This window comes from Agrobacterium sp. M50-1 (assembly GCF_049843495.1).
In the GTDB taxonomy this organism is placed as follows: domain Bacteria; phylum Pseudomonadota; class Alphaproteobacteria; order Rhizobiales; family Rhizobiaceae; genus Agrobacterium; species Agrobacterium radiobacter.
Map to the genome: position 1 here is coordinate 276163 of NZ_JBBHZH010000004.1, position 111174 is coordinate 387336.

Consider the following 111174-nt stretch of genomic DNA (forward strand, 5'->3'; position numbering starts at 1 on the left):
TGGGCAAGTTTGGCAGGCATTCGGCGGGCGGAAATCTCCGCTCGCAAAAAAGATGCGGCGCGGTGGCCGGCGAAGATCAGGGAGCAGGGCGCTTCTGCGGCAGGGGAATGACGGTGCCGGTCTTCAGCATGTCGGTATTGCCGGGAAATTCGACGCTGACGACAGGAGCGCCAGCCAGCTTTTCGACCTCGGCTGCGACTTCAGCGGCGGGAGCGGATTTTTCACCGGAGGCAAGCTGCTTGTCGAGCAGTTCATAGGCGACCTTCGCGCCTTCCTTTGCCCGTTCGCCCAGCGCATGGAAGGTTTCGGCGCCCTTGACGCAGACATCGGGCTTTTCGATGCAGATGGCGCTGACGTAACGATAGGCTTCACCGGCTGCCGAAACGGCGCTGGGAAGATCAAATGCCGAAGGTTCCTTGGCCGGATCGTTGCTGCTGCCGAAATAGGACAGCGCCACCAGCACCAGCGAAAACCAGAATGTTCCTTTGATCAGAAACCACATTGTCAGACTACCCTGCCAGATGATCTTTGTTTTCTAAAGCCCCGCCCGGTTCCGGGTCATCGGCCTTTGTCCCGTTTTTCGGGCTTGTGAAGAAGCTACACGCGACCGGCGAACAGCCGATTGCAAAAAGCGACGCAATTTAATTCAAATTGTATCTATTCTCCTCGTATCGGGACGCCTGCCACCAATTCATTCGCATTTTAACAGTCCATGTTAAGCATAATTGCGACAGAGGCCGCGCGTTCCGGGCGAAAGCTGTGGCCCGCCTTGCCACAAAAGTTAACATGATGGCAAAAATGAAGCGAAATCCGTCGCTTACCCGTCATTAACCATGATTGGCAAAGCTTGGAATAAATGCCCCGTAATGGGACTGCGACGCCTTTGACAGGCCTTTGACGCCATTCTTTTTATCCATTCCTTAAGCCGCCGCCTTCTATTGTCGGAGCCGTTAGAACCGCCTCAGGGATTCGGTGTTGGTATTGCGTAATATGAGAGAAAAAGCGGTCGCATTGGTCGACCATGCCGCAGGCAGATGGCTTGCGCGCATGGAAGAGGACGCCGAAAGGCGCGCCGGAACCGTTGCGCGCCTGCGCCGGCTGATTGCCTTCAGCACTGTTGGTCTTTTCTTGGTGCCTGCCCTCTTCAGCCTCGTCATCAGCCCCGCCATCGCGCTGCCCATCGGCGCCGCACTGGTGCTGGCGCTGTTTCTGGCCGCCGCAGCGCTGCTGATCGCCTTTTCCCGTCCTGCGCGCGGTGCATCCTCCTTTTCCGCCGCGTCTGGCGATAACGACCTGATCGCCGCTTCGCAGGTGCCGGGCCTCGTGCTCATGATCGGTGAGACCGGCTTCGTCGAACACGTCTCCGGCCGCGATCTCGCGACCTTCCCGGCCGATCTACAGGCCAGCAAGGGCCATTCGCTCGTTGAATATGTCTATGTCTCCGACCGTATCGAATTGATGCAGGCATTCGACCTGTTGCGGCAGGGCGAGGACAGGGCGACCGCCGAACTCCGCTTCGAGACGGGTGCGAAATCGCGTCAGGCGCAGTTCATGCATGCGCGTATCGAGATGACGGCGATCCGCAGCGCCAGCGGCCGGCTGCGCCGCATCGTCGCCCAGCTTTCCGATGTCACCGAGATGGAACGCCTACGCCGCGATGTCGCCCGCAAGGCGGCGGAGGCGGAATCGGCCAATGACGCCAAGTCACGTTTCCTTGCCGCCGTCAGCCACGAGCTGCGCACGCCGCTCAATGCGGTCCTCGGCTTTTCCGATATTCTCGCCGGCGAATATTTCGGCCGGCTGGAGAACGACCGCCAGCGGGAATATGTCGGCCTCATCCGCCAGTCCGGCGCCCATCTCCTGTCGGTCGTCAATACCATGCTTGACATGAGCAAGCTGGAAGCCGGCCGTTACGAGCTGATGATGGAAAGCTTCCCCATTTCCGAGACCATCTCGTCCTGCGAAGCCATGCTCGGCCTGCAGGCGAAGGAAAAAGGCCTGACTTTGACCAGCCGCATCCAGCGCGGCATCGGTGAAATCTCCGCCGATCAGCGCGCCATCCGGCAGGTTCTCATCAATCTCGCCGGCAACGCCATAAAATTCACCGATGCGGGTGGTGTGGTGTCGATCGACGCCGCGCGTGAGGGCGCGATGCTGAAACTGACGGTGAGCGATACCGGCATCGGCATCGCTTCCGACAAGATTGAACTCCTGGGCCAGCCCTTCATGCAGGTTCAGAATGAATATACCCGTCGCTATGAGGGCACGGGTCTGGGATTGTCCCTGGTCAAGGGGCTTGTGGCACTGCATGGCGGCACTTTCGCCATCACCAGCAAGCCCGGCGAGGGAACGGTCGTAACGATCACCCTGCCTGCTGACGGTTCCGGCATGGCGGGTGAGGGCGAAAGCGCTGAAACCGAAAGCATGGTGGAATTCCCGCCGCGCATCCGGCAGCTCGGTGACATCGCCGCAATGATGAAAAAGGATGGTGACGATGGCCCCGCGAAAGCGAAAATCGCCTAAGAAAACAACGGCCCAGATTGGCGCCGGGATTGTTTCCTTGGTGGTTTCGGCCATCGGGCGCGAAATCCTGCGCCATCCAAAAATGGTCGGCAGCTGCGGCGCCTTCGCGGTCGTTTTCGGTTTTGTCGCCGCCAATGCGCTCTGGTATCAGCCGGGCGTGCACCCGTCGCCCTTCCTGCGCACGCGCGATGCGGAAAACCCGAACGGCATTGCCGGTTACCGTCCCGCCGAGCCGCTCGGCACGCAGGGCAACGTCACCACCTTTCGCATAGAACGACCGGCAGAGACGGAAACGGCGCAACAGCCTGCGGCCCAAACGCCAGCGCAACCCGCTGCCGAAACCCAGAAGCCGCAGCAGATCGTCGCCGATATTCAGGCCGAACTGAAGAAACGCGGACTTTACGAAGGCGAGGCGGACGGCCGCATGGGCCCGCGCACCGCCGCCGCCATCATGTTCTTCGAAGAAACGCTCGGCATGGAACAGACCGGCGAACCGACGACCCGCGTGCTGGCGGCGCTTCGGATCGACGGCGCGACAGTTGCGGCGATCCCCAGGGACCGGCCTGCCGATAGCAGCGGCGGCGTCGAGATCGACCCCGTCGCCGCGGCCATCCGCAAGGCGGAAGCACCGCGTCCGAAGGCCGAACCGGCCTCCCTCAACAGCGCCGCCAAGCCGGCAAACCGCGAGCTGATCGCCAGGATTCAGCAGGGTCTGATCAATATCGCCTATGCCGATGTGAAGGTGGACGGTGTCGCCGGCCAGCAGACCCGCAACGCCATCCGCGCATTTGAGAAACATTACCGCCTGCCGGAAACCGGTGAGCCGAGCGAGGCCGTGTTGAAGAAGCTGAAGTCGATCGGGGCGCTTTGAGTTTTGACAGCAGCCGAAGGTGCGCGGGGCTTACCCCCCTCTGCCCTGCCGGGCATCTCCCCCTCAAGGGGGGAGATCGATCTGCGGCAAGCGCTCGCCCATCTCAACGTTTGAGAATGGAGCAGTGGAAGAGCCTCTTGCCGATTTCCCCCCCTTGAGGGGGAGATGCCCGGCAGGGCAGAGGGGGGTAAGCCCCGCGCACCTTCGGCCGCCCAAAATCAACAACAGCATGCCCACCGTTTCCATCGAAAGCACCCCATGCGCCTCAAATCCGAAATGTTCGTCTCAGCCCTCATCCGCCGCGTCTTCGCCGCCGGCGGATTTGCCGCTGTCGAAAAGAAGGGGGCGGAGGAGGCGGGGGCGATCTTTGTTCGCCAGCGCCTGCGCGATGGCCGCGAGAACCTCTATGGACCTGCGCCGCAGAGCTTCGCCGATGATGAGGAAATCCGTGCCGAGCGCCGTTTCGAAACGCGTCTTGCGGGTGCGGATGGCGAGGAAAGCACAGCTCTTCTGGAAAGGGAACGGCGTTTCGACAGCGACCTGTGGGTGGTGGAGATCGAAACCGACGAGATCGGAACATTGCTGACGCTGGTGGACCAGCCCAAGGCCTAGAACGAGGAAAAGCAGACCCCGGTTCTTCGTCCGCGAATGGCTTCGCGTCGCGAAAGACGCAAGGACAGGCCTGCTTACCCTTGCGTCCCGTTTCTCTGCGCAGCAGGTGCGCTGTGGCTCAGCCGCTCGCGGCCATGCGTATAGCTGTCGGCCCGCCGCCAGCTTTCCAGCCGCTCTTCGCATTCCACGATGTCGAGGCGGTCGAGCAGGGCCTCCGCACGGCTCATGTCGCCTTCGGCGGCGGCAAGATGCGGATAGAAGCATTGCAGGACGAAGGCCGCCTCGGAAAACTCCATGCCAAGACCGGTGAGCGTCGTTGCCAGCTGTGCGCCTGATATATCGAGCATGATGCGCTCCGACAGCCAGTAGCTGGAGGACAGTGAATCCGCCAGCGCCACCGCAAATTGGCGGGCGTTGCGCTCGCGGGCGAAACGCACCAGCAGCGCCTCCTGCACCTCGCTCAGGCGGCGAAGACCGAGGACGTCGCTTTCCGGGCGGTTGAGGTGATGCGCCATCTGCTTGATCCGCTGGCGCATTTCTTCTTCGAGTGCGGAAGCGGCGGCGATGTTGTCAGTCTTTTCTTCCGTTTTCGTCGCTTCGGGGCTTGCCGCCACCTGCGGTTCGGCGGCAGCCGTTTCCTCTTCCGGCCGTTTCAGGTCTTCCGCGTGGCGCAGGCCGACAAGCGCGTCGATGACGGTGGGGGAGAGATCCTCGCGCCGGACGATGGCGCGCGCATGCGCCGCGCCTTGTGTGCGGGCGATGGTGATCAGCGTGTCGTCATCGAGGCATTTGGAGGAGATGAGGAAGGGCGCCGCAAGCGAAATCGGCTGGCAGGCGATGAAGAAGGCGACAGCCGAAGGCACGCTCGGATGCTGCGAGAGTGCGGCGATGGCCTCCCGCTTGGCTTCATCGGTGGAGGCGTTGAAAAGCGGCATGAAAAGTTCGGCGAACTGCCGAAGGTCCGTTTTTGACGGATGCGAAACATTCTCGAAATTCGTCACGGTGGCCATCAGCACCACATCTTTCTTCCTCACGGCTCTTGGCCTCTCAAGTTCTCGAAACCGGTCGGTCAACGCACTACCCAACAAACGCAAACACAATATCGGCTCAAATTAGAGCAAATGCGTTGACGTCCTGTTAACTATGGGGGTGGCAAGAGGGAATCTGCCTCTATCAACAAGGAAATTTTAAAACCTTCATAACGGGTGAAATGCCGTGGAACTTTACCGCATCGCCTTTGTTTTCAAGGCGTGTGGCGCCGGGAGGAATAAGTGACGGCCCGGCAGTTAGGGTTAACGGATCATTAACCTCTGTCTGTTTGTAATTTCATGGGCAGTATTAGGATTCCATGTTATTCTTATCGACGGAATAAATGCAAAAATGGCATGCGAAGCCTGAATCTGCGCACGATCCCCTTATAAGAATCGTTTTGGATTTTTGGATCGTGCGAAAACCAGTCTGTGGGCTGGCCTATGCGCAATGTGATGGTGATGAAATTCCCGACGCAAGATGAGGCTTGCGCGGTTCCCATGGGCAACATTGACAATCATGTCCCGAAGAGGAGATGAGCATGGCAGAGATTATTCCAATCAGCGACGCCCGACGAAGCCTGCGTCCCGCGGGCGTTGTCGGAAAGCTGATCGGCCCCGCGAAGGTCGTGCTGTTTACCGGCGTGCGTTATGAAAAACGTGATACCGAGCCGACCGGCAAAGTCGCGCGCAAGGGCAAATCCGCAGTGGAAACCGCCCTCAAATCCTGATTGCCGATGATGTCAGACGCTATTTCCAGGGCGTCGGCTGGCATTTCGCCTCGTTCAGGAACCGTTCCGCCTCTTCGCCGAAACTCGGCTGCGGCACCATGGTCCGCAAAACCACATACCCTTCCGTCTGATCCGATTCCGCCAGGATGGCCTGCGAAAGCGAGGGCGGCTGCGCCTTGCGGATGGCGGCTATCTGCACCGCATCAGCCACCAGAATATCCATAACCCCGGCGGCGGATGTGCGGTCGTTCATGCTGAACACCTCATTCGAGGCCTTGTCGTAAACCGCGACCGACCAGAAGGGTACGGCGCCGATGGCGGTCAGCCTGACGGGCTGTTCCTCGATGTTAAAGGTGCAGACGGCCACTCGCATGAAGGGATCGCCGCTGCCAAGGGTCTTTTTCTCCGTCGTCTCCTCGAGAAGATGAAACAGATGCGGCTTTCCTTCCGCAAGCGCGCGCGTATAGGCGTCGCGATTGCTGAAATGCGGCATAGCGAGAAGGATGATGACGTGCAGCACGGCTGCGCCGACGAGACCGGTGAGAATGGCGAGCAGGACCCTAAACATTGCCACACCCCAGCTTGCGGATTTGCGGCATGGATATGTCTATCAGGCCGGAACTGCCGGCAACCGGTGTGTCGAGCAGGGTCATGACAAGCTTGAAGGTCTGGCCCTGCGGCACCGCCAGCCAGTTATAGGTCTGGGCGTCAGGGGCGATGGTGATGTCGATGCCGCCATCGGCGCTGCGCAGAAGCGTGCGGGAATTCAGCGCGAAGGGCCGCCCGGCATCTTCAGCCAGAACATTTCCCTGCTGGTCGGCGGTGTAAATCGTCCAGAAACGGGCGGGCGGCACGGCGCCGGCCAGCCGGTACCGGCACTCGCCGCTGAGGCGCTGTCCATCGCTGTCGACGGAGGCGGTGAAGGACAGTCCCTCGGCGGTTCCGTAAAGCAGCTTGCCCGCATCGGCGCGGTGCGATTTGGCGTAAGGGTCGGCCTCGATCGTCTGCGCTTCGGGAAACGCATCCCACGAGCCGATGCGGATCGATCCAAAGCCGGATGTCGCCTCAAGTGCTGCGAGTGTTGCGGCAATACCGCCGCCAAAGGCGATCAGAAGGGCGATGCCGACAAGGAATGGAACTCGGAACACGCTGTTTTCCCGTTTTGAACAGGTCGAGGACTATCACTGATTCCCCGTTTGGAAAATGGCGCGGCTTGTTTAGTCCTCGTGAAAGTGACTGGAGCGCGAAATTCCTTGCCTATGCGCCCATGACGAGCTTGAAGGCGATGGCCCACATGGTAACGGCGATGATGCCTTCGAGAATACGCCAGGCGGAGGGTTTTTCGAAAATCGGCCGCAGCCAGCGCGCGCCATAACCCAGCGAAAAGAAGAATACCAGCGAGCCGGTGGCCGCGCCCGCCGCAAAGGTTTTCTCAAAGCCGGGGAACTGCGTGGAAATGGTGCCGAGCAGCACGACGGTATCGAGATAAACATGCGGATTGAGGAAGGTCAGCGCCAGACAGATGGCGAGCGTCTGCCACAGGCTCGCCTCCTGCCGCTCGGTCACCGACAGCGTCTCGGAGGAACGCAGCGCCGAATGCAGGCTTTTTGCGCCATACCAGATGAGGAAGGCGGCGCCCGCATAACGCATGATGGGATCGAGCGCCGGCATGATGGCGCTGATCCGCTGAAAACCAAACACGCCGATGGTGATGAGCAGCGCATCTGATATCGCGCAGGTGGCGCAGACGGCAAACACATGCGAACGCGCCAGACCCTGCTTCAGAACGAAGGCATTCTGCGCGCCGATGGCGACGATGAGGCTGAGGCCCATGGTAAGACCGGTGAAGAAGATCTGGATGTCCATGCGCGCCGCGGCCCCTGCTTCTGTCTATGTGGAAATGGCCGAAGGCGTTGCTTTCGGACCGAGTGCTTGGATATTTGGGCAGGATGATTTAATCTAGTTAAATAAACTCAACTCGGATAAGCTGAGCTAATGTCGCGCTTTTCTCTTCAACCTTTCGATTTTCCACGACGTTGCCATCTCTCAACCCTCATTCCTGTGACAAGAACAGGAATGAGGGCGGGAGAGGGTGTCGCCCATCGCCTCGAAGAGCCTCGCGCCACCCCCACCAACCCCCTACATCAGGTGCGATAATGCTCGACTACCCTGCCATGCGCGCCGTGGCGCTCGTTGCCCAGACCGGTAGTTTCGAAAAGGCGGCGCAGGTGTTGTGTGTCACGCCTTCGGCCGTCTCCCAGCGCATCAAGCAGCTGGAGGAGCGGCTGGGCGTGGTGCTGATCGTGCGCGGCAACCCCTGCGTCGCGACGGATAAGGGTGAATGGCTCTGCCGGCACATGGATCATGTCGGCATGCTGGAAAGCGAATTGTTCCGCCAGCTTCCGGCGCTCGCAGAGACGGGCGCCGCGGCGGAGCGTGTGACGCTCAATATCGCCACCAATGCCGACAGCCTCGGCACATGGTTTCTGGATGCGGTTTCAAAATTCACCGGCGGCAGCGATTATCTCGTCAACATCGCAGTGGACGATCAGGATCATACGGTGGAATGGCTGCGAGGGGGCAGGGTGCTTGCCGCCGTTACCGCCCACGCCAAGCCGGTGCAGGGCTGCCGGGTAACGCCGCTCGGCGTGCTCCGCTATCACGCCACGGCCAGCCCGGATTTCATGACCCGCCATTTCGCCGATGGCGTCACGCCCGCAGCCCTTGCCCACGCACCGGGACTGACCTTCAACCAGAAGGACAGGTTGCAGGCGAGCTGGATCAGGCAGGCGCTGGGCGAGGATGTCTCCTATCCCACCCACTGGCTGCCTTCGACGGACGGTTTCGTGAAGGCAAGCCTTGCCGGTATGGGCTGGGGGCTCAATCCGGTGCAGCTTGTGAGGGAGCATCTTGAGGCGGGAAGGCTGGTGGAGGTCGTTCCCGGCACTCCGCTTGATATTCCGCTTTACTGGCAGGTCAATCGTTTGGCCGCCGACCGTTTGGGCGCGCTGACATCACATATGGTGGAAACGGCGAGGGCGGTGTTGTTGCGGTGAGATGACTGACGCCGGATTTGGAGAGACGGGAGCGGTGAAGCGTGCGGCTTACCCCCCTCTGCCCTGCCGGGCATCTCCCCCTCAAGGGGGGAGATTGGCGAGCGGCGCTACCACCACTTCATTCGCTAACGTTGAGATGGGCTGGACCTCGCCGCATATCGATCTCCCCCCTTGAGGGGGAGATGCCCGGCAGGGCAGAGGGGGGTAAGCCGCACGCTCCGCCAGAAATCCTGGCCGGTTGCCCGCAACCTCACCGCCGCGTCGCATCCTCCGCGCCGTCACGCAAAGATGCATCCGCCACCTTCTGCGTCGTCACGCTCAAGGCCGAAGCATCCTTCATCTTCTTGGCGATGGAGCGGATGACGCGGGTGGCCTCTGCTGAAAGCGAGCGTGGGCGGGTGAGGGCCGGCAGGGCCGGGGTGCTGGTGGCTGCGGCCGCCACTTGCGCCGAAGGTTGCGGGCGCGCACCTGTCGGCAACGGGTTCTGGATGCCGGGGATGGGGCGCAGCTCCATGCCCTGATGGGCGTAATCCATCAGCCGTTTGAAGGTCATGGCGGGCAGCGCGCCGCCGGTCATGTTGTTCATCGGCGTGAATTCGTCATTCCCGAACCAGACGGCGGTCGTATAATTGCCGGTGAAACCCACATACCAGGCGTCGCGGTAAGCCTGCGAGGTGCCGGTCTTGCCGCCGGAGACGATGCCATTGTCAAGCGCGCCGCGGCGAGCCGTGCCCATGACCGGAATGGTCACCAGCATCTGGTTCATCTTGGAATTGGCGTCTTCGGAGAGCACGCGCTTGGCGGGCGGCTCGTTGTGGCTGAAATCGTAGAGAACATTGCCCTCGTAATCCAGCACCTGCTCGATGCCGTGGCGGCGCGACTGCATGCCGTCGGCCGGGAAAACGGCATAGGCGGTTGCCTGATCGAGAACGGTCACTTCCGATGTGCCGAGCGGAATGGTCTTGTCGCTGCGAAGCGGTGTGGCCACGCCCATGGCCTTGGCCGTGTCGACAATGACCTGCGTGCCGAGCACATCCTTGGCGAGCCGGACCGGCACGGTATTGTAGGATTTGGCGAGCGCCATCTGCAGCGTCACCTTGCCGGCATAGGAGCGGCCATAATTCTGCGGCGACCAGCCGCGCCAGGTCACCGGCGCATCGGAAATCAGCGTCTCCGGCTTCATGCCCTTTTCCATGGCAGCCGAGTAGGTATAGACCTTGAAGGAGGAGCCCGGCTGGCGAAGCGCCGCCGTGGCGCGGTTGAACTGGCTTTCGCCATAGTCACGCCCGCCGACCATGGCGCGCACGCCGCCGCCGTTTTCGATCATCACCATCGCGCCCTGCTTGACGCGGTAACCTTCGCCATATTCGCGCAGGCCCATTTCCATCGCCTGTTCGGCCGCCTGCTGCAGGCCGGTATCGATGGTGGTGCGCACGACGACGGTATGGTCCTTGAACTTGCCTTCGGCGGCCAGCCGCTGCACTTCGTCGAAGGCCCAGTCGAGGAAATAATCCGGCGCCTTCACATCGGCGCGGTCGATGACGGTGGCCGGATTGCGCCGCGCGCCGATCACCTGACCCTCGGTCATCAACCCGCTTTGCACCAGGTTGGAAAGAACGGTGTTGGCGCGGGCGCGCGCGGCGGGCAGGTTGACGTGCGGCGCATATTTGGCCGGCGCCTTGAACAGGCCGGCCAGAATGGCGGATTCGGCCAGCGTCACGTCGGTCAGGTTCTTGCCGAAATAAAACTGCGCCGCCGCCGCCGCCCCGAAGGTGCCGCCGCCCATATAGGCGCGGTCGAGATAAAGGCTGAGGATTTCCTTCTTCGACATGTTGGTCTCGAGCCACAGCGCGAGGAAGGCTTCCTTGATCTTGCGCTCCAGCGAGCGCTCATTGGTGAGGAACAGGTTCTTGGCGAGTTGCTGCGTCAGTGTCGAGCCGCCCTGCACCACGCCGCCGGCGCGGGCGTTTTCGCTCATGGCGCGTGCAAGACCGATGAAATCGATGCCGAAATGGTCGAAGAAACGCCGGTCTTCGGTCGCCAGCACCGCCTTGATGAAATGGTCAGGCATCTGGTCGATCGGGACGGAATCTTCATGAATGATGCCGCGATGGCCGATTGTATTGCCGTAACGGTCAAGGAAGGTGACAGCGAAATCGCCGCGATAACGCCAGTCCTTCTTGGTTTCCTCAAAGGCGGGCATGGCGAGCGCCAGAAGCACGACGCAACCCGCCGTTCCGAAGGTCAGCGCGTCGCAGGTGAGGTTGACGAGAAGCTTCTTCCAGCCGCGCACATGCAGTTTGCGCGAGGCGATGGTGACGTCTTCCCAGAAATCCACCAGCCGCGCCGCAGCCGTCCACAGGCCGGAGTCGATGAAGCTATCGATCCGGAGCAGGATGTGCCGTTTTTTACGGCCGCTTTTATCGTCTTTTTCTTCCTGCACGTGCCGATGTGTTCCTGTTCAACGCAACGCGATCGTCGATATTCTGCGCTTCAACCCATTCCCGACGCAAAACCGTGGCATGGTTATGTCGGAATTGCTTGACGTGGCGGCGGTTCGCGGGCCAATGACCCCTTTGCCGCCTGCCAATATGCTAAAATATCGTACAAACCAGCCCTTGGCGATACGATATAAAGGATTAGGGACCGGTTAAACACTCCTGTCCAAGTGATCAAAATGAAACGGAAATGTTAACGATGAATGACGCGCCGTTCTGGAAAACCAAATCGCTGACCGAGATGACCGGTGAGGAATGGGAAAGCCTGTGCGACGGCTGCGGGCTGTGCTGTCTGAACAAGCTGGAGGACTGGGATACCGGCGAAGTGGCGTTCACCTCGGTTCGCTGTGTGCTGCTCGATGGCGAGAGCTGTCGATGCTCCGACTACGAAAACCGCCGCGCCACCGTGCCGGATTGTATCCAGCTGGACCTGAAGAAGGTCCATGAGATCGGCTGGCTGCCGCCCACCTGCGCCTATGCGCTGGTGCGTGATGGCAAGGATCTGTACTGGTGGCACTATCTTGTTTCCGGCGATACGGAAACGGTGCATCAGGCGGGCATTTCCGCGCGCGGCCGCACGGTCAGCGAGGCCGACGTGGATGTTGACGACTTCGAGGATTATGTGGTCGACTGGCCGCTGACGGTTGGCGAGAGGGCAGGCGAAAAGGAGCGGATGTGACGGAAATCGCCAATTTTCGTTTTGGTCCTATTCCTGCCCCATCAGTCTCCTAAAGGCATGTCGTCCGAAAGCGTGTCACGGTTTCGGGGTACGACTTGTCTGAAATCAAAGACAGCTTCCGGCCATTCCGGCAAATGATCCGCAAAGCGGACGAGGGACATCAAAACGCATGCGCTACCGGCTGCCCGCCATCGTTCTTTCATGCCTTGCCCTTCCGGGGCTCCTGCCGTTTTCCGCTGATGCCCAGCAACAGCCCCAGGCCTTCGAATGCACGCTCGTCACCTCAATCGAGACCGGCGCGATCATCAACCAGCAGGGCGCCTGCGACCAGCGCGTGGCGCCGGCCTCCACTTTCAAGGTGCCGCTGGCGCTGATCGGTTACGATGCCGGCATCCTTCAGGACGAAAAGACGCCCGCCTGGGACTGGAAACCTGGCACGGAGGCGCGCGCCTCCGACCGCAAGACGGTCGATCCCTCGATATGGGAACAGGATTCGGTCCTGTGGTATTCGCGTGAAATCACCCGCCGTCTCGGACCGGAAAAATTCGCCGCCTATGTGAAGCGTCTCGGTTACGGCAATGCCGATGTTTCCGGTGAGCCGGGCAAGAATAACGGCCTGACCCATTCCTGGCTCGGATCGTCGCTGACGGTTTCGCCGGTGGAGCAGGTCGGCTTCCTGCGCCGCCTTCTGGCCGGCAATCTGCCGGTCTCGCGTGATGCACAGGCGAAAACGAGGGCAATCGTTCCGGTCTTCGATGCGCCGGAAAGCTGGGCCGTGCACGGCAAGACCGGCACCGGCTACATGCGTGACGAAAAGGGCAACCCCGACCGCAATCGTCCTTTCGGCTGGTTCGTCGGCTGGGCGGAGCGCGAAGGCCAGCACATCGTCTTCGCAAGGCTGCGCGTTTCCGACAAACCGTCCAACGAGCCGCTCGGCCCCGCCGTGCGCGACGCCTTCCTGCGCGATATTCCGCGGCTGGCCGTGCACCGGTGATTGCGCAGCCGGCATGACCTTTGCCTGAAGAGGATAAGCACATGTCGGACGCCTCTCGCGACGTCATCGCGATCTATAATGAACACGGGGCCGATTTCGACAGTTTGCGGGGCCGTTCGCTTGCCGAAAAACCATGGCTCGACAGATTCACCTCGCTCTTGCCGAATGGCGCGTCCATTCTCGACATAGGCTGCGGTTCCGGGGAGCCGATCGCCGGCTACTTCATTGCCAACGGCTATGACGTCACCGGCATCGATGCGTCGCTGCCGCTGGTTGAGCTTTGCCGGGCGAGATTTCCCCGGAACCTCTGGGCGGTCACGGATATGCGAAAGCTGGCCCTCGACCGCCGCTTTGACGGATTGATTGCGTGGCACAGTTTTTTCCACCTGACGGTGGAAGATCAGCGCCGCATGTTCGGCATTTTCCGCCAGCATGCCAATGATGGCGCGGCGTTGATGTTCACGGCCGGACCCGACTACGGGGAAGCGATCGGCACCTTTCAGGGGCGGCCGCTTTATCACGCAAGCCTTGCTCGCGATGAGTATGAAAGCCTGCTTGCCGCACATGGTTTCCGGCTTCTCGATCATACCGTCAACGATCCCGAATGCGGCGGCGCAACGGTTTATCTGGCAAGGCGCGTGGCGGTCTGAACGCGCTTGGGAAGCCTCGCCCGATAGTGGGTCGATAGGTCTTCTGATCGTGGCGAACGCCCTGCTTCGGACGGGTGGCTGCGCTCACGATTGTGTGTTCAACAAAAAATTTCCCTTCCCTTGACCTTCCCATCATGGGAATCTCTACATAGGGTCTCGAAAGGGGATTTCCCATGAACGAGACAGTCAAACACGCCCATCGAAATGAACCGGTTTCCATTCCCGTGGAGGGCATGACCTGCGCCTCCTGCGTGCGGCGGGTGGAAACGGCTGCCGCCAAGGTGCCCGGTGTCATGTCGAGTTCCGTGAACTTCGCCACGAAGAAGCTCACCGTCGAGCCCGCCGAGGGTTTTTCGGCGCGCACGCTTGGCGCCGCCATCAAGAAGGTCGGTTACGATATCGCGCCGGAGCGGCAGGAATTTATGGTGGAAGGCTTGCAGGAGGAGGCGCAGGCCGGGCGGCTGAAGGCCGTTCTGGAAGCGGTCGCCACCACAATCGCCGTCAAGGTCGAGGCGGCTTCCGGCAGGGTCTCGGTGGAAACGATCGGCGGCCGGCGCGAACGGGATGCGCTGGTGGAAACGGCAAAGCTTGCCGGGTTCGCGCTGAAGACACCCAAACCGCATGATCATTCCGCCCATCACAATCATAATCATCATCAGGGCCACGGCCAGATGGCGGGCGAAACCGGCGGTCATGACCATATGCAGCACGCGGGCGAAGAGGGCGCGCTGAAACGCGACCTGACGATTGCCGCCATCCTGACCGCGCCGCTTTTCGTGCTGGAAATGGGCGGCCATCTCTATGAGCCGATGCATCACTGGCTGATGGGCATCATCGAGACGCAGAACCTCTATTACATCTATTTCGTGCTGGCGACGGCGGTGATCTTCGGGCCGGGCCTGCGTTTCCTCAAGACCGGTTTTCCCGCTTTGCTGCGCGGTGCGCCGGAAATGAATTCGCTGGTGGCGCTGGGCGTCACAGCGGCCTACGCCTATTCCGTCGTGGCTACCTTCGCACCCGATCTGCTGCCGGAAGAGGCGCAGTTCGTCTATTATGAAGCGGCAACCGTCATCGTCACGCTGATCCTGACCGGGCGGCTTCTCGAAGCCCGCGCCAGCGGCCGCACGGGAGACGCGATCCGCAAGCTGATGAGCCTGCAGGCGAAGACCGCGCGGGTGGAGCGCGACGGCGCCACCATCGATATTTCCCCCGATGATCTGGTGGCCGGCGATATCGTCGTCATCCGTCCCGGCGAAAGGCTGGCGGTCGATGGCGAAGTCGTCGAAGGCTCGTCCTATGTCGATGAATCCATGATTTCAGGCGAGCCGGTGCCGGTGGAAAAAACCATCGGCGCAACTGTTGTCGGCGGCACCATCAACAAAACAGGCGCCTTCAAGTTCAAGGCGACCAAGGTGGGCGCGGATACCATGCTGTCGCAGATCATCCGCATGGTGGAGGAGGCTCAAGGGTCCAAGCTGCCGATCCAGCTGCTGGTGGACCGTGTTACCGCGCTGTTCGTGCCCGTTGTCATCGCCATTGCGGTGCTGACCTTCATTGTCTGGGCGATATTCGGCCCGGAACCCGCCTATACATTCGCTCTGGTCAATGCGGTCGCGGTGCTCATCATCGCCTGCCCCTGCGCCATGGGTCTCGCCACGCCGACCTCAATCATGGTTGGCACCGGTCGGGCTGCGGAGCTGGGTGTGCTGTTCCGCAAGGGACAGGCGTTGCAGGAGCTGCGTTCGGCTGAAATCGTCGTGGTCGACAAGACCGGTACGGTGACCAAGGGCCGCCCGGAACTGACCGATCTGGTGGTTGCGGAAGGATTTGCCGACAACGAGGTTCTGGCGCTGGTCGCCGCCGTCGAGGGCCGGTCGGAACATCCGATTGCCGAGGCCATCGTCCGGGCTGCGGAAGAAAAGAATGTGGCGACCCCTGCAGGACTCGAACCCGCAACTGTGGAAAACTTCGAAAGCGTGACGGGTTATGGCATCGCCGCCACCGTCAATGGCCGCAGGGTCGAAGTTGGCGCAGATCGTTTCATGGCGAAACTCGGCCATTCCGTGGATATCTTCGCTGAGGCCGCCGCAAGGCTGGGTGACGAGGGCAAGACGCCGCTTTATGCCGCCATTGACGGCAGGCTGGCGGCTGCGATTGCGGTTGCCGATCCGCTGAAACCATCGAGTGTCGCCGCCATCAGGGCGTTGCAGGCGATGGGCATCGAAGTGGCCATGGTGACGGGTGACAATGAACGCACGGCGAACGCAATCGCCCGGCAGGTCGGCATTTCCCGCGTGGTGGCCGAAGTCTTGCCCGAGGGCAAGGTGAAGGCGATCCACGAGATGCGCGCAGGCGGCAAGGTGCTCGCCTTCGTCGGCGACGGCATCAATGACGCGCCGGCGCTGGCCGAGGCCGATATCGGCATCGCCGTCGGCACCGGTACGGATGTCGCCATCGAAAGCGCCGATGTGGTGCTGGTCGGCGGTGATCTCATGGGCGCTGTCAACGCCATAGAGATGAGCCGGGCGACAATCCGCAACATCAAGGAAAACCTGTTCTGGGCCTTCGGTTATAACGTGGCGCTGATACCGGTCGCGGCGGGCGTGCTTTATCCGGCCTTCGGCATCACCTTGTCGCCGATGATCGGCGCGGGTGCGATGGCGCTGTCCAGCGTCTTCGTCCTCGCCAATGCGCTGAGATTGAAACGGGCGAAGGTGGTCCATCGGGAGGTGACGTCATGAATATCGGGCAGGCATCGGAAGCATCGGGCGTTTCCGCCAAGATGATCCGTTATTACGAGCAGATCGGCCTCATCACGCCGGCCGCCCGCACCGGCAATAATTACCGGGTCTATGGCGAGCAGGATGTGCACAATCTGCGCTTCATCAAGCGGGCGCGCACGCTCGGTTTCTCGCTGGAGGAGACCGAGACGCTGCTGAAACTCTGGCAGGACAAAAGCCGTGAGAGTTCGGCGGTGAAGGAAATTGCGCTCGTCCACATCGCTGATCTCGAACAGAAGATCGCCGAGATGAAGAGCATGGTGAAAACGCTGTCGCATCTCGCCCATTGCTGCGGCGGCGACCACCGGCCTGACTGCCCCATCCTCGATGATCTCGCGGGCGCTGAGAAGAACAATGCCAGGTCCGCGAGAACTCACTGAACTTTAATGACAACCGGCGCGACAATATCGCTACCGGCCAGAAGGAGAAAACCATGGGTGCAACCACCTTCCTTATTCCGGACATGACCTGCGGCCATTGCGAAAAGACGCTGCGCGGCGCTCTCACGGAGGTGCTTCCCGATGCCGCCGTCAGCATCGATCTTTCCGCCCACCGGCTCACGGTAACGGGCGACGCCGCAACTGCGGAAGCGGCGATCCGCGAAGCCGGTTATTCGCCGGAAAGGGTGGGCTGAGAGGCGGCTTCCGTTTGCACGGGTCAGAAAATGTGCTACATATGTTGCACAAAATGGAGCGTAGACGGATGACCGTAACGACGAGAATAAGACGTCAGGGCGGTGCGGCGGTGATGACCATCCCGCCCGCTCTTTTGAAAATGCTGGGACTGGAAATCGGTGAGCAACTGACGCTCGAGGTCGATAACGGCGCGCTGGTCGCAAGCCCGGTTCGGCAGGAAAAGAAACGCTTCACGCTTGCCGAATTGCTGGAGGGTGCGGATGAAGTCGCCGCCCTCAACGCCAGCGCGCGGGAATGGGACGAAGCGCCGCCAGTCGGCAAAGAAGCCCTTTGATGGTCCGCAGTCAGGTTCCAAAACGTGGCGACGTTTATCTGGTCGACCTCAACCCTGTGATCGGCAGCGAAATCACGGACGAACATCGTTGTATCGTCATCACGCCCAGAGAAATCAACGCGGTTGGACTGTGCCTTGTCGTTCCCGTGACCACGGGCGGACTATTCACGCGCAAGGCGGGGCTTGCCGTGAACATATCGGGCCACAAGACAACTGGTGTCGCACTATGCAACCAAGTGAGAAGTATGAACATTGTTGCCCGCACCGCCCAGAAGAAAGCGAGATATATCGAAACGCTTGACGATGCTACGGTCGACGAAATCGCCGGTCGTGTCATCAGCATGATCGATCCCGCCTGAGTCGTTGCAGGGCGAAATCATTAAACCTCGTCGAACGTCCCGCCTTCCCGTGAGGGATTGCGGTTGATCACCCGTTCCTCGGCATCGTCGGGCAGGGCCTCGTCGCTTTCCTGATAGGGGTCGTCCTCGGTCTCGGCCTCTTCTTCCTCGATTTCCTGTTCGATGGATTGCGGAATCTCTCCCTTGGCGGGAAGGGCGTCGATGTCGAGATCGAGCAGATCCTCGTCCATGGCGTCTTCGTTAAGGGGCAGGATTTTCTTGCGGTCCATGACGGTATCCTTTCTGTCGGTTCTTCGGCAAACGAGCGGGCGCGCGGAGGGTTCCTGCCGTGCGGGATTCCTTCAAAACAAATGACGTGAAAAAGGCGTCTTGACCTCAATGGCGCTTGAGGTTCTAGTTTGCCGGCCGTACCCGAAAAAATGGAAAGGATACGGCTTTGTCGAGTATCGAAATGGCGGAGAAAAACGGCTGGGGCGAATTGCTGAGCGGAGCGAATCTCTCGCTACTGACCGTCATCTCCTCCGGTATCGGCCTGCACGCTTTTAATCAGTTCGCTGTGGTGACGGCCTTGCCCGTTGCCGTGAACGAAATCGGCGGTGCGGGTTTTTACAGCTGGGCCTATAGTCTTTATTTCGTCGGCTCCGTGGCGGGCGGCGTCACCGCCGTGCTGTTTCGCGAACGTTTTGGCGCGCGCGCCGTCCTGCTTCTCTGCTGCCTGATATTTTCCTTCGGTTCGGTCCTTTCGGCAATCGCCGGCGACTTTTTGTGGGTCGTTGTTGGCAGAGCCTTGCAGGGACTGGCGGATGGGCTGATCGTGGCCGTGTGCTACAGCCTCATTCCCGCCGGTTTCCGCTCCGGCCTGTTGCCGAAGGTCTTCGCAATTGAAGCGGCGATCTGGGCGGTCGCCTCCTTCATCGGCCCGCTGACCGGCGGTTTTGCCACCGAACATATCTCTTGGCGCGCCACCTTCCTGCTGTCGGCGCCGCTGATCCTGCTGCTTCTGGCCTATACCACGATTGCCGTCTCCGCTGAGCGGCCGGTGGCGGCGACGCGCAGACCGCTGGTGCCGCTCGTTCTCTGCCTTGTCGGCGCATTGGCCTTTTCCGCTCCTTCCGCCTTCGAGGATGCGAGCCTGCGGGCGCTCTCCCTCCTGGCGGGGGCAGCGCTGCTGTGGGCCTCTCTGCGGGCGGGCGCACGGCCCTCCGTCGGATTGTTCCCGAAGAATTCCTTTCGGCTGAAGACGGTGCTCGGCAGCGGTTTCTGGGTGCTGTTCCTGATGTCCTATGCCCATGCGCTGGGCAGCGTCTATCTCGCTTATGTCGCCATCAATCTCTGGCAGCATGAGCCGACCTTTGCCGGTTTCATCGTGGTGACGATGCCGCTTGCCTGGAGTTTTGTGGCAATGCTGATCGGCAGCCTGCGCTCCACCCGTCTGCGGGAGATTTGCCTGCATTACGGTCCCTACCAGATGGTGCCGGGCTGTGCGCTGCTGGGGCTTGGGCTGGCGACCGGCAACTGGGGAGAAATGCTGCTCGGTCAAATCCTGATCGGATCGGCTTTCGGCATGTCCTGGGCCGGCATCAGCCAGGCCGCCATGGAGGCCGCGCCGGAAGAGGAACGCAAGATGACGGGTGCGCTTTTGCCGACGGTCGCGACGCTCGGCTCTGCGGCCGGCGCCGGTGCAAGCGGCACTGTCGCCGCCGCGACCGATCTCGTGGCGCAGATCGGGCGTGCGGATGTGACGATGCCGATGGTTTATCTCTATGGGTTGGGTGTGGTCGTATCGCTGCTGGCGATCATGACCGCCAGCGGGTTGCGGGGCGAAAGGCGCTAGAGCAAGCCTTTTCAGGAAAAGTGGAACCCGGTTTTCCGTCCGAAATGCGACCAAACAAAGCGCAGGGCGCGGCCCCGATCAGGACTGGGTGGCGGCGATGGTGATCGCCGCCAGATAAACGACGAAGGACATGATGGCGATTGCGCCGATAATGATGATGATGCCCTTGCCGGCGCGTTTCTTCTCGGCCTTGTTTTCATTGGCTTCGGTCGGAAACAGGATCGGATCGCTGGTATCGCGGATTTTGGTCATGCCGTTTCTCCTTTCGGCGGATTGGGCGGTTTCGGTCTATCAACCGCCCAATCCGTCAAAAGGTTCCTCACGGTTTCAGCGCCCAGCTGGTGGCATGCACCACCGCGCCGGTGGCGGCCTTCAGCAACGCTGAGCGCACGGGTTCGAAACCTTCGATGCGCTTGGTGCCCACATATCGCCCGCGATTGGCGAAGACCTCGATAGAGCCGTAATCGAGAAAGATGCGGATGCGGGACGCCTTGGCTCCCCGGGCGATATAATGCGGCGAGGGGCCGTCGCGGCCATCCTCATGGCATATCCACAGCCCCGTTTCATCGGAAACGACGCCAAGCTTAACCGTCGGATGATCGAGCATCAGTTCGAAGGGCGCGCCGGGTGAGGCAAGCTCGAACAATATTTCCACCGCCCCGTTGATGAAGGTGACGCGTTCGCCCGCGGCAAGCCGCGTGCGGTCAAGAATATGGCTGCGCAGGCTTTCCGCAGCGCCGATGGGCGGGGTCAGAAGCTCGCCATTCACGTATTGAATCCGGCGCGGCAGCGTCATCGAGGTAGGGAAATCGATTTCCGGATTGGCATCCGCCCAGTTTGCCAGCCACCCCATGCCGATGATGCTGTCGCCGTCCAGAAACGCCTGGAAGGCGTAGTTGTCGGTGCCGAAATCCAGTTCCTGCCCGGATTCCTTGGTGAAGGCCTTGCCGTCAAACCAGCCGACATCGGCCATGGTCAGGTTCTTGCGGCCGGTCTCCGGATCCTCCGAATGCATCAGCCCGTAAATCAGCACCCAGCGGGTGGAGCGGGCATTGACCGGGCCATCAAGCGGCAGCAGGCAGGGGCATTCAATGGCGGTGGTTTTATAACGCGTCTCCACCCAGAGTTTGCCCACATAGGTCCAGCCCGACGCCGCCGTGGGGTCCAGCGTCTCGTAGAGCAGAATGACGCCGCCGCCATCGCTCTGGCTGCCAAGCACCATTTTCCACAGGCCATCGGGGCCGCGAAAGACGTAAGGATCGCGGAAATCCGGGGTCAGCCCCTGTCCGTCCGGCCGGTGGCCCAGAATGACCTCGGCCTGCCCAGCCATGATGAGATCGGACGAGGTGGCGGTCAGCTGTATCTGCTGCTCGGGAATGCGGTCCTGCACCTGCTCGGTGAAGAAGACGCGGATGCCGGCGCCTTCGACCAGCGGAATGGTCGAACCGGAATAGGCGCCGCCGCGCTTGTCCGGCCGCGTCGTCAGATCTTCTGACGGGAAGAGGAAGATCGGCAGATGCCGCCAGCGCAGGTAATCGGAGGAGACGGCATGGCCCCAATGCATGGTGTTCCAGCGCAGCCCGTGAGAATAATGCTGATAGAACAGGTGCGGCCGGCCCTCGAAGCGGCCAAAACCGTTCGGGTCGTTCATCCAGCCAAAGGGCGGGCGGAAGTGGTAGCTGCCGGGAAGTTCGGGTGCGGCGTTGTCCGGCTTGGTATGGACAACGGTGATACCGGTCTCGAGCACATCCGACGCGGTGAACCAGTAGATGACGGAAACGGCTGTCGTGACCGTGTCGTAACTCAGCTCCACATGGCCGCCGCCAAAGACCTGGTAGATTCGAAAACCGAACTCTTCCGTGTTGACGCTTGAAACTTCAGCGAATTTTCCATTCTGATTGGAAAAGGAGACGGCGCCGGGCTCGGCGGCTTTCTTCGCCTTCAGCCAGACGTGGAAGGTGGCGTTGACAGGCAGTTCGGTGTGGAGGGTGCGGATGGCGCTTTCCGGTTCGGCTGCGGCTTCAACAACGGTCATTGCTTTTCCTTTCCGTTCGGCATTCTGCGGGTCAAGCATAGGAACGATGATGGCGCGGGAAAGTTCATTGCGCAAAATTGAATAAGGCGATGGACGAGGCGCGGCATTTATCGCTCGCATCCGCCGCCTTCCGGCCCCATATAGGGGCAAAGCAGGGAGTTTATCCGTGATGAAATTCGACAATTCCTATGCCCGCCTGCCGGAACGCTTCAGCGCCGCCGTGCTGCCGACGCCGGTGAAGGCGCCGCGCCTCATCGCTTTCAATCGCGGGCTGGCCGACGAACTCCTTCTCGATGTGGCCGGCCTTGATGATGAAAGGCTGGCGGCGATCTTTTCCGGCAATGTCGTGCCGCAGGGGGCCGAGCCGCTGGCCATGGCCTATGCCGGCCACCAGTTCGGCGGCTTCGTGCCGCAGCTGGGCGATGGCCGCGCCATTCTACTTGGTGAAGTGATCGACATTAACGGCAAACGCCGCGATATCCAGCTCAAGGGCTCCGGCCCGACGCCGTTTTCACGCAGGGGAGACGGCCGTGCGGCCCTTGGCCCGGTGCTGCGCGAATATATCGTGTCGGAAGCGATGTTTGCGCTTGGCATTCCCGCCACGCGGGCGCTGGCGGCCGTCCTCTCCGGCGAAAGGGTGCAGCGTGAAGTGGGCCTGCCGGGCGGTGTCTTCACCCGCGTGGCGGCAAGCCATATCCGTGTCGGCACCTTCCAGTTCTTCGCCGCGCGCGAGGATGACGAGGCGATCAGGAACCTCGCTGATTATGTGATCGACCGTCATTATCCCGAGGCGAAAGACGCCGAAAATCCTTACCTCGCCTTGCTGCGCGGCATCGCGGAGAGGCAATGCGAACTCATCGCGCGCTGGATGATGGTGGGTTTCATCCATGGCGTGATGAATACCGACAATATGGCGGTGTCAGGCGAAACCATCGATTTCGGCCCCTGCGCTTTCCTCGATGAATATCACCCCAACAAGGTCTTTTCTTCCATCGATGCGCAGGGCCGCTACGCCTTCAACAATCAGCCGGGCATTGCGCAATGGAATATCGCAAGACTGGCGGAATGCCTGCTGCCGCTGCTCGATCCGCAAGTGGAAAAAGCCGCCGAGCTCGCCAATGCCGTTCTCGCCGATTTCGCCGCCGCCTTCCCCCGACGCTGGCTTACCGGCATGCGCGAAAAGCTTGGCCTGACGACCGAGGAAGAGGGCGACATGGATCTGGTGCAGGCGCTGCTGGCGCTGATGCAGGCATCGGAAGCGGATTATACGCTGACCTTCCGGCGTCTTTCCCATGCGGCCAATGGCGACGCCGAGCCGTTTCGCGGCATGTTCATCGATATAGCGGGGGCGGACGAATTTCTCACCCGTTGGCGGGAAAGAGCCGGTCGTGAGGGGATTTCCGATTCCGAAAGGTCAGGCGCGATGCTCTCTGCCAATCCCGCCATCATCCCGCGCAACCATCGTATCGAGGAACTGATCGAAGCGGCGGTGGAAGAGGATGACTTCGAGCCCTTCCACGCCATGCTGAAGGCGATTGCGACGCCCTTCGAGGAGCGGCCGGATAATTTCGTCTATATGCAGCCGCCGATGAGCCATGAACGGGTGTTCAGGACGTTTTGCGGGACGTGAGCGCAGCGCTGATTCGCAACTTGGGAACGAGCGGGCGCCGCTTTCGCCTTCTCCCCGCCGGGGAGAAGGTCGCGGCAGCGGGATGAGGGGGCAAGGGTGCGATCCATCGCTGGCGTTGCCCCCTCATCCGACCCTTCGGGCCACCTTCTCCCCGCCGGGGAGAAGAAATCGGCGGCGGTGCTGCGCCCTTAAATCACCCAACCCGCGCCAGCGGCTCATGTGCGCCATAATAGTGGCCGAACCGGTTTTCGAGGAATTTCGGCAGGGCCACTTCCTCCTGTCGAACGAAGCCCTTCTGCGGCAGGGCGCCTTCCGCGAGCAGGTCGAGAACCGTGCAGATGCCGGCGGCGGTGGTGATCTGGATGGCGCTCATCATGCGGCCGGAAACCGGGCCGGCATAGACCTTGTTGGCGTAGGTTTCCTGCAGGAAGCGGCCGTTGCGGGTGCCGCAGACGGTGACGAAGACGATGACCACATCCTGCATGGTGCCGGGCAGGGCGTTTTCGAACAGGTCCTTCAGCACATCGCGGCGATTGCGCAGGTTGAGGTCGTTCAACAGCGCCTTCATGATCGCCACATGGCCGGGATAACGGATGGTGCGGTAATTCATCGTCCGCACCTTGCCTTCCAGCGTCGCGCAGAGCGTGCCGAGACCGCCTGACGTGTTGAACGCCTCGTAGGTGACGCCGTCGAGCGAGAATTCCTCGCGCTCCTCAAGGGCGGGAACGGCGGTGAGGCGGCCTTCGACGATCGCTTCGCAGGGCTCGATATATTCGTTGATCAGCCCGTCCGTGCTCCAGGTGAGGTTGTAATTGAGCGCATTGGACGGATATTGCGGCAGAGCGCCGACGCGCATGCGCACGCTGTCCAGCTTGTCGAACTTGGTGGCAAGATCGGCGGCGACGATGGAGATGAAGCCGGGCGCAAGGCCGCATTGCGGGATGAGCGCCGTCTCGGCCGTTTCCGCCAGCGCCTTGACCCTACGGGTGGATTCCACGTCTTCGGTGAGATCGAGGTAATGCGTGCCGACGGCAACGGCCGCTTCGGCAATGCCCGCCGTCAAGTGGAAGGGGGCGGCGGAAAGCACGGCGAATTTGCCTTTCAGCAGTGCTTCCAGAGCGGGACGGTCGGTGATGTCGACGATTTCGGTGTCGACGCGCTCATGCGCCGGCACATTGGCCAGCTGATCGGCCGAACGGTCGGCGACGGTGATGCGATAATCGCCTGATGCGGCCAGCATCCAGGCGATTGCCGAACCGATATTACCCGCGCCGATAACGACAATGTTCTTCATGTTTTTGTTCCCCGCAGTAAATTCGCATGTCTGCGCACCGGATGCGCTTCAAAGACAGAATGCCAGCTTTTTTTGACGATTCGCAGCTTCACTATGTGCGGATAGCGGGTTAATATTGAGCAATTAGACGACAGGATTGGTCACTATGACGATTGCCGACAAGGACCGGGCGCTGCTCGCCCTGCTTTCCGAAAATGCCCGCATGCCGGTGGCGGAACTGGCGCGCAAACTCGGCCTTTCCCGCACCACGGTACAGGCCCGCATCGAGCGGCTGGAGGCGGACGGGGTGATTGCCGGTTATGGTCTGAGGCTTTCGGAAAGCTATCTTTCCGGGCTGGTGCGCGCCCATGTGCTGATCACAATCGGGCCGAAGGCGCTACCCGCCGTCACCGCCGCGCTTTCCGCCATCAAGGAGGTGACCACGCTGCATTCGGTGAGCGGAACGTTTGATCTGATCGCGATTTTGGCGGCCCCTTCGATCCTCGACCTCGACCGGTTGATCGACAGGATCGGCGCGCTTGACGGTGTGGAGCGGACGCTGTCGTCGATCATTCTGTCGACGCGGATTTCGCGGTAGGGATTTTGGGGAGTGCGGTGGGCGCAAAGGCCGGTGGGTGCGCGTGATACTCTCTTCTTCCCTCATCCCTGTGACAAGCACAGGAATGAGGGGCGCATGGGTATGCCGCGCCTCGATTTAAACCGTCGCCCGCTCATCATAAGCCCTCTGCGCCGCCATCACCGCGTCGATATTGCCCTCCGCCCAATGGGCAAGCGCCGCCACCGTGTCGGTCAGCGTGCGCCCCAGCGGCGTCAGCGAATATTCGACCGTCACCGGCACAGTCGGGAACACCTGCCTCGAAATCAGCCCGTCGCGTTCGAGCTTCTTGAGCGTCTGCGACAGGACCTTTTGCGAAATGCCCTTGATCTCCCGCCGCAGCAGGTTGAAGCGCACCGCCTCCACCCGCAGCCGGTCAAGAATCAGGAGCGCCCATTTGTCGGCGATCCTGTCCAGCACCATGCGGGTGGGGCAGCGGTCTTCATAGACGTCATAGATACGTTCCATGGGTTTGTTCCGTTGTTTCAGGGCCATCCCGGTTTCCGCGAGGATACCAGATAACCGAAAAGTGCTCTCTTTTCATGATTTCGCAAACGCAGTACCTGTGTTTTCGAAACATGGTTTCCATTAGATACTACGGAGATTTGAGATGACAGGCAAGATACTCGTAATCGGTTCGACAGGCACCATCGGCACGCCGCTGGTGAAAGCGCTGCTTTCCAAAGGCGAAAGCGTGAAGGCGGCCTCGCGCAGCGGCAACGCCATGGGCGGCGCGGAAGGCGTTCGTTTCGATTATACCGACGCATCGACCTATGCGGATGCCTTCGACGGCGTTGACCGTCTGTTCCTCATCCTGGCGGGCGGCCGTCTGGACGCCATCGACGCGCTGACGCCTGTGGTTGAAGAGGCCGCGCGCCGCAAGGTGAAGATCGTGTTCCTCAGCGTCCTCGGCGTCGATGCCGATGATTCCATCCCCTATCGTCAGATCGAGTTGAAGATCATCGCTTCGGGCGCGCCTTATGTCATTCTGCGCCCGAACTGGTTCGCGGACAATTTCCACAGCTACTGGAAGGCGGGCATTGAACACGGTCAAATCGCCGTTCCGGCAGGCGAGGGCAAATCGAGCTTCATCGATGTTCGCGATATCGCCGACAGCGCTGCCGCCGCGCTGACCTCTGACGCCTTCAACGGCAAGGCTTTCAACCTGACGGGTCCGAAAGCCCTGAGTTACGGCGAGGCGTCCGCGCTGATATCGCAGGCGATCGGCAAGCCGGTTTCTTACGCTGCCGTTTCGGATGAGGTCTTCATCGGCATTCTCACCGGTGCAGGCGTGCCGCAGGACTACGCCTCGTTCCTCGCCTCGATCTTTTATCCCGTGCGCGAAGGCTGGACGGCCGTGGTGACTGGCGATGTCGAAACGTTGACCGGCCACGCTCCGCGTTCACTGGAGACCTATATCGCCGACAATCTGGACCGGCTGAAGGGCTGAGGCTCAAAGCGAGCCCGCCGCGCTCACGCCGGATCGGTGGAGCCGCGGCGGGCCTTGAAGAGCATCTTCAGCCGCTGAATCTCGTCCGCGTTCCAGCCCTGCGGCTCGGTCACCTCCGTCCACGCATCGATATAATGTTCCGGCGCATAGACATGGCCGTAACCGATCGGTGCGGTGGTGGCGGCGGCGACATCGAGACCGAGCTGCAGCAGGGTCACCACCGGAAACCAGCGGAAGGATGTGGAAACGTCAGGCCCGTGATGCGCCATCCATTGCGGCCGCCGGTAAAGCGAGGCGGCCTCGAAGAAGGTGATGGGGTCGCTGGCATATTGCAGATAGACGATCCGCATCGGGCCCCATTCCGCATCGGGCATATGGGCGGTCGTATATTGGTTGGCGAAGCGGATGACGGAGGAATCGCGGAAACGCGGCAGCCATTCCGGCGTGCCCTTCACCCGGCCATTGGTGGCCATGCGCCATGTGGGGCTGGAAAAGGGCGGGCCGCTCCACAGCGCACCCTGGAAGGGATCGGAGAGCACATCGTAGAGATCCGAGGATTTCTGCGAGTTGAGCGAACCGAGGCTGAGGCCATGCAGGTAAAGCTTCGGCCGCGTTTCCTTGGGCAGCGTAGTCCAGTAGCCATAGACGGCCTCGAACAGGGCGCGCGCGGTCTCGACACCGTAATCCGGCTCCGTCAGCAAGGCGATCCAGCTGGAAAGATAGGAATATTGCACGGCGACGCTGGCGATATCGCCGTCATGCAGATATTCGACCGTATCGAGTGCTTCCGGATCGATCCAGCCGGTGCCGGTCGGAATGACCACCACAAGCACCTTGCGTTCGAAACCGCCGACCCGTTTCAATTCCTCCAGCGCTAAGGCCGCTCTTTCTTCCGGCGTCGAAGCCGAGTTGAGGCCCGCATAGACCCTGAGCGGTTCCTTTGCCGGGCGATGGGTGAAGGCGGATATGTCTGCGCCATCAGGGCCTTCGGCGACGAATTCGCGGCCGCGTCGGCCGAGCGATTCCCACGCCATCAGCGAGGCGCTGCTGCCGGTCTTGAGCGGATCGGAAGGGCGCGGCACGTCAGGCTCGATCAGCGCATCCACCTGTTTCAGCGAAGAATCCGCAAATCTGAGACCGATATCGAAGATCAGCCCGTTCAGCAGCATCCATGAGAGGACGATTGCTGCCGCGATGCCGAGCACATTGGCAAGTCTGCGCGGCAGGAAATGACCGCTGCGCGCCGCAAAGAACCGGCGGATAAGCTGGAAAAGCCGGCCTGCGCCGATAAGGATGGCGGCGACCAGCACGGCAAGGCCGCCGGTCTTGGTGGGGTGGGCGCTGGGCAGCGGATCGAGCTCCATCAGAACGCGGATGGAATTCTGCCAGTCCTTCGCCTGCCATAAAAACGCGATTGCGGTGATGGCGGCGGCGAGCGCGATGAGAAAGCGAATGCCGCGCATATTGTGGCGCGAGGGCTCGGGCAGTTCGAGATAGGCCCAGACGGCATGCAGGGCGACACCGATCAAATAACCGATGGCAAAGGAAAAGCCGCACAGCACACCCTGCATCAGCCAGGTTCGCGGCAGGAGCGACGGGGTAAGTGAGGCGCAGAACAGAATAGCGCCAAAGACGATGCCGGTTGCCGAAAGGCCCGCAAACAACCGCCCAACCCATTGTTTCACCAACTTGACTCGCCCCTTCTGCTCACCATCTGGCGTCGAGTGTAATATGTGGCGGACGAGGGTGCAAATCCTGTGGTGAGGACAAAAATCACGATGATAGGAAAATAATCCTTTACAGCGTGACGGTGGTTTGATAGTGTTTGGCTACAGTCGGAGATTTGCGGCTGGGTCGCGGTTGGTTCAGAAATATAAGAGCGCTGGATTTTACGAATAACAAGGCTTTGCTCTCTTCCCTCATTCCTGTGCTAGCCCAAGTCCTTGGGCTGAAAAGCCTCCCTCCGCCGCGCGGACGCGCGTCGACTGGATTCCTGTGACAAGCACAGGAATGAGGGCTGTGTGAGGCACCACCCGCAAATGAACCGCGTCGCATGCCCATGTTCATCTCCATTTCCCTCCCAGGCCAATCCGATGACAAATGCTCATAATTGCGACCCGGCGCTCTACGGAGCCTGGCCGGACAGGCCTGCTTATGCGGATGAGGCCGCGCCTGAGATCAAATCGCGGGCAGACAGGCTGGCCGCCGAAGATGCGGCGCGCAACGGCAGTCTGCGGCAATTGCTGAACGAGCTGACGGAGGAGATGCGCGATCAAGTCTGCATGTATCGCAATCTTCGGCAGTCGGGCGAGGCGGGGCTTTTGCCTGACGCCGACGATACGGAAGGCAAGCAGGCCCGTGCCGATGTGAAAGTTGCAACGGATCAGCTGTCGCTCATCGTCCGCACACTGGAGCGGATCGACGCCCTGCAACGGGTGCTGGCGGAAGAACGGCAGGCGCTTATGGGCGAGGATGAAAACGATACGCAGGATTATGAGGCGGCGGTGGCGCATTTCCTCAAACGCATCGATGAGCTGGCCGAGCAGAAATGCCGCGAGAGGCTGGAGGCGATCGCGGCGTCCGGCACTTCGGCAGGGTCTGACTGAGGCATGGCGAACGTTTTGACCGAAGCGCGCCTTCACGCGCAGGTCTTCAACCTCCTGCGCGACTGGCGCTTCATCGGTAACCTGCCGCAGCAGCCGCCGGAAGGCGACTGGCGGACATGGCTGCTGATCGGCGGGCGTGGTTCCGGCAAGACCCGCGCCGGGGCGGAATGGGTGCATCATGTCGCCTCCGCCGGCAAGCAGTCGGATTTGCGCATCGCGCTTGTTGCCGAGACGCTGGGCGACGCCCGCGAGGTGATGATCGACGGCATTTCCGGCATCTGCCGCATCGCCCGCCGCCATCGCCCCGCCTTCGAGGTGTCGCGGCGGCGGCTGCTGTGGCCGAATGGCGCGATGGCGCAGGTGTTTTCGTCGGAAGACCCGGAAAGCCTGCGCGGCCCGCAATTCCACATGGCCTGGGCCGATGAGCTCGGCAAATGGAAATATCCGCAGGAAACCTGGGACATGCTGCAATTCGGCCTGCGTCTGGGTGAGGCCCCCCGGCAATTGGTGACCACCACGCCGCGGCCCATTCCGCTCTTAAAGGCGCTTCTCGCCGACCCCTCGACGCGGGTGGCGCGAATGCCAACGGCGATGAATGCGCGCAATCTCGCGCCCGGGTTTCTGAAAGCCATGCAGGACCGTTACGGCGGCACGCGGCTGGGGCGTCAGGAAATCGGCGGCGAATTGATCGATGAGCGTGAGGGCGCGCTGTGGAAACGCGCCGATCTGGAAGCGATCATCGAGGCGGGAGATGAACCGCTTGCTCGCATCGTGGTGGCGGTGGACCCGCCCGCGGGCGTCGGTGAACATTCCTGCTGCGGCATTGTCGTGGCGGGGCTTGGCATATCCGGGCGTCTCAGCGTGCTGGCGGATTGTTCGGTGGAAGGTGAAACACCGGCCGGCTGGGCCCGCGCCGTCGTCGCCGCCTTTCGCCGCCACGAGGCGGACCGGGTGGTGGCGGAGGTCAATCAGGGCGGCGAGATGGTGCGCGCCATGCTGCAAAGCATCGACGCCAACCTGCCGCTGACGCTGGTGCGCGCAAGCCGCGGCAAATTCACCCGCGCCGAGCCGGTTGCGGCACTTTATGAGCAGGGCAGGGTGGGGCACGCGGCACGGTTTGAAAAGCTGGAAGACCAGATGACGGATTTTGGACCTGATGGTCTTTCGTCGGGGCGTTCCCCGGACCGGCTGGATGCGCTCGTCTGGGCGATAACGGCGCTGACGACGATGGTGGTGAGTGAACCGAAGGTGCGGGGGATGTGAGGCCGGCGACTATCGGCTCCCGCGAATGAGAGTCAATTACCGGTCGAGCGGATACCGCCTGTTTCTTCTCCCCGCCGGGGAGAAGAAAATTGAGGCAACCTCACCGCCTGAAATCAGACGTCTGGTGGCTGTTACTTCTTAGGGGATTGCGCCGGCTTCGGCTGAGAACCGGTTTCGCGCATCTGGCGCCACTCGTTTTCGAGACGGTCATAAACGGTCTGGGGGATTGTCGCTGTCATGGCATTCCTCCTTGAATGGTTAACGCTGCAGGATTGCGCGGTGAATGGAGTTAGCGCGCTAAGGTTCCGGAATTCAAGGAATTTTTTACCCCAAAACCACGGGGTGCGGATTAAAATCGATTAAGGTTTTTTCAAATCGATTTAGTTCCGGCGACTGTCATGTGGAAAAACCCGGCGTCATATCGCCCATCATTTTCAGGAGCAGTCATGGCTTATGACGAGGCGCGATTCTTCGCGTCGGCGCGGATTTCCATTTTCGGCGGTCGCCTGCGCACCGCCCAGCTTGCCGGCACGAAAACGATGCTGGCAGGGTTCGAAAAGGCGATGCCGGGCGGCGATCCGCGCTGGCTCGCCTATATGCTGGCGACGGCCTTTCACGAGACGGCGGCGACCATGCAGCCCGTGCGGGAAACCTTGGCGGTAAGCGACACGGAAGCAATGGCAAGGCTCGAACGCGCCTTTGCGGCGGGCAGGTTGCCCATGGTGCGCAAGCCCTATTGGCGGCCGGACACGGAGGGTAAAAGCTGGCTGGGTCGCGGCTTCGTGCAGTTGACGCATCGGCGCAATTACGAGGCCATGTCGGTGCTGACTGGCGTCGATCTCCTGGAACGGCCGGAGCGGGCCATGGAGGCGGAGGTGGCCACCGCGATCCTGATACACGGCATGGCGGGCGGCGGCTTCACTGGCCGCAGGCTCTCCGATTTCTTCAGCGACGGGCGTGAGGATTGGGATGGTGCGCGCGCCATCATCAATGGCGGCGACAGAGCCCGGCTTGTGGGCGGTTACGGGCGCGCATTTCATCAAGCGCTTGTCGCTGCCCGGATTGAACCCGGGCGGGCCAGATGATAACCCGTTACCCGGTGCCGAAAAGGCCGCCTTTTAAGTTTGCATGACAGGTGACACCGTGATCCGCCATATCGTCTTTTTCACCGTTCCCGAGGAAAACCGCGACGCCGTGCGCAGGGGGCTTTCCGGCCTGACCGCGATACCGCATTCTCTGAAGCTGGAAATCGGTGAGAACGTGAAGAAGGACCAATGGGGCAACTCGGTCGATTTCATCGTCTACGGCGAGTTTGAAAACGAGGCGGCGCTCGCCGCTTACAAAGCCGATCCCGCCTATGATCTTTCGACCCGCACGGTAAAACCGTTGCGCGAGACCCGTGTTGCCGCCGATTTCGACAGCGATACGGCGGTGAAAGCGCCGATCCGGTAAACGTCCGGTTTCGCTGAAGTCGGCGCGAGATATTGCTGCTGTACGGACAGGGTGTCTCACGCGCGACGTCATCCTTGGGCTTGTCCCAAGGATCTGATCACGTCCAATAAAATCGAGACGTTGCAGATGCTCGGGACAGGCCCGAGCATGACGAAAGAGAGTTTTCAGGACTTCGTCAGAAATTTCAGGGTCTAGCCTGTCGGTGAAAACCCCACGCGGGCGACGCCGCAGGACTCGACGCCGCGCGCCATCAAAACAAGGACAACTCCATGCGATTTCCCTTTTCCCTGCCGTGGCTGCGCCCGGCGGATGGCAGAGCCGTGCCTGAAAGCCGGAAAATGGCTGATGGCTTCATGGCGGTCGCGGTGCAGGGCGGGCAGGCCTTCTGGTCGGGCCGGTCCTATGCCGCACTTGCCCGCGAGGGCTTCATGAAGAACCCGGTGGCGCACCGGGCCGCTCGCATGGTGGCGGAGACCTCGGCTTCCGTCAGCTGGCTGCTTTATGATGGCGAAGAGGAACTTACCGATCATCCGCTGCTGGTGCTGCTTTTAAAACCGAGCGCCCATATGGGCGGGCCGGATTTTTTCGAGGCGCTTTATGGCCACCTCATGCTGGCCGGAAACGCCTATATCGAACCGCTGACGGTGGGCGGGCGGTTGCGTGAACTGCATCTTCTGCGGCCCGACCGGGTGAGCATCGTCGAAGGGCCGGATGGCTGGCCGGTGGCCTTTGACTACCGTGCCGAGGGCCGGGCATCCCGGCGCATCGCCGCCGATCGCGACGGGCTGGGGCTGCTGCATCTGAAACTCTTTCATCCGCTCGATGACCGGGCGGGTTTTGCGCCTCTCGCCTCCGCAGGCGCCGCGCTCGATCTGCACAACGCCGCGAGCCAGTGGAACAAACGCCTGCTCGACAATTCCGCCCGTCCGTCCGGGGCGCTGGTCTACCAGCCGAAGGAGGGCGGCAATCTCTCCACCGAACAATATGATCGGCTGAAGCGTGAGCTGGAGGAGGGCTATCAGGGGGCGATGAATGCCGGCCGTCCGCTGCTGCTGGAAGGCGGGCTGGACTGGAAGGCCATGGGTCTTTCGCCGCGCGACATGGATTTTCTGGAGGCCCGCAACGGCGCGGCGCGCGATATCGCGCTCTCGCTTGGCGTACCGCCCATGCTGATCGGCATTCCCGGCGACAATACCTATGCCAATTACCAGGAGGCGAACCGCGCCTTTTATCGTCTGACAGTGCTGCCGCTCGTTTATCGCACGGCGGCAAGGCTCTGCGGCTGGCTTTCTCCGGTCTTCGGCCCGGGGTTGAGGCTCGAACCCGATCTCGACCGGATTGCCGGGCTTGCCGGCGAGCGGGATGCGCTCTGGGCACGCATCGGCGCGGCATCATTCCTGAGCGACGAAGAAAAGCGCGAAGCCGTCGGTTATTGATCACCGACCCGGCGGGATCGAAGCCCCAGCCTCGTGTTCAATCATTTTCTGAAGAAGCGGAATCTCCCTGTGAGGTCTTCCGCCCAAGCGATTCCGAAGATTCGGAAAATCACCCATCGCAGGCGCGCAGAAAGCGCCTGCGTGCGACGCGGCGCGTCCGCCCGATAACAACATCCTAGAACGGAATGATTACCCATGTCTGAATTCGCCAATGAGGCCGGCATCTGGGCCGCCCGCATCACCGGCGCCGTGGCGGGCGCGGGTGTATCGCTCGTTTACCTCCTGCCGAAAAGCAAACGTGAGGCCGCGAGCCGTTTCATCACCGGCGTGTCCTGCGGCATGATCTTCGGCGGGCCGATCGGCCTGTGGATCGTGCAGCAGCTCGATATTGCCGGCGCGCTTTCGGGCCGGGAAATCATGGTGGCGGGGTCCGCCGCCGCCAGCATGGGGGCGTGGTGGGGGCTGGGCGTGCTGGTGCGCATCGCCGACCGTTACAGCGCCCGCCCGCGCGCCTGACACTTCCTTCACATCGCAGGAGCTTTCCATGCACGTTTATCGCGGGCCGCGTCCCGCCACGCGCAAATTCGCCAATCTGGAACTGCGCGGCATTGCCAGCGACGGCACGTTTTCCGGTTATGCCAGCGTCTTCGGCGAGGTCGATCTCGGTCAGGACGTCATCGAACGCGGGGCTTTCCGCCGCTCCATCGAGGAGCGGGGCGCGGCCGGTATCCGCATGCTCTACCAGCACGACCCGGCCGAACCCATCGGCGCCTGGCGCACCATCCGCGAGGATGAGCGCGGCCTTTATGTGGAGGGCGTTCTCGCACCCGGCGTCGCCCGCTCCCGCGAGGTGCATTCGCTGATGAAGACCGGCGCGCTGGACGGGCTGTCGATCGGCTTTCGCGCCGTACGTTCCAGTAAAGAGGGGCGTTCCAGTAAGGAGGCGCGCGCCGGCAAGGCGGCCGGCTCAGGCGTCCGGCGCATTCTGGAAGCCGATCTCTGGGAAATCTCGGTCGTCACCTTCCCGATGCTACCGTCCGCGCGGGTTTCCGACGTCAAGCACGCCCGCTTCTTCCGCGACCGCGAGACCGAGCTGGTGCGTAGCATGCGCCGCGCGGCCCGCTCGCTGTTCGACACGACCTTCAAACGCTGACTTCCGGACAATCACCCACAAGGAAACGACATGACAGACCAGATGACGAAACCGGCCCCGATGACCGTCGCGCCGCAGGTGAAGGCCGTGCCCGATACGGTGACCGCCGCCTTCGATGAGTTCATGGAGGCCTTCGAGGCCTTCCGCGAAACCAACGACCAGCGGCTTGCCGATATCGAGCGCAAGATGGGGGCAGATGTCGTGACCCGCGACAAGCTCGACCGTATCGACAGGGCGCTCGACGACAACCGCCGGATCATGGACGATCTGGCGCTGAAAAAGGCGCGCCCCGCGCTTGGCCGCAAGGACGCGCTTTCCCACGATGCCGAGGAGCACAAGGCCGCTTTCGAGGCCTATATCCGCCGCGGTGAGGAAGGCGCGCTGCGCGATCTGGAGGCGAAGGCTTTTGCCGGCTCGACCGGAGCCGATGGCGGCTTCCTGCTGCCGAGCGAGACGGATGGCGAGATCGGCCGGCGCATGACGGCGATTTCGCCGATCCGCGCACTGGCAACCGTGCGGCAGGTTTCCGCCGCCGTGCTGAAGAAACCCTTCTCGCCCGGCGGCATGACGACCGGCTGGGTCTCCGAAACGGCGGCGCGCCCGCAGACGGCAACGCCGCAGCTTGCCGAGCTTTCCTTCCCGACGATGGAGCTTTACGCCATGCCGGCGGCCACGCAGGGCCTGCTGGATGACGCCGCAGTCGATATCGAGGCCTGGATCGCCTCCGAGGTGGACATCGCTTTCGCCGAACAGGAGGCCGCCGCTTTCATCGCCGGCGACGGCGCCAGCAAGCCCAAGGGTTTCCTCTCCTACACCACCGTTGCCAATGATGGCTGGAGCTGGGGCAACATCGGTTATGTCGCGACAGGCGTTTCGGCCGGCTTTGCTTCCGCCGGGCCGATGGATGTGCTGCTCGACGCCGTTTATGCGCTGAAGGCCGGCCACCGCCAGAACGGCGCCTTCCTGATGAACCGCAAGACGCAAGGGGCGCTGCGCCGCTTCAAGGATACGAGCGGCGCCTATCTGTGGCACCCGCCCGCCGCCGCCGGCCAGCCGGCCTCGCTGATGGGCTTTCCGGTGACGGAGGCGGAGGACATGCCGAATGTGGCAGCCAACAGCTTTGCCATCGCATTTGGCGATTTCCGCGCCGGCTATCTCGTCGTCGACCGTACCGGCGTGCGCATCCTGCGCGATCCCTATTCGGCCAAACCCTATGTGCTGTTCTACACCACCAAGCGTGTGGGCGGCGGCGTGCAGAATTTCGAGGCGATCAAGCTGGTGAAATTCGGGGTGAATTGATCGCCGACCTTGCGGCCCTTTCTTCTCCCCGTCGGGGAGAAGATGCCCGAAGGGCAGATGAGGGGGCAACGTTGCTGAATATCTCTACCCTTGCCCCCTCATCCCGCTGCCGCGGACTTCTCCCCGGCGGGGAGAAGAAACAAGCGGTGCCCGCTCGCTAATGCGACTACCTTTCTTCCGGAGACCCCATGACCTATGCCCTCATTCATCCGCCGCAGGCGGAGCCGCTGACGCTTGCCGAGGTCAAGGCGCATCTGCGTCTCGACAGCGGCGACGAGGATACGCTTCTTGCCGCAATCATCCGCACCGCCCGCGAGCATCTGGAACGCACGACAGGGCTTTGCCTCCTCCGTCAGACCTGGCGGCTTTATCTTGACCGGTGGCCGCAGGCGGGCGTGATTCTGATTGGCAGGACACCGGTGCAAGCCATCGAAACGATTCTGGTTTTTGACGGTGATGGGCGTGCGGCAGACATCACCGCCGGTGAGAAATTGCTCGACGGCGCGGCGCGGCCGGCAAGGCTGTGGCTGCGCAATCCGCCGGCCCCCGGCCGGACGATGAACGGTATCGAGATCGATTTCATTGCCGGTTACGGCGAGGCGGGAACGGACGTGCCCGACACGCTGAAACGCGCCATGCTGATGCATGTGGCGCAGATGTTCGCCTTTCGCGGCGCAGTCGCCCCGGAAAACCAGCCCGCGGCCGTTCCCGCCGGCTACGAGCGGCTGGTGGCGCCCTTCTGCCGTCTGGGGCTTTGAGACATGAACCTTGTTTTTCTCGATCCCGGCAAGCTGACGGCGCGGCTGGAGCTGGAAGTGCGGACCGAAACGCCGGACGGGCAGGGTGGTGCAGCGGAAAGCTGGGATTTCCTGCGGTCGCTCTGGGCCGCGATTGAACCCGTTTCGGAGGCGTCCCATGAAAGGGCCTCGGCCGAGGGCGTGACGATCACCCACCGTGTCTGGCTGGCTTACCGTGCAGACATCATTGCAGGCATGCGCTTTCGCAAGGGCCGCCGCATTCTGGCCATCCGGGCCGTGATGGACCCCGACGAGACACGTCGCTTCATCGTCTGCCGCTGCGAGGAGGAAAGCCGATGAGCGCCGCAAACCGGCTTCTCCAGGCGATTTTCGCGCGGCTGACGGGCGATGCTGTGCTGACGGCGCTCATCCCCGGCGGTATCGTCGACCGGCTTCTGCCGCGCGCGGTTCTGCCTTGCATCGTTATCGATGATCTCGAAAGCAGGGATTATTCGACCGCCACGGAAAAGGCCGAGGAGCATTTCCTGTCGCTGCAGATCTGGAGCGATGCCAATGGCCGCAAGGGTGCGGGAGAGATCGCCGCTCGTGTCATGAGCCTGCTCGATGATGCGGCGCTGCCGATTGCCGGGGTCTCTCTCGTCAATCTGCATCTTCTCTCCAGCCGCTCGCGGCGCGAGGCGAAGACCCGGAATTTCATCATCGAGATGCGTTTCAGGGCGGTGACGGAGTAGTGACGTTTCAGGCGTTCTGCCTGCGCACGGTTTTCCACAGGACGATCAGGAGCACAAACGAAATGGCGATCAGCACGGCGGCGACGCCAAGCATGGCCGCCACCCCGCCGCGATCCAGCGCCAGCGTGAAAATAACAGGTGCAACGGCAATGGCGAGGTTCTGCGGCAGGGAGATACGCGCGGCCTGAAGACCATATTCTTCCGGGGAAAATACCGCCAGCGGCAGCACGGCCCGGCTGACGGTGAGCACACCGGCGCCGAAACCGAAAAAAATGATGAAACCGATGAAGGCCGGCATGGCCGGGGCAAAGCCAAGCAACAGCAGCAGCGACAGCAGCAGAAGACAGAAGCCGATCATGGCGGTGAGGAAGGGGCTGCCGCGTTTCCCAAGCAGGAAATCCAGCCCGCGCGCCGTAATTGCCAGCAGGCTGCGCGCCGATGCCAGCTGCACGGCAAGCGATTGCGTTGCGCCCGCCTGGACGAGCAGCAGCGGCAGCAGCGGTGACAGGCCGAAGGTTGTAAAGGCGCTGATCGTCGTCATGGCCGCCAGAAGCAGGAAGGCGCGGCGTGTATCGACCGGCGAGGGCGAAAGCGCGTCGGCTTTCTGCCGTGTTGCTTCCTTGCGGGCCGGACGGCCGGGAAGGACGAAGAGGTAGAGCGGCAGAAGCACGAAGAGCTGCAGACAGGCATAGAGCAGAAGTGTGCCGCGCCAGCCGAGATGCTGTTCCACAAGCGCGGTGACGGGCAGGAAAACCGCCCCCGAAAGCCCGGTAAACAGCATCAGAAGCGTCAGCAGCCGGCCGCTTTCCGCGCCCACACGCTCCACCACGGCGGTATGGGCAGCCGTCGTCAAGCCGCAGGTTGCGGCCAAACCCATCACGCCCCAGCCGAAAAGATAGCTCGTGACACCGCCCGAAAAGGCGAGCACGGCAAAACCGGCGGCAAAGAGGAATGAGCCGGCCACCAGCACGGGCGCCGCGCCGCGACGGACGAGCATTCTTCCCAGCAGCGGGCCGCAAAGCGCGCTGATCAGCATCATGATGGTGAGGCCGGCAAAAACGATCTCGTTGCCGATCGCCAGTTCGCCGCCGATCCGTGGCGCCAGAATGGCCAGCATGTCGAAACCGGAACCCCAGCTGATGATCTGCCCAAGCGCCAGCACGCCGATAAGGCGCACGCGGGACGTCATGGAGGCGGCGTCGGACATGGTGAGATCGCGGGGTGCGAGGTGCGGGAAACCATTTGGTAGCAGGCCCGCCGCACCCCCGCAACCGCAATTGAAACGAAAGGAAACAACATGGTGGCGCAGAAAGGCAAGGACCTGCTGCTGAAGATCGACAATGCCGGCACCTTTGCGACCGTGGCGGGGCTCAGAACAAAACGGCTGGCCTTCAATGCGCAGGCCGTCGACGTGACGGATGCCGAAAGCGCCGGGCGCTGGCGCGAGCTTCTCGCCGGCGCGGGTGTGCAGCGGGCATCGCTCACGGCCTCCGGCATCTTCAAGGACCAGGCGAGCGATGCGCTGGTGCGCGGCGCATTTTTTGCAGGCGGCATTCCCGGCTGGCAGATCGTCATTCCCGATTTCGGTGTCATTGCCGGACCGTTCCAGATCGTCGCGCTCGAATATTCCGGCCGCCACGATGGCGAAGTGCAATTCGAGATCGCGCTGGAATCGGCCGGTCTTCTCTCATTCGGAGCGCTGTGATGCCGCAAGGGTTGCGTTACGGGCGGGCGAACCGCCATCGCGGCGAGATAGAAGCGCTGATAGACGGTGAAAGGCGCATCCTGTGCCTGACGCTCGGGGCTCTCGCCGAACTCGAAACCGCCTTTGAAGCCGATGACCTCACCGCGCTCGCCCAACGTTTCGCGAGCGGGCGCATGAAGGCGGCGGACATGATCCGGGTGATCGGCGCGGGCCTGCGCGGCGCGGGCAACGTCTTTTCCGACGAGGATGTGGCCGCCGCCACGGTGGAAGGCGGCATTGCCGGCCATGCCGCGATCGTCGCCGATCTTCTGACCGCGACTTTCGGCGGTTTGAAAGGCGGGACGACGCCGGACCCTTGAATGCCGCAGCAGGCGAAGCGACGTCGCGCCCATTCCCCTGGGACGCGGTGATCCATACCGGCCTCTTCCTGCTGCGGCTTTCCCCGGAAACCTTCTGGCTGATGACCCCGAGGGAATTTTTCGCGATGACGGGCGGCAACGCCGTTTCGCGCGGTCCTGACCGTCAGGCGATGGAGAGGATGATGCGGCGGTTTCCGGATGGCTGAGTTGATCTCAAAAACGAATGACATTTCAAAATTTTGCGGCTCCGGTTTGAATCAGAAAGGCAAGCGCGATGGCGGGCGAAAGATCGATTGAGGAGAGCCGCGAGGAGGCGGAGGCGCTCTCGGAGGTGATGGGTGATCTCGAGCGGCGTTCCGAGCGGTTCGGTGCGGCCTTGACCACGGCCCTGCAGGCGGCGGCGACCGGCGGCAAGGGGCTGGACGATGTGTTGCGCGGGTTGGGACAGCGGCTGTCCGGCATGGCGCTTTCGGCCGGGCTGAAGCCGCTGGAGAGCATGATCGGCGATGCCGTCGGCGGGCTCTTGAACGGCGGCGGTTCGCTGTTCGCCTTTGCGGATGGCGGGGTGCCGGGGCGCAGCATCACGCCTTTTGCCGATGGCGGCGTGGTCTCCAGCCCTGCCTTTTTCCCGATGGGCGGCGGGCTTGGCCTGATGGGTGAGGCGGGGGCGGAAGCGATTTTGCCGTTGAAGCGCGGTTCCGACGGCGCCCTCGGCGTTGCCGCACCTGCGGGCGGCGGCGGGGCGCAGATCGTGTTTAACGTGACGGCGGCGGATGCTGGGAGTTTCCGGAAAAGCGAAGGCCAGATCGCCGCCATGCTGGCGCGCAGCGTCGGGCGCGGCCAGCGCGGATTGTGACGCGCGCTCACCTTCCCAGACCATTGAAAAGAATCCAGGAACAACGACATGGCGGCATTTCATGAAGTGCGCTTTCCGCTGCGGCTTGCGCTCGGCGTCAGCGGCGGGCCGGTGAGGCGGACGGATATCGTCAACCTGTCCAATGGCCGCGAGAGCCGTAACCAGCGCTGGAGGAACGCCAGGCGCAGCTATGACGCCGGATCCGGGATCCGCTCCGTCACCGATCTCTATGAGGTGCTCGCCTTTTTCGAGGCGCGGCGCGGCGAGCTTTACGGCTTTCGTTTTCGCGATCCCGTGGATTTCAAATCCTGCCCGCCGGGAGAGACGCCCGCCGTGACCGATCAGAGGATCGGCACCGGCGACGGAGTGGCGGCGGGCTTTCAGTTGCTGAAGACCTATGCCGATGCCGGCGGCTCCTTCACGCGGCGGATAGAAAAACCGGTCGAAGGTTCGGTCATTGTTTCGGTCGAGGGGGTGAAGGCGGAAGCGGCCGCTATCTCGGTCGATCACACGACCGGCATGGTGACCTTCCGGGCGGGGCGCCTGCCGCCTGCCGGCGCCGCGATCCGCGCCGGTTTCGAATTCGACGTGCCGGTCCGTTTCGCGATCGACCGTATCGACGTGAACCTGACCGCTTTCGAGGCGGGCCGCATTCCCTCCATTCCACTGATGGAAATATCGCCATGAAAACCATTCCCGCCGCCCTTGCCGAGCATCTCAAGGGAGATGCGACGACCACATGCCATTGCTGGAAGGTGACATTGAAGGATGGCGCGGTGATCGGTTTTACCGATCACGACGAGACGATCGTGTTCGGCGGTACGTCCTATCTTGCCGCCAGCGGCTTTTCGGCCAGCGATAGCGACAGTGAAACGGGGCTGGGCGCCAGTGCCGGGGAGGTGGCGGGCGGTTTTTCGAGTGAGGCAATTGCGGAAGACGATCTGGCCGCCGGGCGTTTCGATGGTGCCAGGGTGGCGCTTTTCCTCGTCAATTGGCAGGCGACGGACCAGCGTATGCTGCTGAACATGCGCGAGATTGGCGAGGTGACACGGGCGGGAGGGTCGTTTCGCGCCGAGCTGCGCAGCCTTGCCCATCGCCTCGGCCAGCCGCAGGGCAGGGTCTATGGGCGGCGCTGCGATGCGGCGCTCGGGGACAGGCGTTGCGGTGTCGATCTGGAGCCGTTTACCGGCCGTGGCGGCGTTGTGGCGGTGGATGCCTCGGGTGGCCTGCTGGTCTCCGGGCTCGATGTTTTCGCCGATGGTTTCTTCAGCCGGGGAAAGCTGCGCTTTATGGCTGGCCCGCTCGCCGGCAGGAATTTCGACCTCGACGGCCACGAGCGGCGTGACGGCGGCGTGCATCTGTCCTTCTGGCTGCCGCCGGAACGGCTGCCTTCGCCGGGAGATAGGTTTTCCGTCACAGCCGGCTGCGACAAGAGTTTCGCCACCTGCCGGGTAAAATTCGCCAATCATCTGAATTTTAGGGGCTTCCCGCATCTGCCGGGGGCGGATTTCGCCTATTCCTATGCGAGCGGCGGTGAGAGCCATGACGGTGGGGCGCTGTTTCCATGAGTGATACCGGTGCAAGAGTGCTGGTGCTGGCGCAAGACTGGATCGGCACGCCCTATCGGCATCAGGCCTCGTTGAAGGGTGTCGGCTGCGATTGCCTTGGCCTCGTCAGGGGCATCTGGCGCGGCATTTACGGCCACGAACCGGAATTGCCGCCGCCCTATGCGCCCGATTGGGCCGAACGCGGCGGCGAGGACAGGCTGATGGCGGCGGCAAGACGCCATTTTCCGGCGGTGTCGGGCATGGAAGAGGCAAGGCCGGGAGACCTGCTGCTGTTTCGCTGGCGGGCCGATGCGGCTGCCAAACATCTCGGCATTCTGGCCGGGCCGCAGCATTTCATCCATGCCTATGAACAGGCGGCGGTGGTGCGTTCGGCGCTGGCGCCGGGCTGGAGGCGGCGCATCGCCGGTATCTTCCGTTTTCCCGATCCCTGAAATTTTTCGAGGCGAGCATGGCGACAATCGTTTTTCAGGCGGCGGGTGCGGCGCTCGGCGGTATTTTCGGCCCTTTGGGTGCAGTGATCGGCCGGGCGGCCGGGGCGCTGGCGGGCAACGCCATCGACCGCACCCTTCTTTCGAACGGGCGGACGGCAACGGGCGCACGGCTTTCGACGGCGCGCATTCCGGGGGCGGATGAAGGCGCGGCGATCAGCCGGCTTTATGGTGCGGCAAGGATCGGCGGCACGTTGATCTGGGCGACGCGTTTTGAAGAAAGCGTCGAGGTGCAGCGCCGTGGCGGCAAGGGCAACCGTGGCCCGAAGGTCGAAACCTTTCGTTATTTTGCCAACGTCGCCATCGGCCTGTGCGAAGGTGAGGCGGCCATGGTGCGGCGTGTCTGGGCCGATGGGCGGGAGTTGGACCTGAGCGCCATCGAGATGCGTTTTTATCCCGGCAGCGAGACGCAATTGCCCGATCCGTTGATCGAGGCGAAGCAGGGGGCGGGCAACGCGCCGGCCTTTCGCGGACTGGCCTATGTCGTTTTCGAACGCCTGCCGCTCGATAGTTATGGCAACCGCATTCCGCTGATGCAGTTCGAAGTGGTGCGGCCTGTCGGACGGCTGGAAAAAGCCATTCGCGCCATTACCGTCATCCCTGGCGCAACGGAGCAGGGCTACACCACCGTGCAGGTTTCCGAACGAACGGGCATCGGCCAAAGCCGCATCATGAACCGTAATGGTTTGACCGCCGCGACGGACTGGCAGGCGGCAATCGACGAATTGCAGGCGCTCTGCCCCGCGCTTGAGAGCGTGGCGCTGGTGGTGAGCTGGTTCGGCACGGATATGCGGGCGGGTGAATGCCGCATTCTGCCCGGCGTGGAGGTGGCAGGCCGGGATGGGGAAACGATGCCATGGTCCGTCGCCGGCCTTTCGCGCGGCGCGGCGCATCTCGTCAGCCATCACGGCGGCGGTCCCGCCTATGGCGGTACACCCAACGACGAAAGCGTGTTGCAGGCCATCGCCGATCTCAAGGCGCGGGGTTTGCGAGTGTGCCTTTATCCCTTCGTGATGATGGATGTTCCCGTCGGCAACGGTCTTCCCGACCCCTATGGCAAAAGCGAGCAGGACGCTTATGCCTGGCGCGGGCGCATCACCTGCTTTCCCGCACCCGGCAGGGCCGGTTCTGCCGATCGCAGTGCGGGCGCGCGGACGCAGGTTTCCGCCTTCTGCAACCGCGATGAAGGTTACCGTCGCATGGTGCTGCATTATGCGGCGCTGGCGGTGCAGGCGGGCGGGGTGGACGCCTTCCTGATCGGCTCGGAACTGCGCGGGCTGACGGCGCTGAGAGACGAGAATGATGCCTTTCCCTTTGTCGAGGAACTGGTGCGGCTTGCGGGCGATGTGCGGGCCATGATGGGGCCGGCGGTGAAGCTGACCTATGCGGCGGACTGGAGCGAATATTTCGGTCATCAGCCAGCAGATGGTTCGGGCGACGTGTTCTTCCATCTCGACCCGCTCTGGGCGAGCCCTGATATCAATGCTGTTGGTATCGACAATTACATGCCGCTCTCCGACTGGCGTGACGAGGATGCCGCGAACGGCAATCCCGATGGCATGACCGGCCCGGATGATGCCGCCGCATTCCGTTATGCCGTCACGGCAGGCGAGGGCTTCGACTGGTGTTATGCAAACGATGCCGACCGTGCGGCGCGGCAGCGCACGCCAATAGCCGACGGACTGAAGGGCAAGTCATGGGTGTTCCGCTACAAGGATATCAGGAACTGGTGGGGCAACCTCCATCACGACCGGGTGCGGGGCGTGGAGAAATTCACGCCGACCGCATGGGTACCGGGCTCGAAGCCGATCTGGTTCACCGAACTCGGCTGCCCGGCGGTGGACAAGAGCGCGACACGCCCCAATGTCTTTCCCGATCCGAAATCGGCGGAAAACGCCTTTCCCTATTTCTCCCGCCGAAGCCGCGCCGACAGCCAGCAGCGGCGGTTTCTGGAGGCGCATCTCGACCATTGGCGCAAGGCCGATGCAGCGATGATCGATGCAGACAGGATCTATCTGTGGACCTGGGACGCACGGCCTTTTCCCGCCTTTCCACAGAACGGCGCGGCATGGAGCGATGGGGCGAACTGGCGCACCGGCCACTGGCTGAATGGCCGGCTGGGAACGGCAACGCTTGCCGATACCATCGCCGCCATCCTCGCCGATCACGGCTTTTCCGACTTCGACGTGTCCGCCGTCAGCGGCGATCTGGGAGGTTATGTGCAGGGCGACGTGACCTCGGCCCGCAATCTTCTCGAGCCGCTGATGGCGGCGTTCCAGGTGGATGTGGCGGACGATGGCGGAACCCTGCGCTTCCGCTCCCGCAACACCGCGGTTTTGCCGGTCCGCGATATTGCCGTGCTCGCCGATCTGGAGGATGAGCCGCTCTGGTCGGAAAATCGCGGCCATGACAGCGATTTCGCCGCCGAGGCCGTGCTGACGTCTTTCAACCCCGCCTTCGATTACGAGCAGGGGAGTGCAAGGTCCCGCCGCATCGACAATGCCGGCAGCAGGGTCATGCGGCTTGATCTCAACGCCGCCCTGCCTGCGGAAACGGCGGAAGCGGCGGTCGAGGCGCTGTTGCGTGACAACCGGCAGGCGCGGCGCAGCCTGCGCTTTGCCCTGCCGCCTTCCGAAATCACCCTTGAACCGGGTGATTGCATCCGCCTGCCGGACGGCGCCTTTCCGCAGGCCCCTTCCGGGCGATTTCTGGTCAGCCGCATTGAGGACGGCGCGGTGCGGCAGGTGGAGGCGCGGGCCTTTTCCGCCGCCTTTTCGGTTTTCGCTGGTGGTGCGGAGGAACGGCGCAGCAAAGGCGCAAGCGGTGCGGAAGGGTTCGCGCCCGAGGTACTGTTTCTCGATCTGCCCTACCATGACGGCGTCGCCCCGGAGGATTCGGCGCGGATTGCCGCCCTCGCAAAGCCCTGGCGGCCCATCATCATTTCCGCGTCGCCGGGTATGGAGGCTTACCGGCAGCGGGTGCTGCTTGAGCGGCCGGCGATGATCGGCGCGCTGGCAATGCCGCTGATATCAGGCTCTTCCGGCCGTTTCGACCGGAAAAACACCGTCGTCGTCAATCTGCCCTTCGGCGAGGTGTCATCGGCCGCGGAGCTTTCGGTGCTGAACGGCGAGAACCGTCTCGCCATCAAGGCCGCAAACGGCGTGTGGGAAATTGTCGCCTTCGCAAAGGCCGAAGAAATCGCACCCTCGCGCTGGCGGCTCTCCTCTCTCCTGCGGGGACTGGCCGGCACGGAAGACGCACTGGCCGCAGGCGCGCCAAAAGGTGCGCCGGTGGTGGTTCTGGATCAGGCGGTGCAGCCGCTGGGTCTTGCCGCGAGCGAGCGCGGACGACGCCTGAACTGGATCGCGGAGGCTGTGGGAATGGCGGGCGCTATGAGCGGGCCTTTTGCCTTCGAGGGAGGCTTGCGGGCGCTGACGCCGCTCGCGCCGGTCCATCTTACCGCCGAACGGCGCGGGGATGGCGTGCTGTTCAGGTGGAAACGGCGGGGCCGGGTGGAGGCCGACGTCTGGGATGCGAGCGAGATCCCGTTGGACGAGCCCTTCGAGCTTTATCGCGTCGAGGTGCTGGACGGCGAGACGGTAAGGCGCATGGCGGAGGTTTCAGAACCCGCCTGGTTTTACCCCGCCACAGACGAACTCACAGATTTCCCGGCATTGCGGGATCACATTTCCGTGCGTGTCCGCCAGCTCGGCCGCGCGGTGCCCTCGGGCGTGGCGGCCAAGGCCGTTCTGCCGATCTGACATGTGCCTGAAAAACAACGCAAAGGATGAGATTATGGACAGTACCAAAGAATGGTATCAATCGCGCACCATCTGGGGTGCTCTGGTCGCGGTTTTCGCACCGCTTTTCAACATTGCCGGCCTTGAACTGCCTGCCGGTCTGCAAGGAGAACTTGCGGACGGGCTGGTGACGGTCGCGGGCGGAATTGGCGGCCTGATCGCACTTTACGGCCGCCTTTCGGCGACCCGCGCCATTCGCTGACAGCACGCGTAAAGACGCCGCTCCCGTGTCACGCCCTTGCGGCGGGGGCGGCATTCATTTGCCATTCAGACGCTTTGCGCTACATATTCGGTCACAATACGGTTCGAGACGCACCCGGTTTTTTGGAAGTTTGTGCAATGGCATCACCTCTCATCATCGCGACGCTTGCAGCCGGGCTTTCCGGTTTCACGGCGCCCGAGGCTGATCTGCAGGGCCATTACATACTGGCGGCGAGCGACTGCGGCGCAGCCGTTGCCCGCGTCGTGCGCGAAACCGGTGGTCAGCTGCTTTCGGTCTATCCCTCCGGCGACGGTCAGTCCTGCGTCGTCACCGTTCTCGTCCAGGGCAATGGCGAGCGCCCGCGCAAGGTGACAATGCGCGTGCCGATGTAGCTTGCCCGCATCGCCGAAATATCGGAAAACAATCCGACACATCTAGCATGACCGGCCACGCGCGCGGGCCGGGACGGAAGGAAAGGGCTGATAATGCGTATTCTCGTTGTTGAGGACGATGCCAATCTCAATCGTCAGCTGACCGACGCGCTGAAAGAAGCCGGTTATGTTGTCGATCAGGCGTTCGACGGCGAGGAAGGCCATTATCTCGGCGATACCGAGCCCTATGACGCCATCGTTCTCGATATCGGCCTGCCGCAGCTCGACGGTATTACCGTCGTCGAAAAATGGCGTGCGGCCGGCAAGGCCATGCCCGTTCTCATCCTCACCGCCCGCGACCGCTGGAGCGACAAGGTCGCCGGCATCGACGCCGGCGCCGATGACTACGTCACCAAGCCTTTCCATGTCGAAGAGGTTCTCGCCCGCGTGCGCGCGCTCATCCGCCGCGCCGCCGGCCACGCCTCCTCCGAACTCGTCTGCGGCCCGGTCCGGCTCGACACCAAATCCTCCAAGGCGACCGTCAACGGCACGACGCTGAAGCTCACCTCGCACGAGTTCCGGCTGCTGTCCTATCTCATGCACCACATGGGCGAGGTCGTGTCGCGCACGGAGTTGGTCGAACATATGTACGATCAGGATTTCGACCGCGATTCCAATACGATCGAGGTGTTTGTCGGACGTCTGCGCAAGAAGCTCGGGGTTGATCTGATCGAGACGATCCGTGGTCTCGGTTACCGGATGCAAGCGCCGGCAGATGCGAAGTAATTCTCTCACCGCCCGCGTTCTGCTGCTCGCCTCGCTCTGGTCGGTGCTGGCGCTGGTGGTGATCGCCGTCGTGATCTCGACGCTTTACCGGCAGGGGGTGGAGCGCAGCTTCACCGATCTTCTCAGGGCGCAGCTTTATAACGTCATCAATTCCGTGACGATTTCCAACGAGAATACGCTGGCCGGCAGCCCGCAGCTCGGCGATCTGCGCTTTTCGCAACCCGATACCGGCTGGTACTGGGTTGTCGAGCCGCTCGGGAATTTTCAGACCGCGCCGCTTGTCTCCTCGTCGCTCGGCGTCTCCACCCTGCCGGTGCCGAGCATTCTCGATGCGCCCTTCGACAACCGCTATGAGCGCTTTTATGCCGTGACCGACGAGGCCGGCAATCAGGTGCGCGTGGCGGAAACCGAAGTCGTGCTGGATGGCGAGGGCCGTGCCGCGCGTTTCCGCGTTTCCGGCAATCTGAACGTCGTGGAAGACGACGTGCGGGATTTCTCCAACAGCCTCTATCTGGCGCTCGCCGTCTTTGGTGTGGGCAGTCTCGTCGTCAACGGTCTTGCCATCCTTTACAGTCTGCGGCCGCTCGATCAGGCCCGCGTGGCGCTCGGCAAGATCAGGGGCGGGGAGGCGGAAAGCCTCGAAGGTGAATTCCCGCGCGAAATCCAGCCGCTGGCCAATGAAGTCAATGCGCTGATCGACAGCAACCGCCGCCTCGTGGAGCGGGCCCGCATGCAGGTCGGCAATCTCGCGCATTCGCTGAAGACGCCGATCGCCGTTCTTCTGAACGAGGCGCGCACGCTGGACCCGCAGCATGGCGATCTGGTACGGGCGCAGGCGGACGCCATGCAGGCGCAGGTGCAATCCTATCTCTCCCGCGCCCGTATCGCCGCGCAACGCGGCTCTATCCTTGCCCGTGTGGAAGCGGAACCGGCGCTGGAACGGCTGGTGCGAGTGATGCGCCGCCTGAACCCCGACAAGCAGTTCCTCCTGAATTTCGAGCAGCCCGGAGCCGTGCTTGGCATGGAGCAGCAGGATCTGGAAGAGGTCGTCGGCAATCTTCTGGAAAATGCCGCGCGTTTTGCGCAGACGCGCGTGGTCATCACGCTTGCGACCGGCACGCACCCATCCTCCGACGCCGAAATCGCCCGTCGCTCCTGGGTGGAGCTGACTGTCGAGGATGACGGGCCGGGGCTGGAGCCGGGACAGATCAGCGAAGCGATGAAGCGCGGCAGGCGGCTGGACGAGAGCCGGCCGGGCACGGGTCTCGGATTGTCGATCGTTTCCGAGGTGGTGTCAGAGTACCATGGCCGCTTTTCGCTGTCGCGCAGCGCCATCGGCGGCCTGAAAGCCGATCTGATTTTGCCGGGCCTTTCGAAAGAGCTTGCGTGAGGCAAGAAAAAAGGCAAGAAATTCAATGCCGGTATATTAGGTGCAATGCGGTAGGAAAGAGGACAGGGTTTGGTTGACGTGTATGATGGCTGCCGCTCCGTGACAATGCGTTCGCTGGTGTCACGCCCGGCACTTCTCTCGATCCTGTGCGTATCGATGCTGAGCGCCTGCACCACTACGGGCACCCGCCCGGCGGGCGGCGGCCTGTTTGGCCGCTCTGCGCAGCCCTCGACGCCCTTTCTTGCCAATCTGGAAGGCGGCATTGTCGGGCGAAGCGGCGTTGAGCTTGACAGGGGTGACCAGACCAAGGCGCTGGAAGCCGAATATAAGGCGCTGGAAACAGCCCCGGTCGGCACGCCTGTCACCTGGACGGGCGATGACGCCAAGGGCCAGGTGGTCGCCAATGCGCCCTATCAGGTCGGCAATCAGAATTGCCGGCAATATTCGCATACCTTGACGGTCGACGGACGGGAAACCAGGGCGCGCGGTGCAGCCTGCCGCAATGCCGATGGAAGCTGGTCGCCGCTGACGTAACCAGTTTGACGTAAATCAAGGTCACGGGCCTTTTGCGATGACAAGAAGAGGCATAGCGGTGCAGCCGGGAGATGGCCTGCGGTGCGGCGTGATGTCTCAAATTCGCGTCATCCCCGCGCTTCATGTTTCCATGTGCCGCGCATTCGAGTAATTGAGCCTTATGTTCTGGATTGTCGTTGCGATATTGACGGCGGCTGTTGCCATCGTCCTGATGTACCCGCTGATGCGGAAGACCGAGGCGCCGCAGACGCGCCGCGACGGTGAGGTTGCCGTTTATCGCGACCAGCTGGCCGAGCTGGACCGCGAACGCGCCGCCGGCCTGATCGGGCAAACCGAAGCGGACTATGCCCGCGCCGAAATCGGCCGCCGGCTTCTCGCTGCCGCCGAGACGGAAGAGCAGCCCGGCAGAGAGGCGCGTCCGCTGCGGCACAATCTCGCCGCCAGCCTCATCACCATTCTCTTACCCGCACTCGGCCTCTGTCTTTACATCTGGAACGGCAGTCCGGAGGTGCCGGACATGCCGCTCGAGGCACGTCTTGAAAAGCCCGGCAACGACATGAACCTGCTGGTCGCGCGGGCCGAAAGGCATCTGGCGCAGAACCCGGATGACGGTGCGGGCTGGGACATTCTTGCGCCGATCTATTTCAAGACATTGCGGCTTGGCGACGCCGAGCTTGCCTATCGCAATGCGCTTCGTATTCTGGGGCCGAGCGCCGAACGATTGACCGGCCTTGGCGAAACGCTGGTTGCCGGCAATGACGGTATCGTCATCGAGGCCGCGCGCGATGCGTTTGCGCAGGCCGAAAAGCTGAAACCCGGCAATCCGCGCGCCCGCTTCTATCTGGCGCTCTCGCTGGAACAGGCGGGCAAGGCGGAGGAAGCACGCGCGGCCTTTGCAGCGCTGGCGGCCGATGCGCCGGCCGGCGCGCCGTGGCTGCCGCTGGTTCAAGAGCATATCGCCCGCACCGGCGGCGCGGCGACCCCCGCCGCACCCGGCCCGACGGCGCAGGATATGGCGGCGGCCAACGACATGACGGCTTCCGACCGGCAGGCGATGATCGAAGGCATGGTGTCGAGCCTCGATGCAAAGCTCAAGGAAAACCCCGCCGATTTTGAAGGCTGGATGCGGCTTGTACGCGCCTATTCGGTGCTGAAGAACGAAGCCAAGGCCGGAGAGGCCCTGCGGGCGGGGCTGAAGGCTTTTCCGCCGGAGGGTGAGCAGGGCAGGCAGCTTCTGGCGCTGGCGAAGGAACTTGGCGTTTCCGCCGGGCCGATCCGCGCGAACGGGCAACAGGATGCTGCGCCGCAGGGAGTGACGCAATGACCCGCAAACAGAAACGTCTCGCGATCATCGGCGGCGGCATGAGCTTCATCGTTGCAGCCGTGCTGCTCGTCATGTTCGCCTTCGGCCAGTCGATTGCCTATTTCTACATGCCGGCCGATCTGGAAAAGACGCCCGTCAACCCCGGCACCCGCATCCGCCTTGGCGGGCTGGTGGCGGAAGGCTCGATCAAGCGCGGCGAGGGCCGCACGGTGAGCTTTACCGTTACGGATGGCGAGGCCAATGTGCCGGTCAGCTATACAGGCATCCTGCCCGATCTTTTTCGCGAAGGGCAGGGCGTGGTGACCGAAGGCATGTTCGATGCCGCCACTCACGGCTTCGTGGCCGACAGTGTGCTGGCCAAGCACGACGAGAACTACATGCCGAAGGAAGTGGCAGACCGGCTGAAGGACAAGGGCCTGTGGCAGCATGGCGGAGAGGGTGAGGAACCCGCCGCCGCGACGCCGTCGGCCAGTGCTGCTTCGCCCGACAAGACCGGAGCAACCAAATGATCAACGAGATCGGCCATTACGTTCTGGTTCTGGCGCTTGGGGTGGGGTTGATCGTTTCCACGCTGCCGGTCATCGGCGCGCGCCGCAACGACCGGGCGCTGATGGATGTCGCCTCGCTCGGCTCGGTCCTGATGTTCCTGCTCGTTGGTTTTTCCTTCGCAGCGCTGACGCGGGCCTATGCCGTCTCGGATTTTTCCGTGCGCAACGTCTGGGAAAACTCCCATTCGCTGATGCCGATGATCTACAAGCTGACCGGTGTCTGGGGCAACCATGAAGGCTCCATGCTGTTGTGGCTGCTCATTCTGGTGTTTTTCAGCGCGCTCGTCGCCGCCTTCGGCCGCAACCTGCCGGAAACGCTGAAAGCCAATGTTCTTGCGGTGCAGGCATGGATTTCGGTCGCCTTCCTGCTGTTCATCCTGCTCACCTCCAACCCGTTCCTGCGGCTGGAGCCGGTTCCCGCCGAGGGGCAGGACCTCAATCCCATTCTTCAGGATTTCGGCCTCGCCATCCATCCGCCGCTGCTTTACCTCGGTTATGTCGGCTTTTCCGTCTGCTTTTCCTTTGCGGTTGCCGCGTTGCTGGAGGGACGCATCGATGCCGCCTGGGCGCGATGGGTTCGCCCGTGGACACTCGCCGCATGGACCTTCCTGACCGCCGGCATCTCCATGGGTTCCTACTGGGCCTATTATGAACTCGGCTGGGGCGGCTGGTGGTTCTGGGATCCGGTGGAAAACGCCTCCTTCATGCCGTGGCTTGCCGGAACCGCGCTGCTTCATTCGGCGCTTGTCATGGAAAAGCGCGAGGCGCTGAAAATCTGGACCGTGCTTCTGGCGATCATGACCTTTTCGCTGTCGCTGCTCGGCACCTTCCTCGTCCGCTCGGGCGTTCTGACCTCCGTCCACGCCTTCGCCACCGATCCGAGCCGAGGCATCTTCATTCTCGGCATTCTCACGATCTTCATCGGCGGCGCCTTCGCGCTCTTTGCATGGCGCGCTCCCTCGCTGAAGGCCGGGGGGCTGTTTGCGCCGATTTCGCGTGAGGGGGCGCTGGTTCTCAACAACCTCATCCTCACCGTGTCCACGGCAACCGTGCTGATAGGGACGCTTTACCCGCTCATTCTCGAAACCCTGACGGGCGAAAAAATCTCGGTCGGTGCGCCTTTCTTCAACCTCACCTTCGGCCTCCTGATGATCCCGATCCTGATCGTCACGCCCTTTGGCCCGATGCTGGCCTGGAAGCGCGGCGATCTGCTCGGCGCATTCCAGCGGCTTTATGTGGCGGCTGCGCTTGCCGCTCTCGCGGGTCTGACGCTCTGGTACATCGAAAATGGCGGCCCGGTGCTGGCCGCACTCGGCATCGCTGCGGGCTTCTGGCTGATCTTCGGGGCGCTTGCCGATCTCTGGTATCGCGCCAATTTCGGCAAGCTGGCCTTCGGCATCGCATTTCGCCGCCTCAAAGGCCTGCCGCGTTCGGCCTTCGGCACGGCGCTGGCGCATATGGGGCTCGGCATCACCGTGCTCGGCATCGTCATCGTCACCACTTTCGAGACGGAAACGGTGCTGGAGATGAAAGAGGGCATGGTGGCGGAAGCGGGCGGCTACAGCCTCACCTTCGACGGCATCCGCCACGCCGTCGGCCCGAACTTCACCGAGGATCGCGGCCATTTCACCATCCGCAAGGCGGGTGTCGAAGTGGCCGATGTGTGGTCCTCCAAGCGGCTCTATACCGCGCGGCGCATGCCGACGACGGAAGCGGGTATCCTGACCTTCGGCCTCAGCCAGCTTTATGTCTCGCTCGGCGATCCCATGACCGATGGCGGCATGGTGGTGCGCATCTGGTGGAAACCCTTCATCCTGTGCATCTGGGGCGGCACGCTGTTCATGATGGCGGGCGGTTTCATCTCGCTCTCGGACAGGCGTTTGCGGGTGGGCGCGCCGACCCGCAAGGCGAAGCCGGTGCGGGCCGCCATGCCGGAGGCGGCGGAATGAGGGAGTTTGTGGCAGCGCTCGGGCTTCTTCTCACCCTCATCTTCGCTGCGGCCTCTCCAGCCTTCGCGTTCAACCCCGACGAAGTCCTCAAAGACCCGGTGCTGGAACAGCGCGCCCGCAATCTCACGTCTCAACTGCGCTGCATGGTCTGCCAGAACCAGTCGATCGACGACAGCAATGCCGAACTGGCGCGCGATCTGCGGGTCCTGGTGCGCGAGCGGCTGGTTCAAGGCGACAGCGACAAGGCCGTTATCGATTACGTCGTGTCGCGCTACGGCGAGTTCGTGCTCCTGAAACCGCGTCTCAGCCTTCGCACCGTGCTTTTGTGGGGCGCGCCGATCGGCCTCACCCTTGCGGGAATTTTCGCCGTCTTCGTGTTTTCCCGCCGCCGCGCAAGCCAGGAACAGCCACAGAAACTGAGCGCGGACGAAGAAGAGCGAATCCGCAATCTCATTGAAAAATAACCGGTTTCCATTTCCGTCCCCGGTTCTTTTTCAACATTACGGATTTTTCATTCGTCAGACACTTCGCCGTAAGGTGTCGCCTCCTATATCTTCATCATCCACCGCTTCTCCCCCGGTCAAACGGGGCCCAGTCTGAATGAAGAAAGAAGGTACACCATGTCTCATTCGCAAAACGGCCATTCCTCGCTGAAGACGGCCTCGCTGAAGACGGCTCTGAAGGCCACGACCGTTGGCGGCCTTGCGGCGCTGATGCTTTCCACCGGCATCGCCGCCCCGATCCTCCATTCGTTTGCAGCCCCCGTCGAGGTGAATGCGCCGCAGGTTCCAAGCTTCGCCAATGTGGTCGATGCGGTATCGCCCGCCGTCGTCTCCGTTCGCGTACAGTCGAACGTGCAGCCCGCTTCCGATGATAGCAGCAACTTCTCTTTCAATTTTGGCGGCCGTGGCCTCGACCAGCTGCCTGATGACCATCCGCTGAAACGTTTCTTCAAGGAATTCGGCGGTCCGAACCAGGATCGCTCCGAGCGTGGTCCAAATCGCCACCGTGACGGCAAGGGTCCGCTGCGTCCCGTCGCTCAGGGCTCCGGTTTCTTCATCTCCGAAGACGGTTACATCGTCACCAACAACCATGTCGTCGATGACGGCTCCGCCTATACGATCGTCATGAATGACGGTACCGAACTCGACGCCAAGCTCGTCGGCCGCGATCCGCGTACCGATCTTGCGCTCCTGAAGGTCGATGTGAACCGCAAGTTCACCTATGTGAAGTTTGCCGATGACAGCAAGATCCGCGTCGGTGACTGGGTCGTCGCCGTCGGTAACCCCTTCGGCCTCGGCGGCACGGTGACATCAGGCATTATTTCGGCCCGCGGCCGCGATATCGGCTCCGGCCCCTATGATGATTACCTGCAGATCGACGCCGCCGTGAACCGTGGCAACTCGGGTGGCCCGGCCTTCAACCTCAATGGCGAAGTGGTCGGCATCAACACCGCCATCTTCTCGCCGTCGGGTGGTAATGTCGGCATCGCCTTCGCTATTCCGGCCTCCGTCGCCAAGGATGTGATCGCCGACCTGCAGAAGGACGGCAAGGTCGAACGCGGCTGGCTGGGCGTGCAGATCCAGCCCGTCAGCAAGGATATCGCCGAATCGCTCGGCCTTTCCGAAGCCAGCGGCGCGCTCGTTGTTTCGCCGCAGTCCGGTTCGCCGGGCGACAAGGCCGGCATCAAGCAGGGTGACATCATCACCGCCGTCAATGGCGAGCCTGTCAAGGATGCCCGCGACCTGTCGCGCCGCATCGGTGGCATGGCGCCCAACGCCAAGGTTGAAATCTCGCTGTGGCGCGGTGGCAAGTCGCAGTCGGTAACGGTGACGCTGGGTGATCTTACAAGCGACGACGCCTCCAAGGCGACGCCGACCCAGAACGACGACAAGGGCAGCCAGTCTTCCAGCGAGAAGGTGCTGTCCAGCCTCGGCCTGACGGTTTCTCCCGCCGATGACGGCAATGGCCTTGCCATCACCGATGTCGACCCCGACAGCGATGCCGCTGCCCGTGGCCTGAAGACGGGTGAGAAGATCACCTCGGTCAACAACCAGCAGGTCGCTTCCGCCGCCGATATCGAGAAGATCCTCGAACAGGCCAAGAAGGATGGACGCTCCAAGGCGCTGTTCCAGATCCAGACGGACGATGGCAGCCGCTTCATCGCTCTGGATATCGACCAGGGTTGATAATTCGAATGACGATGCCGGTTCTTTTGGGAGCCGGCGTCGTATCCCGCTCTTGAGATGGGGCGGTTGAGTATGGCAGGGCGTTGCGGCCCGTTTCTTCTCCCCGCCGGGGAGAAGATGGCCCGAAGGGTCAGATGAGGGTGCAACCTCTCGATCTATCGCTAACGTCGCCCCCTCATCCCGCTGCCGCGGACTTCTCCCCGGCGGGGAGAAGAAACAAGCGGCACCCGCCTGATCCATAGGCGATTGTTCCGTCTGGAAGCGCGATGGTGTTTAAGGCCCGATCTTCGGAGGAAATTCCATGGAAAACAAGGTTCAGGAAGTCTCTCCCGCATCTGTTTCCGGTTGTGCGGAAAAGGGCGAGGGGGCTATTGTCCCGCACATGAAGATTCTAGTCATTGAAGACGACCTCGAGGCTGCGGCCTATATGACCAAGGCGTTCCGCGAAGTCGGGATCGTCGCCGATCACGCGAGCGACGGTGAGAGCGGCCTGTTCATGGGCTGCGAGAATGCCTATGACGTCATGGTGATCGACCGCATGCTGCCGCGCCGCGACGGGCTTTCCGTCATCAGCGAGCTGCGCCGACGCGGTATCGAGACGCCGGTTCTCATTCTTTCCGCGCTGGGGCAGGTGGATGACCGTGTAACGGGCCTGCGCGCCGGCGGCGATGATTATCTGCCGAAACCTTACGCCTTTTCCGAACTGCTCGCCCGTATCGAGGTGCTGGGTCGCCGTAAGGGCAAGCCCGAGCAGGACATGATCTACCGGGTCGGCGATCTCGAACTCGACCGGCTGTCGCATGATGTGCGCCGCAACGGTAAGGAAATCCTGCTGCAGCCGCGCGAATTCCGCCTGCTGGAATATCTGATGAAGAATGCCGGCCAGGTCGTAACCCGCACCATGCTTCTGGAAAATGTCTGGGACTATCACTTCGATCCGCAGACCAATGTCATCGACGTGCATGTTTCCCGCCTGCGCTCAAAGATCGAGAAGGACTTCGAGAAGCCGCTTCTGAAGACCATCCGCGGCGCCGGCTACATGATGAAGGACGAGGGCTGATTGGCGAAAATGGCCCGCCTCAGAATAGTGTTCCGGTCGACAGCGGTGCGCCTTTCGGCGCTCTATATCCTGCTGTTTGCGCTCTGCGCCGCCTTCCTGGTCTTTTATGTCACCGCCCTTTCCGAACGGCTGCTGAACCAGCAGACGCGTGATGCGGTGCTGCAGGAAGTCTCGGATGTGCAGCGGATCTATAATCGCGGCGGCATCAACCCGCTTCTCAGGATGATGGAGCGCCGCGCCCGCCAGCCGGGTGCGAGCCTTTATGTCATCGCCGGGCCGAATGGCGAAATCCTTGCCGGCAACGTTGCCTCCGTTCAGCCCGGTGTTTTCGACAAGGAGGGCTGGACGGGCTTTCCGTTCCGTTACGAGCGTTATTCCGAAAGCGGCGACAGCGTGCAGCATCTCGCCACCGCCAATATCTTCATGCTGGACAACGGCCTGCGCATCCTGATCGGCCGCGACCTTGGCGAGCCGACCAAGTTCCGGGCGCTGGTGCGCAATGCGCTGATGGTGGCGCTTGCCATCATGGGCGGCGGCGCGCTGCTCATCTGGTTCGGCATCGGCCGCAATGCGCTGAAACGCATCGACCGCATGTCGGCGGCGACCAAGAAGATCATGGCCGGCGATCTTTCCCAGCGCCTGCCGCAGGGCCGGTCCGGTGATGAATTCGACCGCCTGTCCGGCTCGCTGAACGCCATGCTCGGCCGCATCGAAAAGCTGAATGAAGGCCTGCGCCAGGTCTCCGACAATATCGCCCACGATCTGAAGACGCCGCTGACGCGACTGCGCAACAAGGCGGCCGCAGCCCTTGACGACAATGACGAGACGAAACGGCGCGCGGCCCTTGAAGGCATCATCGCCGAGTCAGACCAGCTTATCCGCACCTTCAACGCGCTCTTGATGATTTCCCGCGTCGAGGCCGGTTCGATCGCCGCGGAAATGACCGATGTCGACGTCTCGGCGATTGCCGCCGACAGCGCCGAACTTTACGAACCTGTCGCCGAGGATGCCGGGCTTGCTCTGGAAGCCGAAATAGAGGCTAACCTTTCGGTGAAAGGCAACCGCGAACTGATCGGCCAGGCGCTTTCCAACCTCATCGACAACGCCATGAAATATGCCTGCGAGGGCGAAGGCGACAACAAACTGGTCGTCCGCCTGGCAAGGGAGCCGGAGGCGATCGTGCTTTCCGTCGCCGATAACGGTCCAGGCATTCCCGCCGACAAGCGCGGCGAGGTGCTGAAACGTTTCGTCAGGCTGGATGAAAGCCGCTCCAAGCCGGGAACCGGGCTCGGCCTGTCGCTGGTGGAGGCCGTCATGGAACTGCATGGCGGATCGCTGGTGCTATCCGACACGGATGCCTCGAATGCGGCCTGCCCGGGGCTGACGGTTTCGATGGTGTTTCCCATTCCCAGGGCGTAAGCATCGCTGGCTGATGATGCCAGTTGGTCTTCCGGTGAGTTCTGCGGATGAGCAAGGCTTGCCGGGAAATGACTGTTCTTCAAGAATATATTGAAAGATGATCTGGAGAATGGTTCGGTTGATCGACTGCGATGGCTCTGTTCGGAAATCGCGCGCGATGGACGAAAGGATGTGTGACGGGTGGCAGATACGGTTCCCCTGATCGACGACGGGCATGGCCCGATCATTCTGTTCGATGCGGAATGTGTCTTGTGTTCCGTGAATGCGCAATTCGTACTGCGGCATGACAGGGCCGGATATTTCCGCCTCGCTTCCATGCAGAGCGAGATCGGCGCTGAAATTTACCGTCGTTACGATATGGACCCGAAAGATCCCGTCAGCATGCTGGTCGTGGATGGCGGTAGGGTGCGGCAGGACAGCGATGCTGTGCTGAGCATATATGAGGCGCTGGGCATGCCCTGGCGGCTTGTTACCGTATTGCGCATCATTCCCGCATTTCTGCGCGATCCCGTTTATCGCTTTGTCGCCCGCAATCGCTACCGCTGGTTCGGAAGGCGTGATGAGTGCTGGGTGGCGCCGCCGGAATACAGGGACAGGATTCTTTGAATATGGCGGCCCAGTGAAACGCCTTGCGGCGCTTCACTGGATGAGGAGGCGTGAGGGCAGGGACGCCTTTCCTCATGGGGACGGGCGGGGGATGGACGTGTATTTCTCCCGCGCGGCTTAGAACGTGTAGGCCACGCCGATCATGGCGAAGGGCTGGATATCCTTTTTCACCACCGGGCTGTCCTTGGCGTCGCCCAGCAGGAAGCCGACGCCGCCGGTGCCTGTGATCATCCAGTTCTCCGTCATGAGATAGGAAACCGAGGCGCTGGCGTCGATGCGCTTGAAGCCCGCTTTGGCGTCATAACGGCGCAGGCCGGAGCGGGCGGATTGGGCCGAGGTGACACCGAAATAGGATTTCATGTGGTTGTCGTCCGCCCAGGTGGCGGAGAGATCCGCACCGAAGATGAACTGGTCGACTTTCTGCGAGACGCTTGCACCGACAGTGGCGGTCAGGCCTTCGCTGCCGCCGATGGCCTTGTCCACCTTGGCGTAGATTTCAAAGGGGTCGACGCCATAGGCGATGACGCCGCCGACCACGCCGCCGGCCTTGATGTCGCCCAGCCCGCGCAGGTTCTTCTTGTCATCCTTTTCCTTGCGGCCCGCTTCCCAGCCACCCTTGACGCCCAGCCGGAAGCCGTTCTGGTTCAGAAGATTGACGGTAACGCCGCTGAAATCGATACTCAGCGTTTCCCCATACTGGACGGAAACCAGCGGAACGGCGCCCACTTCCAGCTTGTCCGAACCTTCATATTTCGGGGCATAGGCCGCACCTGCGCCGAGCGTGATCTTCCACTCGCTGGAACTGCTGTAGCGGGCATTGTCGAAATTGCCCTGCGGATCGGCCAACCTGTCCGATTTGCCGATATCGGCGGCGAAGACCGGTGTGCAGATCGCCTGCGCGGCGGGCAGCGTCGTCAGGCAAAGGGCCATCGCGCGCAGGTTCTTTTGCCATTTCACTGTAAAAATCTGTTTCATGATCATATCCGTTGCAGCATCGAGCGTCGGAAAACCGGGGAGTCGGGTTTCGTTGAGGATGACGCTACGCGGGCACAATTGCGGAGACATTACGCGGTGCGGCGCTTTGGAAAACATCGCCACCGGCGGTTTTCTGATCGCAAAGCGGCCCGCATTTGTTACAACGCCAGATGCATGCGCCGGGAGGCTTCGCAAAAGGTGCGGCGGCAGGGACGTTTAGGATGCGGTGCATCCGGTCCTGAAAGCCGGGCACGGTCGAGGAGCGGCGAGAGAATAGGCGGAAGAGGGAGAGAGACAGTGACGAAACGGGAAACCGCTGAAAGGCGGCTGAGCGAGGTTCTGCCGGGGATGATCCGCCCCTATACGCAAACGGAACTGAAATCCGTTCTTTCGACGCTGAAGGATATCGGCAAGGGCGAGCCGGCGGTGGCCGCGCTGCTTGCCGGGGAAAGCGCACTCAAAGACTTTATCGCCGCGGCTTTCACGCTGTCGCCCTATCTTCGCGACATGGCGTCGGCGGATGAGGGGCTTTTATCGCTGGCGATTTCGAAACCGCTTGAGCCGCTGCTGACCGGTCTCGTCCGTGAGGCGCGCGATTGCTGGAAGCCCGGGGAAGAGGGCGGCATACCAAGCGAAAATGAGGTCATGTCGCGGCTGAGAGTAGCCAAGCGGCGGCTCTCTTTCATTGCCGCACTCGCCGATCTCGCCCGCATCTTCACCGCGCGCGATACGACCCGCTGGTTGAGCGACATGGCGGATGCATCGCTCTCCGCCGCCATCGATCACCTGCTGCTGTCGGCTCATGAGAGCGGCAAGCTGAAACTGAAGAATGCCGCAGCCCCCAGCGAAGGATCGGGCCTCATCGTGCTCGGCATGGGCAAGCTCGGTGCGCGCGAACTCAACTATTCCTCCGACATCGACGCCGTGGTGTTCTTCGAACCCTCCGCCGGCATCATGGACGATCCCTATGATGCGACGGAGAATTTCGGCCGGATGATGCGCCGTCTGGTGCGCATCATGCAGGAGCGCACGGCCGACGGTTATGTCTTCCGCACCGATCTGCGGCTGCGCCCCGACCCCGGCTCCACGCCGCTTGCTATCCCCGTGGAAGCGGCGCTGCTTTATTACGAGGGCAGGGGCCAGAACTGGGAACGCGCCGCCTATATCAAGGCGCGGCCGGTGGCTGGTGACATCAAGGCGGGCGAGAACTTCCTGCGGGAGCTGACGCCTTTCATCTTCCGCAAATATCTCGATTACGCGGCGATTGCCGATATTCATTCCATCAAGCGGCAGATCCACGCGCATAAGGGCCATGGTGCGATTGCGGTAAAGGGCCACAACGTCAAGCTCGGACGCGGCGGCATCCGCGAGATCGAGTTCTTCGCGCAGACGCAGCAGCTGATCGCCGGCGGCCGCATGCCGGCGCTCCGGGTGCGGGCAACGCAGGAGGCGCTGGCGGCACTGACCGAGGCGAAATGGATCGACTCCGAAACGCGCGACAGCCTGACCGACGCCTACTGGTTCCTGCGTGAGGTGGAGCACCGTATCCAGATGGTGCGCGACGAGCAGACCCATGTGCTGCCCGACACCGAAGCAGAATTGAAGCGCATTGCGTTCATGCTGGGTTTCGAGGACACCAAGGCCTTTTCGGAAAAGCTGGAAGAAGTGCTGCGGCTGGTGGAGCGGCGTTATTCAGCGCTGTTTGAGCAGGAAACGAAACTCTCCGGCGAGGCTGGCAATCTGGTCTTTACCGGCCAGAAGGACGATCCCGATACGCTGAAGACGCTCTCCGCCCTCGGCTTCGAGCGGCCGGAGGATATTTCGCGCGTTATCCGCACCTGGCACAATGGCCGCTACCGGGCCACGCAATCGGTCGAGGCGCGCGAGCGGCTGACGGAGCTGACGCCGGACCTGCTGCGCGCCTTCGGTGAAAGCAAGCGGGCGGATGAGGCGCTGCTGCGTTTCGATAATTTCCTCTCCGGCCTGCCGGCCGGAATCCAGCTGTTTTCGCTGCTCGGCAACAATCCAGCTCTGCTCGACCTGCTGGTGACCATCATGTCGTCAGCCCCGCGCCTTGCGGAAATCATCGCCGCCCGCCCGCATGTCTTTGACGGCATGCTGGACCCGGCTTTGATGAGCGACATCCCGACACGCGATTATCTTGCGCACCGCATGGGCAATTTCCTCTCCAACGCCCGCCACTACGAGGATATTCTTGACCGGCTGCGCATCTTTGCCGCCGAACAGCGGTTCCTGATCGGCGTTCGGCTCCTGACCGGCGCGATCCGCGGCGAAGTCGCCGCCCGCGCCTTCACCCATCTTGCCGATCTGGTGATCGAGGCGGCGCTCAATGCCGTTCTGGCGGAAATGGAATCAGCGCATGGGCTTTATCCCGGCGGCCGTGTCGCCGTCATGGGCATGGGAAAGCTTGGCTCCTTCGAGCTGACGGCGGGTTCGGATGTCGATCTCATCCTGCTTTACGACTATGACGATGCCGCCCATGAATCCACCGGCGCAAAACCGCTCGATGTGGTGCGTTATTTCACCCGCGTCACGCAAAGGCTGATTGCCGCGCTGTCTGCGCCCACGGCCGAAGGCGTGCTTTACGAGGTCGACATGCGGCTTCGCCCCTCCGGCAATAAGGGGCCGGTGGCGACCCGTATCTCCGCTTTCGAGAAATACCAGCGCGAGGAAGCCTGGACCTGGGAACATATGGCGCTTTCGCGCGCCCGCCTCGTCTGCGGCGATGCCTCGCTGATGGAAGATGCGCGCCGCATCATTGCCTCGATACTGTCCCGCAAGCGCGATGTGGCAAAGGTCTCCACGGACGTGCTGGAGATGAGAACTCTCATCGAGCAGGAAAAACCGCCGGAAAACAACTGGGACTTCAAGCTCATCAATGGCGGCCTGATCGACCTTGAATTCATCGCCCAATATCTGGCGCTGATGGGGCCTGTGAAGGGGCTTGCCGCTCACGAACCGGGCCGCAACACGGCCGAGGCGCTGCAGGTGCTCGCCGCGCCTGTCATGGAGCCGCAGGCTTTCGATGACTGCATGGCGGCGATGAGGCTTTATACGGAAATCTCGCAGATCGTGCGGCTGTGTATCGATGGGACGTTCAATCCGAAGGAAGCGCCGGCGGGTCTGATCGACCTCGTCTGCCGGGCGGGGGATTGCCCGGATATCTCAACGCTCGAAGGTGAGGTGAAGCGGCTGGCGAAAGCGGTGCGGAAAGCGTTTGTGGCGGTGGTGAAGAATGGGGGTTAGGGTTGGTGGGTGCGGCTTCACCCCCCTCTGCCCTGCCGGGCATCTCCCCCTCAAGGGGGGAGATCAGCTGGGAGCTAACGCTCGCTCATTCGCAACGTTAAAGATGGGCTGAAGAGCGCCGCGTATCGATCTCCCCCCTTGAGGGGGAGATGCCCGGCAGGGCAGAGGGGGGGAAGCCGCACCCTCCAGCGCAAAGGGGTGAACGCGAAACCCACCAAGCTTCAATGCACCGTCCCACAGCACCCCGCCGTGTGCGGAATAATGATCGTCACCACGGTGCCGCGGCCCTCACATGAGCGGATCTTCATCGTCCCGCCATGCAGCTTCACGAGCGAGCGGGAAATCGCAAGACCAAGCCCGGAGCCGCCCTGGCTTTTGGCGTATTGACTCTGGACCTGCTCAAAAGGCTGGCCGATCTTGTTGAGCGCCTGCGCGGGGATGCCGATGCCGGTATCGGCGATGGTGAGGATCATCGCTGCTTCATGGACATGGGTGCGCAGTGCGATACGGCCGCCATTGCCGGTGAATTTGACGGCGTTGGAGAGCAGGTTGAGCATGATCTGCTTCATGGCGCGGCGGTCGCCCTGCATGGTCAGCCCGGCGCAGACCTTCTGCTGCACGGTAATGTTCTTCTGTTCCGCCTGAATGGCCGTAAGGCGCAGGGTTTCTTCGATGAGCGGCGCAAGATCGATCGTCTCGCGGTTGATGCGCATATGGCCCGCTTCGATCTTTGACATGTCGAGAATGTCGTTGATAACGTTGAGCAGGTGTTTGCCGCTATCGTGGATATCGCGGGCATATTCGGAATATTTAGGCGAGCCGACCGGACCGAACATCTCGTTCTGCAGGATTTCGGAAAAGCCGAGGATGGCGTTGAGCGGCGTGCGCAGTTCATGGCTCATATTGGCGAGGAATTCCGATTTTGCCCGGTTGGCGGCCTGCGCGCGCTCTTTTTCGGCGAGATAATTGGCATTGGCGTCGGAAAGCTCCGTCTTCTGCCGCTCCAGCTTGTGCTGTGAGGCGGAGAGATCGCCGATCGTTGCCATCAGTCGGCGTTCGGAATCGCGCAGCCGTTCCTGATGGCGCTTCAGAAGGGTGATATCGGTGCCGACGGAGACGAGGCCGCCGTCGCGGGTGCGGCGTTCGTTGATCTGCAGCCAGCGGTCATCGGCAAGCTGCACTTCCATGGTGCGCGACAGGCCGGATTGATCCGGATCGGCAACGCGGCGCTCCACGACGGGGCGGGCGGCTGCGGCATGGACCGTGCTTTTTTCCGTGCCGGCCACCAGCACGCTGTCAGGCAGGCCATAGGCCTTCTGGTAGTGGGTGTTGCACATCACGAGGCGATCGTTCTTGTCCCACAGCACGAAAGCTTCCGAGGTGGATTCGATGGCGTCGGCAAGGCGCTGGTCGGCCTCGGCATAACGCTGGGCGAGGCGGTGCTGTTCGGTGACATCCATGGCGATGCCGATGACACGCGGGCCGTTATTGGTGCGGATGACCTGGGCGCGGGCGCGCAGCCAGACATAATGGCCCTTGGCATGGCGCATGCGGAAAATCTGGTCGATCTGGCGAAGGTTGCCACAGCCGACGGCGCGTGCAAGCTCGTAGAGATTGCCGTCTTCGGAATGCATCATGCGGGCCGCGTCGGAAAAGGAGAGCGGTGCTGCCTTCGGCGGAAGCCCGAGAATTTCGTAGAGTGAGCCCGACCAGAACATGCGCCGGCTGGAAAGATCGAAATCCCAGAGGCCGCAGCGCCCGCGCGACAGCGCCGTTTCCACCCGCAGGTTGGATTCAGCGAAGATGTCGTCGGCGTCGCGGGCGCGCTTCACCTGCATGTAATAGGCGTAGAGCACAACGAGCAGGATGGAGGAGATGCCGGCGAACAGCGTGACGTTCATGGCGATTTCGCTGCGCCAGAAGGAGCGGATCGGCTGCAGCGAGCGCGCCGCGATCACCATGGCGCCATCATCACCGAAGGGGATCATCGTCGCATAATGCTGCTGGCCATCGATGTTGGTCTCGATGGTGCCGGGCGAGCCGGGGAAACGCTGCACGATGGCGATTTCGGGAAGCAGGGCAGGCAGCGACGTGCCGATATAAAGCATTGCCTCCTTGCCCGCGCCCGCGAAGATGCGGCCATTGCTGCCTGACAGCAGTACCATGGTGCCATCGGCAAGGCTGCCCGATGGCAATGCGGCGACAAGGCTCGCCTCGGCGCGGGTCCGGTCCTGCGCAGTGAAAACGATACCGTTATTAACAAGGGCCGCTTTCGCCGTCAGCGCCGTCAGCGCGGTTGAGTGGCGGGCGGCCTCTTCCATGCGGCTGTATTCGGCAACGATGCCAAGCATGCGCGAGGCGGCGACAACGACAAGGAAGGCGAGGATGAGAATGGGGATGAGGCGTTTCAGCAGGGTCTCGACCTGCGGCGCCGGGCGGTCGGAGCCATTCATCAAACCCATCAGGTCGCTGGAAAGCCTTTCGCCCCAGGCCGCAAGATCAGAAAATTTGGCATACGGCCGCTCATCGCCCGCAGTCGCCCGCCGCACGTTCGTCATTGTCCCGCCTTTTAGATGTCCCCAGTGATTCGAAGCGCCGCCGCTCGAGTATCCCTAATGAATCAAATGCGATTCGCCGTGTCCAGAGGCAAAAGTTAAAAGAATTTTAACCCCTTGAACCGACTCCGTATTTTTTCGGGACAATATGTTCCCGCTTCGGGAAAAGCGGGATTCATGAAGAAAAACAGTGAGCCTGCACTAGAATTCCGGCGGTTTCGGGATGCCTCGTTGAACGGGTTCAGGCTCCGTCGAAGGCATCTAGGGCAGGGCCAAGCGCGCTGATCACGCCATTGCCGGCGGCAGGAAGACCGGTCAGCACCGCGCTGATGATATCCTCCCGGCTGGCACCGTGCGCCTTGGCTTCCGTTACATGAAAAGCGATGCCGCTTTCCAGACGCAGGGCGGCCAGAATGCCGATATAGATCAGGCCCTGCGTCTTCACATCGAGTGAGGAGGCTGCCCCCAGACCCTGCACGGCCTGCAGCCATGCGGCCTTGTGGGCCGGGGCGTCGGTCATGAAGCGTTGAAACGAAGCGCTGGTTCTGGACATGTCCGTCATCTGAAGTTCCTATCTGATCCCGAGCCAATGTCGGCCCTTCGTACACAAGGATGCCGCGCAATGCGCGACGCCGCCTTGATGGAAATCAAGACGGCGTCGCGGCATGGATCAGAATGGTGGAGCTTCGGCGGACGATCAGCCCTTGAGGATACGCCCGACAATGTCGCTCACATCCGTCGACAGGTCCTTCGCCTCGGCGATTGTCGAAAGCGCGGCTTTCGCATGGTCGGCGCGGCTTGCCTCCAGCGACCGCCAGGAGCGCATGGAGGTCAGAATACGGGCGGCCAGCTGTGGATTGCGCTTGTCGATGGCGATGATCTGCTCGGCAAGGAAACGATACGCCGCGCCATCGGCACGGTGGAAGCCGGTGGGGTTGGAAAAGGCAAGTGTGCCGACCAGCGAACGCACCCGGTTCGGATTGGTGGCGATGAAATGTTTCGATTTCATCAGCGCCTTGATTCGATCCAGCGCGCCTTCGCCGGGAATGGCGGCCTGCAGCGAGAACCACTTGTCGAGAACGAGCGCATTGTCGGCAAAGCGCTTTTCGAAGGCGGCAAGCGCTTCCTTTGTTTCCATGCTTTCCGGGAAACGCTGGGTCAGGACGCTGAGCGCATGGGCGAGATCGGTCATGTTGGTGGCGTCGGCAAAGGCCTTCGCCGCCCGCTCCGGTGTTCCCTCGGCAAAGGCGAGGAAGCTCAGGGCGCCATTGCGCAGCGAACGGCGTCCGGCGCTGTCGGCGTCGGGGCTGTAGGCCTCGCCACTGGCGGCGCCATCCGCAAGCCGCCGCAGCGTTTCTAGACCGGCCGTGGCAATCGCCTTGATGGTGGCGTTGCGCGCCTTGTGGATGGCGTCGGGATCGGTGTTGCCGCCGAGTTCGCGGGCGATATCCGTCTCGCTCGGCAGAGCGAGCGCCTGCGCCCGGAAGGCCGGCTCAAGCGCGTCGTTGCCGATGATTTCGATGAGCGTGGCGGAAAGAGCCGCATCCGTTCGTATCTCCTCGCCCTTCTGCACCGCTTTGGTGGCGGCAATCAGCGCCGGCAGGGCGAGATCGGTCAGCGCCTGGAAACGGGCGAACATGTCAGTCTCATGCCGGGCGATCTGCACCAGATCGGCCGCATTCTGCTCGAAATCCAGATTGATCGGCGCCGAGAAGCTGCGGTTGATCGACAGCACCGGCCGCGACGAGATGCCGGTGAAGGAGAAGGTCTGGTTGCGTTCGGTCAGATGCAGCACGCCATCGCGATACTCGCCGCCTTCGACGGCCTGCGGTTCGGCGATCTGGCCATTGTCGAGAATAAGGGCCAGCGACAGCGGAATATGGCGCGGCTGCTTCACCGATTGGCCGGGCGTGGGCGCCACGGTCTGTTCCAGCGTCAGCCTGAAGGTGGCATTGCCGGCATCATAAGCCGATGAGACGGAGACGAGCGGCGTGCCCGCTTCCGTGTACCAGCGCGAAAACTGCGAGAGATCGCGACCGCTGGCGTCAGTGAAGCTCTTGACGAAATCCTCGACGGTGGCGGCTTCGCCGTCATGGCGCTCGAAATAGAGGTCCATGCCCTTCTTGAAATCATCAGCGCCGAGGATCGTGGCGATCATGCGGGTGACTTCAGCGCCCTTTTCATAAACGGTCGTCGTGTAGAAATTGTTGATTTCGCGATAGGTATCCGGGCGCGGCGGGTGCGCCAGCGGGCCGGAATCCTCGGGAAACTGCTCCGATTTCAGGTGGCGCACATCGGCAATGCGCTTGACCGGGCGGGAGCGCATGTCTGCGGAAAATTCCTGATCGCGATAGACCGTCAGGCCTTCCTTCAGGCACAGCTGGAACCAGTCGCGGCAGGTAATGCGGTTACCCGTCCAGTTATGGAAATATTCATGGGCGATGATGCGCTCGATATTGGCGTAGTCAGCATCGGAAGCGGTTTCGGGGTCAGCCAGCACGAATTTGTCGTTGAAGACGTTGAGACCCTTGTTCTCCATCGCCCCCATGTTGAAATCCGAGACCGCGACGATCATGAAGATATCGAGGTCGTATTCGCGGCCGAAGCGCTCTTCGTCCCATTTCATGGAACGCTTCAGCGCATCCATGGCGTAAGCTGCGCGCGGCTCCTTGCCGTGCTCGACATAAATCTTCAACGCCACTTCGCGGCCGGACATGGTGGTGAACGTGTCTTCCACCACGCCGAGATCGCCGGCGACGAGCGCGAAGAGATAGCTGGGTTTCGGATGCGGGTCGAACCAGGCCGCGAAGTGACGGCCCTCGTCGTAATTGCCGCCGCCGAGGAAATTGCCGTTCGAGAGCAGCAGCGGATTGCCTTCCTTCGCCGCGATGATCGTCACCGTATAGGGCGCCAGAACATCCGGCCGGTCGGGGAAATAGGTGATACGGCGGAACCCTTCCGCCTCGCATTGGGTGCAATAAACGCCATTGGTGCGGTAAAGCCCCATCAGCTGCGTATTGATCTGCGGATTGATGTAATTGGTGACGCAGATCTCGAAGGGAGCTTCGGCCGGCAGATCGCGGATGGTCAGGCTGTCGGGCGTCGCCTCATATTGGCCGGCGGGAAGCTCCACCTGGTCGAGCAGCAGGCCGGAGAGCTTCAGCTCGTCGCCATCGAGAACGAGCGGCGCCTGCCGCTCAGCGCCTTCGCGCCGGTGAAAGATCAAACGGGCTTCGACCTTGGTATTCTTGGGGTCGAGTTCGAAGGTGAGATCCACCCGCTCCAGAACGAAATCGGTGGGGCGGTAATCTGCCAGGTGAACGATCTGGCCCGTGTCTGTTCGCATGACTGTCCCTGAATAACTTGGCGTGGTCTTCCCGGCATCATGTCGCCATAAGTCCCGGATGTAAAATGGGTAGAGTATTCGTCACGTTCATGTGCGCGTCGGAGGACGTTCTGTCCCGCGATGGAAAGCTTTGCCGGCCATGCAGACAATCCTCCCGCCGCCGGACCCGTGGACCATGGCAGCAAATGTTGAACGATTGCTGAAATTATATTTTATTTTCTTCAAATTTTAGCACGCGTCGCTTTTCGTCTGCGATCGTTCCCTGAGCCCATGATAACCAACCCCAGCCAGATCAACGGAATTCATGAGTGAATAACATTTTTTGTTGTAAAGCCCCGGAAGAATGCTCTAGCCTTGGGACATCCACTTCCCCTGCGTCGTCCTCTCCCGCATGAAAATCTCCCGATGGCGTGTTTGCGCAGCCGATATGAGTAACTGCCAATGAACGCCGAACCGATGAATCCCTTTCGCGGGATTAGCATGAAGCTGATTTCGGTCGGCTTTTTTCTTGTCATGCAGACCTGCATCAAGGCCGCAGGTGACGTGCCGGCCGGCCAGATCACCTTCTTCCGCTCGGCTTTCGCCATCATCCCGATCGTCGTTTATCTCGCCTGGCTGCATGCGCTGGCAAGCGCGCTGCACACCAATAATCTCGTCGGCCATTTTAAACGCGGTTTTCTGGGCATCCTCTCGATGGCCTGCGGTTTTTATGGGCTGACCATGCTGCCGCTGCCGGAATTCATCGCCATCGGCTATGCCTCGCCGCTTCTCGCCGTCGTTTTCGCCGCCTTCATCCTGCATGAAAAGGTACGTATCTATCGCTGGAGCGCGGTGTTTGTCGGCATGACGGGCGTGCTGGTGATTCTGTGGCCGAAGATGACGCTTCTGAGCGAGGGCGGCTTTGCCGCGGGTGAGGGGCTGGGGGCCATTGCCGTGCTATGCGGCGCGGCGCTGGGTGGGCTCGCGATGATCCAGGTGCGGCAATTGGTGGAGACGGAAAAGACGCCGACCATCGTTCTTTATTTTTCGCTCACCGCCACCTTGTTATCGCTCATCAGCGTTCCGTTCGGCTGGAATTCGCTGAGTGTGACGCAGGCCATGCTCTTGATCACCAGCGGCATCTGCGGCGGCGTCGCGCAAATCTTCCTGACGGAGAGTTACCGCCATGCGGAGGTTTCCGTCATCGCGCCCTTCGAATACAGCTCCATCGTCTTCGGGATCGCTGTTTCCTACATTCTGTTCGGCGATATTCCCACCGTCACCATGTTGATCGGCACGGCGATCGTGATTCTCGCCGGTATCTTCATCATTTTCCGCGAGCATCAGCTGGGATTGGCGCGACGGGCGGCGCGCAAGGCCTCGACGCCGCAGGGGTGAGGGAGGTTGCTACTCCCGCGGTATGTTAAGTCGGCGTCGATAACGAAGGGAAATTTTTCCCTCGACGTCATCCTCGGGCTTGTCCCGAGGATCTGCCAACCTCTTGATTTTGACGAGGTGATTAGATCCTCGGGACAAGCCCGAGGATGACGTCAGACGGCGTGGCCATCATCTCGACGTCCTGCTGCAAAACGCCCACAAAAGCAAAAGGCGCCTTCCCGAAGAAAGACGCCAGCGCGCAATCATATCTATGAGCCAGTGCTAGACTGGCCTGAGAGCTTCTCAGCGCTCGCGGAAATCCGCGAAGACTGCCGAGGGACGCGTCACGCGGACCTGCTGCATGGCAGCGCGTGCGGTCATCTGTTCGTTTGCGGCAGCGCCGAAACGATGGTAGCCCTGACTGGAGCGAGGGCCGAGGCCCGCCAGGCGGAGCGTTTCAAAGCCGGAATGTACCGGACGGAAGCGAGTGGTCATTGCCTTGGTTCCTTAAACCGAATTCCTCCCAAGACATGGTCGCTATATCGCAGCGCAGCATGGATTCGGCAAGCCGGCCAAATGCGCCGCTGTTATGCGTAATGCGCATGGCTTTTTTCATAATTCATTTACATTGAGTAGGAATGAGGCAGTCAGCCCTCTGTGATCTTGGCCTGAAAAGCCAATAAATCCTGCCATGCCAAGGACTTACTCGCTGGCGCGTTCAACAGCTCCTGCGGGTGCAGGCTTGCCAAAGCCGGTAAAACAAGGTGTCCGGCTGCGACATCACGCCACTGTCCGCGCAGCGTATGGATGGTGCCGGTGCCGCCAAAGAAGAAACGTGCGGTGAAGTTGCCAAGAAGCAACAGCTGTTTCGGCTCGGCAAGGGCGATCTGCCGCTCGATGAAGGGGCGGCAGATATCCATCTCTGCCTGCGTCGGCGGGCGGTTGCCCGGCGGCCGCCAGGGCACGACATTGCCGAGCATGATGGTGCTGCGCTCAAGCCCGATGGCCGCCAGCATGCGGTCGAGCAAAAGCCCGGTCTTGCCGGCGAAGGGAAGGCCCTCACGGTCGTCATCCGCGTCAGGCATCGGGCCGATGACCATGATGGCGGAGGCGGCATCACCTTCGGTGAAAATCGTATTGCGCGCGCTGTTCTTGAGGTTGCAGCCGCTGAAACCCTCAAGCGCGGTTTTCAGCTCGGCAAGCGATCTCGCGCTTTCCGCCGCAAAACGCGCCGCCGCCACGGCCTGCTCGTCCGGCATGGCGACATTCTGCTGAATGGCGGGGGCGGCTGGCGCGCCACGCGCCGGGGCGCTGCGCGTTGCCGCCTGCCGCTGAGGCGCGTCGGTACGGCGATCCGCAGGTCTTTCAGTCTGGCGCGCCGATGTCACCGCATCCTGCGCCGGCGCGGATCGGGCAGGGCGGGCGGCGGCGAATTCGGCGAAACGATCGATCGGGGTCTCTTCCAGCATCCAGTCCACGCCCGCATCCGCATGGAAATGCAGGAGGGCGGCGAGTTCGGCCGGGGAGAGGTCGTGGGCGGCGATCATGGGCGGAAACTACCCCATGTTCCCCGCCCGGGGAACCCGTAAATCACGCTGTCCAGCGCTGAATGTCGCCGCTTTCGCCGATCATGGCGAGACCATGGGCGATGGAGAGCAGCTCGCCGCCGCTTTCGATACGGTCGGCGTCGAAACGGCGGGTGAAAAGCTCCCGCACCGCCGGCACGAAGGAGGTGCCGCCGGTCAGGAACACCTTGTCGATCGCCTCGGGCGCAACCTTCGTCTTTTCCAGAACCTCGTCGAGCGCTTCTTCTATCTTGGCGAGGTCGTCAGCGATCCAGTTGTTGAAATCGCTGCGCTTCACCATCTTGCGGCCAGCCTTGCCGAGCGGCGAGAAGTTGAATTCCGCTTCTTCCGAAGAAGACAGCGCCATCTTGGTGGCGGAAATCGCCTGATAGAGCGGGTAGCCCTCGTCGTGGTCGACCAGGTCGATGAAGAGTTCGAGTTTTTCCGGCTCCAGCGCCGAGCGCACCAGCGATTTCAGCGCGGTGAATTCCTTCGAGGTCTTGAAGATCGACAGCTGGTTCCAGCGGCCGAAATTCACGTAATAACCCGAGGGTACATCCAGCACCTTGTCGAAGCTCTTGAACTTGCTGCCCTTGCCGATCTCGGGCGAGACCAGATTGTCGATCATGCGGAAGTCGAAATGGTCACCCGCTACGCCGACGCCGGAATGGCCGATGGGGGTGGCGGAAAGCTTGCCGGCATGGGTTTCGAAACGGATCAGCGAATAGTCCGTGGTACCGCCGCCGAAATCCGCCACCAGCACATTGGCGTCCTTCTTCAGGCTCTGGGCGAAATAATAGGCGGCCGCCACCGGCTCGTAGACATAATGGATATCAGGGAAGCCTGCCCGGGTGAGCGCCTCGTTGTAACGGGCGAGCGCCAGCGCCTCGTCCGGATTGCTGCCGGCGAAACGCACCGGCCGGCCGGCGATGACGGTGGAGACGTCACCTGGCCATTCCTCGCCCGCATAGGTCTTCAGCTTGCGCAGGAACACGTCCATCAGGTCTTCGAAGCTCTGGCGCTTGGCGAAGATCAGTGTGCCCTGGAAGAGCGGCGAGGCCGCAAATGTCTTGATCGACTGCAGGAAACGGCAGTCGCCGGCATTGTCGATGAACTGGCGGATGGCGGCACGTCCCGCTTCCACATGCAGGGCGGCCGCACCAAGGCCGGCATCCTTCATGAAGGAGAGCGCGGTGCGCATGCTGTCATCCGTGCCTGCGCTGCTGGTAAAACGCATGGAGCGGCTGTCGCCGCCGCCGTCGGAAAGAGCCATGACCGTGTTGGTCGTGCCGAAATCGAGGCCGAGAGCCCGCTTTTGCGTCATCGCCATATCCTTGTCGCCGATAGAAGAACCGCCCGGCCCTTGGGTGGCCCGGCGTGAAAATAAGGGATGCTCTTGGCGCCCCGATGTCAGAGGAGGGCGGTTGATTGCACAGGGCTGACGGAATGGCAAGCACCCGCACCCGGGTTTATTGTGAAATTTGCATGAAGTAATCGCCATGGGTGGAAGGCCGTCCTGCCGTCCGCATTAAATATTTTTTCGCATAAAGCGAGTATAAGGCTGAACTATAGCGTTAAAGAGCAGATTTATTTTTGTATTTGTTGTGTTTGCAGACGGAGCCCCGATGTCCCGAAAGCCGGCCCGTTCCACCCTCGAAGACGTGCCACCGGCGCGAAACGCCCGCGTTCGCGGCGATGCGGACAGCTTCAACCGCCATCTAATGGACCTGATGGAGGCGTCGCAGCAGGGTTATGCGCTTTTCGACGGCGGCGATGAACTGCGTTTCGCCAACACGGCATTCCGCACGGCGCTCGGCCTCGGCCCGGACGAGTTTCCGACATGGGTTGATCTCATGCGCAGCGGTTACAGCAACTCCGCCGGCACGGCCATCGAGACCTCCGATTTCGAACTGTGGCTGCGCTCCGCGAGAACGAGGCGCGGCAAGCTGCCCTTCCGCACCATCGAGACCGGCCTCAATGACGGGCGCTGGATGCTGACGACCGAGACGACGCTGCCGGGTGGCTGGATGCTGTGCGTCGTCACCGATATTTCCGAACTCGGCGTCGAATTGCGCGATCTTCGCCAGGAGCGGGACAGGGCGCTGAAATCCGCCCTGAGCGACGAGCTGACCGGTCTCGGCAACCGCCGCTACGTCATGGATATTCTCAATCACCGGCTTGGCCCCAACAAGGCCGAGGCGCTTGCCGTCATCATCATTGATATAGACCATTTCAAGTCGGTGAACGACCGCTTTGGCCATGCCTGCGGTGATCTGGTTCTGAAAGACTTCGCCGCCCGGCTTTCCGCTGCGGTCGCCCGCGACGATCTCGTCGGGCGGATCGGCGGCGAGGAGTTCCTGCTCGTTCTCGGCGGTTCGCGCATGCTGAGCGCGGAGATCATCATGCAGAAACTGCTGTCGTCTTTGACCGCGGTATCGCCGCTGAGCGACGTGCCGGATTTCCGCTATAGCTGCTCGGCTGGCATTGCCTTTGCAAATCCGGGCGAGAGCGCGAGCGATGTCCTGCGCCGCGCCGACACGGCGCTTTACGAAGCCAAGAATACCGGCCGGAACCGCTACGTGATTTACGGAGCGGCCTCCTGACCGGATTTGTGTTTATTCGGCGTCAGTTCGACTTCGCCGCGCCGCCATCCACTCTCAGCATCGTGCCGGTAATGTAGCTTGCGGGAACCGAGCAGAGGAAGGCGCCGGCGGCGGCGAATTCCTCCACCGTGCCGAGGCGGCCGGCCGGGATGCTTTTGACGGAGGCCTCGCGGATTTCCTCGACGCTCTTGCCGAGACGTTTGGCATTGGCGCCATCCAGCTCATCGATGCGGTCGGTATGGATACGGCCGGGCAGGAGCAGGTTGGAGGTGATGCCGAAAGAGGCCACTTCGGAGGACAGCGTCTTGCTCCAGCCGACCAGCGCGCCGCGCAGCGTATTGGAAAGGGCGAGATTGGCGATCGGTTCGAACACGCCTGACGAAGCGACGGTGAGGATGCGGCCGAAACCCTGCTCTTTCATCTCAGGCAAAAGTGCATTGGTGAGCGTGATGACGCGCAGCACCATGGACTGGAAGAAGGTATCCAGCTTGTCGGTGGTCATCTCCTGGGCAAGGCCCGGGGTCGGACCGCCGGTATTGTTGACGAGAATATCGATGCCGCCGAGCTTGTCCTTGACCGCCTGAACCATGGCGGTGACGAAATTGTCATCGGCAAGATCGCCCCAGACCCAGTCGGCCTTGCCCTTGCCGAGCGCATTGATCGCCTTGCAGTTTGCCTCCAGCTTATCGCCGCTTCTGCCGACGAGAAGGACATGCGCGCCTTCTTTCGCCAGCGCCGTCGCAATGCCCAGCCCAAGGCCGCGAGAGGAGGCGAGAACGAGGGCGCGTTTGCCGGAAATGCCGAAATCCATGGGTTTTGTCCTGTCTTGTGAGTGCGCTATGTGCTGTTTATAGAGCATTTCCAGGAAAAGTGGACCCCGGTTTTCCGTCCGGAAATGCGACAAAACAAAGAGTTAGAGTATTTTCGCGATTCGAAGAAAGGCGAAAACCCTCTATGAAGGCGGCGCCCGGTTTTGAAGGAAAAATACACATCATGACGGAACAATCCCTGCTGAAATTCTCCATTGCCGTCACGGTTCTCCTGGCGCTCTTCGGCATCGGCGCGGGCCTGTTCTCCGGCTCCTTCGCGGTGGTTTTCGATGGTGTCTATGCGCTGACCGACGCTTTCATGACGGTGCTGGCGCTGCTGGTCGCGCGGCTGATCGCCGCCTCCGCAGCGCCTAGGCCAGGCGGCCGGCTGGTGGAGCGTTTCACCATGGGTTTCTGGCATCTGGAGCCGATGGTGCTCGGCCTCAACGGCACGCTGTTGATGGGCGCTGCGATCTATGCGCTCATCAACGCCATCGACAGCCTGATGGATGGCGGCAGATTGATCGAGTTCGACTACGCCATCATCGTCACCTTCCTCAGCTTCGCCGTCTCTCTCGCCATGGCATGGTTCGTCAAAAGGCAGAACCGCCGGCTGAAATCCGCCTTTGTGGCGCTGGATGCCAAAAGCTGGCTGATGAGCGCGCTCTTGAGCATCGCGCTCTTTATCGCCTTCGCCGTGGGTTACGGGCTGACGGGAACGTCGCAGGCATGGCTGTCGCCCTATATCGACCCGGCCGTGCTGGCGCTGGTCTGCCTCGTCATCATCCCCATGCCGCTCGGCAATGTGAAGCAGGCGCTCGCCGACATCCTTCTGGTGACCCCGCTGGAATTCAAGCAGCATGTGGACAAGGTGGCCGCCGAAACGGTGGAGAAGTTCGGCTTTGCGTCACATTTTTCCTATGTCGCCCGCGTCGGCCGCGGTCGTCAGATCGAACTCTTCTTCATCGTGCCGAAGAACTGGCCGGCCCGGCGTCTGGAAGAATGGGACGCGATCCGCGACGAGATCGGCGATGCGCTGGGCGGCGAGGGGAGTGACCGCTGGCTGACGATCGTGTTCACGACGGATGAGGAATGGGCGATCTGATTTCATCCGAGACGCCGCCGCCACGAAACGTCTGAAGGCGTCGCTTCCGAGGGAAGCAACGCGCTCAAACCATTATCAGCGTCCGGCATCGATGATCATGCCGCCGTCGGGCGTCAGACTGTACCCCGTAATGAACTGTGCATCTTTGCTGGCAAGGAACAGCACCACGGGCGCGATGTCGTTCTCGGGGGAGCCGTGCCGGGCAAGGGCATTGGTCGGGGCTGGAATATTGGCTGCCGCCGCACCCCAGGTATCGGCAACCGGCAGGACGTTGTTGACGGTAATCTTGTCAGCACCCCATTCACGGGCTGCAACCCGCGTCAGGGCACGTATGGCCTCCTTTGCCATGTTGTACGGCGCATATGGCACCAGACCCGTGACGCCGGCCATCGATCCGAAGTTGATGATACGGCCTTCACCGCTCGCTTTCAGATGAGGATAGGCGGCCTGCATCATCCGCAGGTAGGCGATCGGGCCCGTATCGAAATTGCGCTGTAGCTGTTCAACCGATAAGTCGATAACCGACGATTGCACCACTGACGGGTCAAAGGCGTTGTTCACGAGGATGTCAATGCCGCCCCAGGCCGCGACAACCGTGTCGATTGAAGGCTTGATCGCATCGGCATCGCTGACGTCAATCGCAATGCCCAAAGCGGTCCCGCCTGCGGCTTCTATATCGGCCACGACGGCATCGACATTCGCGGGCGTTAGCGACAGCACCGCGACTTTTGCCCCTTCTGCTGCGAGGAGTTTGGCGGTGGCGCGGCCAATTCCACGGCCAGCCCCGGTGACCATCGCAACCTTGCCTTCTAATCTTTTCATGGGTGTTTCCTTTTTCAGATTTACCGGTGCGCCGCCGCTTCAAGAGCATAAGGCGAGGGAGTATCGCGAACGTGGTTCTGCGTCGCGAAGGATGTGGCCATCAGGATGAGGCCAATGGCGGCGGGCATCGCACCCTTGATGCTGCGGACGCCGAGATGCGCCATTCCCGACAGGATCAAGTGATAGAAAATGCCTGCATAAGCGAGATCGCTGAGCGGCAGGGAGAGGCGGGTCAGGATCACAAGGGGCGCGAGTATCTTCACGACGATCATGAAAGGCACCAGATGGGCCGCATGATAGCCGAGATCGGCCTGGGCTTTTTCGACGAAGCCCCTCTTGGTCAGGTACAGGGCCGCCGAAGACAGATATAGCGCCGACAAGAGAACGGTGCTGATCCAGTAAATGTAGGTCATGGTCATGGAATATCCCTCTCGCCGGGCGTCCCGGCGAAATTGAGCATTGATCTTGCGCTTTTCGGATGACGCGTTGCATCGGCTACGAAGAGCTTGTAGAGAATTTGTAGGCTATAATAAATTTTCGCAAGTAGGATGAATTCATGACACTAGGTATGGAAATGCGTACTAATGACTGAAGCGGGCTTTACGATGCAGGATGAGATGCGTCGCGCCTTTTCGATGCTCTCGGGGAAATGGAAGCTGGAAATCATGTGGCTGCTTCATCAGCGGGTCCACCGCTTTGGCGAATTGCGAAAAGCGATCCCTGGAATTACCCAGCACATGTTGTCGGCGCAGCTTCGCGAGTTGGAGGCGGATGGTCTCGTCTCGCGCACCGTTTTTGCTGAGGTGCCGCCGCGCGTCGAATATGAGATGACAGAAAAGGCGAGGGGTCTGGGTCCGACGATGAAGGCATTGGCCGCCTGGTGGGAAGAGCATGGCAAGACCATTCCAGCAAAACCGAACCCGCGCGGCCGTAAGCCCAACAGCGGGGCTGCAGGAGTGTGAGACTTTACGTCTTTCTATGGGAGTAATGAGGTCCGCTTCTGGCGCGGCGCGGAATATCGGCCGCCGTTAAACTGTTACGGCCCTTGACGCCTAAATATGTCGTCTCTATTTTATATCTTACGTGCACGTAAAAGTAATAAAATAGTCATCAGGTTGTCTGACAATGAGGTGGCGTGCGACATGTTTTGCCGCTATAGAAGCTCGACAAAGCTGTTACGCTTTGCGAAGACAGGCAAGAGTGAATGTCCTGCTGCAGACGGGATTTTCATCGGTCGCGGACTATGCGGCGGACGGCGGAAAACGAATATAACAACAGCCGGATGGGACCGGCGATCTGAGAGGACAAGATGACGGAAGCGATGGAACTGCCCGAACGCGAAGCGATGGAATTCGACGTTGTGATTGTCGGTGCGGGTCCTGCGGGTCTTGCCGCCGCGATCCGCCTGAAGCAGGTGGAGCCGGAGCTTTCGGTTGTCGTTCTGGAAAAGGGCGCTGAAGTCGGCGCGCATATCCTCTCGGGCGCGGTGGTCGATCCCATCGGCATCGACCGTCTTCTGCCCGGTTGGCGCGAAGAGGAGGGGCATCCCTTCAAGACCGAGGTCAAGGACGACCAGTTCATGTTCTTAGGCCCGGCCGGCTCCATCCGCCTGCCGAATTTCATGATGCCGCCGCTCATGAACAATCACGGCAATTACATCGTCTCGCTTGGGCTGGTCTGTCGATGGCTGGCGGAAAAGGCGGAGGCTCTCGGCGTCGAGATCTATCCCGGCTTTGCCGCCACGGAAGTGCTCTATAATGAGGAAGGCGCCGTCATCGGTGTCGCCACCGGCGACATGGGCATCGAGAAGAATGGCGAGCCGGGTCCGAACTTCACCCGCGGCATGGAACTGCACGGCAAATATGTGCTTGTTGGAGAGGGCGTGCGTGGCTCGCTCGCCAAGCAGCTGATTTCCAGATTCGACCTCTCGAAAGATCGCGAGCCGCAGAAATTCGGCATCGGCATCAAGGAGCTCTGGCAGGTCAAGCCGGAACACCACAAACAGGGCCTCGTGCAGCATTCCTTCGGCTGGCCGCTCGGTTTCAAGACCGGCGGCGGCTCGTTCCTTTATCATCTGGAAGATAATCTCGTCGCCGTCGGCTTCGTGGTCCATCTCAATTACAAGAACCCCTATCTCTATCCCTTCGAGGAATTCCAGCGCTTCAAGACGCATCCGGCCATCCGCGATACCTTCGAGGGTGGCAAGCGCATCTCCTATGGCGCACGCGCCATCACCGAGGGCGGTTACCAGTCGGTGCCGAAGCTCACCTTCCCGGGCGGCGCGCTGATCGGCTGTTCGGCCGGTTTCGTCAACGTGCCGCGCATCAAGGGCAGCCATAACGCGGTACTCTCGGGCATGCTCGCTGCCGACAAGATTGCAGGAGCGATCGCGGCGGGCCGCGCCCATGACGAGGTGGCCGAGATCGAGGCTGAGTGGCGCGACGGCGATATCGGCAAGGACCTGAAGCGGGTTCGCAACGTCAAGCCGCTCTGGTCGAAATTCGGCACGCTCATTGGTGTCGGCCTTGGCGGTCTCGATATGTGGACCAACCAGCTGTTCGGTTTCTCCTTCTTCGGCACGCTGAAGCACGGCAAGACGGATGCGCAGAGCCTCGAGCCGGCCTCAAAGCACAAGCCGATCGCCTATCCGAAGCCGGATGGCGTTTTGACCTTCGACCGCCTGTCTTCGGTGTTCCTGTCCTCCACCAACCATGAAGAGGACCAGCCGGTGCATCTTCAGGTGAAGGACATGGAGCTGCAGAAGCGCTCCGAACACGACATCTATGCCGGTCCTTCGACGCGTTATTGTCCGGCCGGTGTTTACGAGTGGGTGGAGAAGGACGGCGAAGAGGTTTACGTCATCAACGCGCAGAACTGCGTGCACTGCAAGACCTGCGACATCAAGGACCCCAACCAGAACATCAACTGGGTTCCGCCGCAGGGTGGCGAGGGGCCGGTTTACGCCAATATGTGATGATGTGGGGTATCCCGCTTCGTTATTCTCGGGCTTGGCCCGTTGTTGTCGGGTTTTTAATTTTTGCGGGCCGCACTCAAGTTGAAGTGGTGGCATATTCGCTCAACGTCATCCTCTGCCTTGTGCCGAGGATGGCGTAGAGTTTGTTCTGACCCCTCGCGACTATTTTTGATCGCAGACTATGCGCTCTAAAATGACGGCCTAAACAGCCTTTTCCCCGTCAGTATTTGTGGATTGCTCTTCGATTTCTTACATATAGGATGTTGGGGTGTTGTAACGTCATCCGGCCCGTGGATCGCGGGGCGATAATGGGGTAACGCCTTGAATGTGCATATGGTCCCGGTTCGGCTCAACAGCTGTTTCGTTTGCGCCGTCGCCCGGCGACAGGGAGTGAGAGAATGTCCGGCTTTCAAAGGCTGAATACCGTACGGAAAACAGGGCTTGTTGTCGGCGTGGCAGCGCTTTCGACGATTGCGGTTTCTTTCAGCAGTGGCCCGCTTGCGGCGGCAAGCTGCCGCAGTGATGCCATGGCCGGGATTGACTGGCGCGAATGCAACAAGCGCATGCTGATGCTGGGCGGCAGCAATCTGGATTCGGCGATGCTGTACGGCTCCGATTTCACCTATACCGACCTGCGCGGCTCTTCGCTGAAGGGCGCCAATCTCGAAAAGGCCAAGCTCATCCGCACGGCCCTTGGCGAGGCGAACCTTCAGGGCGCCAACCTGACCAAGGTGGAAGCTTATCGCAGCGATTTTTCCGCCGCCGACGCCACCAATGCCAAATTCGTCAATGCCGAAATGCAGCGAACCAAATTCGAGAAGACCAAGCTCGACGGCACGGATTTCACCAAGGCTGAACTCGGGCGCGCCGATTTCGAGGGCGCGTCGCTGAACGGCTCGAAATTCTCGCTGACAAACCTGTCGCGCGCCCGTTTCGGCGGCGCGAAGCTTGGCGGCCCGGTGGATTTCACCAGCGCCTTCCTGCTTCTGACCCGGATCGAAGGGGTCGATCTTTCCACCGCCACCGGGCTCGACCAGAAACAGATCGATATTGCCTGCGGTGACGCCAAGACCAAGTTGCCGAACGGCCTCACCGCGCCGGCCTCCTGGCCATGCCCGGAAGACCCGGACGACGATTGACGGGAATGGCCGCGCGGTTTTGCGCACGGCCCAAACACCTCCGCAAGCGGGGAGAAGCGCCCGCGATACGGACGCCTCGTTGCTGATCAGAAGCCCGAAAGCACGATCTTGCCCTTGGCCTTGTTGCTTTCGATCAGCGCGTGCGCCTTGATGAGATTTGCGGCATTGATGGTGCCGAAAACCTCCGTCAGCGTCGTCTTGATCTTGCCGGCATCGACAAGCTCGGCCACGTGGTTGAGCAGCCTGTGCTGCTCGATCATGTCAGGCGTCTGGAAAACGGCGCGGGCGAACATCATTTCCCAATGGATCGATACGCATTTGCGCTTGAAGGCCATGACATCGAAACCGCCGGCCGGATCGTCGATCAGCGCGAAACGGCCCTGTGGCGCGATGGTCGCCACGCTGTCGGCCGCATGAATGTCGCTATGGGTGGTGGAGAAGACGAAGCCCGGCGCACCGAGCCCGAGCGCCTCCACCTGCGGAGCGATCGGCTTGCTGTGATCGATGACGTGATGCGCGCCGAGTTCCTTCACCCAGGCAATCGTTTCCGGCCGCGAAGCGGTGGCGATGACGGTGAGGTCGGTCAGCGCCCGCAGAAGCTGGACGGCGATGGAGCCGACGCCACCCGCGCCGCCGATGACCAGAACGGCGTTGGCCGCGCCCGGAACCGGTTCCTTCACCCGCAACCGGTCGAACAGCGTCTCATAAGCGGTGATTGCGGTCAGCGGCAGGGCGGCCGTTTCCTCGAAATTCAGTGATTTGGGCTTTGTGCCGACAATGCGTTCATCGACCAGGTGAAATTCACTATTGGAGCCGGGCCGGTTGATGACGCCGGCGTAGAATACCTCGTCGCCGGGCTTGAACAGCGAGACCTTGTCGCCGACGGCCTTCACCACGCCGGCAGCATCGAAGCCGAGCACGCGCGGTTCGCCGTTTTCCGGCGTCTGGTTGCGGCGCACCTTGGTGTCGACGGGGTTTACCGAAACGGCCTTCACTTCCACCAGAATGTCGTGCCCTTTCGCTTCCGGCTGGGGAAGGTCGATATCGACGAGGGCGTCTTTCGCAGTGATGGGCTGGCTGGTCCTGTAACCGATGGCGCGCATGAACAGTCTCCTTTGCTTGTTTGCGTGCCTCTTACTTGATACATATGAACGCTGATCGCAAGAATGCACATTTTGTGATGATACATACAAAAAGGATACTGTGATGTCGCGACCGCGCGCCAAGCTCACCGGCAACTTTCCCGGCTGCCCGGTGGAATCGACCCTGAGTTTTCTCGACGGCAAATGGAAGGGCGTGATCCTTTATCACCTCATCAATGAGGGCACGCTGCGCTTCAACGAGCTGCGCCGCCATATTCCCAGCGTCACCCAGCGCATGCTGACCAAGCAGCTGCGGGAACTGGAGGAAGCGGGCTTGATTTCGCGCACCGTCTTCCCGGTGGTGCCGCCGCGGGTGGATTATGCGCTGACGCCGCTTGGCGAGACGATGCGGCCGGTCATCTCAGCGCTGAAAAGCTGGGGGGACGCCCATGTCGTCTGCAAGAACGGCGCGAAATACACCCAGCTTCCGCAGGCTGCGGAGAAGGCGGCCTGAGAGAAATCACGGGTAAAAGCACGCCCCGTGCAGGCCATTTTTCATGGTGCGATGCAACACGGATTTGCCCCGATTGATGCATAATGCTGCAAACTCGATTCGCAGCAGGGACATCAAAGCACATGAGCATGGGTTGGATGGAGGCCGGATTTCTCGGCCTTTTGCAAGGACTTACGGAATTTCTTCCGATTTCTTCAAGCGCGCATCTGAGGATTGCCGGGGAGTTCCTGCCCTCTGGCGCAGATCCCGGTGCCGCCTTCACCGCAATTACCCAGATCGGCACGGAAATGGCGGTGCTGGTCTATTTCTGGTCCGATATCATGCGGATTGCAGCCGCCTGGCTGCGTCAGAACCTGCGCCTTGGCGAATATAACAAGGCCGACGCCCGGCTGGGCTGGCTGATCATCGTCGGTTCGGTGCCGATCGTGTTTCTGGGCCTGTTCTTCAAGGATGCGATCGAGCATTCGCTGCGCAACCTCTATATTACCGCCGTGATGCTGATCGTCTTCGGCATCGTTCTCGGCCTTGCCGACAGGATCGGGGAGAAGCGTTACAAGCTTAACCAGCTGATCTGGCGCGATGGCATCCTCTTCGGTTTCGCGCAGGCCATGGCGCTCATCCCCGGTGTCTCTCGCTCGGGCGGCACCATCAGCGCCGGCCTGCTCCTGGGTTACACCCGCGAGGCGGCGGCGCGTTATTCCTTCCTGCTCGCCGTTCCCGCCGTCTTCGGCTCCGGCTTCTACCAGCTCTTCAAGAGCATCGGTGAGGACAATCCGGTCGGCTGGGGGCAGACCGGGCTTGCCACCCTCATCGCCTTCGTGGTGGGTTACGCCGTGATCGTGGTCTTCCTCAAGCTGGTCTCGACCAAGAGCTATATGCCTTTCGTCTGGTACCGCGTGGTCATCGGCTTCATCCTGCTCGCCCTCTTGGGAACGGGCGTCATCAACGCCGGTGGCTGAGGGCAGGGCTTCTCGCTTTTCCCGGCACAAATGAAGAGGCCCGCTCTTTCGAGCGGGCCTCTTGTCTTTAGAGCAATGTGCCGCTGAGGATCGCCAGCGCCACCGAGAAGTAGATGACGAGGCCGGTGACATCCACCAGCGTGGCGACGAAGGGGGCAGAGGCGCTGGCGGGGTCGAGCCGCAGGCGCTGCAGGATGAAGGGCAGCATGGAACCGGCCAGCGAACCGAAGGTGACGATGCCGACAAGCGCCGCAAAGACGGTGGCGCCGACCAGCAGCCAGTGTTCGCCATAATCATAAAAGCCAGCCTGCTGCCAGACCGTCAGACGCAGGAAGCCGATGGCGCCCAGAATGCAGCCGAGGGTCAGGCCCGTCGGGATTTCGCGCAGCAACACGCGCCACCAGTCCGAAAGCTTCAGTTCGCCAAGCGCCAGCGCCCGGATGATGAGCGAGGTGGCCTGCGAACCGGAGTTGCCGCCTGACGACATGATGAGCGGAATGAACAGCGTCAGCACCACGGCCTTTTCCAGCTCGCCCTCGAAATGCTGCATGGCGCTGGCCGTCAGCATTTCACCGAGGAACAGGGCTGCGAGCCAGCCGGCGCGCTTGCGGATCATGTACGGAAAGCCGATCGTCATATAGGGCTTGCCGAGCGCTTCCATACCACCGAACTTGTGGGCGTCTTCCGTGGTATCTGCGATCATGGTGTCGATCACGTCGTCAACGGTGACGATGCCGAGGATATGCGAATGGTCATCGACGACAGGAAGCGCCAGAAGGTCATGCTTGCGGATCAGCCGGGCGACATCCTCCTGCGACATCAGGGGGCTTGCATAGGCAATGCCCTCCTTGGAGGCGACAGAGAGGATGGAAGCGCCCGGTTCGCCGGTCAGCAGCCGACGCAGCGTCACGACCATGGAAAGCGTCCCGTCCTGCGCCAGCACATAGATGGCATAGACCGTTTCACGCGACCGCTCGACGACGCGGATGTGCGAAAGGGTCTGTTCCACCGTCCAGCTGTCGGGCACGCTGACGAATTCCGTGGTCATGATGGAGCCGGCGGTGCGCGGCGGATAACCCATCAGATGTTTGATGGAGAGCGCGGTGGTGCGGTCCAGCCGGGAAAACAGCTTGGCGCGCGGCTCTTCTTCCATTTCCGCCATGACGTCGGCCACGCGGTCGTCAGACATGAGGTTGACGAAGCGGGCGGCCTGTTCGAGCGGAATGCCGGCAATGATGGCGGCTGCGTCATGCAGCTCCGGCCGGTCGAGAATGGCGACGGCCTTTGCCTGCGGCATGGCAAGCAGGGCGCCTACGGCTGCGTCGGTATCAAGCGTGTTGAGGTGCTCGACACGTTCTGCGATGGTGGTGGAACCGGCATTTCCGCTGCGGAGAAGACGTGCGGCCTTGCTGGCTCTCTGGGAGAGAGTGTGGAAGTTCATGATTGCTCACCTTTCCGTCGATTCGCCGATTACGGCGAACGCGGTGGTGAGCCGACAGAGGTCGGATCAGTTCCCGTTCGCCGCTTTCGGCAAAGGCAATCGACTACTACTGTCGCTAGACATCTAATGATGCTCCGTTGAAATCCGCACAGTTCCGGTCACGGCCCGTGCGTAACGCCGTGTTGCGCCTGAAACGAAAAAGAGTCAAGCGGGCCGATTGTGAAATTTCCGCAAGATTCCGAGCCGGTGCCGGAAGGTATATTCAAGCGGCTGAAAAACCGGCTTTCAGCCGGCTTTCGCGCGCCGCTCGACGGCGACGGAAACGAGGAAAACGCCGAGCCCGAGAAGGGAAAGAACCGCGCCGACATAACCCGTCGAGGCGTAACCGAAACCCATGGCGATGACGAGGCCGCCAAGCCAGGCGCCAAGTGCGTTGGCGATGTTGAAGGCGGAATGGTTGGAGGCGGCGGCCAGCGTCTGCGCATCCTGCGCCACATCCATCAGCCGGGTCTGCACGGCCGGGCAGGCGGCGAAACCGCAGCCGATCAGGAACACGCAGAGGCACAGCATGAACGGATTGTCCGCCGTCATGCCGAACACGGTCATGACCAGCACGTTGAAAGCCAGCATGCCGCCAATCGTGCCATTGAGCGAGATATCGGCGAGCCGCGAGCCGACGACATTGCCGACATTCATGCCGATGCCGAACAGCGCCAGCACCATGGAAACGGTGGAAACCGGCATCATCGCCACATCGGTGGTGGTCTTGGCGATATAGCTGAACACAGAGAACATGCCGCCAAAACCGACGGCGGCGATGGCAAGCGTCAGCCACACCTGCACGCGTCGGAAAGCGCCGAGTTCGCGCCACACGCTGGCGCCTTCTTCCACCCTGTCACGCGGCTGGAACAGCCAGAGAAGGGCGACCGTCAGCAGCCCGATGCCGCCGACCAGCATGAAGGCCGCGCGCCAGGAGAGTAACTGGCCGAAGAAGGTGGCAAGCGGGGTGCCGAGCAGGGTGGCGATGGTGAGGCCGAGCATGACGCGGCCAACGGCGCGGGCGCGCTTGTGGATGGGCGCCATGGAGGCCGCCACCAGCGCCGCAACGCCGAAATAGGCGCCATGCGGCAGGCCGGTGATGAAGCGCAGGACGGTGAAGCTCAGGAAATCCGGGGCAAGGGCGCTGAGGATATTACCGATCGCAAAAAGTCCCATCAGGCCGAGAAGCAGGGTACGACGCGTCATGCGCGCGGCAAGCACCGCAATGATCGGCGCGCCGATGACGACGCCGAGCGCATAGGCGGTGATCACGTAACCCGCCTGCGGAACGGTGACGCCATAGGTGGTGGCGACGTCAGGCAAAAGGCCCATGATCGCGAATTCACCGGTGCCGATGCCGAAGCCGCCGGCGGCAAGCGCCAGTTCGATAAGTGCTATGGCAAGCGGGGAGAGGGCCACGGCCGGCGCTGCCGTGTAAACGGTTTCATTCTCCGCGCCAGGGCGGGCTTCGGAAATATTCGACTGGCTCATCGTGACCTGAAAAACGGGAAGGGCCCACAGAAAAAAGGGCAAGACCGTATGGGAGCGGTCTGCCCTGACTGGAGATGCGCGGTCATGAAAATGACCTTAAGTGATCCCTAACATGAAATGATGCGTTGCGGTAGAGCGATTCTCGGCAAAAGAGCATCTTCACGCGATGGTGTTCGGAACTCTATATGACGATGGGCATTTACGCGCGGCTGCATTACTGGATCGGGTTGGAAACATGAAGCTCATTGCAATTTTCAATCGCGACGGCGGCACTTTTCGCACCACTGACATGGAGGCCTATTGCGACCATGCCCGCGACGTTTTCACCCGCGCCGGCCACGCGATCGATTGCCGTCTGGTCTCCGGGAAAGATATAGTCGAGGAAATGGAACGCGCCGCCGATGAGCCCGGCATTGAAGGCATCATCGCCGGCGGCGGCGACGGCACGATTTCCGCAGCAGCCGCCATCGCCTGGAAACACGGGATTGCGCTCGGCATCGTTCCGGCCGGCACGATGAACCTCTTCGCCCGCTCGCTGAAGCTGCCGCTCGATATTCGCCAGGCGCTGGAAACACTGGCGAATGGCGAGATTGCCAGTGTCGACATCGCCAGCGTCAATGGCCGCCTCTTCGTCCACCAGTTTTCCGCAGGCCTGCATTCGCGCATGGTGCGCTACCGCAACAATCTCGCTTTCGCCTCCCGTCTCGGCAAGATCAAGGCGAGCATCCGCGCCGCCATCAACGTCATCCTCAACCCGCCGGTGTTCGAGGTGCAATATACCGTCAATGGCAGGACGCAGCATCGCAAGGTCTCGGCGATTTCCGTCTCCAACAACGAGTTCGGCCAAAGCTCACTGATGGTGGCGGATAGTGTCTCGGGCGGCCATCTCGGCTTTTATCTTGCCGATCCGCTGCGTCCCTCCGGCGTTGCGAAACTCGCTTTCGATATTCTGCGCGGCAAGCTGAAGGAAAACGCCGCCGTCACCGCCATGACCGTGACGGAAGTGGAACTGCATTTTCCGAAGAAGCGCCATGACCTGCGCTGCGTCATCGATGGCGAGTTGCTGCCGATGGAACGGGATGTGGCGCTGAAAGTTCATGCGGGCGAGTTGAAGGTGCTGGTGGGGCGGGTGTTTTTTGCATAGCGCAACTGACTGCGAATTGGCGGTTGCCGCTTGTTTCTTCTCCCCGAGGAGGAGAAGTCCGCGGCAGCGGGATCAGGGGGCGAGCGTCGAGATATTCGGAGAGCTATCCCCCGCATCCAACCCTTCGGGCCACCTTCTCCCCGGCGGGGAGAAGAAACAAGGGGCGATGTCGCGCCCTCAATACCCCTAAAAAACGCCAGCCTTGCCAAATCGAAGCCGCCCGGCCATGTTCGGCGGGCGCGGTGGCGTGAGCGCCGTTGCCTTTATGGGAGTGCGATCTGTCATGAATGAAATCTCCAAGCCGCTGTCCAACCTCGCCGCCATCGATGCCGCCCATCACCTTCATCCCTTCTCCGATATGGGCAAGCTGAATGCCAGCGGAACCCGCATCATCGAGCGCGCGGAAGGGGTCTTCATCTATGACAGCACCGGCAAGAAATATCTCGACGCCTTTGCCGGCCTCTGGTGCGTGAATATCGGATATGGCCGCCGCGAGATCGCCGATGTCGTGCAGCGACAGATGAATGAGCTGCCCTATTACAACGCGTTTTTTGGCACCACCACGCCGCCGGCGACACTTCTGGCGCAGAAGATTGCGTCGCGCGCCGGTCCTGACATGAACCATGTGTTCTTCACCAATTCCGGTTCGGAGGCCACCGATACCTGGTTCCGCATGGCGCGGGTTTACTGGAAGGCGCTCGGCCATCCGACGAAGACCAAGGTGATTGCAAGGCGCAACGGCTATCACGGCTCGACGGTGGCCGGAGCCTCGCTCGGCGGCATGAAATGGATGCACGAGCAGGGCAACCTGCCGATCGAGGGTATCGCCCATATCGGCCAGCCCTATTGGTATGCCGAGGGTGGTGATCTTTCACCGGCCGAATTCGGCCTGAAGGTGGCCCGAGAACTGGACGCGAAGATCGACGAACTCGGCGAAGAGAATGTCGCCGCTTTTGTCGCCGAACCCATTCAGGGTGCGGGCGGCGTCATCGTGCCGCCGGAGACCTATTGGCCGGAAATCGCACGCATCTGCAAGGCGCGCAACATTCTCCTCGTATCCGACGAGGTGATCTGCGGTTTCGGCCGTCTCGGCTCCTGGTTCGGTTACCAGCATTTCGGCGTGAAGCCGGATTTTGCGCCCGTCGCCAAGGGCCTGTCATCGGGCTATCTGCCGATCGGCGGCGTTATCGTTTCCGACCGGGTGGCGGCGGTGATGCTGTCAGAAGTTGGCGATTTCAACCATGGCTTCACCTATTCCGGCCACCCCGTCTGCGCCGCTGCCGCGCTTGAAAATCTTCGCATCATCGAGGCTGAGGGGTTGGTGGAGCGGGTGCGCGACGATATCGGCCCGTATTTTTCGCAAGGCTGGAAAAGCCTTGAGGACCACGAACTGGTCGGCGAGGCTGTCAATGTCGGCCTGATGGGCGGCCTGCAGATAACGTCCGACAAGGCGACCCGCAGGCGTTTTGCCAAGCCCGACGACATCGGCACTGCGGTGCGCAACCATTGCCTGGCAAACGGCCTCGTCATGCGCGCCACGGGCGACCGCATGCTGGCCTCGCCGGCGCTGACGATCAGCCGTTCGGAAGTGGATGAGATCATCGAGACGCTGCGCAAGGGGCTCGACCACCTGCGTGATACGACAAGGGAGGACTAAAATGGCAGGACAGGAACATCATTACGCCGTTCAGGTGAAATGGACGGGCAATCGCGGCAAGGGCACGTCCGGCTACCGCGACTATGAACGCGACTATACGATTTCCACCTCGGGAAAAGCCGATATAGCCGGCTCCTCCGACCCCGCCTTCCGTGGCGATGCCTCGCGCTGGAACCCGGAAGACCTGCTGGTCGCCTCGCTCTCGGCCTGCCACAAGCTCTGGTACCTGCATTTCTGCTCCGTCAACGGCATCATCGTCGAAGACTATGTCGACAATGCCGAGGGCAAGCTTGTCATGGAAAAGGACGGCGCCGGACAATTCAGCGAAGTGGTGCTGAAACCGCTCATCACCATCTCCAAGGGTGATCCTGCCCGGGCTGATGAGCTGCACCACGATGCCCACGACAAATGCTTCATCGCCCGATCGGTGAATTTTCCGGTGCGGGTGGAGGGGACGGTGAAGGTGGTTTGAAAGGTTCAGGCCAAGCGCAGCCCGAGATGATCGGCCATAGGCTGAAAGTCTCGGTCGTTGTGCAGCAGTTCGTATCCGTTTTCGATACAGTAAGTGCCGATGATAAGATCGGCGGTTTTACGCACTGTTTTCCCGACGCTACGAAGTTTTCTATAATTGGCGGCGGCTTTAACGGCAAGTTCGGGTGTCAGCATCGATACGAACCCGAAGCGCCCTAGCCGACTATGTATCGTCGCCGCCAGTTTGTCATTCCGCTCTCCCTGCAGGATTTCGAGGAGAATAATGTCGCCGATAATCACGTCGGTAAGATCGCTGATATCGCTGAGCGTTGTGACTTGAGGCGTGGATTTATTCTGAAACCAGTCGATCCAGACAGATGTATCAACAACAATCATTCTGCGGCGTTTTGCGACTTGATATCGTCCGCGCTCCAGCTATTGCGCACATCTTCCAGATCGCCACTCCAGCCGATCCCTCTCAGTTCCTGCAACGCTTTGCGTCGCCCGAGATTCTCCACAAGGTCGCGCAACGCCTTTTCCACCGTGGCCTTTTTGGTAGAAAGACCGGTGATTTCCATTGCCTCGGCGATCAAGGCGTCATCAAGTTCAATATTGGTGCGCATGGAAAAACCCTTGGTGTATCGATTTTCGAAACAATACACCAAGGGGGCTTTGAGCGATATCTATTTTTACTGGAACGCCGTCTCGTAGAAGCTTCTGAGCTTGCGCGAATGCAGCGTTTCCGTCGGCATCGCCGCAAGCTTCTGTACGGCGCGGATGCCGATCTGCAGATGCTGGGCGACCTGCGTGCGGTAGAACTCCGTGGCCATGCCCGGCAGCTTCAATTCGCCATGCAGCGGCTTGTCGGAGACGCAGAGCAGGGTGCCATAGGGGACGCGGAAGCGGAAACCGTTGGCGGCGATGGTGGCCGATTCCATGTCGAGCGCGATGGCGCGCGATTGCGACAGGCGCTTGACCGGGCCGGCCTGGTCGCGAAGTTCCCAGTTGCGGTTGTCGATGGTGGCGACCGTGCCGGTGCGCATGATGCGCTTCAGCTCGAAGCCCTCGTAACCGGTGACTTCCGCAACCGCCCCTTCCAGCGCCAGCTGCACTTCGGCCAGCGCCGGGATCGGCACCCAGACCGGTAGGTCGTCGTCAAGAACGTGGTCCTCGCGCACATAGGCATGGGCCAGAACATAATCGCCAAGCCGCTGGCTGTTGCGCAGGCCGGCGCAATGGCCGACCATCAGCCAGGCATGCGGGCGCAGCACGGCGATATGGTCGGTGATCGTCTTGGCGTTGGAGGGGCCGACGCCGATATTGACGAGCGTGATGCCGGCATGGCCCTTCTTCTTAAGGTGATAGGCGGGCATCTGCGGCAGGCGGCCGAGAACGGCGTCCGTTTCCGGCCTGTCGGAGCCGGCGGGAGTGATGATGTTGCCCGGCTCCACGAAGGCCGTGTAGCCTTCGCCGCCATTCTTCATCATCTGCCGCGCCCACGCGGCGAATTCATCGATATAGAACTGGTAGTTGGTGAACAGCACGAAGTTCTGGAAATGGCTGGCGCTGGTCGCCGTATAGTGGCTGAGGCGCGCCAGCGAATAATCGATGCGCTGCGCCGTGAAGGGTGCGAGCGGCGCGGGTTCGCCGGGCACCTGATCATATTCGCCATTGGCGATGAGGTCGTCGGTATTGTTGAGGTCGGGCGTATCGAAAAGATCGCGCAACGGCACGTCGGAGAGCGAGGAGGCCGCCGCCGCTTCGACATAAGCGCCTTCGCCAAAGGCGAAATGCAGCGGAATGGGCGTGGCCGATTCAGCAACCGTCACCGGAACGCCGTGGTTCTTCATCAGAAGCCCCAGCTGCTCTTTCAGGTAATGGCGGAACAGCTCCGGCCGGGTGATCGTCGTCGTATAGACGCCGGGGGCGGTGACATGGCCGTAGGAGAGACGCGAATCGACATGGCCGAAGGTTGCTGTCTCAAGACTGACCTGCGGATAGCAGGCGCGGTAACGGCCGGTGATCGGCGCGCCCTTGGCAAGTTCGGTGAAGGAGTTGATGAGGAACGCCGTATTGCGTTCATAAAGCGCGGTCAAAGCCGCCACAGCTTCTTTCGGGTCCGTGAATGTCTGCGGCGCGAAAGGCTCGGGGCTGATGAAGGTGAAGGGCGGAATCGTTCGTTTTGCTATTGTCATGGCTCATTATAAGAGGCCAAATTCGACAGGCAAGCGACAGAAATACGAAGAAACTGAAAAGAAACGGAAAAAGCAGCTGGAGCAATGCCGGGGCGGCGGAAACTCAGCCGAGCGCGCCGCGCTGCAGGCTCATCAGGAGCACGAAACCGGCGCCCTTGGAGGCGGGGCGGGGATCGGCCTTGTAAACCGCAAGTCCGGCCACCGGACCGAGAAAGATCGAAGCCATCAGCACCAGTCTCAGTGCGGAAAACAGGCCGTTGGAAAAACTGGTCGTCATCGGCCGGTCCTCAAAGTACGACGGGGCAATTGGCGGCGGGCGCCGGGTTGTGCTGGCAGGCAATTGCCGCACCGGCATTCACCCGCTGGAAACTGCGGTTCGGATTAACGACGAGCGAGGCGAAGGACATGGCGAAGATCGCCATGAGAAACGCGAAGATTGCCAGTCGGCTGATCAGCTTTGCCATGTCCATTCCCCTTTATTGGAGTTGATGGACAGAGTTTTGCCACACTCGGACTGAACGGACCCTGAGACCCCGGTTCATATGGTGTTCAGGGATGTTAACGGGTGGTGACATGGTGGGTCGGCGCGGCAATGGCGCTGGGCACCTCGCGGCCCCCCGCTTTTCGATCAGGACAGAGGGGCTTGCGCGCGTGCCGCAAGATCGGTCAGCAGGATCTCGAATGCCTGAGGCTGGGTCACATCGACAACCGGCACATGGTGTTCCTGCGCGGATGTCAGCATGTCGGTGTTTTCCCGCAACGAACGCTCGATGAAAGCGTCCATGATCCGCCTCCTGTCGGCCGTTGCGTCTTCATATTGCGCGTGAGAGCGCATTCTCTCGAGAAGAAAATCATTGCCGGCATGGAGAAAGACACCGGCGACCGTGCTGCCGAGCAGGGGCGATATCAATTCCGGCCGCAGGGCCGCGCCCTCGAAGATTGCGGGCGTGCCGGTGCCTGACCTGTTGTCGATCATCGTGCGGATCAATGGCCAGATGTTCTGATGATGTATCTTCAGAAACCAGTGGATCGTTTCCGCCGATAGCTGCGAGTAATATTCCTCCACCGGTGCAGGAATGCCCGGCCATGGCCTTCCGGGATGGCGGGCGAGACTGTCGGTCGATATCGCCTCGCAGCGCAGTCTTTCGCTCAGCAGGCCGGCAAGGGTGCTTTTGCCGACATGGGAGGTGCCCGCGATCAGGATTGTCGAAAGGGTGGGGCGCATGCGTCGCTCTCGTTGGTGTTGGGCGCAACGATACATCAACGGATATATGGCTTCCATGCGGCGTCTGTCCGCAGTTTCGGCGCGATCCCTGGGCAGCGCACCGCGCCGTCAGGCGCGAGATCGCAGGCGGGAGGACAGAAAGCCCACCCGCCGCCTTGTCGATTACAGCCGCGTCCAGGTCTGCGATTTGCAAAGAACTTTCAGCACGCAGCCCTTCATGCTGAGCGAGTTGCCGGAAACGGTGCCGGAGCCGCTATAGGTCTTGTCATTGGCGGGATCGGTGATTTCGCCGGAATAGTTGTTGCCCTTGCCGGCAAGTTTGCCGATCTGTTTTCCGGCGTGTTTGCCGGTCTTCAGCGTCACGCAGAAGGCGCCGCCGCAGGGGCCGATCACGGCGGTTTCGCCGCTGGCCGTCTTCCAGTTGCCTTCGATCGCCTCGCCCGCAAAGGCAAGGTTGCCGCTCAACATGAGGGCGGCGGCAATCGTCATCGTAAGCTTCATAAAATTCCTCCCGAAATTCGCGCAGGCTTTCCTCGGCCGGACCGGACCGAAGAGGCGATGCGCAGATCAAACCCATTTGGCATGCGAATGCGCCATTGCTGGCCCAAAGCCGCCCTGCGGCGCAACGATTGCTCCTCACACCGCGCTATCCTCTGCCCGTTTCATCCTCATGACAGGCAGCGCGGATAATATTTTACGTTAACGTAAAAGGAAATAGAAATTTGCGGCTGCGGGCTGACATTTTCGGCGGTGGGAGGAACGGAAAAGCGGAAATTCGAAAATCGCTGTTTTGATCGTGGTGAAGGAAGGGTTTAAATCCAATTCTAAAGTTTTCGTAAAATTCGCCGCAAAGTCCTTAATTTCCGCGGCTCGCGATATTTAACAAAAACCCAATTTTACCAATCGTTTGCAGTTTGTTTGCCGGCCATTAATCATGCCTTTTAAGCGACCGTTGAAAGCCCCGTGGCATAGTGAACTCATCAAAAGCGCAGGGAAAACCTGCCGGACGAAAGGACAAAAAAGCCGCAAAAGACGGCGGGTCCGGACGGGTAGCCTCGATAAGAAGGCGAATGATGAAACAGGTAGAAAGACAGGGATTAAAACAATGGCACGCTTTGACATCAGCGATATCGAAATGGCTGCCGGTGGCGAAACCCGCGCCGACACTCTTTGCAATCTCGGCCTGGTCTATGCGACCGGCCGGGGCTGCAAGGTGGACCTGATCGCAGCGCATAAATGGCTCAACATCGCCGCGATCCGCGGATCGGAAAGAGCCGCTTCACTGCGCGCTGATCTCGCCCGCAACATGACGAAATCGGAACTCGCCGAAGCGCTGCGCGCCGCCCGCGACTGGATGACGATGCACTGATTTACCCAAGCCACTATTGAGATTTCCGGTCCGGTTCCCTCCAGTCCCGACGACCGGTCAAAACGAAAGTAAACCCGAAGGGGAACGCGGCGAGGGCTTTGAAAAGGGCTTTTGCGCTGACACATCAAACCGCGACCGGCAGGAACAAGGCCGGCGCGGTTTTCTTATGTCTGGTGAGCTCTCGTTGCCGGAAAATGATTCCTGGGCAGGGGTTTGCGGGAGGATGTTGAATCGATGCGCGCAAGTGCGGACTTTCCAACCCTCATTCCTGTGACGAGCACAGGAATGAGGGTTGGTTGGGAACTTACCCGATCGCCTTGAGAACCTTCGGCAGCGCCTGTTCGAAAAGATCAAGCTTGTCATCCGGCCCCACGCTCACGCGGATGCAGCGGTTGAGCGGCGCAACACCCGGCATGCGGATGAACACACCATGCTCCATCAACCCATCGACGATGGCGCGGGCGTAAGCACCATCGCGGTGGCAATCGATGGTGACGAAATTGGTGGCGGAGGGGAGCGGTGAAAGGCCGTTCTCGCGGGCGATTACCGAAATCCGCTCGCGGGCCGCGGAGATTTTGCCAACGACTTCATGCAGATAGGCCTGGTCCTTCAGCGCCGCCAAGGCGCCGGCGACCGAAATGCGCGCCATGCCGAAATGGTTGCGGATCTTGTCGAAGGCTTCGACATTGCCGAGCGTGCCGATGGCGTAACCCACGCGCGCGCCGGCGAGTCCATAGGCTTTCGAGAAGGTGCGCATGCGCAGGATGTTCGGCTGGCCGATCAGCGCATCGATGGCCGGAACGGCGCTCGCGGGCGCGGTCTCGCAATAGGCTTCGTCCAGAATGAGCAGGCAGGTTTCCGGCAATGCGCGGGCAAAGGCAACCACCTCGCTCGCTTCCCACCAGCTTCCCATCGGATTATCAGGATTGGCGAAATAGACGAGCGGCGCATTTTCCCTGTTAACGAGGTCGAGAAGGCCGTCGAGGTCTTCGTGATCGTCAACATAAGGCGTGGTGACGAGTCTCCCGCCAAAACCGTTCACATGGTAATTGAAAGTGGGATAGCCGCCAAACGAGGTGACGACAGGCGTGCCCGGCTCGACGATCAGCCTGGCGATCTCGCCCAGCAATCCATCAACCCCGCTGCCGATGGCAATATTGCCGCGCGCAACGCCGTGGTGGATGGCAAGCGCTTCCTTCAGCTCGAAATTTTCCGGATCGCTATACATCCAGGTTTCCGCTGCCGCATCGCGCATGGCCAGCAGTACGGAAGGGGCGGGGCCGAAGCCGCTTTCGTTTGCGCCGATTCGCGCCTCCACCTTCAAGCCGCGGTTCCGCTCGATGGCCTCGGGGCCGACGAAGGGAACGGTGGAGGGAAGCGAGACGGCAAGTGGTGTAAGGCGTGAAAAAGCGGACATTGGCTTCAGAGTTCCGGTACCTGTGTTTAAAACCCGGCTCACAATAGGTGCAAAAAAACCGGACGCAAGGCGCGGCCGGTTGCGGCATGGCTGTTTTGGAACAGAATTTTCCATCGCTGAGAAGAGATGGAAAAAACCATAGGCCTATCGCGACAAGGTCAGACGCTGGTCTCGAAGCTCAGGCGCCGCACATGGTGCAGGAATTCCGCATCGATCAGCATGTTGAAGCCGATCGTGACCTTTTCTTCCTCGCGGCGGATCAGCGTGCAGCCGATCTCGTCGCGGATGCCAAGAATTTCCAGATAGAAATTGGCCGGCATTTCCAGATCAGGGCTGACATCCAGCTCGGCGCCGTAGAGGGAAATGGTGCGCACCAGGCAACGCATGGTGTCCTTGGCGCTGAGATGATGCCCGATGAAGGTGATCTTGCCGGGCCGGTCGATCTGAAATTTCTCGTACATCTCGTCCTGGGGGACGTTCTGACTGATATCCATATGTAAAGCCATGACAACCTCCCGGATTGCCTCTTTCGTGCCGATTTTAACGCCGCTTCCTTGCCAGGGCATGAAGGAAATGCGCGCAATTATCTCTAGTCTGTGTCGATCTCGACCAATCCCCTCGGGAAGCCGATGTTTCCACTATGGAAATGCGTTCGATCCCATCAGGTTGCAGTCGTGCCGCAGCCTGTGCTGATAATGCGTCATGCTTGCACCGGGCTGGCGTCGCTGCGCGGTTGACTGGGGCCGTACTTGGCGTTACGCCTGATCCGGTAATATGGCTTCGCGAGGGTCGGCAGGATCGGCGCTTCGTGGTTGTTCTGGGAGTGAGCTGTGACGGGAAGGCTGGTAATCGTCGGGGCGGGGCAGGCCGCTTTCGCGCTGGCGTCGAAGCTGCGGGCGCTGAAGGATGAGCGCCCCATCACCATCATCGGTTCCGAGGACGCCTATCCTTACCAGCGGCCGCCGCTCTCCAAAAAATATCTTCTCGGCGAGATGAGTTTCGACCGGCTGATGTTTCGCCCGGAGGAATGGTACGCCGAAAACAATGTCGATATCCGGCTTTCCGCCTGGGCGGAGGAGATAGACCGCGCTAAAAAAGCCGTGCGCATGCAGGACGGCAGCACGCTTTCTTATGACAGGCTGGTGCTGGCAACCGGGGCCGCACCCCGCCAGCTGCCCGCCAGCATCGGTGGTGATCTCGAAGGCGTCCTGACTGTTCGCGACAAGCGCGACGCCGACCGGCTGATGGAGGAGATGAAGCCCGGCCGCAGGCTGCTGGTGATCGGCGGCGGTTATATCGGCCTTGAAGCGGCCGCCGTCGCCCGCAAGCTCGGCCTCGAGGTGACCTTGATCGAGATGGCTGACCGCATTCTGCAGCGCGTGGCGGCGAAAGAAACCGCCGATATCATGCGCGGCATCCATCAGGCCCATGGCGTCTCCATCCGCGAAAAGACCGGCCTTGTGCGCCTTGTCGGCATGGAAGGCCGGGTGGCCGCTGCCGAACTCTCCGACGGCTCGATGCTGGATGTCGATTTCGTCATCGTCGGCATCGGCGTGACGCCGAATGACCGCCTTGCCCGCGAATCGGGCCTCGATGTCGGCAATGGCATCGTGGTGGACGACCATACCCGCACATCCGACAGCGCCATTCATGCGGTGGGCGATTGCGCGCTGCTGCCGTGGCGAGGCCAGCATGTGCGTCTCGAATCGGTACAGAATGCGGTCGATCAGGCGGAGGCGACCGCTGCCGTGCTCACCGGGGCTGAAACCGCCTATGATCCGAAACCGTGGTTCTGGTCGGATCAATATGACGCCAAGCTGCAGATTGCCGGCTTCAACCTGGGTTACGACGAGACGGTGCTCCGGCCCGGTGTGCGCGAAGGCAGCTGGTCCGTCTGGTATTTCCGCGATGGACGATTCGTCGCCGTCGATGCCGTCAATGACGCCAAGGCCTATGTTGCCGGCAAGAAACTGCTCGATACCGGCGCGGAGCCGGATCGCGCCATCCTGGCGGACTTCTCCGCCGATCTGAAATTACTGCTTTCCTGAGGATATCATGCCTGCTCCCGAAAACCGTTTCAAAACCGCCATCCATGCCGGCAAGCCGCAGATCGGCCTCTGGCTCGATATGGGCGAGGCCATCACGGCGGAAATCGCCGGTACGGCGGGGTTCGACTGGCTGGTGATCGACGGCGAGCATGGGCCGAACGATCTGCGCAGCATCATCGACCAGCTGCGCGCGCTTGTCACATCACCTGCCGAGCCGGTGGTGCGCGTGCCGGTCGGCGAAAGCTGGATGATCAAGCAACTTCTGGATGCGGGTGCGCGCACACTTCTCGTGCCGATGGTTGATTCGGCCGCCCAGGCCACGGATCTGGTCAGCGCCATGCATTATCCGCCGCGCGGCATTCGCGGCATGGGCGCGGCCGTTGCCCGCGCTTCCGCCTTCAACACAATAACCGACTATGCCGACAGCGCCTCCGATAGCGTCTGCCTGCTGGTGCAGGCCGAAACGCGCGCGGCGATCAACGATCTCGATAATATTCTCGTTGTGGAGGGTGTGGACGGCGTCTTCATCGGCCCGGCGGATCTGGCCGCGGATATGGGTTATCTCGGCCGCATAGACGAGCCGGAAGTTCAGGCGGTGATTGAGGCGGCCATCGTCAAGATCGTCAAGGCGGGCAAGGCTGCCGGCATTCTCACCTTTAATGAAACCTATAATCGCCGTTATCTCGAACTCGGCGCGTCCTTCGTCGCCGTCGGGGCGGATGTCACGGAATTTGCCAATACCCTGCGTGCGCTGTCGGCCCGTTACAAGGGCGGGGCAGCGCCTGCGCCATCCCGGTCTGGCTATTAATTCAGTCGTCGTTGCTGGCGTTCAGCTTTTCCGGCGGAATACCTTCTTCGCCGGAGGCGAGATAACCGCTATTGATAAGGGCGGCGCGAATGATGCGCTGGATGGCCTCATCCCTGTCTATGCCGTGATCCCTCGCAAAATCCGACAAAGCCGTTTCAAGATCGTCGCTGAACCGCATATCCGCCCCCATTCATCCATTTCAAACCCATACGGAAAGGCAAGGCAGGGTTGACCCGCCTTGCCTGAATTTTAGTTCCATGTAGCGATCAGCGCCAGCGATAAAGGCTGCTGTTCGACGAGTTCTGCTGTGTGCTTGTGCCGACGGCATAACCGATGGCAAAACCGAGTGCGCCAACGATCGTCAGCAGGGAGGTTGCCGTGCCGGGATTTTCCTTGACCGCTTCCACGACATTCTGGCCCTGGGCGCGCACATTACTCGCGGCCTTGCGGACGCGTCCGCGCGCCTCATCCAGAAATTCCGATGCATCCTCGCTTACTCCTTCCGCGCGGGCGGAAACGGATTTGGAGAGGGATGCGATCTGCGAGCGCAACTCCGAAATCTGGTTTTCGATCGTGTCTTCGACAACATTCAGTTTGGTCTGAGCCATTAGAACACCTCTTTTGTTACCGAAGCGAGAACGTACGGTCGGTCAAGAAGTTCCCGAAAGGCCTGCAAAGTTTCGCGGGGCCGATGTCCAGCCAACAGGTTTTTGTGCTTCTTGGCGAAAAAGCCTTGCAATCATTTTTTTTACGCAATAATCAGGCCGCACCGGAGAGGTGGCCGAGTGGTCGAAGGCGCTCCCCTGCTAAGGGAGTATACGTCAAAAGCGTATCGTGGGTTCGAATCCCATCCTCTCCGCCACTTCGGCACAGACCGGAAACGTCACCCCTACATATCCACCAGCTCCAAGTCATAGCCGACCCGCGCTTCGTGCATCGGTGCGCGACAGCCATGTCGACCCCGCACCATGAAGCCGCAGAGGTCCGCGCCCTCCATGTTTCGATTATGGAAGAAACGAGCGAATCAAGAGGCTTGGCGGTGTCGGCTTCAATTATCGTGCGGGCAGTATCGTAACCGGTGCTGGGCAAGCGCGTCGAATCGTTGCGCGAGGAATCGGCGGCAAACGGCATGGTTTTCTATCGTTTCTCCATGAGCGCCGTCGCGGCATGTCAGGTGCAGGGGTGTGACGAAGCAGAAGTTTCCATCATCCTTGCCGGGAGAGGCAAGGTTTGGCCGAAAAGGCCGGTAGTTTAGAAAGACCTTGTTAACCTCGCTAACTAACGGATTTTCAAGCAATTTCTTAACGCGAGGTAAAGCTGCCTGCCGGCCGGCTGCGCACTGTGTGTTGTTTCCGCAACAAACCGAAATGAAGCATATACGTAAATGCTATTTATCGGATGTTGGCGATTGCAAGCGGCGAAACCTTTTGTATTTTCACCACCAGAAGCGAGGCGGTGGATCGTTTGGCTTCTAAGAACACGGGAATGGGGCAGGGAATGCTGTCCTTCAGCGAAAGTACCCAGACCCACTTAAAAACTTTGACTGGAGGTCAACCATGAACATCAAGAGCCTTCTCATCGGCTCCGCTGCGGCTCTCGCAGCAGTATCCGGCGCTCACGCTGCCGACGCTATCGTCGCTGCTGAGCCTGAGCCCCTGGAATACGTTCGCGTTTGCGACGCTTTCGGCACCGGCTTCTTCTACATCCCCGGCACCGAAACCTGCCTGAAGTTCGACGGTTACATCCGTTTCCAGACCGACTTCGGCCGTAACAAGTCCGGTACGTCTGACTGGAACTCGTTCACGCGCGCCCAGTTCAACATCGACACCCGCACCGACACCGAGCTTGGCGCTCTGCGCGGTTACATCGGCTTCCGTGGCGACGCCAACAACGACTCGAGCCGCGGCGTCAACGTCGACCAGGCTTTCATCGAACTCGGCGGCCTGAAGGTCGGTTATTACTACAACTGGTGGGATGACGGTCTCTCTGGCGAAACCGATATCCTCTCTTCGAACAACACCCGCCTGAACGCTATCCGTTACACCTACGATGCCGGCTCCTTCTACGTTGGCGTTGCAGTTGAAGAACTGGAGCGCGTTGTTGCTGGTAACGGCGTAACGATCGATGGCGGTAACAACCTCTCTAACAACCTCGGTGTTTCGCAGCTGAACTGGACCGTAATCAACGGTCAGCGCGACAACAACGTTGGCATCAGTGCAATCGTTGGCGCCAAGTTTGGTGGCGTGAACCTCAAGGTTCTCGGCGGTTACGACACCGACGCTGAAAACGGCGCTATCCGCGGTATCCTGACGGCTGATATCGGCCCGGGCACCTTTGGTCTCTCCGGCGTATGGGCTTCTGGCGCAAACGCTTACTACGAAGAGTCTGAGTGGGCAGTTGCTGCTGAATACGCCATCAAGGCAACCGACAAGCTGACCATCACCCCCGGCGCTCAGTACTTCGGTACTCTGGACATCGGTACGGATGGTGACTTCACCGGCGACCGCGACGCATGGCGCGCTGGCGTTACCGTGGACTACAAGATCACCCAGGGTCTCTCCACGAAGATCGCTGTTAACTACCAGGACGTCGATGGCACCGAAGGTGTTAACGGCGGTGGCGACAGCTGGACTGGTTTCGTTCGCCTTCAGCGCAAGTTCTAATCTGATCTGACATCGTCAGTGATGGAAGCCCCGGCAGAAATGCCGGGGTTTTTCGTTTGAAGAAATCTGTAGCAGCGCGTGGATCGATGCTTCGATCGGCTTTTGCGAAGGTAGCTGTCGCGCTCTTTGTGATTCGTTATCAGGGGAACTTCAAACTGTAAGCTGCAAGAGCTGTTCCTCTCTCGCTTGGATAAAGAGTTGATTCTCGGACGCTGCAATCGTCTTTTGGACAATTTCTCATGGCCCGGTTGTGTCAGGATTTTGGAGGAAGGATTGGCTTCCGGCTGTTGGGGTGGACTTTTCGCTCGTTAAGCACTTGAAAATAATTGCTTATTAACGTTTTTTTAAGAAGTGAGGGGCGGTCGGTTAGAATTGTAGCTATTTCGCAACAATGGAAAACTAAGGACACCTTACTGTCTTCCTTCTGTCATGATTACGATTGCCTGAGCGACCGGTTTTGGCTCTAATCATCTCCATAAGCGGCACGCATTTCTGAAGTGCTTTCCCACCCGCTGCTTAGAAGATTAAGCGTTTGACTGGAGGTCAACCATGAACATCAAGAGCCTTCTCATCGGCTCCGCTGCGGCTCTCGCAGCAGTATCCGGCGCTCACGCTGCCGACGCTATCGTCGCTGCTGAGCCTGAGCCCCTGGAATACGTTCGCGTTTGCGACGCTTTCGGAACCGGCTTCTTCTACATCCCCGGCACCGAAACTTGCCTGAAGTTCGACGGTTACATCCGTTTCCAGACCGACTTCGGCCGTAACAAGTCCGGTACGTCTGACTGGAACTCGTTCACGCGCGCCCAGTTCAACATCGACACCCGCACCGACACCGAGCTTGGCGCTCTGCGCGGCTACATCGGTCTGCGCGGTCAGGCTGACAACGACAGCGACCGTGGCGTCAACGTCGACCAGGCTTTCATCGAACTCGGCGGCCTGAAGGTCGGTTACATGTACACCTGGTGGGATGACGATCTCTCCGGCGAAACCGATATCCTGTCTTCGAACACCACTCGTGGCAACGCTCTGCGTTACACCTACGACGCTGGTTCGTTCTACGCAGGTATCAGCGTTGAAGAGCTCGACTCCGTACGTGACGGCACGTCCAACCTCGGCGTTGCCAAGGGTGGCGTCTTCGAAGGCCCGAACAACGTCGGCGTCAGCGGTATCATCGGCGCCAAGTTCGGTGCGATCTCTGCAAACCTGCTCGGCTCCTACGACACGGACCAGGAAAACGGCGCAATCCGCGCTATCCTGTATGCTGACATCGGTCCCGGCACCTTCGGTCTCTCTGGCGTTTGGGCTTCTGGCGCAAACTACTACTACGAAGAGTCCGAGTGGGCAGTTGCTGCTGAATACGCAATCAAGGCAACTGACAAGCTGACCATTACGCCTGCTGCTCAGTACCTCGGCACGATCGACATCGCTCCGGACGGCGACTTCACCGGCGACAACGATGCATGGCGCGCTGGCCTGACGGTTGATTACAAGATCACCCAGGGTCTGGATGCCAAGGTTACCGCCAACTACCAGGACGTCGATGGACCGACTGGCGACAGCTGGACCGGCTTCGTCCGCCTTCAGCGCACGTTCTAATCTGATCTGACATTGTCAGTGATGGAAACCCCGGCAGAAATGCCGGGGTTTTTCGTTTGATGGCTTCCGGCGCTGAGAGGCGTTATTCAAACACGGAAAACAAAAAAGCACCGGCGAACCGATGCTTGAATGTTTTAGAACGATCAGCGATTGTCGGAAGACTGCTGCCTTATCCCGCACGCCCATGGCGCAGGTCATCAACGATATCGGCCGGTTGCCCCAGCCGTGTCTTGTAGACCTGATAATTCTCCATCACCCGCTGCACGTAATTGCGCGTTTCGGGGAAGGGGATGCGTTCGATCCAGTCGACCACCTCGTCGATCGGCTTGCCGCGCGGGTCGCCATATCGGGAGATCCATTCCGGCACGCGCTTCGGTCCGGCATTATAGGCGATGAAGGTGAGGATGTAGGATCCACCGAAGCTGTCGATCTGTTCACCGAGATAATGCGCGCCGAGCGTGGCGTTATAGCCCGCATCGCTGGTCAGCATCGCCTGCGTGTAGGGCAGGCCATGGCGGCCGGCCACGCCCTTGGCGGTTCCCGGCAGCAGCTGCAGCAGGCCGCGGGCATTGGCGGCGGAGACGGCGGCTGGATTGAACGCGCTTTCCTGCCGGGCAATCGCATAGGCGAGCGCCTTGCCGGAGCCGGCAATATTGGCGCTGGCGGGAATGACGCCGAGCGGATAGGCGAGCGCCGCCGCATCGATGCCGCGGCTGAAGGCCGTCTTGCCGATCTGCAGCGAAACCTGATGATTGCCGTTGCCCTCCGCCCTTGCCGCCAGAATGGCAAGCTCACCGGGACTGTCGAGCTGTTCGGCAAGCGACCGGTAAAGGCTGTCGGCGCGCCAGCCGTAACCGGCGGCTTCCAGCCGGTCGATGGCGCGCACGGCTTCGCGGCCGGCGAAACGTTCCCGGTCGCTGGTGCTGGGGCTCGGATAGGTGACGTTTAATGTTTTAGCGCCGATTCGCGCTGCGGCGAGCTGGCCGTAAAACGTGCCGGGATGAGCGGCTGCCTTGGTGAAGAAGTCGCGGGCATCGCCCGGCCCGCCCGCTTCCGCCGCCCGACCTAGCCAATAATAGGCGCGCGACGCCGAGAGCGGCCGGTTGGAGGTCTGAAGCAGCGTATTGAAGTGACGCGAAGCCGTCGCCGGGTCGTGCAGCGCTCTTAACGCATACCAGCCGGCATGGAACTCCGCATCGGCGGTATCGACCGCCGAGGTGGCAGAATGATTGGCGACGATGCGATAGGCTTCGGCGAAATCACCGAGATCGGCGACGCCGCGGGCGATGATGCGGCGCTCATTCCACCATTCGCCGGGATTGACAAGCTTGGCGGCTTCCTTCGGCGCCTGTCGCAGAAGGGCTGCTGCTTCGGGGTATTTCTGCTGGTTGCGCAGGTTTTCCACCCGCGCGAAGAGATAAGCAGGGTCGCTACGCCAGGAGGCGTCGACCTTGCCGAGGAGCGCGGTTGCGGTTGCGGAGCGCTGCAGCACGGCCGCCCAGGCGTTGTAAAGCGACTGCGCCTTACCGAGATCCCCAAAACGCTTCGCCTGGCTGATGCGACTGCGATACATCAGATAGTCCATGCGCGCCTTGTGATCGGCGGGCGTCAGATAGGTGGGAAACTCGTCAAGCACACGGTCTTCCATGTCCTTGTCCATGCCTTCGCTGACCCAGAGCTGGCGAATGAGACTTTGGGATTCGGCAGCTTTACCGGAGGAGGCGAGCGCCTTGGCGAACACCACGGTGCCTTCGGCGGTTTCCGGACGGCTATTGCCGAAGGCGGCAAGCACCTGGGGCGTGGGCGGATCTTCGCGGTAAAGCGCCTTTTCGGAATTGGCGCGCAGCGTCGCTGCACCCGGCCAGCCGGAGAGCTCGCGCTGGGCGGCGGCGATTTCGGCGGAAGCGACGTCCTTCTGGCCGGAAACGGCAATAGCCCAGGTGAGGATATGGCGGTCAAGGCTGCCGTTCGGCATGGTGTTGCGCAGCGCAATCGCGCGGGCCGCATCACGGCTCGAAAGCGCGTCGAGACCCGCCTTCAACTGGCTTGTGTCATCGGGGCGGCTGAGGCGCGGTATGGCGCCGGTGATCTCGGGCGAGGCCGGCATGAAGGCCGGAACAGCAGGTGCATTCGGCTTGACATAGGGAAGCGGCGCCGCACCTTCCGGCAGCGGTCCGGCCAATGCGTTCCAAACGGTTGCGGCAAGGCCCGCCGCCATCAATCCCCAGACTGTCTTTTTCATGCCGCTCTTCATCGTGTAACGGATTTGTCGACTTTCTTGTAATATCGCTTCATTGCAGCGGGATTGCCGAAAACGGTCTGATGCCCCGCACCGGAATCTTGGGATTTCAGCCTTAATGAAATCTTAATTCCCGCCCCGCAATTCAATCAACTTTTATTCACCGGCCCGCGAGCGACGTCTCTTTTCGGCGCCCGCCTTTTGCGCTTGCCGATCACGGTCGGGAGACTGTCACACTTCCGACAATTTCGGACAAAATACGCTGCCTTTGCGCTTGTCGGCGCCAAGGGCTGGCTCTAATGTGTGCCGGTTTTAACCATCGAATGCGGCCGAAGCATGAACCGGCTCGGCGCCAGGAGCTTTGCATGTTCAAGGGATCAATTCCCGCCCTCATTACCCCGTTCACGGACAATGGCGCCGTGGACGAACAGGCATTTGCCGCCCATGTGGAATGGCAGATCGCCGAAGGCAGCAGCGGACTTGTGCCTGTCGGCACGACGGGGGAATCTCCAACCCTCTCCCACGACGAACACAAACGTGTGGTCGAGCTGTGCATCGAGGTAGCGGCGAAACGGGTTCCGGTCATTGCGGGCGCTGGCTCCAACAATACGGATGAGGCGATCGAGCTTGCGTTGCACGCGCAGGAGGCCGGCGCGGATGCGCTGCTGGTGGTGACGCCCTATTACAACAAACCGACCCAGAAGGGCCTGTTCGCCCATTTTTCCGCCGTGGCAGAAGCGGTGAAGCTGCCGATCGTCATCTACAATATCCCGCCGCGCTCGGTGGTGGATATGTCGCCGGAAACCATGGGCGCACTGGTCAAGGCGCATAAGAACATCGTGGGTGTGAAGGATGCGACGGGCAAGATCGATCGCGTTTCCGAACAGCGTATTTCCTGCGGCAAGGATTTCATTCAGCTTTCGGGTGAGGATGGTACGGCGCTCGGTTTCAACGCCCATGGCGGCGTCGGCTGCATTTCGGTCTCCGCCAATGTCGCGCCGCGTCTCTGTTCGGAATTCCAGGCGGCGATGCTCGCGGGTGATTACGCCAAGGCGCTGGAATATCAGGATCGCCTGATGCCGCTGCACAAGGCCATCTTCATGGAGCCTGGCGTCTGCGGCACCAAATATGCCCTGTCGAAGACGCGCGGCGGCAATCGCCGGGTCCGTTCACCCTTGATGAGCACGCTGGAACCGGCAACGGAAGCGGCCATCGATGCGGCGCTGAAGCATGCGGGCCTGATGAACTGAGACACGCCTGCAAACCTAAAAGGCGCGCCATGGACCGCTTCGAAACAGAAGCCGTTCGGCGCGCCTTTTCTTTTTGCGGCGACAACATTAAATAGAGGTTCGAAAACCGCTCTCGGCGGTAAGCCGAAGGCGCAATAAGAAAAACAAGGGATTGAAATATCATGGCCCCCAAAGGCAGCCAGCGCGTGGTGAACAAGATCGTTGCGGAAAACCGCAAGGCCCGTTTCAACTACGAGATCATTGATACCTACGAGGCAGGGCTCGTGCTGACCGGCACCGAGGTCAAGTCGCTGCGCGAAGGCAAGGCGAATATCGCCGAATCCTACGCGTCGGACGAGGGCGATGAAATCTGGCTCATCAATTCCCACCTGCCGGAATATCTGCAGGCCAACCGCTTCAACCATGAGCCGCGCCGCCGTCGCAAGCTGCTTTTGAGCAAGCGCGAGATCAACCGCCTGCGCGCCGGTATCAACCGCGAAGGCATGACGCTGGTACCCTTGAAAGTCTATTTCAACGAAAAGGGCCGCGCGAAGCTGGAACTGGCGCTCGCCAAGGGCAAGAAGCTGCACGACAAGCGCGAGACCGAGAAGGAACGCGACTGGAACCGGCAGAAGTCGCGCTTGTTGAAAGGTGGGGCGGCCTAAGGCCTAAACCTCACTCCCGTAACGAGCACAGGAATGAGGAGAGCAGGGGCGGCCGCTTGCTCACGCGGCCCGGTATGTCCGCTCCACATGCGCCGTCGTTGCCGAGACGCTGAACCGGCTGACGAGCGCCGCCAGATTGGCGCTGACATCGCTCAGATTATGCGTGGCCGCATTGGTTTCTTCCACCATCGCCGCATTCTTCTGGGTCAGATTATCCATGCTGTTGATAGCGGCGCTGATTTCCTGAATGCCGACGGATTGCTCCTGCGCGGCCTTCGTCAGCGAGGCGATATGTTCCTGAATATGATCCACCTTGTTGCCGATCGTATTCAAGGATTCGCCTGTCTTGTTGACCAGCGAGACGCCCTGCATCACGTCCGCGGAGGATTTGGAGATCAGGGTCTTGATTTCCTTGGCGGCGTTGGCTGAACGCTGCGCCAGTTCGCGCACTTCCTGAGCAACGACGGCAAAACCCTTGCCCGCTTCGCCGGCGCGCGCGGCTTCCACGCCCGCATTCAGCGCCAGAAGATTGGTCTGGAACGAAATCTCGTCGATGACGGAGATGATCTGGGTGATCTTCTGCGATGAGTCCTCGATCGCCCCCATCGCCTTCACCGCTTCCGTCACCACATCGCGCGAGCGCGCGGCCTCAACGGCCGAGCTTTCGACGATGGCCTTGGCCTCTTCGGAACGCTGCGCCGACAATTTGGAAATGGTGGTGATTTCCTCGACGGCGGCGGCGGTTTCCTCAAGGGCCGCGGCCTGCTGCTCCGTCCGGCGGGCCATGTCGTCGGTCGCTGACGTCAGTTCGCGCGTATTGCCGGAAATCTTGTTCGCTTCCTCGACGATCTGCGCAAATGCGCCGGAGAGATTGCCGACGGCGGCGTTGAAATTGGCGATCAGTCCCTGGAATTGCGGCGCGGTCTTTTCACCGATGCTGGAGGTGAGGTCGCCATTGGCCAGCCTGTCGAGGGCGCTGTTGAGCAGTGCGAGAACATGCTCCTGCTCCTTCTTCATCTGCGCCTGTTCGGCCTCCACCTTGTGCCGCTCGGCGGCAAGCACGTCGAGATACACGGAGATCGAATAATCCATGTCGAGAAGCGCGGCCTTGATAGTGGCGGACAGGGCGTCCTTCACCTTCCGGGCCTTCTTTTCCATGAAGAGGCCTTTCAACTCGGACTCGATCAGGGCCTTCACGATGCCATCGAGCATCAGCGCATAACCACCGATGTACCACCGGGGCTCCAGCCCGAGCCTTGCATGGGTGCGGCCGATAGCGGTCACGGCATCGGTATAATCCGCATTGAATGTGCCGGAGGCGATCCTTGCCCAGTGTTTGAGCTGCATGGCCTTGGCGTGCTGTACATGCGCGTCGTTCGCGAAGAATTTCGCGGTCTCCGGCACCGAGCGGACCTTCGCATAAAAACGATCGAGAGAAGCATCGAGAGAGCCGGTGATGACGCCCTTCATGTCTGAAAGATTTTGCCGTTCACCGTGGCCAAGCCCCAGAAAATTCAGTCTTTCATCGAGTTGTCGGTCGGTTTTTTCTTGGCCATGCATGTCTAATCATCCTGATCTGACGCCCAAATCACGTCTCTGGCGCCGTTGCGTGATTTAGACACGTCTAAAATTAATCAAGATATAATTTCGACTGGCCGGATTTGATGTTTGTTAATTCTAAGAGGAATTTTGTCCTGCTGGAGACGCTTGAAACAAAAACGCGCCCGTCTTTTGGACGGACGCGTTTTGCAATATCAGCGGCACAAAAACCGAATCAGACTGTCTCTGGACCTTCAGCGTGACGAACGGGGCGCTCGTTCGGGTCGCGCCCGATTTCGGCCTTCAGCGTCATCAGATCGATGAAGTGATCGGCCTGGCGGCGCAGATCGTCAGCGATCATGGCGGGCTGGGTGGCCATGGTGGAAACCACGGAAACCTTGCGGCCCTTGCGCTGCAGCGCATCCACCAGCGTGGTGAAATCGCCGTCGCCGGAAAACAGCACCAGGTGATCGACGGTCTCGGACTGCTCCATGGCGTCGACTGCCAGTTCGATGTCCATATTGCCCTTGATCTTGCGGCGGCCGAGTGCGTCGGTGAATTCCTTGGCGGGCTTGGTCACGACCTTGTAGCCGTTATAATCCAGCCAGTCGATCAGCGGGCGGATCGAGGAATATTCCTGATCTTCGATAAGCGCGGTGTAATAATAGGCGCGCAGCAGATAGCCACGCTTCTGAAACGCCTTCAGAAGCTTGCGATAGTCAATATCGAACCCCAGGCTTTTCGATGCTGCATAAAGATTGGCTCCGTCTATGAAGAGCGCAATTTTCTCCCGTGGATCGAACATTCCATCCCATTCCTTTTTTTGGAAAAGGCCATTATCTGGCTTTTATTTCCGGTCGCTAACGCAAAAAATCATGTCGTATCAACGAATTTTGCGCGTCGCCGTTGCGTTTTAAGTAAGCTACCTTCCCCCGTATTCCAAGACAATTCTTCTAGACATTTTGTTCATCAGACGCCAAACATGGGCAATAAGGTGCCAAAAGACGCCAAAGACAGGAAAAACTTGAATTCCGCGGCCAATGGCTGTATCGGAAGCTGGAAGGCATCGTCGCGAAAAATATCCAGCGTTTTTCTCAAGGCACGAAGCACAGATTCAATAGGTTAGAGTGTCCCTTGTGCACCCCCGGGAACGCACGGCGCTCTGATCCACGACATTACGACCCGCAAAGGACAGGCAATGGCCCGCGTCACAGTAGAAGATTGCATTGATAAAGTAGACAACCGTTTCGAGCTGGTGCTTCTCGCCAGCCACCGTGCGCGCCAGATTTCGCAGGGCTCTTCCATCACGGTTGACCGCGATAACGACAAGAACCCTGTCGTTGCGCTGCGCGAAATCGCTGATGAGACGCTGTCGCCCGACGATCTGAAGGAAGACCTCATCCATTCGCTGCAGAAGCATGTGGAAGTGGACGAGCCCGAGCCCGATCCGGTCACGCTCGCCGCCTCCGCTATTGCCGATGGCGAAGACGACGACCAGCCGGAAACCGTCACTTTCGACCAGATGTCGGAAGAAGAACTGCTGGCCGGTATCGAAGGCCTTGTGCCGCCGGAAAAAAATGACGATTATTGATCTGACTTTATGACGCCTTTGGCAGGCGGTGGTTACCGTCTGTCAATAGTTGCCGTCATAATCTGATCCCTATTGATGCAGCATTGTGCGCCGACCCCAAGGTTGGCGCGCTTTCTTTTTGTGGAATATCGCATGATGCGGCAATACGAACTCGTCGAGCGGGTTCAAAAATACAAACCGGATGCGAATGAGGCCCTGCTGAACAAGGCCTATGTTTACGCCATGCAGAAACACGGCCAGCAGAAGCGGGCCAATGGCGACCCCTATATCTCCCATCCGCTGGAAGTTGCCGCGATCCTCACAGAAATGCATCTCGACGAATCGACCATCGCGGTGGCGCTGCTGCACGATACGATCGAGGACACCACCGCCACCCGCGCGGAAATCGACGAGCTGTTCGGCGAAGATATCGGCCGGCTTGTGGAAGGCCTCACCAAGCTCAAGAAGCTCGATCTCGTCACCCGCAAGGCGAAACAGGCGGAAAATCTGCGCAAGCTGCTGCTTGCCATTTCCGACGACGTGCGCGTCCTTCTGGTCAAGCTCGCCGACCGCCTGCACAATATGCGCACCATGGAATATATGCCGGCTGACAAGCGCAGCCGCATTTCCGAAGAGACCATGGAAATCTATGCGCCGCTCGCCGGCCGCATGGGTATGCAGGACATGCGCGACGAGCTGGAGGACCTGTCCTTCCGTTATCTCAACCCGGAAGCCTATGAGACGGTGACCAACCGCCTGCAGGAACTGGAAACGCGCAATGAAGGCCTGATCAAGAAGATCGAGGACGAATTGCGTGAGCTTCTCGTAGCGAACGGCCTGATCGGGGCCAACGTAAA

Annotated in this window: 110 protein-coding genes, 1 tRNA gene and 1 pseudogene (1 of these 112 only partly in view); 71 read left to right on the forward strand and 41 right to left on the reverse strand. The window is 61.2% G+C overall.

The features are described from left to right. Positions 1–76 precede the first annotated feature (76 nt). Complete coding sequence (locus WDZ78_RS11810; RefSeq protein ID WP_020009664.1) at positions 77–502, reverse strand: DUF5330 domain-containing protein; 426 nt, start codon at positions 500–502, stop codon at positions 77–79. Positions 503–990: 488 nt separating this feature from the next. Here WDZ78_RS11810 and WDZ78_RS11815 point away from each other — a divergent pair, with 488 nt between their 5' ends. The 3 genes from WDZ78_RS11815 to WDZ78_RS11825 all read left to right on the forward strand — a co-directional run bounded on the left by WDZ78_RS11815 (position 991) and on the right by WDZ78_RS11825 (position 4006). Continuing rightward, positions 991–2523, forward strand: coding sequence for a sensor histidine kinase (locus WDZ78_RS11815; RefSeq protein WP_020009665.1), 1533 nt, complete (start codon positions 991–993; stop codon positions 2521–2523). Then, the gene (locus WDZ78_RS11820; RefSeq protein WP_425673110.1) at positions 2495–3394 is read left to right on the forward strand and encodes a peptidoglycan-binding domain-containing protein; all 900 of its coding nucleotides are present in this window, start codon (positions 2495–2497) and stop codon (positions 3392–3394) included. Before WDZ78_RS11815 ends, WDZ78_RS11820 begins: the two co-directional genes overlap by 29 nt. A gap of 258 nt (positions 3395–3652) precedes the next feature. Further along, positions 3653–4006, forward strand: a complete 354-nt coding sequence (locus tag WDZ78_RS11825) for a DUF1491 family protein (RefSeq protein ID WP_020009667.1) — start codon at positions 3653–3655, stop codon at positions 4004–4006. Positions 4007–4080: 74 nt separating this feature from the next. Here WDZ78_RS11825 and WDZ78_RS11830 read toward each other — a convergent pair whose 3' ends face one another. Then, a complete protein-coding gene (locus WDZ78_RS11830) occupies positions 4081–5016 on the reverse strand; it encodes a DUF2336 domain-containing protein (RefSeq protein ID WP_026372543.1) in 936 nt (311 codons plus the stop codon). A 560-nt stretch (positions 5017–5576) separates the two neighbouring features. Between WDZ78_RS11830 and WDZ78_RS11835 the strand changes: the two genes are divergently transcribed. Beyond that, positions 5577–5765, forward strand: coding sequence for a hypothetical protein (locus WDZ78_RS11835; protein WP_003509245.1), 189 nt, complete (start codon positions 5577–5579; stop codon positions 5763–5765). A gap of 19 nt (positions 5766–5784) precedes the next feature. On the opposite strand, the gene WDZ78_RS11840 is transcribed toward WDZ78_RS11835, so the two are convergent. The 3 genes from WDZ78_RS11840 to WDZ78_RS11850 all read right to left on the reverse strand — a co-directional run bounded on the left by WDZ78_RS11840 (position 5785) and on the right by WDZ78_RS11850 (position 7631). Further along, entirely contained in the window at positions 5785–6333 is a 549-nt protein-coding gene (locus WDZ78_RS11840) for a DUF1254 domain-containing protein (RefSeq protein WP_425673111.1), read from the reverse strand. Further along, positions 6326–6913, reverse strand: a complete 588-nt coding sequence (locus tag WDZ78_RS11845) for a DUF1214 domain-containing protein (protein ID WP_020009672.1) — start codon at positions 6911–6913, stop codon at positions 6326–6328. Before WDZ78_RS11845 ends, WDZ78_RS11840 begins: the two co-directional genes overlap by 8 nt. A 109-nt stretch (positions 6914–7022) precedes the next feature. Further along, positions 7023–7631 carry a LysE/ArgO family amino acid transporter gene (locus WDZ78_RS11850; protein WP_087743601.1) on the reverse strand — a complete coding sequence of 203 codons (609 nt, stop codon included), beginning with the start codon at positions 7629–7631 and terminating at the stop codon, positions 7023–7025. A gap of 290 nt (positions 7632–7921) precedes the next feature. Between WDZ78_RS11850 and WDZ78_RS11855 the strand changes: the two genes are divergently transcribed. Beyond that, positions 7922–8821 (forward strand): LysR family transcriptional regulator ArgP, encoded by a 900-nt coding sequence (locus tag WDZ78_RS11855; protein ID WP_020009674.1) that lies wholly within the window; start codon positions 7922–7924, stop codon positions 8819–8821. Between the two features lie 250 nt (positions 8822–9071). Here the strand turns inward: WDZ78_RS11855 and WDZ78_RS11860 are convergent, their stop codons facing one another. After that, positions 9072–11264: a transglycosylase domain-containing protein gene (locus tag WDZ78_RS11860; protein ID WP_425673112.1), complete on the reverse strand. Its 2193-nt coding sequence runs from the start codon at positions 11262–11264 to the stop codon at positions 9072–9074. A 254-nt stretch (positions 11265–11518) separates the two neighbouring features. Between WDZ78_RS11860 and WDZ78_RS11865 the strand changes: the two genes are divergently transcribed. The 8 genes from WDZ78_RS11865 to WDZ78_RS11900 all read left to right on the forward strand — a co-directional run bounded on the left by WDZ78_RS11865 (position 11519) and on the right by WDZ78_RS11900 (position 17750). Then, on the forward strand, positions 11519–11998 hold the full coding sequence (locus WDZ78_RS11865; RefSeq protein ID WP_020009676.1) for a YcgN family cysteine cluster protein: 480 nt from the start codon (positions 11519–11521) through the stop codon (positions 11996–11998). 169 nt (positions 11999–12167) lie between these two features. Beyond that, positions 12168–12992, forward strand: coding sequence for a class D beta-lactamase (gene blaOXA, locus WDZ78_RS11870; RefSeq protein WP_425673113.1), 825 nt, complete (start codon positions 12168–12170; stop codon positions 12990–12992). 41 nt (positions 12993–13033) lie between these two features. Further along, a complete protein-coding gene (locus WDZ78_RS11875; RefSeq protein ID WP_425673114.1) occupies positions 13034–13642 on the forward strand; it encodes a class I SAM-dependent DNA methyltransferase in 609 nt (202 codons plus the stop codon). A 173-nt stretch (positions 13643–13815) separates the two neighbouring features. Further along, entirely contained in the window at positions 13816–16383 is a 2568-nt protein-coding gene (locus WDZ78_RS11880; RefSeq protein ID WP_425673115.1) for a heavy metal translocating P-type ATPase, read from the forward strand. Next, the gene (gene cueR / locus WDZ78_RS11885) at positions 16380–16802 is read left to right on the forward strand and encodes a Cu(I)-responsive transcriptional regulator (protein ID WP_020009680.1); all 423 of its coding nucleotides are present in this window, start codon (positions 16380–16382) and stop codon (positions 16800–16802) included. Before WDZ78_RS11880 ends, cueR begins: the two co-directional genes overlap by 4 nt. 53 nt (positions 16803–16855) lie before the next feature. Further along, on the forward strand, positions 16856–17056 hold the full coding sequence (locus WDZ78_RS11890) for a heavy-metal-associated domain-containing protein (protein WP_020009681.1): 201 nt from the start codon (positions 16856–16858) through the stop codon (positions 17054–17056). Positions 17057–17124: 68 nt separating this feature from the next. Next, a complete protein-coding gene (locus WDZ78_RS11895) occupies positions 17125–17391 on the forward strand; it encodes an AbrB/MazE/SpoVT family DNA-binding domain-containing protein (RefSeq protein ID WP_059753836.1) in 267 nt (88 codons plus the stop codon). Continuing rightward, positions 17391–17750, forward strand: coding sequence for a type II toxin-antitoxin system PemK/MazF family toxin (locus WDZ78_RS11900; RefSeq protein WP_425673116.1), 360 nt, complete (start codon positions 17391–17393; stop codon positions 17748–17750). The genes WDZ78_RS11895 and WDZ78_RS11900 overlap by 1 nt, the downstream gene beginning before the upstream one ends. Positions 17751–17770: 20 nt before the next feature. On the opposite strand, the gene WDZ78_RS11905 is transcribed toward WDZ78_RS11900, so the two are convergent. Then, positions 17771–18019 carry a hypothetical protein gene (locus WDZ78_RS11905; RefSeq protein WP_425673117.1) on the reverse strand — a complete coding sequence of 83 codons (249 nt, stop codon included), beginning with the start codon at positions 18017–18019 and terminating at the stop codon, positions 17771–17773. Positions 18020–18195: 176 nt separating this feature from the next. Here WDZ78_RS11905 and WDZ78_RS11910 point away from each other — a divergent pair, with 176 nt between their 5' ends. Continuing rightward, positions 18196–19584: an MFS transporter gene (locus tag WDZ78_RS11910; protein ID WP_425673282.1), complete on the forward strand. Its 1389-nt coding sequence runs from the start codon at positions 18196–18198 to the stop codon at positions 19582–19584. 78 nt (positions 19585–19662) lie between these two features. On the opposite strand, the gene WDZ78_RS11915 is transcribed toward WDZ78_RS11910, so the two are convergent. Next, complete coding sequence (locus tag WDZ78_RS11915) at positions 19663–19836, reverse strand: hypothetical protein (RefSeq protein ID WP_020009686.1); 174 nt, start codon at positions 19834–19836, stop codon at positions 19663–19665. A gap of 67 nt (positions 19837–19903) precedes the next feature. Further along, the gene (locus WDZ78_RS11920) at positions 19904–21619 is read right to left on the reverse strand and encodes a GH32 C-terminal domain-containing protein (protein ID WP_425673118.1); all 1716 of its coding nucleotides are present in this window, start codon (positions 21617–21619) and stop codon (positions 19904–19906) included. A 169-nt stretch (positions 21620–21788) separates the two neighbouring features. On the opposite strand from WDZ78_RS11920, the gene WDZ78_RS11925 reads away from it, so the two are divergent. Further along, positions 21789–23249: a protein adenylyltransferase SelO gene (locus tag WDZ78_RS11925; RefSeq protein ID WP_425673284.1), complete on the forward strand. Its 1461-nt coding sequence runs from the start codon at positions 21789–21791 to the stop codon at positions 23247–23249. A gap of 193 nt (positions 23250–23442) precedes the next feature. Here the strand turns inward: WDZ78_RS11925 and WDZ78_RS11930 are convergent, their stop codons facing one another. Continuing rightward, complete coding sequence (locus WDZ78_RS11930; protein ID WP_020009689.1) at positions 23443–24543, reverse strand: saccharopine dehydrogenase family protein; 1101 nt, start codon at positions 24541–24543, stop codon at positions 23443–23445. A gap of 145 nt (positions 24544–24688) precedes the next feature. Here WDZ78_RS11930 and WDZ78_RS11935 point away from each other — a divergent pair, with 145 nt between their 5' ends. Beyond that, the gene (locus WDZ78_RS11935; RefSeq protein ID WP_003509206.1) at positions 24689–25120 is read left to right on the forward strand and encodes an Lrp/AsnC family transcriptional regulator; all 432 of its coding nucleotides are present in this window, start codon (positions 24689–24691) and stop codon (positions 25118–25120) included. A gap of 117 nt (positions 25121–25237) precedes the next feature. On the opposite strand, the gene WDZ78_RS11940 is transcribed toward WDZ78_RS11935, so the two are convergent. Continuing rightward, a complete protein-coding gene (locus WDZ78_RS11940) occupies positions 25238–25606 on the reverse strand; it encodes a winged helix-turn-helix transcriptional regulator (RefSeq protein ID WP_425673119.1) in 369 nt (122 codons plus the stop codon). A gap of 142 nt (positions 25607–25748) precedes the next feature. Here WDZ78_RS11940 and WDZ78_RS11945 point away from each other — a divergent pair, with 142 nt between their 5' ends. Then, entirely contained in the window at positions 25749–26588 is an 840-nt protein-coding gene (locus WDZ78_RS11945) for an SDR family oxidoreductase (RefSeq protein ID WP_425673120.1), read from the forward strand. Between the two features lie 23 nt (positions 26589–26611). Here the strand turns inward: WDZ78_RS11945 and WDZ78_RS11950 are convergent, their stop codons facing one another. Further along, complete coding sequence (locus WDZ78_RS11950; protein WP_425673286.1) at positions 26612–28252, reverse strand: alpha/beta hydrolase; 1641 nt, start codon at positions 28250–28252, stop codon at positions 26612–26614. A gap of 429 nt (positions 28253–28681) precedes the next feature. Between WDZ78_RS11950 and WDZ78_RS11955 the strand changes: the two genes are divergently transcribed. From WDZ78_RS11955 to WDZ78_RS12005, 11 genes are all read left to right on the forward strand, one after another. Next, positions 28682–29194 carry a hypothetical protein gene (locus WDZ78_RS11955; protein ID WP_425673121.1) on the forward strand — a complete coding sequence of 171 codons (513 nt, stop codon included), beginning with the start codon at positions 28682–28684 and terminating at the stop codon, positions 29192–29194. Between the two features lie 3 nt (positions 29195–29197). Next, complete coding sequence (locus WDZ78_RS11960) at positions 29198–30457, forward strand: DNA-packaging protein (protein ID WP_425673122.1); 1260 nt, start codon at positions 29198–29200, stop codon at positions 30455–30457. Between the two features lie 446 nt (positions 30458–30903). After that, on the forward strand, positions 30904–31542 hold the full coding sequence (locus tag WDZ78_RS11965; protein WP_425673123.1) for a hypothetical protein: 639 nt from the start codon (positions 30904–30906) through the stop codon (positions 31540–31542). Between the two features lie 58 nt (positions 31543–31600). Beyond that, positions 31601–31909 carry a Dabb family protein gene (locus tag WDZ78_RS11970; protein WP_003522330.1) on the forward strand — a complete coding sequence of 103 codons (309 nt, stop codon included), beginning with the start codon at positions 31601–31603 and terminating at the stop codon, positions 31907–31909. Between the two features lie 269 nt (positions 31910–32178). Beyond that, positions 32179–33345, forward strand: a complete 1167-nt coding sequence (locus WDZ78_RS11975) for a phage portal protein (RefSeq protein ID WP_425673124.1) — start codon at positions 32179–32181, stop codon at positions 33343–33345. 195 nt (positions 33346–33540) lie between these two features. After that, on the forward strand, positions 33541–33861 hold the full coding sequence (locus tag WDZ78_RS11980; RefSeq protein ID WP_003509186.1) for a DUF6107 family protein: 321 nt from the start codon (positions 33541–33543) through the stop codon (positions 33859–33861). A gap of 28 nt (positions 33862–33889) precedes the next feature. Further along, positions 33890–34498, forward strand: coding sequence for an HK97 family phage prohead protease (locus tag WDZ78_RS11985; RefSeq protein ID WP_425673125.1), 609 nt, complete (start codon positions 33890–33892; stop codon positions 34496–34498). Between the two features lie 30 nt (positions 34499–34528). Continuing rightward, positions 34529–35797, forward strand: a complete 1269-nt coding sequence (locus tag WDZ78_RS11990) for a phage major capsid protein (protein ID WP_425673126.1) — start codon at positions 34529–34531, stop codon at positions 35795–35797. Between the two features lie 188 nt (positions 35798–35985). Next, positions 35986–36555: a head-tail connector protein gene (locus WDZ78_RS11995; protein ID WP_425673127.1), complete on the forward strand. Its 570-nt coding sequence runs from the start codon at positions 35986–35988 to the stop codon at positions 36553–36555. A gap of 3 nt (positions 36556–36558) precedes the next feature. Then, entirely contained in the window at positions 36559–36894 is a 336-nt protein-coding gene (locus tag WDZ78_RS12000) for a phage head closure protein (RefSeq protein ID WP_425673128.1), read from the forward strand. After that, positions 36891–37286: a DUF3168 domain-containing protein gene (locus WDZ78_RS12005; protein ID WP_425673129.1), complete on the forward strand. Its 396-nt coding sequence runs from the start codon at positions 36891–36893 to the stop codon at positions 37284–37286. The genes WDZ78_RS12000 and WDZ78_RS12005 overlap by 4 nt, the downstream gene beginning before the upstream one ends. 7 nt (positions 37287–37293) lie before the next feature. Here WDZ78_RS12005 and WDZ78_RS12010 read toward each other — a convergent pair whose 3' ends face one another. Beyond that, entirely contained in the window at positions 37294–38493 is a 1200-nt protein-coding gene (locus WDZ78_RS12010) for an MFS transporter (RefSeq protein WP_425673130.1), read from the reverse strand. Positions 38494–38583: 90 nt separating this feature from the next. On the opposite strand from WDZ78_RS12010, the gene WDZ78_RS12015 reads away from it, so the two are divergent. The 21 genes from WDZ78_RS12015 (at position 38584) to WDZ78_RS12115 (ending at position 58440) form a co-directional block, all read left to right on the forward strand. Continuing rightward, the gene (locus tag WDZ78_RS12015) at positions 38584–38991 is read left to right on the forward strand and encodes a phage major tail protein, TP901-1 family (protein WP_425673131.1); all 408 of its coding nucleotides are present in this window, start codon (positions 38584–38586) and stop codon (positions 38989–38991) included. Continuing rightward, positions 38991–39350: a gene transfer agent family protein gene (locus WDZ78_RS12020; protein ID WP_425673132.1), complete on the forward strand. Its 360-nt coding sequence runs from the start codon at positions 38991–38993 to the stop codon at positions 39348–39350. Before WDZ78_RS12015 ends, WDZ78_RS12020 begins: the two co-directional genes overlap by 1 nt. Continuing rightward, a complete protein-coding gene (locus tag WDZ78_RS12025; RefSeq protein ID WP_020009706.1) occupies positions 39347–39556 on the forward strand; it encodes a rcc01693 family protein in 210 nt (69 codons plus the stop codon). The genes WDZ78_RS12020 and WDZ78_RS12025 overlap by 4 nt, the downstream gene beginning before the upstream one ends. 68 nt (positions 39557–39624) lie before the next feature. After that, positions 39625–40206: a phage tail tape measure protein gene (locus WDZ78_RS12030; RefSeq protein WP_425673133.1), complete on the forward strand. Its 582-nt coding sequence runs from the start codon at positions 39625–39627 to the stop codon at positions 40204–40206. 48 nt (positions 40207–40254) lie between these two features. Then, a complete protein-coding gene (locus WDZ78_RS12035) occupies positions 40255–40893 on the forward strand; it encodes a phage distal tail protein, Rcc01695 family (RefSeq protein ID WP_425673134.1) in 639 nt (212 codons plus the stop codon). After that, positions 40890–41774: a DUF2163 domain-containing protein gene (locus WDZ78_RS12040; protein ID WP_425673135.1), complete on the forward strand. Its 885-nt coding sequence runs from the start codon at positions 40890–40892 to the stop codon at positions 41772–41774. The genes WDZ78_RS12035 and WDZ78_RS12040 overlap by 4 nt, the downstream gene beginning before the upstream one ends. After that, a complete protein-coding gene (locus WDZ78_RS12045) occupies positions 41771–42205 on the forward strand; it encodes an NlpC/P60 family protein (protein ID WP_425673136.1) in 435 nt (144 codons plus the stop codon). The genes WDZ78_RS12040 and WDZ78_RS12045 overlap by 4 nt, the downstream gene beginning before the upstream one ends. Before the next feature lie 17 nt (positions 42206–42222). Beyond that, positions 42223–46023: a baseplate multidomain protein megatron gene (locus WDZ78_RS12050; RefSeq protein WP_425673137.1), complete on the forward strand. Its 3801-nt coding sequence runs from the start codon at positions 42223–42225 to the stop codon at positions 46021–46023. Between the two features lie 34 nt (positions 46024–46057). Next, complete coding sequence (locus tag WDZ78_RS12055; protein WP_425673138.1) at positions 46058–46264, forward strand: hypothetical protein; 207 nt, start codon at positions 46058–46060, stop codon at positions 46262–46264. 137 nt (positions 46265–46401) lie between these two features. Further along, a complete protein-coding gene (locus WDZ78_RS12060; RefSeq protein ID WP_003497070.1) occupies positions 46402–46656 on the forward strand; it encodes a hypothetical protein in 255 nt (84 codons plus the stop codon). A gap of 93 nt (positions 46657–46749) precedes the next feature. After that, positions 46750–47421, forward strand: coding sequence for a response regulator transcription factor (locus tag WDZ78_RS12065; protein ID WP_003509815.1), 672 nt, complete (start codon positions 46750–46752; stop codon positions 47419–47421). Then, positions 47411–48811, forward strand: a complete 1401-nt coding sequence (locus WDZ78_RS12070) for an ATP-binding protein (RefSeq protein ID WP_425673139.1) — start codon at positions 47411–47413, stop codon at positions 48809–48811. Before WDZ78_RS12065 ends, WDZ78_RS12070 begins: the two co-directional genes overlap by 11 nt. Before the next feature lie 105 nt (positions 48812–48916). Next, a complete protein-coding gene (locus WDZ78_RS12075; protein ID WP_031233662.1) occupies positions 48917–49345 on the forward strand; it encodes a membrane protein in 429 nt (142 codons plus the stop codon). Positions 49346–49505: 160 nt separating this feature from the next. After that, the gene (ccmI, locus tag WDZ78_RS12080; RefSeq protein ID WP_425673140.1) at positions 49506–50669 is read left to right on the forward strand and encodes a c-type cytochrome biogenesis protein CcmI; all 1164 of its coding nucleotides are present in this window, start codon (positions 49506–49508) and stop codon (positions 50667–50669) included. After that, a complete protein-coding gene (gene ccmE / locus WDZ78_RS12085; RefSeq protein WP_020009717.1) occupies positions 50666–51178 on the forward strand; it encodes a cytochrome c maturation protein CcmE in 513 nt (170 codons plus the stop codon). The genes ccmI and ccmE overlap by 4 nt, the downstream gene beginning before the upstream one ends. After that, positions 51175–53166 carry a heme lyase CcmF/NrfE family subunit gene (locus tag WDZ78_RS12090; protein WP_425673141.1) on the forward strand — a complete coding sequence of 664 codons (1992 nt, stop codon included), beginning with the start codon at positions 51175–51177 and terminating at the stop codon, positions 53164–53166. The genes ccmE and WDZ78_RS12090 overlap by 4 nt, the downstream gene beginning before the upstream one ends. Further along, on the forward strand, positions 53163–53630 hold the full coding sequence (locus WDZ78_RS12095; RefSeq protein ID WP_020009719.1) for a cytochrome c-type biogenesis protein: 468 nt from the start codon (positions 53163–53165) through the stop codon (positions 53628–53630). The genes WDZ78_RS12090 and WDZ78_RS12095 overlap by 4 nt, the downstream gene beginning before the upstream one ends. A 156-nt stretch (positions 53631–53786) precedes the next feature. Next, positions 53787–55355 carry a Do family serine endopeptidase gene (locus WDZ78_RS12100; RefSeq protein WP_020009720.1) on the forward strand — a complete coding sequence of 523 codons (1569 nt, stop codon included), beginning with the start codon at positions 53787–53789 and terminating at the stop codon, positions 55353–55355. Between the two features lie 301 nt (positions 55356–55656). After that, on the forward strand, positions 55657–56415 hold the full coding sequence (locus tag WDZ78_RS12105; protein WP_020009721.1) for a response regulator transcription factor: 759 nt from the start codon (positions 55657–55659) through the stop codon (positions 56413–56415). Positions 56416–56424: 9 nt separating this feature from the next. After that, positions 56425–57834, forward strand: a complete 1410-nt coding sequence (locus WDZ78_RS12110; protein WP_425673288.1) for a sensor histidine kinase — start codon at positions 56425–56427, stop codon at positions 57832–57834. 180 nt (positions 57835–58014) lie between these two features. Continuing rightward, positions 58015–58440, forward strand: coding sequence for a thiol-disulfide oxidoreductase DCC family protein (locus WDZ78_RS12115; RefSeq protein WP_425673142.1), 426 nt, complete (start codon positions 58015–58017; stop codon positions 58438–58440). A gap of 117 nt (positions 58441–58557) precedes the next feature. On the opposite strand, the gene WDZ78_RS12120 is transcribed toward WDZ78_RS12115, so the two are convergent. After that, positions 58558–59421, reverse strand: a complete 864-nt coding sequence (locus tag WDZ78_RS12120) for a MipA/OmpV family protein (protein WP_425673143.1) — start codon at positions 59419–59421, stop codon at positions 58558–58560. Positions 59422–59712: 291 nt separating this feature from the next. Between WDZ78_RS12120 and WDZ78_RS12125 the strand changes: the two genes are divergently transcribed. Beyond that, the gene (locus tag WDZ78_RS12125; protein WP_425673144.1) at positions 59713–62682 is read left to right on the forward strand and encodes a bifunctional [glutamine synthetase] adenylyltransferase/[glutamine synthetase]-adenylyl-L-tyrosine phosphorylase; all 2970 of its coding nucleotides are present in this window, start codon (positions 59713–59715) and stop codon (positions 62680–62682) included. A gap of 19 nt (positions 62683–62701) precedes the next feature. On the opposite strand, the pseudogene WDZ78_RS12130 reads toward WDZ78_RS12125, so the two are convergent. The 4 genes and pseudogenes from WDZ78_RS12130 to pepN all read right to left on the reverse strand — a co-directional run. Continuing rightward, a pseudogene (locus WDZ78_RS12130) lies at positions 62702–62854 on the reverse strand (bifunctional diaminohydroxyphosphoribosylaminopyrimidine deaminase/5-amino-6-(5-phosphoribosylamino)uracil reductase RibD); the annotation flags it as partial. A 49-nt stretch (positions 62855–62903) separates the two neighbouring features. Further along, the gene (locus WDZ78_RS12135) at positions 62904–65240 is read right to left on the reverse strand and encodes a PAS domain-containing sensor histidine kinase (RefSeq protein WP_020009726.1); all 2337 of its coding nucleotides are present in this window, start codon (positions 65238–65240) and stop codon (positions 62904–62906) included. 238 nt (positions 65241–65478) lie between these two features. Next, the gene (locus WDZ78_RS12140; protein WP_020009727.1) at positions 65479–65799 is read right to left on the reverse strand and encodes a carboxymuconolactone decarboxylase family protein; all 321 of its coding nucleotides are present in this window, start codon (positions 65797–65799) and stop codon (positions 65479–65481) included. 135 nt (positions 65800–65934) lie between these two features. Beyond that, positions 65935–68583: an aminopeptidase N gene (gene pepN, locus WDZ78_RS12145; RefSeq protein WP_425673145.1), complete on the reverse strand. Its 2649-nt coding sequence runs from the start codon at positions 68581–68583 to the stop codon at positions 65935–65937. Between the two features lie 441 nt (positions 68584–69024). Here pepN and WDZ78_RS12150 point away from each other — a divergent pair, with 441 nt between their 5' ends. Further along, positions 69025–69960, forward strand: coding sequence for a DMT family transporter (locus WDZ78_RS12150; RefSeq protein WP_020009729.1), 936 nt, complete (start codon positions 69025–69027; stop codon positions 69958–69960). Positions 69961–70242: 282 nt separating this feature from the next. Here the strand turns inward: WDZ78_RS12150 and WDZ78_RS12155 are convergent, their stop codons facing one another. The 3 genes from WDZ78_RS12155 to WDZ78_RS12165 all read right to left on the reverse strand — a co-directional run bounded on the left by WDZ78_RS12155 (position 70243) and on the right by WDZ78_RS12165 (position 72828). After that, on the reverse strand, positions 70243–70434 hold the full coding sequence (locus WDZ78_RS12155) for a hypothetical protein (RefSeq protein WP_003509784.1): 192 nt from the start codon (positions 70432–70434) through the stop codon (positions 70243–70245). 152 nt (positions 70435–70586) lie between these two features. Then, positions 70587–71486: a uracil-DNA glycosylase gene (locus WDZ78_RS12160; protein WP_425673146.1), complete on the reverse strand. Its 900-nt coding sequence runs from the start codon at positions 71484–71486 to the stop codon at positions 70587–70589. Between the two features lie 43 nt (positions 71487–71529). Beyond that, positions 71530–72828 (reverse strand): Hsp70 family protein, encoded by a 1299-nt coding sequence (locus tag WDZ78_RS12165; protein ID WP_425673147.1) that lies wholly within the window; start codon positions 72826–72828, stop codon positions 71530–71532. Positions 72829–73129: 301 nt separating this feature from the next. Between WDZ78_RS12165 and WDZ78_RS12170 the strand changes: the two genes are divergently transcribed. Next, positions 73130–74107 carry a diguanylate cyclase domain-containing protein gene (locus WDZ78_RS12170; RefSeq protein ID WP_425673148.1) on the forward strand — a complete coding sequence of 326 codons (978 nt, stop codon included), beginning with the start codon at positions 73130–73132 and terminating at the stop codon, positions 74105–74107. Positions 74108–74129: 22 nt separating this feature from the next. Here the strand turns inward: WDZ78_RS12170 and WDZ78_RS12175 are convergent, their stop codons facing one another. Next, complete coding sequence (locus tag WDZ78_RS12175) at positions 74130–74918, reverse strand: SDR family oxidoreductase (RefSeq protein ID WP_425673149.1); 789 nt, start codon at positions 74916–74918, stop codon at positions 74130–74132. A 182-nt stretch (positions 74919–75100) separates the two neighbouring features. Between WDZ78_RS12175 and WDZ78_RS12180 the strand changes: the two genes are divergently transcribed. After that, a complete protein-coding gene (locus WDZ78_RS12180) occupies positions 75101–76021 on the forward strand; it encodes a cation diffusion facilitator family transporter (RefSeq protein ID WP_425673150.1) in 921 nt (306 codons plus the stop codon). 75 nt (positions 76022–76096) lie between these two features. On the opposite strand, the gene WDZ78_RS12185 is transcribed toward WDZ78_RS12180, so the two are convergent. After that, positions 76097–76843 (reverse strand): SDR family NAD(P)-dependent oxidoreductase, encoded by a 747-nt coding sequence (locus WDZ78_RS12185; protein ID WP_020009735.1) that lies wholly within the window; start codon positions 76841–76843, stop codon positions 76097–76099. A gap of 20 nt (positions 76844–76863) precedes the next feature. After that, positions 76864–77262, reverse strand: a complete 399-nt coding sequence (locus tag WDZ78_RS12190) for a hypothetical protein (RefSeq protein ID WP_020009736.1) — start codon at positions 77260–77262, stop codon at positions 76864–76866. A gap of 165 nt (positions 77263–77427) precedes the next feature. Between WDZ78_RS12190 and WDZ78_RS12195 the strand changes: the two genes are divergently transcribed. From WDZ78_RS12195 to WDZ78_RS12205, 3 genes are all read left to right on the forward strand, one after another. Beyond that, positions 77428–77805, forward strand: a complete 378-nt coding sequence (locus WDZ78_RS12195) for a winged helix-turn-helix transcriptional regulator (RefSeq protein WP_020009737.1) — start codon at positions 77428–77430, stop codon at positions 77803–77805. Positions 77806–78152: 347 nt separating this feature from the next. Beyond that, positions 78153–79817, forward strand: coding sequence for an electron transfer flavoprotein-ubiquinone oxidoreductase (locus WDZ78_RS12200; RefSeq protein ID WP_425673151.1), 1665 nt, complete (start codon positions 78153–78155; stop codon positions 79815–79817). A gap of 398 nt (positions 79818–80215) precedes the next feature. Continuing rightward, positions 80216–80956, forward strand: coding sequence for a pentapeptide repeat-containing protein (locus WDZ78_RS12205; protein WP_425673152.1), 741 nt, complete (start codon positions 80216–80218; stop codon positions 80954–80956). Positions 80957–81042: 86 nt separating this feature from the next. On the opposite strand, the gene WDZ78_RS12210 is transcribed toward WDZ78_RS12205, so the two are convergent. After that, complete coding sequence (locus WDZ78_RS12210; protein ID WP_425673153.1) at positions 81043–82059, reverse strand: zinc-binding alcohol dehydrogenase family protein; 1017 nt, start codon at positions 82057–82059, stop codon at positions 81043–81045. A 103-nt stretch (positions 82060–82162) separates the two neighbouring features. Here WDZ78_RS12210 and WDZ78_RS12215 point away from each other — a divergent pair, with 103 nt between their 5' ends. Both WDZ78_RS12215 and WDZ78_RS12220 read left to right on the forward strand, forming a co-directional pair. After that, positions 82163–82552, forward strand: a complete 390-nt coding sequence (locus WDZ78_RS12215) for a winged helix-turn-helix transcriptional regulator (protein ID WP_003509998.1) — start codon at positions 82163–82165, stop codon at positions 82550–82552. A 122-nt stretch (positions 82553–82674) separates the two neighbouring features. Further along, entirely contained in the window at positions 82675–83511 is an 837-nt protein-coding gene (locus tag WDZ78_RS12220; protein WP_003509996.1) for an undecaprenyl-diphosphate phosphatase, read from the forward strand. A 67-nt stretch (positions 83512–83578) separates the two neighbouring features. On the opposite strand, the gene mgtE is transcribed toward WDZ78_RS12220, so the two are convergent. Both mgtE and WDZ78_RS12230 read right to left on the reverse strand, forming a co-directional pair. Further along, positions 83579–84952 (reverse strand): magnesium transporter, encoded by a 1374-nt coding sequence (gene mgtE, locus WDZ78_RS12225; protein WP_425673154.1) that lies wholly within the window; start codon positions 84950–84952, stop codon positions 83579–83581. 285 nt (positions 84953–85237) lie between these two features. Beyond that, positions 85238–86482: an MFS transporter gene (locus tag WDZ78_RS12230; RefSeq protein WP_051091637.1), complete on the reverse strand. Its 1245-nt coding sequence runs from the start codon at positions 86480–86482 to the stop codon at positions 85238–85240. Positions 86483–86717: 235 nt separating this feature from the next. Here WDZ78_RS12230 and WDZ78_RS12235 point away from each other — a divergent pair, with 235 nt between their 5' ends. The 3 genes from WDZ78_RS12235 (at position 86718) to WDZ78_RS12245 (ending at position 89755) form a co-directional block, all read left to right on the forward strand. After that, complete coding sequence (locus tag WDZ78_RS12235) at positions 86718–87626, forward strand: diacylglycerol/lipid kinase family protein (protein WP_020009744.1); 909 nt, start codon at positions 86718–86720, stop codon at positions 87624–87626. A gap of 283 nt (positions 87627–87909) precedes the next feature. Beyond that, positions 87910–89283 carry an aspartate aminotransferase family protein gene (locus WDZ78_RS12240; RefSeq protein ID WP_026363512.1) on the forward strand — a complete coding sequence of 458 codons (1374 nt, stop codon included), beginning with the start codon at positions 87910–87912 and terminating at the stop codon, positions 89281–89283. A gap of 1 nt (position 89284) precedes the next feature. Next, on the forward strand, positions 89285–89755 hold the full coding sequence (locus tag WDZ78_RS12245; protein WP_425673155.1) for an OsmC family protein: 471 nt from the start codon (positions 89285–89287) through the stop codon (positions 89753–89755). A gap of 5 nt (positions 89756–89760) precedes the next feature. Here WDZ78_RS12245 and vapC read toward each other — a convergent pair whose 3' ends face one another. From vapC to WDZ78_RS12280, 7 genes are all read right to left on the reverse strand, one after another. Further along, entirely contained in the window at positions 89761–90150 is a 390-nt protein-coding gene (vapC, locus tag WDZ78_RS12250; protein WP_425673156.1) for a type II toxin-antitoxin system VapC family toxin, read from the reverse strand. Next, complete coding sequence (locus WDZ78_RS12255) at positions 90147–90377, reverse strand: type II toxin-antitoxin system VapB family antitoxin (protein WP_425673157.1); 231 nt, start codon at positions 90375–90377, stop codon at positions 90147–90149. Before WDZ78_RS12255 ends, vapC begins: the two co-directional genes overlap by 4 nt. A 66-nt stretch (positions 90378–90443) precedes the next feature. Next, the gene (gene amn / locus WDZ78_RS12260) at positions 90444–91949 is read right to left on the reverse strand and encodes an AMP nucleosidase (protein ID WP_020009749.1); all 1506 of its coding nucleotides are present in this window, start codon (positions 91947–91949) and stop codon (positions 90444–90446) included. A gap of 103 nt (positions 91950–92052) precedes the next feature. Beyond that, on the reverse strand, positions 92053–92226 hold the full coding sequence (locus WDZ78_RS12265) for a hypothetical protein (protein WP_003509979.1): 174 nt from the start codon (positions 92224–92226) through the stop codon (positions 92053–92055). 10 nt (positions 92227–92236) lie between these two features. After that, entirely contained in the window at positions 92237–92419 is a 183-nt protein-coding gene (locus WDZ78_RS12270) for a hypothetical protein (protein WP_020009750.1), read from the reverse strand. Between the two features lie 158 nt (positions 92420–92577). Beyond that, on the reverse strand, positions 92578–93174 hold the full coding sequence (locus WDZ78_RS12275; protein ID WP_425673159.1) for a hypothetical protein: 597 nt from the start codon (positions 93172–93174) through the stop codon (positions 92578–92580). 162 nt (positions 93175–93336) lie between these two features. Beyond that, on the reverse strand, positions 93337–93675 hold the full coding sequence (locus WDZ78_RS12280) for a DUF2147 domain-containing protein (RefSeq protein WP_425673160.1): 339 nt from the start codon (positions 93673–93675) through the stop codon (positions 93337–93339). A gap of 604 nt (positions 93676–94279) precedes the next feature. Between WDZ78_RS12280 and WDZ78_RS12285 the strand changes: the two genes are divergently transcribed. Continuing rightward, a complete protein-coding gene (locus WDZ78_RS12285; RefSeq protein WP_003509974.1) occupies positions 94280–94543 on the forward strand; it encodes an SEL1-like repeat protein in 264 nt (87 codons plus the stop codon). A 304-nt stretch (positions 94544–94847) separates the two neighbouring features. On the opposite strand, the gene WDZ78_RS12290 is transcribed toward WDZ78_RS12285, so the two are convergent. Beyond that, a complete protein-coding gene (locus WDZ78_RS12290; protein ID WP_060723988.1) occupies positions 94848–95960 on the reverse strand; it encodes a pyridoxal phosphate-dependent aminotransferase in 1113 nt (370 codons plus the stop codon). Between the two features lie 158 nt (positions 95961–96118). Further along, complete coding sequence (locus tag WDZ78_RS12295; protein ID WP_026363515.1) at positions 96119–96466, reverse strand: hypothetical protein; 348 nt, start codon at positions 96464–96466, stop codon at positions 96119–96121. Between the two features lie 324 nt (positions 96467–96790). Here WDZ78_RS12295 and WDZ78_RS12300 point away from each other — a divergent pair, with 324 nt between their 5' ends. Continuing rightward, complete coding sequence (locus WDZ78_RS12300) at positions 96791–98008, forward strand: NAD(P)/FAD-dependent oxidoreductase (protein ID WP_425673161.1); 1218 nt, start codon at positions 96791–96793, stop codon at positions 98006–98008. Between the two features lie 7 nt (positions 98009–98015). Continuing rightward, positions 98016–98816, forward strand: a complete 801-nt coding sequence (locus tag WDZ78_RS12305) for an aldolase/citrate lyase family protein (RefSeq protein WP_425673162.1) — start codon at positions 98016–98018, stop codon at positions 98814–98816. A gap of 1 nt (position 98817) precedes the next feature. Here the strand turns inward: WDZ78_RS12305 and WDZ78_RS12310 are convergent, their stop codons facing one another. After that, positions 98818–98994, reverse strand: coding sequence for a hypothetical protein (locus WDZ78_RS12310; RefSeq protein ID WP_162993007.1), 177 nt, complete (start codon positions 98992–98994; stop codon positions 98818–98820). Between the two features lie 88 nt (positions 98995–99082). Beyond that, positions 99083–99424 carry a hypothetical protein gene (locus WDZ78_RS12315; RefSeq protein WP_020009757.1) on the reverse strand — a complete coding sequence of 114 codons (342 nt, stop codon included), beginning with the start codon at positions 99422–99424 and terminating at the stop codon, positions 99083–99085. 163 nt (positions 99425–99587) lie between these two features. Here WDZ78_RS12315 and WDZ78_RS12320 point away from each other — a divergent pair. From WDZ78_RS12320 to WDZ78_RS12330, 3 genes are all read left to right on the forward strand, one after another. Continuing rightward, positions 99588–99678 (forward strand) — tRNA-Ser (locus tag WDZ78_RS12320). 694 nt (positions 99679–100372) lie between these two features. Then, positions 100373–101479 carry a porin gene (locus WDZ78_RS12325; RefSeq protein WP_425673163.1) on the forward strand — a complete coding sequence of 369 codons (1107 nt, stop codon included), beginning with the start codon at positions 100373–100375 and terminating at the stop codon, positions 101477–101479. Between the two features lie 549 nt (positions 101480–102028). Beyond that, positions 102029–103075, forward strand: coding sequence for a porin (locus WDZ78_RS12330; protein ID WP_088567167.1), 1047 nt, complete (start codon positions 102029–102031; stop codon positions 103073–103075). A gap of 169 nt (positions 103076–103244) precedes the next feature. Here WDZ78_RS12330 and WDZ78_RS12335 read toward each other — a convergent pair whose 3' ends face one another. Then, a complete protein-coding gene (locus WDZ78_RS12335; protein ID WP_425673164.1) occupies positions 103245–105317 on the reverse strand; it encodes a lytic transglycosylase domain-containing protein in 2073 nt (690 codons plus the stop codon). Positions 105318–105679: 362 nt separating this feature from the next. On the opposite strand from WDZ78_RS12335, the gene dapA reads away from it, so the two are divergent. Further along, entirely contained in the window at positions 105680–106564 is an 885-nt protein-coding gene (gene dapA, locus WDZ78_RS12340; protein WP_026363477.1) for a 4-hydroxy-tetrahydrodipicolinate synthase, read from the forward strand. A 161-nt stretch (positions 106565–106725) separates the two neighbouring features. Next, positions 106726–107208, forward strand: coding sequence for an SsrA-binding protein SmpB (smpB, locus tag WDZ78_RS12345; RefSeq protein ID WP_425673165.1), 483 nt, complete (start codon positions 106726–106728; stop codon positions 107206–107208). 60 nt (positions 107209–107268) lie between these two features. Here the strand turns inward: smpB and WDZ78_RS12350 are convergent, their stop codons facing one another. Further along, complete coding sequence (locus tag WDZ78_RS12350) at positions 107269–108768, reverse strand: methyl-accepting chemotaxis protein (RefSeq protein ID WP_425673166.1); 1500 nt, start codon at positions 108766–108768, stop codon at positions 107269–107271. Positions 108769–108982: 214 nt separating this feature from the next. Next, a complete protein-coding gene (locus WDZ78_RS12355; RefSeq protein ID WP_003509957.1) occupies positions 108983–109552 on the reverse strand; it encodes an NYN domain-containing protein in 570 nt (189 codons plus the stop codon). A 393-nt stretch (positions 109553–109945) separates the two neighbouring features. Here WDZ78_RS12355 and rpoZ point away from each other — a divergent pair, with 393 nt between their 5' ends. Together rpoZ and WDZ78_RS12365 are read left to right on the forward strand one after the other, a co-directional pair. Beyond that, positions 109946–110338: a DNA-directed RNA polymerase subunit omega gene (rpoZ, locus tag WDZ78_RS12360; RefSeq protein ID WP_020009554.1), complete on the forward strand. Its 393-nt coding sequence runs from the start codon at positions 109946–109948 to the stop codon at positions 110336–110338. Positions 110339–110470: 132 nt separating this feature from the next. After that, positions 110471–111174: the 5' end (the start) of a RelA/SpoT family protein gene (locus WDZ78_RS12365; protein ID WP_026363476.1), read on the forward strand. It continues 1531 nt past the right edge of the window; 704 of the gene's 2235 nt are visible here — the first part of the coding sequence; its start codon is at positions 110471–110473; its stop codon lies beyond the right edge, outside the window.

Bases quoted from the DNA above. Each gene is read 5' to 3' on its own strand.
- WDZ78_RS11960 (WP_425673122.1), top strand. From the start codon at position 29,198: ATGGCGAACGTTTTGACCGAAGCGCGCCTTCACGCGCAGGTCTTCAAC.
- WDZ78_RS11930 (WP_020009689.1), bottom strand. From the start codon at position 24,543: ATGAAGAACATTGTCGTTATCGGCGCGGGTAATATCGGTTCGGCAATC.
- WDZ78_RS12195 (WP_020009737.1), top strand. From the start codon at position 77,428: ATGACTGAAGCGGGCTTTACGATGCAGGATGAGATGCGTCGCGCCTTT.
- WDZ78_RS12330 (WP_088567167.1), top strand. From the start codon at position 102,029: ATGAACATCAAGAGCCTTCTCATCGGCTCCGCTGCGGCTCTCGCAGCA.
- WDZ78_RS12235 (WP_020009744.1), top strand. From the start codon at position 86,718: ATGAAGCTCATTGCAATTTTCAATCGCGACGGCGGCACTTTTCGCACC.
- WDZ78_RS12270 (WP_020009750.1), bottom strand. From the start codon at position 92,419: ATGGACATGGCAAAGCTGATCAGCCGACTGGCAATCTTCGCGTTTCTC.
- WDZ78_RS12210 (WP_425673153.1), bottom strand. From the start codon at position 82,059: ATGCGCGCCATCGGTTACAGGACCAGCCAGCCCATCACTGCGAAAGAC.
- WDZ78_RS11980 (WP_003509186.1), top strand. From the start codon at position 33,541: ATGTCTGAATTCGCCAATGAGGCCGGCATCTGGGCCGCCCGCATCACC.
- WDZ78_RS11830 (WP_026372543.1), bottom strand. From the start codon at position 5,016: ATGGCCACCGTGACGAATTTCGAGAATGTTTCGCATCCGTCAAAAACG.
- WDZ78_RS11920 (WP_425673118.1), bottom strand. From the start codon at position 21,619: ATGACCGTTGTTGAAGCCGCAGCCGAACCGGAAAGCGCCATCCGCACC.
- WDZ78_RS11865 (WP_020009676.1), top strand. From the start codon at position 11,519: ATGAATGACGCGCCGTTCTGGAAAACCAAATCGCTGACCGAGATGACC.
- WDZ78_RS12090 (WP_425673141.1), top strand. From the start codon at position 51,175: ATGATCAACGAGATCGGCCATTACGTTCTGGTTCTGGCGCTTGGGGTG.
- WDZ78_RS11880 (WP_425673115.1), top strand. From the start codon at position 13,816: ATGAACGAGACAGTCAAACACGCCCATCGAAATGAACCGGTTTCCATT.
- cueR (WP_020009680.1), top strand. From the start codon at position 16,380: ATGAATATCGGGCAGGCATCGGAAGCATCGGGCGTTTCCGCCAAGATG.
- WDZ78_RS11855 (WP_020009674.1), top strand. From the start codon at position 7,922: ATGCTCGACTACCCTGCCATGCGCGCCGTGGCGCTCGTTGCCCAGACC.
- WDZ78_RS11815 (WP_020009665.1), top strand. From the start codon at position 991: ATGAGAGAAAAAGCGGTCGCATTGGTCGACCATGCCGCAGGCAGATGG.
- WDZ78_RS12015 (WP_425673131.1), top strand. From the start codon at position 38,584: ATGGTGGCGCAGAAAGGCAAGGACCTGCTGCTGAAGATCGACAATGCC.
- WDZ78_RS12100 (WP_020009720.1), top strand. From the start codon at position 53,787: ATGTCTCATTCGCAAAACGGCCATTCCTCGCTGAAGACGGCCTCGCTG.
- WDZ78_RS12175 (WP_425673149.1), bottom strand. From the start codon at position 74,918: ATGGATTTCGGCATTTCCGGCAAACGCGCCCTCGTTCTCGCCTCCTCT.
- WDZ78_RS11975 (WP_425673124.1), top strand. From the start codon at position 32,179: ATGCGATTTCCCTTTTCCCTGCCGTGGCTGCGCCCGGCGGATGGCAGA.
- WDZ78_RS12030 (WP_425673133.1), top strand. From the start codon at position 39,625: ATGGCGGGCGAAAGATCGATTGAGGAGAGCCGCGAGGAGGCGGAGGCG.
- WDZ78_RS12010 (WP_425673130.1), bottom strand. From the start codon at position 38,493: ATGTCCGACGCCGCCTCCATGACGTCCCGCGTGCGCCTTATCGGCGTG.
- WDZ78_RS12075 (WP_031233662.1), top strand. From the start codon at position 48,917: ATGCGTTCGCTGGTGTCACGCCCGGCACTTCTCTCGATCCTGTGCGTA.
- WDZ78_RS12120 (WP_425673143.1), bottom strand. From the start codon at position 59,421: ATGATCATGAAACAGATTTTTACAGTGAAATGGCAAAAGAACCTGCGC.
- vapC (WP_425673156.1), bottom strand. From the start codon at position 90,150: ATGATTGTTGTTGATACATCTGTCTGGATCGACTGGTTTCAGAATAAA.
- WDZ78_RS12215 (WP_003509998.1), top strand. From the start codon at position 82,163: ATGTCGCGACCGCGCGCCAAGCTCACCGGCAACTTTCCCGGCTGCCCG.
- WDZ78_RS11820 (WP_425673110.1), top strand. From the start codon at position 2,495: ATGGCCCCGCGAAAGCGAAAATCGCCTAAGAAAACAACGGCCCAGATT.
- WDZ78_RS12005 (WP_425673129.1), top strand. From the start codon at position 36,891: ATGAGCGCCGCAAACCGGCTTCTCCAGGCGATTTTCGCGCGGCTGACG.
- WDZ78_RS11905 (WP_425673117.1), bottom strand. From the start codon at position 18,019: ATGGACCGCAAGAAAATCCTGCCCCTTAACGAAGACGCCATGGACGAG.
- WDZ78_RS12280 (WP_425673160.1), bottom strand. From the start codon at position 93,675: ATGAAGCTTACGATGACGATTGCCGCCGCCCTCATGTTGAGCGGCAAC.
- WDZ78_RS11935 (WP_003509206.1), top strand. From the start codon at position 24,689: ATGACGATTGCCGACAAGGACCGGGCGCTGCTCGCCCTGCTTTCCGAA.
- WDZ78_RS12165 (WP_425673147.1), bottom strand. From the start codon at position 72,828: ATGACGCAAAAGCGGGCTCTCGGCCTCGATTTCGGCACGACCAACACG.
- pepN (WP_425673145.1), bottom strand. From the start codon at position 68,583: ATGCGAACAGACACGGGCCAGATCGTTCACCTGGCAGATTACCGCCCC.
- WDZ78_RS12355 (WP_003509957.1), bottom strand. From the start codon at position 109,552: ATGTTCGATCCACGGGAGAAAATTGCGCTCTTCATAGACGGAGCCAAT.
- WDZ78_RS11890 (WP_020009681.1), top strand. From the start codon at position 16,856: ATGGGTGCAACCACCTTCCTTATTCCGGACATGACCTGCGGCCATTGC.
- WDZ78_RS11835 (WP_003509245.1), top strand. From the start codon at position 5,577: ATGGCAGAGATTATTCCAATCAGCGACGCCCGACGAAGCCTGCGTCCC.
- WDZ78_RS12055 (WP_425673138.1), top strand. From the start codon at position 46,058: ATGGACAGTACCAAAGAATGGTATCAATCGCGCACCATCTGGGGTGCT.
- WDZ78_RS11840 (WP_425673111.1), bottom strand. From the start codon at position 6,333: ATGTTTAGGGTCCTGCTCGCCATTCTCACCGGTCTCGTCGGCGCAGCC.
- WDZ78_RS12170 (WP_425673148.1), top strand. From the start codon at position 73,130: ATGTCCCGAAAGCCGGCCCGTTCCACCCTCGAAGACGTGCCACCGGCG.
- rpoZ (WP_020009554.1), top strand. From the start codon at position 109,946: ATGGCCCGCGTCACAGTAGAAGATTGCATTGATAAAGTAGACAACCGT.
- WDZ78_RS12135 (WP_020009726.1), bottom strand. From the start codon at position 65,240: ATGACGAACGTGCGGCGGGCGACTGCGGGCGATGAGCGGCCGTATGCC.
- WDZ78_RS12285 (WP_003509974.1), top strand. From the start codon at position 94,280: ATGGCACGCTTTGACATCAGCGATATCGAAATGGCTGCCGGTGGCGAA.
- WDZ78_RS11875 (WP_425673114.1), top strand. From the start codon at position 13,034: ATGTCGGACGCCTCTCGCGACGTCATCGCGATCTATAATGAACACGGG.
- WDZ78_RS12325 (WP_425673163.1), top strand. From the start codon at position 100,373: ATGAACATCAAGAGCCTTCTCATCGGCTCCGCTGCGGCTCTCGCAGCA.
- WDZ78_RS12050 (WP_425673137.1), top strand. From the start codon at position 42,223: ATGGCGACAATCGTTTTTCAGGCGGCGGGTGCGGCGCTCGGCGGTATT.
- WDZ78_RS11995 (WP_425673127.1), top strand. From the start codon at position 35,986: ATGACCTATGCCCTCATTCATCCGCCGCAGGCGGAGCCGCTGACGCTT.
- WDZ78_RS11825 (WP_020009667.1), top strand. From the start codon at position 3,653: ATGCGCCTCAAATCCGAAATGTTCGTCTCAGCCCTCATCCGCCGCGTC.
- amn (WP_020009749.1), bottom strand. From the start codon at position 91,949: ATGACAATAGCAAAACGAACGATTCCGCCCTTCACCTTCATCAGCCCC.
- WDZ78_RS12105 (WP_020009721.1), top strand. From the start codon at position 55,657: ATGGAAAACAAGGTTCAGGAAGTCTCTCCCGCATCTGTTTCCGGTTGT.
- ccmI (WP_425673140.1), top strand. From the start codon at position 49,506: ATGTTCTGGATTGTCGTTGCGATATTGACGGCGGCTGTTGCCATCGTC.
- WDZ78_RS11900 (WP_425673116.1), top strand. From the start codon at position 17,391: ATGGTCCGCAGTCAGGTTCCAAAACGTGGCGACGTTTATCTGGTCGAC.
- WDZ78_RS12020 (WP_425673132.1), top strand. From the start codon at position 38,991: ATGCCGCAAGGGTTGCGTTACGGGCGGGCGAACCGCCATCGCGGCGAG.
- ccmE (WP_020009717.1), top strand. From the start codon at position 50,666: ATGACCCGCAAACAGAAACGTCTCGCGATCATCGGCGGCGGCATGAGC.
- WDZ78_RS11810 (WP_020009664.1), bottom strand. From the start codon at position 502: ATGTGGTTTCTGATCAAAGGAACATTCTGGTTTTCGCTGGTGCTGGTG.
- WDZ78_RS11915 (WP_020009686.1), bottom strand. From the start codon at position 19,836: ATGACCAAAATCCGCGATACCAGCGATCCGATCCTGTTTCCGACCGAA.
- WDZ78_RS12065 (WP_003509815.1), top strand. From the start codon at position 46,750: ATGCGTATTCTCGTTGTTGAGGACGATGCCAATCTCAATCGTCAGCTG.
- WDZ78_RS12335 (WP_425673164.1), bottom strand. From the start codon at position 105,317: ATGAAAAAGACAGTCTGGGGATTGATGGCGGCGGGCCTTGCCGCAACC.
- WDZ78_RS12305 (WP_425673162.1), top strand. From the start codon at position 98,016: ATGCCTGCTCCCGAAAACCGTTTCAAAACCGCCATCCATGCCGGCAAG.
- WDZ78_RS12200 (WP_425673151.1), top strand. From the start codon at position 78,153: ATGACGGAAGCGATGGAACTGCCCGAACGCGAAGCGATGGAATTCGAC.
- WDZ78_RS12190 (WP_020009736.1), bottom strand. From the start codon at position 77,262: ATGACCATGACCTACATTTACTGGATCAGCACCGTTCTCTTGTCGGCG.
- WDZ78_RS12045 (WP_425673136.1), top strand. From the start codon at position 41,771: ATGAGTGATACCGGTGCAAGAGTGCTGGTGCTGGCGCAAGACTGGATC.
- WDZ78_RS12315 (WP_020009757.1), bottom strand. From the start codon at position 99,424: ATGGCTCAGACCAAACTGAATGTTGTCGAAGACACGATCGAAAACCAG.
- WDZ78_RS12160 (WP_425673146.1), bottom strand. From the start codon at position 71,486: ATGATCGCCGCCCACGACCTCTCCCCGGCCGAACTCGCCGCCCTCCTG.
- WDZ78_RS12220 (WP_003509996.1), top strand. From the start codon at position 82,675: ATGAGCATGGGTTGGATGGAGGCCGGATTTCTCGGCCTTTTGCAAGGA.
- WDZ78_RS12265 (WP_003509979.1), bottom strand. From the start codon at position 92,226: ATGACGACCAGTTTTTCCAACGGCCTGTTTTCCGCACTGAGACTGGTG.
- WDZ78_RS12230 (WP_051091637.1), bottom strand. From the start codon at position 86,482: ATGAGCCAGTCGAATATTTCCGAAGCCCGCCCTGGCGCGGAGAATGAA.
- WDZ78_RS12245 (WP_425673155.1), top strand. From the start codon at position 89,285: ATGGCAGGACAGGAACATCATTACGCCGTTCAGGTGAAATGGACGGGC.
- WDZ78_RS12205 (WP_425673152.1), top strand. From the start codon at position 80,216: ATGTCCGGCTTTCAAAGGCTGAATACCGTACGGAAAACAGGGCTTGTT.
- WDZ78_RS12275 (WP_425673159.1), bottom strand. From the start codon at position 93,174: ATGCGCCCCACCCTTTCGACAATCCTGATCGCGGGCACCTCCCATGTC.
- WDZ78_RS12150 (WP_020009729.1), top strand. From the start codon at position 69,025: ATGAACGCCGAACCGATGAATCCCTTTCGCGGGATTAGCATGAAGCTG.
- WDZ78_RS11955 (WP_425673121.1), top strand. From the start codon at position 28,682: ATGACAAATGCTCATAATTGCGACCCGGCGCTCTACGGAGCCTGGCCG.
- mgtE (WP_425673154.1), bottom strand. From the start codon at position 84,952: ATGAACTTCCACACTCTCTCCCAGAGAGCCAGCAAGGCCGCACGTCTT.
- WDZ78_RS12310 (WP_162993007.1), bottom strand. From the start codon at position 98,994: ATGCGGTTCAGCGACGATCTTGAAACGGCTTTGTCGGATTTTGCGAGG.
- WDZ78_RS12110 (WP_425673288.1), top strand. From the start codon at position 56,425: ATGGCCCGCCTCAGAATAGTGTTCCGGTCGACAGCGGTGCGCCTTTCG.
- WDZ78_RS11985 (WP_425673125.1), top strand. From the start codon at position 33,890: ATGCACGTTTATCGCGGGCCGCGTCCCGCCACGCGCAAATTCGCCAAT.
- WDZ78_RS12035 (WP_425673134.1), top strand. From the start codon at position 40,255: ATGGCGGCATTTCATGAAGTGCGCTTTCCGCTGCGGCTTGCGCTCGGC.
- WDZ78_RS12155 (WP_003509784.1), bottom strand. From the start codon at position 70,434: ATGACCACTCGCTTCCGTCCGGTACATTCCGGCTTTGAAACGCTCCGC.
- WDZ78_RS12095 (WP_020009719.1), top strand. From the start codon at position 53,163: ATGAGGGAGTTTGTGGCAGCGCTCGGGCTTCTTCTCACCCTCATCTTC.
- WDZ78_RS11895 (WP_059753836.1), top strand. From the start codon at position 17,125: ATGACCGTAACGACGAGAATAAGACGTCAGGGCGGTGCGGCGGTGATG.
- smpB (WP_425673165.1), top strand. From the start codon at position 106,726: ATGGCCCCCAAAGGCAGCCAGCGCGTGGTGAACAAGATCGTTGCGGAA.
- WDZ78_RS12070 (WP_425673139.1), top strand. From the start codon at position 47,411: ATGCGAAGTAATTCTCTCACCGCCCGCGTTCTGCTGCTCGCCTCGCTC.
- WDZ78_RS12040 (WP_425673135.1), top strand. From the start codon at position 40,890: ATGAAAACCATTCCCGCCGCCCTTGCCGAGCATCTCAAGGGAGATGCG.
- WDZ78_RS12060 (WP_003497070.1), top strand. From the start codon at position 46,402: ATGGCATCACCTCTCATCATCGCGACGCTTGCAGCCGGGCTTTCCGGT.
- WDZ78_RS12140 (WP_020009727.1), bottom strand. From the start codon at position 65,799: ATGACGGACATGTCCAGAACCAGCGCTTCGTTTCAACGCTTCATGACC.
- WDZ78_RS12185 (WP_020009735.1), bottom strand. From the start codon at position 76,843: ATGAAAAGATTAGAAGGCAAGGTTGCGATGGTCACCGGGGCTGGCCGT.
- WDZ78_RS11925 (WP_425673284.1), top strand. From the start codon at position 21,789: ATGAAATTCGACAATTCCTATGCCCGCCTGCCGGAACGCTTCAGCGCC.
- WDZ78_RS12255 (WP_425673157.1), bottom strand. From the start codon at position 90,377: ATGCGCACCAATATTGAACTTGATGACGCCTTGATCGCCGAGGCAATG.
- dapA (WP_026363477.1), top strand. From the start codon at position 105,680: ATGTTCAAGGGATCAATTCCCGCCCTCATTACCCCGTTCACGGACAAT.
- WDZ78_RS11990 (WP_425673126.1), top strand. From the start codon at position 34,529: ATGACAGACCAGATGACGAAACCGGCCCCGATGACCGTCGCGCCGCAG.
- WDZ78_RS12290 (WP_060723988.1), bottom strand. From the start codon at position 95,960: ATGTCCGCTTTTTCACGCCTTACACCACTTGCCGTCTCGCTTCCCTCC.
- WDZ78_RS11965 (WP_425673123.1), top strand. From the start codon at position 30,904: ATGGCTTATGACGAGGCGCGATTCTTCGCGTCGGCGCGGATTTCCATT.
- WDZ78_RS12295 (WP_026363515.1), bottom strand. From the start codon at position 96,466: ATGGCTTTACATATGGATATCAGTCAGAACGTCCCCCAGGACGAGATG.
- WDZ78_RS11945 (WP_425673120.1), top strand. From the start codon at position 25,749: ATGACAGGCAAGATACTCGTAATCGGTTCGACAGGCACCATCGGCACG.
- WDZ78_RS12240 (WP_026363512.1), top strand. From the start codon at position 87,910: ATGAATGAAATCTCCAAGCCGCTGTCCAACCTCGCCGCCATCGATGCC.
- WDZ78_RS12000 (WP_425673128.1), top strand. From the start codon at position 36,559: ATGAACCTTGTTTTTCTCGATCCCGGCAAGCTGACGGCGCGGCTGGAG.
- WDZ78_RS12180 (WP_425673150.1), top strand. From the start codon at position 75,101: ATGACGGAACAATCCCTGCTGAAATTCTCCATTGCCGTCACGGTTCTC.
- blaOXA (WP_425673113.1), top strand. From the start codon at position 12,168: ATGCGCTACCGGCTGCCCGCCATCGTTCTTTCATGCCTTGCCCTTCCG.
- WDZ78_RS11850 (WP_087743601.1), bottom strand. From the start codon at position 7,631: ATGGACATCCAGATCTTCTTCACCGGTCTTACCATGGGCCTCAGCCTC.
- WDZ78_RS11940 (WP_425673119.1), bottom strand. From the start codon at position 25,606: ATGGAACGTATCTATGACGTCTATGAAGACCGCTGCCCCACCCGCATG.
- WDZ78_RS12350 (WP_425673166.1), bottom strand. From the start codon at position 108,768: ATGCATGGCCAAGAAAAAACCGACCGACAACTCGATGAAAGACTGAAT.